The sequence below is a fragment of the Gilliamella sp. B2828 genome, assembly GCF_026537125.1.
Taxonomy (GTDB): Bacteria; Pseudomonadota; Gammaproteobacteria; order Enterobacterales; family Orbaceae; genus Gilliamella.
This window is the reverse complement of sequence record NZ_JAFNMU010000004.1, coordinates 102,606-217,948: the sequence shown is the minus strand read 5'-3', so window position 1 is coordinate 217,948 and position 115,343 is coordinate 102,606. Positions and strand designations below refer to the sequence as shown.

Here is a 115,343-nt window from a genome sequence, read left to right as displayed (position 1 = left end):
TTGAAAAAAGGATTATTAACCAAATCGTTTAAACAAGTTTTTGACGAATATAAAATTTGGCAAAATAAAAGACCGATGTATAGCGCTTATTTAAATCGTTTTGATATTAAAGATCTATTTAATACACTCAAGCAACTGACTGAAATTGAAATACGTTTTAAACATGATAATCAATTACAAATTTGGGATGCTTTATCTGCTCTAACACTTCAATTTATGGGATTGAATAAATGTTAACAGCTTTGTTAGGTGGTACATTTGATCCCGTGCATTATGGACATATACATCCCGCTATGGCTTTAGCCAAAGAAATTGGCTTAACCCAAATTAGCTTATTACCTAACCAAACTCCTCCACATAAACCACCGCCAGTAGCAACAACTGAGCAACGTCTGGCGATGCTAAATTTGGCGATAGAGGATGTTCCTTTATTTTCAATTGATACTCGGGAAATATCATCTGAAAAATTAAAGAGACCTTCCTATACAATTGAAACGTTAGAAAAATGGCGTCAGGAAAATAGTTATGAAAAAGGGTTAGCATTTATTATGGGTCAAGATTCATTGCTGAGCCTACCTACTTGGCATAAATGGCAAACACTGCTTGATTATTGCCATTTGCTCATTTGTCGTAGACCTGGCTATGCAGAAAAAACCAATAATATCGAGTTACAAAATTGGATAGCTGCACATCAGACAATGAATGTTAAAGATTTACATGATTCTCCTTATGGTTACATTTTTTTTGCTCATACACCACTTGAAAATATTTCAGCTACGGAAATCAGACAAAATATCAACACTAAACAAAACTATAAAAATTTGTTGCCAGCTAAAGTTTGGCATTATATTCATCAACATGCACTTTATAACACAAAGAAAAAGTAGAAAGGACTTTACATCTGACAGTTTTTTCGGCATTATTTTGCCGCTAAGTTTATATATTCTAAATTCAGTTTTTTTATGTTTATGCTGTAATTTGCGAAGTCCTATTTTAAACAATCAATATGGTAACGAAAAAGCTTATGGTTTTTTCACGCACATGTTAATCGTGTGAAATATGATTTGCAATTTAAGTATATTTAATTTGTATTTATTATTTAAGAGGCCCAAATGGCAAAAGAAGATAACATTGAAATGCAAGGTACAATACTTGATACACTCCCAAACACGATGTTCCGTGTTGAACTCGAAAATGGTCATGTTGTTACTGCACATATTTCTGGTAAGATGCGAAAAAATTACATTCGTATTTTAACTGGTGATAAAGTAACTGTTGAAATGACGCCTTACGATCTCTCTAAAGCACGTATCATATTCCGTAGTCGCTAATATCGTTATCAAAATAATCCACACAACCGATTATTTATCTCTTTCTTAATAAAAGGCCGTCGACAAACGTCGACGGAAAATTAGGAAGTTTTGGAAAATCTGGAGCATTAATCTGCTTTGGAAAAATCCATTTCATCGTATTTTACCCATTTGGTCTTTTTGACTATTTTGTAGGTAAAATAAATCGCAAAGAATAATGGTATACCAATGTAAGTGGCAATTACACCATTCCAATCTATAGTGTCTTGTAAAAACGCTTCATAATTTTGTCCTAAAGTAATAATTAAGCATAATACAAAGGCAAAAATAGGACCAAATGGAAAGCAACTTGAACGGTAAGGCAATTTATTGACATCATTACCTTGAATCAGGTAACCCTTTCTAAAACGATAATGGCTAATAGCAATGCCAAGCCAAGCAATAAATCCTGTCATACCCGACATATTAAGTAACCACAAATAAACGGCTTGATCTTTATACATTGAAGTTAAAAAACAGAGCATCGCAACAAATGTGGTTGCTAACAATGCTGCACGTGGTACACCTGATGATGATAAGTGACCAAATATTTTTGGTGCTTTTCCTTCTCGAGCTAGTGCGTAAAGCATACGTGTTGATGCATAAAGACCCGAGTTACCTGCAGATAAAACTGAAGTTAAAATAACGGCATTCATCAAAGCCGCAGCTGACAACAGTCCAGCATGTTGGAATACTAATGTAAATGGACTAACACTGATATCCGCTTCATCATTGCGTAGCAAATTAGGATCAGTATAAGGAATAATCAAACTGATAACTAAAATTGCAAAGATATAAAATAATAATATACGCCAAAATACTTGTCGCATAGCTCTTGGGATATTTTTTTCAGGATCCTTTGATTCACCCGCTGCAATACCAATTAATTCAGTACCTTGGAATGAAAATCCAACCACCATTGCGACACCAATCATTGATGAAAATCCACCGACAAAAGGCGCATCACCGACTTGCCAGTTTTGCCAACCTGCACTTTCTGCACCACGTAAAATGCCGATTATCATCAACAATCCAACAACGATAAATACAATAACTGTGACGACTTTAATTAAAGAAAACCAAAACTCAGCCTCACCAAATCCTTTGACGGAAATATAATTTAAACAAAATATAATGCTTAAAAAGAGTAGACTCCATAACCAACTGTAAGCCCCTGCATCAATCCAATACGAGATAACCAACTGAGCGGCAACTAAATCAACAGCAACAGTTATTGCCCAGTTATACCAGTAGTTCCAACCGATTGCAAAACCAAATGCTTCATCGACATAACGTGCACCATAAGTTGCGAATGTTCCTGAAACAGGTAAATAGGCGGCAAGTTCACCAAGACTGGTCATTAAAAAATACACCATCACGCCAATAATGGCGTATGAAAGTAGCGCACCACCTGGGCCTGCTTGAGCAACTGTTGCACCAGATGCTACAAATAGCCCCGTTCCGATTGAACCACCGATAGCAATCATCGTTAAATGACGAGCTTTTAAATCTCGTTTTAATTTATTTTTCATAACAATGTTCTTCTGTTTATTGATATTAAATTTCATAGAAAAAACAGCTATCAGTTAAGATATTTCCTAATCTGTATAGCAAAAATTAATTCTATAATTATTGATATTTATTACTAGATATTGAAGTGCGGTGAAGTTTATCAAAAAAACAACTTTTCGAGATAAATAATTCTAATAATCGATCTGGTTTGTTAAATTTAAGCAATACTTAATTGCTAGTCAACTGTTCTAATTGAGTTAAATAATGCATAGCGTGTTGTCGATTATTGCCACACATTTCAAAACAGGGTTTTAATCGACCACAAACTAACGGTCTTGATGGTTGCTTGAAAAGACCACATTGAAAATTATCATCTAAATGAATGCAAGCAATACCTGCAGGTTTGCCATTAGGCATACCAGGAATTGCGGATGAAATTGAGGGTGCAATACAGCAAGCCCCACATTTTTTTCGACATTCATATACATTAACCATACTATTTCCTTTATTTTAAGGTTTTTCGACAAATTTTGATGGTGACAATAGCAAGTTAGCGGTAAAATAGCGAGCTCATTTTTACCTTGTCTGATCCTTACTATCATAAATTGTGAAGAATAAATATTATGGCTAAAGCAAATGAAATAAAACGTGGCGATGCGGTCACATACAATGGAAAACTCCTTCTTGTTAAAGACATCGATGTTCAAAGTCCTAGTGCTCGCGGTGCCAGTACACTGTATAAAATGCGTTTTACCGATGTAAAAAACGGAGGTAAAGTAGAAGAACGTTTCAAAGGTGATGATATTATCGAAACCATTGAACTTTCTCGTCGTCCAGTCAGTTTTTCTTATATCGATGGCGATGAATATGTGTTTATGGACAATGAAGACTATACGCCATTTATCTTCAAAAAAGAACAAATTGAAGAAGAGTTACTGTTCATTCCAGAAGGTGGTATGAATGGCATTCAAGTGTTGATGGCGGATGGTGATGTGATTGCCTTAGAATTACCACAAACAGTAGATTTAGAAATTATTGAAACCTCACCAAGCATCAAAGGTGCTTCAGCAAGTGCTCGCACTAAACCAGCCACATTATCAACGGGTCTTGTTATACAAGTACCTGAATACATTGATAACCATGAAAAAATCAAAATTCATATTGCTGAACGTCGTTACATGAGCCGTGCTGAGTAATCTATAAAATTGTGATGAATACATATAATCAAAATAAATTACATAAACGATTGCGTCGCTTAACTGGCGAGGCAATCGCTGATTTTAATATGATCGAAGATGGCGATCGTATTATGGTATGTTTATCAGGTGGTAAAGATAGCTATACTCTACTTGATATCCTTATTAATTTGAAAATGAGCGCACCGATCAACTTTGAATTAATAGCGGTAAATTTAGATCAAAAGCAACCAGGATTTCCTGAACATATTCTACCTCAATATTTAGAATCATTAGGTATTGAGTATAAGATCGTACAGGAAAATACTTACGGTATTGTGAAAGAAAAGATCCCTGAAGGTAAAACTACCTGTTCGCTTTGCTCACGCTTACGACGGGGGATATTATACCGCACGGCAACCGAACTGGGCGCGACCAAAATAGCATTAGGGCATCATCGTGATGATATTTTAGAAACCCTGTTTTTAAATATGTTCTATGGTGGTAAGCTAAAAGCCATGCCTCCCAAACTGATGAATGATTCTGGTGAGCATATTATTATCCGTCCCCTTGCTTATTGCAAAGAGAAGGATATTGCCAAATATGCTGAAATTAAGCAGTTCCCAATTATTCCTTGTAATCTTTGTGGTTCACAACCAAATTTACAACGTCAAGTCATTAAAGAGATGCTAAATGAGTGGGATAAAAAATATCCAGGTCGTATTGAAACTATGTTCCGAGCTACCCAAAATATTACTCTGTCTCACTTATGTGACACTAACCTTTTTGATTTTAGAGGAATCAAAAAAGGGGATAATGCCGTGAATGGCGGCGATATTGCTTTTGACCGCGAAGAGATTGCTCCCACCAGGAGTTTTGATGCCTCAGAATTTGAAGAGCAAGATTTGATCCTATGGAAAGAAGCAAAATAACCCCTTTCAAATAGTGAATATCCATTATCGGCTAACTACCCTCTATTAACCGATAATGGATCACCTAAACTATTACGTTAACCACTTTTGCCAACTCTGATTGACAATCTGTTTTTCTTGATAAAATTGTAAATTATTGACTGTACTTGGTAATAATTGCAGCGCAAGCTGATGAATTTTATTACGCATGTTAATATAAGCGTGAGTTAATTGCTTAGCTTCATGACTGTCCATAATTTGATAATGAGTGGCTAACTCCAATATTCGAACATTGTCACTCCAAGCGGTCATTTTAGGATGTGTATTAGCATAATTGAGCACCAAATATTGTGATAAAAATTCAATGTCACCAATGCCACCTTCATCAATTTTGAGGTTAAACAGTTCAGTTTGGTGAGTTCCTAAATAATTTCGCATTTTTTCACGCATTTGCCTAACTTCAATTTTTAATTGGTTTTCATCACGTGGTTTGCAAAGCACGTCGTGACGAATTTGGTTGAAACGTTTTATTAGGGCACTTTCACCATAAACTGCACGAGCTCTTACTAAAGCTTGATGTTCCCATGTCCATGCTTCATTCATTTGATAATCAGCAAAGGAATCTAAACTGCATGCGAGTAAGCCAGCATCGCCTTGTGGGCGTAATCTGACATCCACTTCATAGAGGATACCAAAACTAGTACGCACATTGAATAAGTGAATAATACGTTGAACCAAGCGTAAATAAAATTGGCGACTATCAATCTGTTTCTCACCATTAGTGAGGCTATTTGCAGGACAATCATGCAGAAAAACCAAATCCAGATCAGAACCATATCCCAACTCCCAACCGCCTAATTTACCATAAGCAACCACAATTATTCCTTTATCATTATGGGCTAAATGGGCTGGTTTACCATAACGTTCAATCATCTGATTCCAAGCCATTTGTACAACAAAATCAAGTAATGCTTCCGCCACATAAGTCAGGTGATCACTGACTTTCATAGTGGATAATACATGTTCCACATCGGCTGCGGCAATGTGCAATAATTGCATCTGTTTAAATTGACGCAAGGCTTCTAATTGCTGTTCTTCATCGTCAATTTGAATGCGTAATAAGTATTGATAAAGTTGACTTTTATACTCATTAGGTGCAACCGTTTGATAAAGTGAATTAATATCAATTAATTCATCTAATAAAATTGGATAGTGAGCCAGTTGATCACTAATCATTGGGGATGCACTACATAAACGAATCAACTGCCTTAATGCACTTGGATATTCGAGCAATAGCTCTAAATAAGTCGTACGACTAACAATGTTTACCAATAAAGGGAAAATGCGCAAAAAAACCATGATTGCCTGAGGTTCATTACAAACAGCATCTAATATACGAGGCATTAATTGATCGAGTATTTCACGCCCACGTACACCTATTGTACGTTTACCAATATCATTACGAAATTGAATAAGCATTTGACAAAGTTGCTCTGCTTCGCTATCTGAATAGTTTGGCAATACAGCTTGTATATCACTTAATTGCAAATCAGGAACCCATAGATCATCAAACAGATCATTATATTGTTTTGTGCTCGGGATCGATTGTGAATCATCGTTACCAATAAGGGTATCAAATATCTGGCGATTTTGTTGCATACGAATAGCTAACTGTTGACTAAATTCTGACCAATTCGAAAATCCCATATTGGTAGCTAAACGAATTTGGTCAAGTTCTTCTTCTGGTAATGTCTGAGTTTGCTCATCATTAATCGCTTGCAGTAAATTTTCGCAGCGGCGTAAAAATAAGTAATTGTTCCGTAATTGAGCAACTTCATTAGTATCAAGCAGTGCTTCTTGTTCAATTACCTGTAACGCAGTAAGTAAGGAACGTGTTTGTAATCCTATGACACGGCCTCCTCGAATCAGTTGAAAAACCTGTACAATAAATTCGATTTCGCGAATGCCACCCGCGCCTAGTTTAATATTGTTTTTTAAACCACGACGACGCACTTCACGTTCAATCATACTTTTCATATTACGCAGTGATTGTAAAACACTAAAATCAATATAACGACGATAGACAAAAGGTTTAAGCATTTGGTAAAGTTCTTTGCTATAGGGATCTTGTTGATCTCCTAATACTTTTACCTTAACCATAGCATAACGTTCCCAATCTCGCCCTTGTTCTTGGTAATAATCTTCCATAGATGAAAAACTTAAAACTAAAGGTCCTCCCTCTCCAAGTGGGCGTAATCGCATATCCACACGGTATACAAATCCATCTTCGGTAAGATTATCGAGTACTTTTATTAAACGTTGTCCTAAGCGAGTAAAAAATACAGCATTATCCAGTTCTCGCCGACCACCTTGTGTTTGCCCATGTTCAGGATAAGTAAAAATTAAATCAATATCGGAGGAAAAATTCAGTTCTCCTCCTCCTAATTTTCCCATACCCAATACCAACAAAGGTTGACGTTTACCTTGATGACTATACGGTGTTCCCCACTCTTTACAACTTAATTCATATAACCAATCACGTGCCGTTACAATTATGACCTCAGCGAGTTCACTTAATTGAGTTAATATTTGTTCATCGCTACTGGTATGAATTAGTTGTGACCATTCAAGCCTTACTAACATATAACGTCTAAATAATCTTAATGCTTTCATCAATGCCATTTCATCTGAGACAGATGTTAATTGTTCATTAAGCCATTGTTGGTAATAAGACCTTTCGTCAGCTTGTGGTGGGTATTGAATAATATTTGCAAGCCACTTAGGATATCGATAGAAAGTATCGACCATAAAATCACTTTGCACCAAAATATTTAGATTATCCTGAACATAATCTGGATCACATTGTGATAATTGTGATGTTATTTTCTGCTTTTGTTGATTCAAAATTTCAGATTGTGACATATCCTTTTCTCGTATTAATGACGATATTCGCTTACCTTATCTACATCTAATATTACTCTTTATTTAACTGTGCAATTAACATTAGTTTCAAAACTGTATTTACTGGACTGTAAGCAAAATCAGAAACGGAATGAATACTCGTGATTGCTTGCTGCCACTGTTTAAATTCAGATTCATTTGCAATATCGTGATTAGCTAAAATTTCACTTATTTGAAGTAATAGTTGTTGATAAAACGCAAGATCAGTATTTTCGAGTGCATACTCTTCGTTTTTTTGCCAAAAATTTAATAGACTTGATAAATCATGTTGAATTTGCAAGCAAAAAGGTGTGCAATTAAGTGGTACGTTTTTCAATAATCGATAACCACGTGACGCCTTACTTTGTGAAAAAAGATGTAAATTAAATCTGCTCAACTCAATGGCAAAGTTGATTAAATCATCTTTATTTCCTTGTTTTATCTCTAATTCAACTTCTTGTATTAATTTTGATTTACCATCTGAGATGATTTCTCCTTGATCTAAGGCGACTTCAATTTCGCTATTAGCAAATGAAATTAACCATGTTTGCCGATCAAAATGTGTTGAAAATAAAGGGTGCAGCATTTTTTGTAAATTTGTGATATTACAATCTTTGGGAAAGGCACTGCTTGGAAGCAATGTTAAGTCGAGATGGTCATCTGGTAGATTAGCATTAAATTCAGAACGTTCATGTAGACCAGCAACAGCTTTGTTACCATGTTTTATGGTTATTTCAAATTGTTTACCGAACTTATTTTGTGTTCCCCTGATACGTAAACCATAGCCATTTGATCGTAAATAGTAATCTTGAGTATCATAATAAGTATTATAAAGCTTTAGTTCATTAATGTTGTTTTGAATTTTTGAAGCGGTTTCAAATTCAGCTTGATCACAACTTGTCCATTGATTTAAAAAAAGTTTCAAATCATGAATATTGTTAGTTGCAATTCCAAATTTTAATTCGATTTCTTTCATTATGTTCAGTTAAATCAGTTAATTTTTTATATCATATACTGATTTTCCCAATAAATACACTTAATCCATTGCTAACAAAAACGGTTATTTTTGCAGAGAACAAAGTCAGGCAAATAAACCATTATTATCCATTAATTATGGATAGTTACTTTGTTCAACAATACTTTCTTTCTCTCATAAACTTGTTATCGGTATTCCTTAAAGTGGGTAGGGGTGTGCAAACATAATGGCAATATTATTGTTTATTCATGCTTTCAATATTAATTTCCTCAAAACGATTACTTGAATTGTTCTCAGGGATATTCATACATGACATGAAGAAAATTTATTAATAATCATTATTATTGCTCAACAATACGTTTGATCGCTTCATCATATAAACGATAACTGATAGAATTTTCAATGGCAATACATGAATTATTTTACCTATTGCCCGTTAGTTAAGCGGGCATTGATAGGCATTAAAAATAAATTCTAACTATAATGCTATTATTGAAAAAATTATTTTACCACTCTAAATGGATTGGTCTTTTTCGCAGGAGGTGCTTTGGATTGATTATTTTGCTTGTCTTGTAACATTCGATATTGAGGTTCATCCTCAAATCCCATTCCTACTCCATTTTCACGAGCATAGATCGCTTCGATGGCAGACATAGGGACAACGATATGTTGTGGTACACCTGAAAAGCGAGCATTAAATTCAATTTGCTCATTATTCGATATGTATTGACCTACGGATTGTGGTGCAATGTTTAAAACAATCTGATTATTCTGTACAAACTCTTGTGGAACTAATACTCCATAAATAGAAGTATTCACCACAATATAGGGAGTTAAATCATTATCCAGAATCCAATCATAAAAAGCCCTAAATAAATAAGGGCGGCGAGGAGTCATTTGCTCAAGTTCCATAAAAAAATACCTTGTATAACAAATAGTGCTAGTTAGATAAAATTATTTATTATGCTCTCATCTTTCTTTCATCATCGGTAAGAGACTGAGTAAAAGCAGGACGTTCAAAAATCCGCGCCATATAATTTAAATAATTTTTTTCAGCGACTTTAGGTAAATCAATATCAAGCATTGGTAGGCGCCATAATAATGGAGCAAAATAACAATCACATAAAGTAAAATCATCACTCATAAAATAATCTTTTTCTTTAAAGATAACTGAAATCGAAACAAGATCATCCAATAAGTTTTTACGGGCGGTTTTAGCTGCATTGCTATTAGGATCGGCAATAATAGTTTCGTAAGCGCAATACCACTCTTTTTTGATACGATACATGGTTAAGCGAGCGTTTGCGCGGAGAATAGGATAAACCGGCATCAAAGGAGGATGTGGGAATCGTTCATCAAGATATTCTAATGCAATATGAGGTTCGTATAAAGTGAGATCGCGATCAATTAACGTTGGGATAGTTGCATATGGATTGAGATCCAATAATTCTTGAGGTAAATCATCTGCGGTTACAAATTCGATTTCAGCAGTCACACCTTTTTCTGCCAGTACAAAACGAATCTGATGGCCGTAAATATCTGTTGTATCACAAAATAATGTCATAACAGAACGTTTATTAACAGCAACAACCATGCTCACTCCCAATAACCAAAGTTAAAATAAGTTAGTTTAGTAACTATTCTAACAAATTGGATAACAAATTTGTTAAAAAATTGCATTTTATTGCTATCTTTCTTGTAAGGAATTATTTTCAGACAAGAAGTTTAAGGTTAACTATACGTTTGAGTAAAAAATGATCGTTCTATTGGTTGTAATCTTTAAATTTAAAAGATTAGGATTATAGCAAATAGACTATGTGGCATTTAATCACTCACTTCCATGGCTGTTGTAAATATGATAATAATTAGCCATAAAAAAACCCAGCTTTTGACTGGGTTTTGAAAACAACTTTGTAACGTATGCAATTAACGTTTGCTGAATTGTGGACGACGACGTGCTTTGCGCAGACCCACTTTTTTACGTTCAACTTGACGAGCATCACGAGTAACAAAACCTGCTTGACGTAATGCAGAACGTAATGTTTCGTCATATTCCATTAATGCACGAGTAATACCGTGGCGAATCGCACCAGCTTGACCCGAAATACCTCCACCTTTAACAGTGATGTATAGATCAAGTTTGTCAGTCATTTCAACTAACTCTAAAGGTTGCATAACAACCATACGAGCAGTATCACGACCAAAGTATTGTTCTAATGAACGTTTATTAATAACGATATTTCCACTACCTGGTTTAATGAACACGCGAGCAGCAGAACTTTTGCGGCGACCTGTACCGTAATATTGATTATCAGCCATCTTCTATCCCCTTAAATATCTAGTACTTGCGGTTGTTGTGCCGCATGATTGTGCTCACTACCAGCATAAACTTTTAGTTTACGGTACATTGCACGACCAAGAGGACCTTTCGGTAACATGCCTTTTACAGCAATTTCGATGACTTGTTCAGGATGACGTTCAATCATTTCTCTAAAAGTCGCTTCTTTAAGTCCACCGATGTAGCCAGTATGACGATAATAAATTTTATCAGTGCGTTTTTTGCCTGTTACAGCAACTTTTTCTGCATTGATAACAATGATATAGTCACCAGTATCAACATGTGGTGTGTATTCTGCTTTGTGTTTACCACGCAAACGGCTTGCGATTTCAGTAGCTAAACGACCTAACGTTTTACCTGCTGCATCAACAACATACCAGTCGCGTTTAACTGTTTCTGGTTTAGCTGAAAAAGTACTCATTCGTAATTATCCAATTTTTTAATTAATCTCACGTTAATAAATCACTTGATTTATTTACACTTTTTGATTGTTGCTATTAACTAACTAACCCCTTCGAGTTGTTACATTAACTTTGACAACCGAAAACAACGTTGGGAAAAACGTTGTTGTAACGTGGGTGCCAATATTATACAGAAATATTATAAAAGTGCTAGCGTAAAAATAAAAAATCATGGCGAGAATAAACGCTTGCTGTTAAACTTAAAATCATAGATAAATCATAGAGTATTGATACCATGAATACGACCATTACACTGTCTGAAAAAGATTATATAAGTCAAGGATTACACCGCAAATGTTATCATAATCCTAAAGATGTAAATCAATGCATTAAAGTTAATTATAATGAAGGAGCAGAAGAAGAAACCAACCGCGAAATTGCCTATTATAAACATCTTATTAAACGAAATATATCGTTTGATGCATTAGCTAAATATTATGGACCTGTTTCAACCAATTATGGTAAAGGTCATATCTTTGAGCTGGTTCGAGATTATAATGGCAAAACCGCAACGCCACTGGAACAATATCTTGCTGATAACTTGTTAACCGAAAAATATTTTGATTCCTTAGTCATGGGACTTAAAGAGTTAAAATCCGCATTATTGAAAGATCGTATTATTACCATGACCATCAAAAGTAAGAACATCTTATTTCAACATTTAAATGAAACAAATAGTCGTTTGATTATTATCGATAATATCGGCAATTCTACTTTTATTCCAATAGCAAATTACCTTCCTTATTTTGCTAAATCTAAAATTGAACGTACTTGGCAGCGCTTTTTAGTATCTATCGTTAAAGAAAATAGCAATAACCCTTTGATTACTCGTTTAATTGACGCGGTGAATCAGTAAGTTGTAATTGCGCAATCGCACCTTTCGTATTGTCAGATCGATTTTTTAATGTAAATAGACCATGGTGTAACTTAGCTATACGATTAACAATACTCAAACCAAGCCCAATACCGTTATGCTTACGATCCATACGGAAAAAGGCTTGAGTAAGTTTTTCACTTTTGGATTCGTCAATGCCTGCCCCCTCATCTTCCACACTTATAATGATATTTTTATTATCTTTATAGCAACTTACCACTATTTTGGTGTTTTTTGGGCTGTATCGATAACTGTTTTCAACTAAATTACGCAATAGTAACCTAATCAAAGTAACATCACCATTAAATAAAAGATTCGAGTCAGGTATATTCCATTCAATTGATTGAAATTTCTGTTTGGTTAATTCCGTTAATTCATCGGATAATGGGAACATAATATCATGATAAAAATTAATTTGTTGATATTGTCCAACGGTAAATTTTTGACTAGCACGCGCTGACATCAATAATTGCTCAACAGTATTGACCAAACGGTCAATTCTGTCGATTAATTCTGTACAATCAATCTTGTTTTTTGTTTCTAATAATTCTAAATGTAAACGAATGCCAGCAAGTGGCGTTCGCATTTCGTGCGCCACATCGGCAGTAAAAAGTCGTTCTTGTGCTAAAGTTGTATTAAGTCGAATAAACAGATTATTTAGTACTGAAGTGATGGACTTTATTTCACGCATGTTACTAATCGGCAAAATGGGTTTTAAATTTTCTTCAGTGCGCTGATTAAGATCTTTTTCCAAAATCTCTAACGGTTTGGTAATCCATTTAATCGCTTTATAGGCTAAAAATAATGTCACTAACATCATGGTAAAAGCAGAACAAAACAGAGCAAAAATGGCTTCAAGTTCTTCATGCTCAACCACTTCATCAATTTTATTTTGGCTCAGTGTTAAATTCACCAATACATCAATTTGTTCCTTACTTTCATGCCATAACCAAAAGACGGTGATAATTTGGCAAATGAGCATAATTGCGCCTAAAGTAAAAAAAAGATTCCAGCGAATACTGTGACGAATATTACTAACAGATTTTACGATCATAATAAGTTTATTTATTTAATAGGTAATTAAGAACCATCGCTAAGTTGATAGCCATAGCCACGAACAGTTCGAATAAAATTTTTCCCGAGTTTATTACGTAATCCATGAATATAAACTTCCAAGACGTTTGAGCTGGGATCGCTTTGCCAATCATAAAGATCATTTTGCAGTAAATCACGATGCACCTTTTCACCTGCTTTTAACATCAATCGAGACAAAACAATAAACTCTTTAGGTGTTAATATTATTTCTTCATTATTGAGAGTCACTTTTTGCTGTTTGATGTCAATAGTAATTGAACTATAACTAATTAAATTATCAGCGGTTCCTTGATTACGACGAATTAATGCCCGTACTCTAGCTAATAATTCCGTTAAAGCAAAAGGTTTGATTAAATAGTCATCAGCACCTAAATCTAAACCTTCGACTCTATCCTCAATTGTATCGCGAGCGGTAAGAATAAGGACGGGTGTATCAATTTGCTTTTTTCGCCATCGGGTAAGCAATTCTAAACCATCACAATCCGGTAAACCCAGATCTAAAATAATCAAACTAAATTGCCCAAATTGGATAAATTGTTCAGCCTGCTTACCTGTCGATGCTATCTCGCACACATAATTATTGGATGTAATACCATCATACAGACCTTTTTGTAACAAACTATCATCTTCAACAATAAGTATTTTCATTATCATTTACTCTAATCGGAATTTAGTGATCAAGTCGATAGTTGATGACTTATTATAAATTTAGCTTGGCATAATAAATCGGTTAATGACAATTTATCAGATAACTATCGATTAAATAATTTAGTTATATGTATCCAGCATTTTTTTATTATCAATGAAGATACAATGCTTACAATAAATCCAACAAAAATATCTAATGGCCAATGTACCCCTAGATAGATACGACTCCAACTGACCAACAATGCAACTAATGCCAATAAAGATAAAGTTGTTTTAGTTCGCTGCGTTTTATTAAAAAAAGCAGTAAAAAATAGAGTCCATACAAAGACCGCATGTTGGCTTGGTAGCGAGCTTGTTTTATCATGAAAAAGGTAATTCGTTCCGACATCTACTGCAAATGGTCGTGGAGAATAAAATAGATGACGAATAATAAAAGTAATCAATAATGCAATTGCTAAACCTATTACCATTTTAATGATAAGCTGCCGATAATTAGGATGAATAAACCAATCAATACTCATAATAATAATAGGGACATAGACTAAATATTTAGCACAAAAAATAGCAAAGTTAACAAATGATTTCGATGCTTGATCCGACGCATTGATTAATAGAAAAATTTGGGTATTAAAATCATGCCACATTGATCATTACCAGATTAATTACAGTTATTCATAATTTAATGCATAAATCTTAAAAGAACCTTAATAACAAAATACTCAATTAATCAATAAATTTTTATCAAACAAAATCGTTAAATGATTCATTATTTTGCATGAAACAAACGACTTTTTGTTAAAAACGATACAACAATATCTAGAAATAAACAAATGATAAAATAAACAATGATAACAAATGAAAATATTTCGGTCGGATACACCATACTGCGATTATTAATTTGTGTGGCAATAAAAGTAAATTCAGCAACACCAACGATATAAGCCAAGGAAGTATCTTTAATTAGCGACACCCATTGATTAACAAAAGATGGCATCATCATTTTAATAGCTTGAGGTAAAATAATATAGATAATAACTTGGGTTTTAGAGAATCCTAAGGAAAATGCAGCTTGCCACTGATCTTTCGCCACAGCAATCATACCGGCATTCACACAATGGCCAATGTAAGCAGCACCAATAACAGATAATGCAAAAACAACGGTTGTAATTGCCGGTACATTCACATTAAGTAATACAGGCAATAAAAAATAAGTCCAAAATATGAGCATAATCACTGGAATTGCTCTTAAAAAGCCTAGCACACTAATGAATAAAGAGCGAACAAGACCTTTAGTCACCGTTAATCCAACGCCAGCTAAAATCCCTATAAAAGTTGAAAACACAATCGCTGCTAAACTCATTAAGAGTGTTAAAAATATTCCGCCAGGAAAGTTACCCCACATCATATAACTTAAATTATGATAAATAACTTCTAAACCTTTAAGTTCCATAATAAGTCACTACACCTTATTTCTTATTTGGATGTGCTTAGCTTGATAAATATTGCCTAATGTGCCAATTATTACAATAGCCAAAATATATAAAAATGTTGCGATAGCAAAGTCTTGAAAAGTTTTTAATGATTCGGTTTCAACTTGCCTTGAAACATAAGATAGCTCTAATACTCCTATCGCCATTGTTAGTGATGAATTTTTGACAATATTCATATATTGACCAATTAGGGGAGGAAAGGCGATACCAAAACTTTGAGGTAAAATTATAAAACGCATACTTTCCCACCATGTTAATCCCAATGCTAAAGCTGCTTGTTGTTGCCCTACTCTCACGCCTGCCATACCTGCTCTAAATTCTTCTGCAATAAAAGCACTGGAATAACATGTCAATCCAATAAAACCAATAATAAATTCAAATGATGGCATTTTTAATGTAAAAAACCATAACTGAATCTGTGGTTCGTCAAACAACCATATTTTAAATTCGTTGGGCAGCAAGTTTCCAATACCAAAATACCAAAAGAACAGTTGAGGTAATAATGGAGAATAACGAAAAATTGCGTTATATCCTATTACAATACCTTTAACCAATTTAATTCGACTTTGCTGAGCAACAAACAGCAAAAAACCCAAAATGGTCGAAAAAACGATAGTAAGAAATGAGATGGCTAAGGTTACTAAAAAACCGTCCCATAACCACCATAAATAGCGAGATTCAATTAATTGATCTAACATGATTTATTCGCTTTGACCTATTTTAAATTCACCACGAGGCATTGCTGATTTAGTATTAGGACCAAACCAACGATTATAAATCGTTAATGCTTCGCCATCTGTTTCAAGATTTACTAATATTTGGTTTATCTTGTTTTTTAAACGCGTTTCTCCTTTTGCAATACCAACCGCTTGATATTCTTGCGTAAGACTAAATGGTGAAATTTCGAAAGCCTCACGCTGTGCTTCTGGTACATTGGCAAGTAAACCAATTAATTTAGCATCATCTTGAGTAATCGCTTGCACCACACCATTACGTAACGCAGCAAACGCAAAGGGTGTATCATCATAAGAAATCACTTTCGCTGTTGGATACTTTTCCCTAAGGGTAATCTCCATAACAGTACCTTTGTCAGCGCCAATTCGTAGACTTTTCAGATCGTCGGGTGTTTTAAGTATGCCCTTTTTAGCAATAAATTTTTGACCAGTAGCAAAATAGGGCAAACTAAAATCGACTGTTTTTGCTCTTTCATCCGTTACCGTAAAGTTTGCCACAATTAAATCTGCTTTTTGTGAAGTTAATAATGGAACCCGATTAGCAGGATTAGTGGGTACCAATTCAACTTTGACATTTAATGCTTTGGCAATAGCATTGGCATAATCCACATCAAGACCGGTAATTTTATTCGTTTTTTCATCAATAAAACCAAAAGGCGGATTACTATCAAATACGGCTATTTTAATAACACCTTGCTTTTCAATATTATCTAAGCGATCGGCAAAAGCAGAATTCGCACTTAATAATGCGCCGATAATAGCCATCATTATTAGCAGTTTAGTAAGAAATTTCATTTTATACCTCAATAAAAGTTATATTTGATATCTGAAAAGTCTATCAACAAAAAAATGATATGGATAAATAACAAATCATCACATAGTTATAACTAAAAGTTATATTAAGGTAATTAAATTTGCTAGTTAAAATCGCTAATAGATTGAAAATAAGCTATTTTTAACAAAAAGATGAAAATGATAATAATTAGATCTTATATTAAAGAGTAATAATTAAAAAAACACATCTACAAATTCATAGATGCATGGAAAATAATTACCTCTTGCATTAAGGTAAATATGTTGGAAAATAATTGGCTATTAAAATTGAGATTGGGAAGGATATTCAGATAAATAAAAAAATAGCATACTCGATAAAAAGAAATCCTTTTGAGAAGGACTCAAGTGTGTTATATCACTCTGAAAGGTATTAATAAATAGAGTGTAATATGTGGAAGGATGAAGTAGATTAGACTCAGTAAACACACATTAAACCAATACCACCTGAATGCTATTAATAAATAATGACATCGCATCTATCGTAATCAAACTAGTTAAATAATAGCAAATATGCATAAATAAAAGATAAACAGATGGTTATTCTGTTCTTGCTAAAATACCCATCAATAATTTGCCTGTTGATGGGTCAATCATGATTGTTGCACTGCACTTATTAATTATTTATTGTTAATTTTTCCTAAAATATCTAGCTAATTGTGAAATCACCATTACCTATCCAAATATTTCACTATCAACAAAAAAATAAGAAATTTCACGTTCTGCTGATGCAAAAGAATCGGACCCATGCACGGCATTTTCTCTCACATTGGTAGCAAAATCTGCTCTTAAAGTACCAGCAGTAGCTTTAGATAGATCAGCGGGTCCCATAAGTTGTCGGTAACGTTCAATGGCATTTTCACCTTGCAAAACTTGAACAACAATTGGACCAGACATCATAAATTTTATTAAATTAGCAAAAAAAGGGGTGTTTTGATGCTCAGCATAAAAACCTTCAGCTTGTTCTTGTGTTAATTTCACCATTTTTATTGCAATAATGTTAAGTTTAGCTTGGCAAATACGTGTTTGAATTTCACCAATAATCTGTTTTTTTACAGCATCAGGTTTAATAATACAGAGCGTTTTTTCTAGAGCCATGTTAATGTTCCTTTATTCATCTGAAATAAAATTAATTCGTACAATTTGTCCACTTTCGTCTAACACCAGTAAACGATGTTTCCCATTTTTGTTTACTGTTAAAGCAACTTTTTCATTATCCTTGGAGTTAGCGACTAAAACTCCATCTAGAAACCACCATTTTTCGCCAAATCCACCTTCAGGAATTAAATCAATTGTGACTTGTTTATTACCGGGTAACGCCCTAATCAATTGGTTATTCCGTAAACCAACGATATTAAGTGAGGCGAAGATATCTTTATTCATTACAGGACAATTTTTATCAATGGGAGGCAATAATGCTTGTCTTCGTTCTTTGGTTAACAACCAATTTTCTAATGAAACAGGCCACAAGGCTATTGTTTTTTTTTGTGCTCCTGTACAATCAGCGGCAACACGCTTACCTCGTTCATTTACCCAAATGTTTATCCAACTTGAATGGTAAATATTGTTTTTTAATTCACTCACGGTACTTAATGTTGGTGGTAACAGATTATTTAATACCCATGCTGTTTTTTGACGATGGCAATTAACATCTGAATCGGGAAGTGGCTGACCTGATGGCCAACAAATTTTCTCAATCGATACCGATTCAGGTTTCTCATAAGCAGGGAGAGGTTGATTTAAGCGCCTTTCTCTATTTAATAATATTGAATTAACTTGTTGCAAAATTGGCAATGCTGACATTGAACCATACTGCCCAACAACAGGAGTACCGTCAGGGCGCCCTACCCAAATACCAATTAAATATCGAGGATTTATACCAACAGCCCAAGCATCACGATAACCATAACTGGTTCCTGTTTTAAAAGCTAATAAATTGTTATTCATTAGCATTTGCCGAGTAATCCATGCACTACCATTAGAGATAAAGGGTTTATTAATCAAGGGATCGGATTGAGTAAATCGTAAGGGACTAACATTACCCTGCCTTGCAAATGCACTGTATGCACTAATAAGGTTATCCATCCTAAGCGAGGCTCCACCTAATATATAGGAAATATTTGGTTCATTGGCAATAGAAAATAAAGGTAAACCAATGCCAGCAAGTTTTCCTGCAAACTTTTTTGGGCCGTATAACTCAATCAATTGGACTGCTGGTAAATTTAATGATTGATTTAATGCATCAGAGACACTTACAGGTCCATGAAAACCTTCATCAAAATTAGTTGGTCGATAATCGGAGGTAATACGTGGAACATCTTGTAATAACGATTCAGAATGGACCATACCTTCATCGAGAGCAAATGCATAAATGAATGGCTTGAGTGTTGAACCAGGAGATCGTAACGCTCTAATCATATCAACTTGACCAAAACGCTCTTTATCATTAAAGTCAGCTGAACCTACATACCCTTTAACTGTCATATCTGCATGATCTACCACTAAAATTGCTAATGAAGTTTTAGGCGGTAATTGTTGTTTTCGATTAATAGCAAGATCTTCTAAAATATACTGAATAGAAACATCAATAGTGGAATGAATCGTATTATCATTAGGATATTGCTGTTTTAATCTATAAGCCAATAATGGGGCTAACTGTGGCGTTTTTCGTGGATAAACCCAAACTTCGTCTCGTCGAATTTGATCAATTAACTCTTTTGGCCAAACATCATACTGTGCAAGTCTATCTAATACTTTGTCACGAGCTAGCGTAGCTCTTCGAGGAAATCGATCTGGCCTTAATCGACTTGGAGCTTGAGGCAATACTGCCAATAATACTGCCTCACTTCGAGTTAAGGCTTTAGGTTGTTTACCAAAATAAGACCAGCTAGCGGCACCAATACCTTCTATGGTTCCCCCATAGGGAGCATGATTAATATATAAAGTTAAAATCTCTTGTTTAGTGTAATGGAGTTCAAGTTGCAAAGTCCGAAAAATTTGTTTTAATTTACCAATCAAAGTTCGATCATGAGGAGCGAGTAACCTAGCCACTTGCATTGAAATGGTACTACCACCCGAAATAATTTTATTACTCGATAAATTTTGCCAAGCAGCTCGAAATAACGATAATGGATTAATACCAATATGATGATAAAAATAACGATCCTCATAATGTAATAATACATCAAGATAATAATCAGGAACTTCATCAAGGCTTACCGAATAACGCCAAATACCTTTTTCATCAGCAAATCGCCATAAAGGAGTTTCATCTTGAGCAACAACGGTTTGTGTTGTTTTATTTTGCGAAATTGATAATGGAAAAAGAAAATCAGCAACAAAAAAGCCGCCGACTAACGATAACAATAAAAAGATAAATAATTTATTAAAAAACTTTTTCATTATTGGTATTCGTCTATCTAATACAATTAAAAAAGCAATTCCACCAATGCTATTGACGGAGTAATCAATGAAATTTATCTAAGTAAGGGTATTCAAATCCTTTACTATCACTTAATTAATTACTTTTTTTATTGGAACCGATATCGTCATTAAGCTCGGAGATTGCCCAATAGCAAATCGATCAGGACGGTACATTGATTCAACATAAGGATGAGGAATCATATAATTTCCTGTTGTTACTGCTCTCACTAAGTAAGCAACACGTTTATGATATTTTTTTTGTCCGATATCATTTTGGATATTCACAGCAGCCACATATCGATCATCTCTGAATTCCTGATATTTAAGTTGACTTACGTCATCATCTTTCAATAAAGATGCTATGCTAGGGATGGATGATAGATGCACGCTACTATTAGAAAGATTCTGATTTTCAAGTTCTAATCCAGCTGGTAAGTAATCAACAATCAATGCATCATGAACAGGTTCTTTGGATGTTACATCTAAAATCACTACCATTATTGTTCCTACTTCTAATTGCGATGGGTTAATCTTGTTACCCAGCAAATCGTAATAGGTTCGACTAATGTTAAAAAAGCCATCTTGTGATGTTGGTGCTGGAGCAGTTTGTCCATAACCAGAAAGAGAGAATTTAAGATAAAGAGGTTGATTATATTTTGAATTGTTAATAGATAACCCTTTCGTTAAGGCTTCATAATGATAGGAATTTGAGAAGATTGAATTTACCTTAGCAACGTTATCATTTATTGCCAGTTTAAATTTATTGTCCTTTTTATGTTGCTCTAATGACCAACCAGCAATAAACAATGCATTCAATTCCTGAGTTGAATAATAGCGTTGTTCATTTAATAATTCAGATAGAATAAATAGAAAACTGGCTTGATCTTTTTGAGCCATATCGTTTTCAATCAATAATGATAAAATTAATGCTTGATCACGAATTTTGCTACCATAATTACCTAGCCATTTACTATAGTTAAATGGAGTTGTGAAGATTAATGGTAATAATTTGTCATAAATAGATGTCATGCCATTTATCTTCGCACTTACTGCTAATTGTGCCAAAGGTAATGGGGAGTAAACAAACGATGTATCATTATTGATTTTATTAGATAAATAATTGATTTCATTTCGCATTGCTGAGGAAATCTTACTGTATTTGGATAAAATCATTAGCGCATAAGCTTTAATAGACAACTTTTCAAACTCAAGTTCTTTTTCATTCCCGTAATAATAAAGATGGTTAAATGAAGATGAATCATAAACATATTGACCAAGACGCATCATTGCGGCATCAAGTGCTTTATCATTTACCTGATAACCTCGTTCTTTAGCTTGCAATAAAAAGTCAGTGGCATAAACAGTAAGCCAATGTTCTTCTTCACTATGACTACTCCATAAACCAAAACTGCCATTACTCCGTTGCATTGATAAAATGCGTAAAATGCCTATATGAACCTTTTCACGGCGTTTGTCATCAGAATCGGTTTTAATACCTAACTGTGCAAGCTGTTCATTGTTCGCATATAAAGATGGGAATAATCCACTGATTGTCTGTTCTAAACAACCATAAGGATAAGCAAATAAACTTTTAATATATTGAGCAATGTTCAGTGGAGGTTGATTAGAGACGACCAATTGCCCTTCAACGGTATTTTTAATCAATTCAGTTAATGCTTGGTCAGGTAATTTCCAACTTTTATTTTCATCTAACACTGCCTGATAATATCTTAATGTTGGAGCGTAAGCTGGTCTTACACCTATATTCCAAGAACGACGAATGTTAAAATCTTTATTATCATCCATGACAATACCTTTCACATCAACAGTTATAGTACCTATACCATAACCAAAGTTTGCAGCAACAGGAATCTGAATAATATGTTTTTGTTTGCTATCAAGTTTGACAGAAATAGATTTGGCATCATTTTGATGAATCAAACCTGTGGTTGATATTTCAACTTGCATAGTTTGGATCGTATCAGTCAAATTATGAAGATCTAACGCTAATACAGCCTGATCTCCGCCGGATAAAAATCGCGGAGTGGATAATTCGGCAATCACAGGCGCTGCTACCTTTATCGTTTTTTCTGCTTTACCAAAACGATTGTCATCCCATGCTTGTGCCATTATGCGCAATTCACCATTGAAATTAGGTAATTGTAAATCAACAATACCTTCGCCCTGATCATTTAATTGAATAGTTTCTAATTGTTGAGCAACAATAAAAACATCATTAGACGTTTTTTTTCCACCAGTGCCCATTGCATCACCACCAAAGCTCATAGTAACATTACGCCCTGAAGCTTCAATTAAGCTACCATAAACATCAAAAATATCAACATCATAACGTTTACGTCCTAAAAAGCCAACGTAAGGATCTGGCGTAACATAATCAGTAATATTTAGTACACCCGAATCAACAGCAGAAACTAACACTATAACTTTTTTATCTTTTTGAATAAATTGCTTATCCATTTTGATTTTAATTGGCACAATACTTTCTGGATGCACTTGTTTTAGAGAATCGATTGAGATATTTAAATGACGCTTAGTTGTATCAGTAGGTAAATAAAGTAAACCCATTGCTCGTTTTACTGTTTGTATTGCTGCATCAGTCGATGGGCGTATTATCATGGCATTAATATAAATATCATGTCTTCCCCAATTTTCAATTGGTATATCGACATCCAAACCATTTTCGCCTACAGTAATTGCTTTTTTCCAAATGATACCATCATTTGTTTCAAGAGAGATGTAACCAGATCCTACAACTGGAGCTTGAACATTGACTTTAGCCACATCTCCGACATGATAAAAGGGTTTATCAATACTTAACTTGACTTGATCGGGGCGCACTGATTTCGTACCATGTGTATTATCCTCCCAATCGTAACCTGACCAGAAGCGAAAACTTGTCACTACTTTAGAGTCTGCATCAATAACTTCAATACGATAAGATCCATAATCACTGCTCAAATAGCTTATTTTAGTCGTACTCCCCACTTCAATGGATAATTGATCCTCAGAAATAACAATGTCACTGGAATTATAATTTACTTGCCAGCCATCTTCGTTTGACCAAGTCCAATAATATTGACGACGCTCATGAATCAGTCTTGTTTTTAAGGAATTTGTACCAAGTTTTTCACCCTCTAAATTGACATAAGCAATTTCAAATTCTGCATTAGTCCCGATATCAACGGTTGGACGCTCATAATAATTATCACTGTTCCAATCATAATATGGTGAATCCGCAAATAAAGCTCGAATTGCAGGTAATTTATTTGCAGGCCAAATGGTTTGAGTAGCATAACGCGTAATAGGTCTACCACCTGAATCCAGCAGACTCGCTTGTAGAACCACTTTGACTGGAGAACGTAAGTTTGACCAACTATTTTTCTTAATATGAAGCTGTTTTAAGCCATTGTTATCTAATTTCTCCTCAAACGAACCAAGTTCACTGTAGAGATTAGCGTCTGTTACTGAACCAATTTTAAAATCGGCTAATCCAGCAATAGAATCAACTTTCTTTAAATACACATTAGCATCTAGGCGATTATCTGATGCTGGTGCACCATACAAATACCAACCTTTGATATCAAAGTAAACGTCTTCATCGCTTAATATTGGACCGCTGGATGAACTGGTTATTTCCATCGCCATACGTTCTGGCAAAAATTCTTCCACTTTAAAATACCAATAACGATAAATGTCATCCCCTAGATTGAAACGAATTGACCATTTACCTGTTGCTGCATCAGATGGAATAACATAATTAGCCTGATATAAACCATTCGTATCAGCATTGCTTTTTAATTGAAAATTTTTAACTACTCGTCCATTAGCTGAAATCATATCTGCTATAATTGGTTGGTTAGGCAATGGTTGTCCATCGGCATTACGTAATAATGCATTAAAATAGACAGTTTCATCTGGACGATAAAGATCTCGGGGTCCAAAAACAAATAATTGCTTGTCATAATAAGGTGTGCCTGATAAATCGAATTCAGTCAGATTAAGGGCATTGCGATCAATATATATAAATGAAGTTTGTTTTCCATCGCTGGCTGTCAATACCCGATATTCATCATTGTTATCCATAGTGAATTCAGCATAACCATCTTGGTCTGTCTTTTCTAAAATATATTGACAATTGTTATCTACTTTTCCACGATTACGACAAGCTATTTCAACATTTGCAAGAGGCTTACCATCATCCAATCCATAAGCCATAACCGTAAATTTATGATTTTTATAGTTATGAACTGAAATTCCAATATTACTTATTGAAAATAGGGTTGCTGGATTTGATTCGTTGTAAGTCCCAGATTCATTCATCACGGCAACATAAACGCCTTCCTGATTAAGTTCATTAATTTTTGAAAGGTTGACTAGAACAGTTTCTTGAGCATTGGGTTTAGGATTAAGATCAAAACGTGACGAATATACTAAATCGGCATAGCCATTCATCTCTTCTGAACGCCAAACTGAAAGTTTATTAATAAAGCCAAATTTATGAATAAAATCACTTAATTTATCGGGCTTAATTTTAAAAAAGTTAATGTCGACCTTATTAACATTCAATGTGGTGACAGGTAATCCACTCATGGATTTACTCGGTAATAATAATCCAGTACTGGCAAAATTCACCATGGGATGACGATCTTGAGTCGTTAATTCTTTTTCATAAACTGATTGTAAACGACTGTTATTAATTGCCGTTAACATTTTATCGATCGTTAATGCTAATTTACGATTTGGTGCAAGATAACGATGTCGTAATTCCAAACCATTATCAGACAACTCCCAGACACCATCGACTACACCGGTTTCCTTATCGACTAATCTCAGTAAATTTGTAAAATTTAATTTGGGTAGAAGTGGAACAGAAAAAGTCACAACTAGAGTACTTGATCCATCAAGAATGATCTCTGAGCAATCAAGAATTTCTAGTTTTTTATCTTTATATTTTTCGATTAAATCAGGTGTTGGATTAAATACAATAGGTGATTGCAAATCAATATTCACATTTTGCGTCGAGCTATTTTTTTTGTTATCCATTATCTTTGTCATAAGCTCGTTATCATTGGCTTGAGCACATAGCGTTAAAAACAAACTTAATATCGCTAAGTGTTTAATCAATATCATGATTTCACCCATTTACCCTTTTATTTCACAAAATGATGTGATTATTTTTTATCAATATTATGCACTGTCAGTAAACGTTTAGCAAAAAATCTTTATAATAGGAATTGTTTATAAAATGATAAATCAAATTTTTAACAGAATTTTTCAGAAAAACTGATTTGAAGTGGTACTCTTGGCATTTAGAACTTACTGTACGATCAATAAGCTCCAAATGTTGGTAATTTATAAATAATTGGGTGATGACTGACTGGTTTATAGCGTTTTTGCAGTTAATTTTTTTAAAATAACATTCAAAATAATCCCATATAATGGTAAAAAGAACAAACCACAAATTAAAATTTTAAAACTGTAATCCATTAACGAAATTTCACCCCAATGATTGGCCATAAATTCATCACTGCTTTTGTAAAAAGCAATAGCAAAAAAGACGATAGTATCAATACCATTTCCAAAAATTGCAGAAGCGGAAGGTGCTACCCACCAAGAACGATTTTTTCTTAAATAGTTAAAAACAGTAATATCCATTAATTGTCCAATTAAATAAGCCGCAAAACTGGCTAAAGCAATTCGAAAAACAAAGCTATTAAAATGAATCAATGCTGACCAACCTACCCAATGGGTTTCGAAAAATAGAACCGAAATTAGGTACGAAAACAATAAAGCGGGAATCATAACCACAAAAATAATTTTTCTCGCCAAACTGGCACCAAAAATACGAATAGTTAAATCAGTGGTCAAAAAGATAAATGGAAAAGTGAACGCTCCCCAAGTAGTATGAAATCCAAAAATATCAAATGGAATTTGTACCAAATAGTTACTGGAAGCAATAACGATAATATGAAAAAAAGCCAACCAGCCGAGTGCTTTATGTTTTTGCTGTCGAGTAAATTGTTTTTCAATCAATTGTGAATGAACGTTTAAATACATATTTGTTTCCTTTTTTAATGGGGTGAGAGAACCCAGATAAATATTGGTTAAGTTTGGGCTAAATATTCTTGTAGACCTTTATCACGCAGCATACAACTAGGACATTTACCACATCCCCCTTCTACACCGTAATAACAAGTATGGGTATTTTGGCGAACATAATCAAGATAACCCAATTTATCAGCCATTTCCCATGTTTGAGCTTTAGTCAGGTACATCAAGGGTGTTTTAATATTAAATGCATAATCCATCGCTAAATTCATCGATACATTCATGGATTTAATAAAAATATCACGACAGTCAGGATAACCACTAAAATCCGTTTCACAAACGCCGATAATAATATCATTAATACCTTTCTGCTTGGCATAACAACCCGCTAACAGTAAAAACAACATATTACGTCCATCAACAAAAGTATTTGGGTAATCACCATCTTGTGCAGCTTTGATTTCTTGCGAATCATCAATCAAAGCATTATTGGTCATATGTTTGATCACTGATGTATCAATTACGGTTTGCTTGACACTTAAATCCTCGGCGATCCACTTAGCTTTATCCAATTCAATACTATGGCGTTGACCATATTGAAAGCTTATGGTTTCAACATTCTCACGACCATAATCGGCAATGGCTTGCAGCAGACAAGTCGTCGAATCTTGCCCTCCAGAAAATATCACTAGTGCTTTACGATTTTTCATTAAAAATTCCTGTCAGATTGATAATTAGCGATTATCGACTTTTTCGGGATAAAGATCATGATTAACTAAGCGATTGAGTGCAATTTGCTTCCACTGAGTATTGGATTTACCATAATTGGCATAAGGATCAATTGAAATACCACCACGTGGTGTAAATTTACCCCACACTTCAATGTATTTAGGATCCATTAACTTAATCAGATCTTTCATAATGATATTGATGCAATCTTCATGATAATCACCATGATTTCGAAAGCTGAATAGATACAGCTTAAGAGATTTACTCTCAACCATTTTGATATTAGGCACATAAGAAATATAAATTGTGGCGAAATCAGGCTGCCCTGTAATAGGACAAAGACTCGTAAATTCCGGACAATTAAATTTAACAAAATAATCATTACCGGGATGTTTGTTATCAAAAGTTTCCAGAATTTCCGGAGCATAGGTTGTTGGATAGCGAACAGACTGATCGCCTAATAATGTAACGTTACTCATAATTTTCCTTAGTTTTTTTGCGTGGGAGGTTCACGAACCACGAGACAAGCCGCACACCTTACCTTTTTTTACTAAAAAAGTCTAGAACATCATTTTAATCAAATTAATTAAGAGCTGATTTGGAAACAATGAAACGGTTAACTTTGAAAAATAGCAAATATTACTCTATAAAATTAGCTATCTAATAAAATTTTATAAAAAAGAGATCAGTTTATTTTCAGTAATTGTTATGTGTAACACTCATTCTGTTTTATCAAAAAGACAACATTCATTACCGATAAAAAAAACATCCTTGTAGAAGATTTTTAATCAATAGTCATAAATTTATGAATAGTAAAGGGATAATAAAGATCAATGTTATAATCTGTTTATTTATATCGTTGTAAGACTCATGTTGTTCTTTGGACTATTAATAGTCCTAATGCGATTATCTAATTATTTTTTAACAATTGGTAATAGAAACTTAAAATAATTTAATTGATTATATTTACATCGAATACATTTAGTCGATTTTCAGTATTCAAGTTTTAAAATTTTGTAATTAATAGCCGTAAATTATCTGTCATAATATTCATCCATTTCTAATGGTTTTATTTAATAATATTTAGATAAATGATCATATAAAACTTATCGTTTTTGGTAGCACTTTAGGTTAACAGCATTTTTACAGAAAATAGCTAAATAGAACTAAAGAAAATTAACATAATTTTAGCTAATATGAGATATTAAAGATGACCTCAAGAAGTAATATATCTCCTCAAAGTCAATATTAATTGCACAAATTTCAATATTATTTTATTGTTCGAATCTATTTTTTAATTTCAATAAAATTAAAAACTAAGATTACTTAGTATTAACTTTATCATAATAATCCGCTAATTTATTTTTTGCTTCAGTGAGTTCTTTTTCTGCATCGTGCAATTTAGATTTTAGAGCATCAATTTTGTCTTGATTTGCATTAATACCATCTTTTTCATACTCTTTGGTTTTTTCTGCTAATTTTTTGGTTTTGTCAGAGACATTTTTGCTTTTTTCTTCCACTAATCTTTTGTATTTTTGTTCCAATGTGTCATCCGAACAATTGGTATTAACTTGTTGAAGTGCTTTTTCAAGCCCTGTGATTTCAAAAGTATTATTGGCTTTTTTGGCTTGTTCTATTTTTGCTTCGATGGCCTGTTTTTTAGCATCGCAAGTCAATCCTTCATGTACATCATTACTTGATGCATAACTATTTACAGAAAACGCCATAACTAAAGTGATAATGCTTAATTTACTTAATAACCCTATTGCTGATTTCATATTGATCCTCCTAAGTTTATTTTCTTAATTGAACATAATCTACTTTGTGATCGTTACCTTTTGTCAAAATCAAACTGGCTCTTTCTCGAGTTGGTAAAATGTTTTCAACTAAATTTAATTCGTTTATCTCACTCCACAAGCGATTAGCGATGCTGATTGCCTCTTGTTCTGGTAATTGAGAATAGTGATTGAAGTATGAATTGGGATCACTGAAGGCCCCTGCTCTAAATTTTAAAAAGCGGTTCACATACCAATGATGTAATAAAGATAAATCGGCGTCAACATATATCGAAAAATCAACATAATCTGAAACAAATACTCGATTATGTGCTTGAGTATAATTGACCGCACCTTGTAATACATTTAAACCTTCCAAAATCAAAATATCTGGACTGTCGATCACGATCTCTTCATTTTCTACAATATCATAAACTAAATGTGAATAAACCGGTGCTTTAACTTCCGCTTGCCCTGATTTTATATCTGCAACAAAGTTAATTAGCTTTTTAAGGTTGTAGGATTGTGGAAAACCTTTTTTATTCATAATGCCGCGCTCTTCAAGGCATTTATTTGGATATAAAAAACCATCCGTAGTAACTAACGCTACTTTTCTATGTTCAGGCCAACGAGTTAGTAATGCCTGTAATACACGTGCCGTAGTACTTTTACCAACAGCAACACTGCCCGCGATACCAATTATGTAAGGGATTTTTTGGCTTTTACCTAAAAATTTAGATAATACCGCCTGCCGACTAAAACTATTACTAATATAAAAATTGAGTAATCTTGATAAAGGTAAGTAAATTTCACTTACTTCATCCATTGATAAATCTTCATTGATTCCCTGTAAAGAAATTAGTTCTCCAGATGTTAAGGTCATTGGTTCCGAATTACGCAAGCTTGCCCATTCTTTACGGCTAAACTGCATGTAAGGACTCAAATGATTATTCATGTTTATTTCTCTATAACGATTGATTCAAGAATATTCGGCTCAGATTATACATAAAACTGTAATTTTACAATCACTAATTCACAATGTGTCTTCCTCATAGCTATATTTTAGACTTACTGATAAAATATACTGAATAAATGATTAACCAAACTGTAAAACAGAGATAGTATGTTAAAAACTAAATCGAAACAAAAACTCAAAAAAAGCCGTCAGGAAATTAATGAAGAGTCTCGCGAACTCAAACGTAAACGCAAGCATAAAGGTTTGCCTAGTGGTTCACGCTTTAATAATACAGATAAAAACAAAAATAACAATACTCAAAAAGTAGCGAAAGATCCACGTATAGGCAGTAAAACGCCGATTGCTTTAGTTGTTGATACAAAGGTGAATCCCCTTAAGGCTGTTAAACAACCTAAAGTAGAGAAAACCGTTTTATCACCACAACAAGAATTAGAGCAACTTGAAAACGATCCTAAATTGGATATGTTGCTAGATTTGGTTGAAAAAAATGGCAAGTTGACTATAGAACAACAAACTTATTTGGATAGTAAATTGAATCGAATAGATGAACTGATGCAAGAATTAGGTTATATCGATGATGATTTTGAAGCTCTTGATGATGAGAAGGAAGATATCGTAAGTTTATTAAAACGTAATTAATAATGGGTAAGGGTCTTACTTCACCCAATACCATTCATTTTTGAAGTAAGGTCAGGGAAAGAGTTATAAAAAATATCCCTGACTGAATGCTATAATAACAGATGTCTTATTCGAACTGTAATTTATAACACATAGCGAGCAGATAATAATGCCATTATTGATAATGTTAAATTTATATTTTGGATTATTTATTTGCACATTATTGTATTTGCGTAAAACAAATCAGATCAAGCTGAAAACAAGAAACAGAGCAAAAAGTGTAACTAAGCAAAAACCAACTTTACTAAGTCATGGATATAATAATGCTAAACACAGACTTAAACGGAAACAGAAGTATGACTGAAAAACAATTATGGGATCAGGCTTTAATTAAAAAATATAACTATTCTGGTCCAAGATATACTTCATATCCTACTGCCCTTGAATTTAATGAAAATTATAATGAACAGGATTTTTTGAACGCGACGTCTCGTTACCCTACCCAACCTTTATCTTTATATGTACACATTCCGTTTTGTCATAAACTTTGCTATTTTTGTGGTTGTAATAAACTTATTACGCGTCAAACCCAGAAAGTCACCAAATACCTGGATATTTTAGAAATTGAAATAGCAAAACGAGCCAAACTTTTCCAAAACAGAATTGTTACACAAATGCATTGGGGAGGAGGAACACCTACCTTTTTAACAGATCAAGAAATTAGCCGATTAATCAGCTCGCTAAAATCCCATTTTCAATTTGCTGACAATGCTGAAATGTCAATTGAAATTGATCCTCGTGAAATTACGTCACAAACTATCGATCATTTAGCCCAAGTTGGCTTTAACCGCTTAAGTATGGGAATTCAGGATTTTAACCACGAGATCCAAAATCTGATTAATCGAGAACAAGACGAACATTTGATTCGTTCATTGATCGATCAAGCTCGAAAAAATCATTTCGACTCCATTAGTCTCGATTTAATTTATGGTTTACCTAAACAGACCGTTGCCAGTTTTACCGAAACCCTCAATAAAGTGATTGATATTTCTCCGGATCGTTTAAGTGTGTTCAATTATGCGCATTTACCGAGTCGCTTTGCAGCTCAGCGCAAAATCAAAGATAACGATTTACCCAGTGCTTCGGAAAAATTACTGATTTTACAAACCAGTATAGAAAAATTAACCCAATCAGGTTATCAATATATTGGCATGGACCACTTTGCTAAACCAACCGATGAACTCGCCCTTGCTCAACAGCACAATAAATTACATCGAAACTTTCAAGGTTATACAACGCAAGGGGATGCAGATTTGCTAGGGTTAGGCGTCTCTGCAATTAGCATGTTAGGTGATAGTTATGCGCAAAATCAAAAAGATCTTAAAATCTATCAGCAACAAGTCGAGAAAATCGGTAATGGTCTATGGAAAGGTTTTACGTTAGATCGTGATGACCTTATTCGTCGTGATGTAATAAAGCAACTGATTTGTCATTTTTATCTTGATAAGAAAGTGATTGAACAGCAATACGATATCGATTTTGATGACTATTTTGCCGAAGATTTGGCACTTTTACAACCATTACAGAAAGATGGACTGATCACCATACATAGCGATACAATTCAAGTCGCTCCAAAAGGTCATTTATTGATCCGCAATATCTGCATGTGTTTTGATATTTATATGCGTAAAATGGCAAGACAACAGCAGTTTTCACGAGTAATTTAATAAATTAAGAAAGTTACGGCTACCACCGTAACTTATTTAATCAATTTAATTAATGCGGTTAGATACTTAATGACTGGCTAAATAGACTTTGAATTTAGTGGTTTGTGCAATGACTTCCACATTTTTGAATGTTTCATCTAAAATCGATTGATAAGGCAAAAATGAATTGGCCACGATGCACAAAAAACCATTTAATTTTAAGTATTTTTTGGCTTCTTTAATTAATGCATTGACTGCTGTGTAACTTGTCTCTTTACCATCGTGAAAAGGAGGATTAGAAATAATAAGATGATATTTATCATTTAAATTGGAAAATACATCACTTGCAACAACAGTCCCTTTGACATTATTGCAATTTAGTGTGATTTTACTTGACTCCATTGCTGCGCTACTCACATCTGACAAAGTGAGCTCAATATCTGGGTATAGCTTACCTAATATCGTAGATAATATGCCCGAACCACACCCAACATCTAACACATTGCCTTTAATGATTTCAGCATGGTCAATGACTGCATTCAATAATAATTCGGAACCTGCATCTAACCCTTTTTGACTAAATACGCCTGGTAAACTTTTAATTTCAATATTTTGATTTTCAATAGTAATATGGTAGCTCAACCACCATTCATTGAGTTCAAATGCTAAGCGACTATCGGCTTGAAAATGATACAATCCACAACGTCTTGCACTATCCATTTTTTGGATGGAACCGAAATCTTGTAATAAAGCTTCAACACTTTTTACTCCTGTACGATTTTCGCCAACAATAAAGATATCGCTTCCTTTGGGCATATTATTAAGTAAATAAGAAAGCTGGAATTGTGCTTCACTTTTCGTTTTTGGCCAGTAATAAATTAGTGTATTCATTCCAACATAAAACTCCGTATCCGGCAGCAACGAAAAAATGGTTTGAGCACCACGCACACTATTTTTTAGACGTAAATAAGTATGAAATTGAGTGCAATGAATTTTAACTTGATTTGCGACCATTATTGCTGGATAACTATCTTGAATATCACCTGCAATAATCACATTTTTATCATGAAAAAATGTTTGATGACGTTCAATTACCTGACTTGCTGGAGTAAAAACGGATGTTGACATAGTACCTCGATGAAAAAACCTTTATAATTTTATCTGTTAATTATACAATTAACCCTTATTATTCTCTAATAAAAAAACAGTAATTCAATAATGACTGAACAAGATTCGTATTTGCAACAATGCAATATTACTCAATACATTTTGCGTAATTCAACAGTATTCAAAGGTGAAATGACAATCCATATTAGTGATGAGATTCGTTTGATTGTTGTTGCTGAACAAAAACCAACACAAAAAATATATACAGATATCCTTAATGCTATTCGACTTAAAGAAAATCAAGTCTTAATACTTACTCCATCACAATTCATTGTTCCAGCTAGCGATATAAAAACGGTTGTTTGGTTTATTGATATCATACCTGATGAAATGTGGCAAAATCAATTAACCATCCAAACTTCCAGTTTAGATGTTCTAGCTAATGCACCACAACAAAAGCGCCAACTTTGGCGACAATTATGCCAATATGAAAACTATTTCCACCCTCACTCACAATGATTTAACCGAGGCTTTTGCTCTAGAGCAGCTTTGTCATAGGATCCCTTGGTCTAAACCAACGTTCTTTTCCAATCAAGGTGAGCATTATTTAAATTTGAAATTAATCATAGATAATAAAATAATCGGATTTTGCATCTGCCAGCTGGTTGCCGATGAAGCTAATTTATTTAACATTGCCATTCACCCTCAATTTAGGCAACAAGGGCTAGCGAAAGAGCTTTTAAATCATTTGATTGAAAAATTAATGACGATCAATTTTGACAAACCTATTGCTTCCTTGTGGTTAGAAGTGAGAAAATCCAATGATGCAGCCATTCGCCTTTATCATTCACTAGGTTTTAACCAAATAACCATCAGAAAAAATTATTATCCAACTATTGATGGAAAACAGGAAGATGCCATTATAATGGCCTATACCTTAACTTTATAAAACTGTAAAGTATATGACAATGCAAAGCAATAGAGCCTTACTTTTTGTAAATGGTGAGCCGACTAAACATTATCCCAACAATTTAGAAAACTATGCTTTTATTGCCGCAACAGATGGGGCTTATCATAACTATCTTTGCAATTCACCAATAATTCCTAATTATATTATTGGTGATTTAGATAGTTTTGATCATAGCGGTACTCTACCAAGTGGAACTGAAATTATTCATACTCCCGATCAAAATAAAACGGATTTTGAAAAAGCCATCTTATTTTTAGCAAGTAAAGGTGTGAAAAAATTTGATATTTATGGCGCATCAGGTTATGCTAGTGATCATTTCTTAGGAAATTTATCGGTTGTTATACGTTACTATGATCGATTGAATTTTACGTTCTATGATAATTATTGCCAGTTCTTTTTTTCCAAAAAGCAGCAAACTCTTTGTAATATAAAAAATCATATCATTTCTTTTATTCCTTTGTCTAAAGTTACAAATGTCACCATTACAGGTGTTAAATATCCATTAAGTAATGCAACATTAACGTTAAGAGGATTAACAAGTTTAAGAAATAAAGTCATCACGGATTCAGTAAAAATATCCTTTAAAAACGGTGACTTGCTTGTTTTTATAGAAAATAAAGCTACACAAGATTGACAATAACATTTACATTACTTTACAATAATATACACAACTATACACACATTAGCAGAAGAATTATTTAAAAAGGGCCTACTTTATGTTCACAAAAAAACTATTTGTGCTTATTTGTGCTTCAATAATTTCTTTTATGGTTTATGCACAAAACCAAACTAATGTAAATGAAACAAGCAAAGTTATTGATTCTTTTTTTCAGTGTGATAATCAATTTTTTAAACAGTTAAAAACGAATAAAGATTCTTTCAGTCAGTACACAGATTTAGCCTTTGTTGATAATTTTGCTTATATTGTGTCCGATTCGATTGAACACGATAAAAAAAATAGAGTGGTATTTAAAAAGCCAATTGAATACAGAGGATTAAAAATTTTAGGTTATCAAAATATCTTTATTCCAACATCAGTATCTGGTCAATTTTATTATTGGGGGTTTATTTTTGATAATAAACCTCAATACGTTAAACAGGCACTTAATAATATTAACTGGTTAGATTTTAACGAAAAAATTCACTTTGCTAATCCTAAAATTTACGATAAAAAAAGTAAAAATAAAACTTGGCAAGACAATCCGTATTCAATTGACATGGTGATTCCAAGATCTGGCACTGTTGAAAAATCCTTATATTTAGAACCAATAGAAGATAATCAAAGCCGTGTGATTTGCTCAATACAAGGAGATATTGATAAAAAGATTCTCTATTCAGTACGCCCTGATATGAAACCTATCGATAAGGAATATGAAATAAAACGTAAAAAAAGAATTGAAGATAACAATCAAATAAAACAAAAAGAGAATCAAGAAAACCTGAAATCCCAACAAGAAAAAGATATTAATCAAAAATCAACTAAATATAATTCAAAAAATGGGGATAAAATCTAAATGAAAAAAATATACTTGTTATTTATTCTCTTTTCTTTTTCAGCTTTATGTAATGATTTTAATACTCCTGCAACAACCAGTAATAATGAAAGTGATACAAGTAGTTCCCATGAAACAAGTGAAAATTTAAAAGATTCGCGCATTGGTGAACAATTTATTCCAATGAGCAAATTTAATGAAGATAAATCAATAGGTTACTCATTTATTGATAGGAGTTCCATTGTTCTACACCCTTATAATAAAAAAATACGAGTATTTAATGAGGTTGTTAATTTTATACCCCCATTAGTACAAGAAAACAGTGAAGGTGAAAAAATAACTTACCGATCAATTGTGATTCAACATTTCGCTAACTGTGATAAAAAAGAAATCGCTAAAGGGAATATTCAGTTATTTGAAAATTATTTTGGCGATGGTCGTTTAGTGAGTACCAATGACACACCTAACCGATGGGCAAATGCAATTGATAATAATGAACAGCGTCGTTTGTTGATCGTTTCTTGTTCTTTATCTATTGCTCATTAAATATTACTGATTTTTTGTTGATATCTATCTGCCACTTCTAGTGGCAGATAGTTTTTGATTATGCTAATATCACTTAACTACCTCAATATTGATTAACTTTCTATGAACATCACTGAATTTCACACGATTACCGATCAACTGTTTAATAAGGTCGAATCATTTTTAGATCACTTTTCCGAAGAACAAGACATTGACATTGATTATGAAATTAATGGTAATGTCATTACTATCACATTTCCTAATTTCAGTAAAATTATTGTCAATACTCAAGAACCCCTATTTCAAGTTTGGCTAGCAACAGCAAAACAAGGCTATCACTTTGTTTATGTCGATAATGAATGGGTTTGTACTCGTACAAATCAGTCATTTAATAAAATATTCTCGCAATCTGTCACTGATCAAGCAACAATATAACGGTAGAGCTCTAAAAATCGGTTAGATAAGGCAAATTGAGTTTTGCCTTTACTATTTTTCAATTTATAAGTATTAAAGTAAGGTAAGATTGGCTAATTTAATTACCAGCCATTTAACTCCCTCGTCTACAAAGGCAATTTGAACTCGTTTATGATCTCCTTCGCCATCAAGATTGATAATAGTCCCTTCTCCAAAACGATGATGTTTAACTTTTCGACCTAAAACATAACCATCACTTTCACGTTGTTTTTCAAGATAGGATTTTTTACGATCGATAATAAATTGCTCATTTTTACTAAGATCTCTTTTAGTTAAATCATTTGATTTAAACTCAGATGAGGGGATAATACCTCGATAACTTACCTCGTTTAACCTTTCAACAGGTAATTCTGCTAAAAAACGAGAAGGTAAATTACGTTCATCCCGACCATAAAGTCGTCTTAATTCACATAAAGTTAATGTCAAATGTTTTCGAGCCCGAGTGATTCCAACATAGGCTAAACGTCGCTCTTCTTCCATACTATCATTATCTTTAACTGAACGTTGAGCAGGAAAGATACCCTCCTCTAATCCAACAATAAATACATTATCAAACTCTAATCCTTTAGCTGAATGCAGAGTCATTAATTGAATGGAATCTTGAGCTTTAACGACATCTCGACTTTCTAATGAGGTAAACGCTAAAAACGACTCAAGTACTGTCAGTGTTTTACCTGTGGTACTATCCTCAATGACTGTATTTTCATTGTTATGAAAAAATTGTTCGGCAGCCGAAACCAGTTCTTCAAGATTTTCTAATCGTGATTGCCCTTTAATTCCTGGTTCTTGCTCATACATTTGCTGAACACCAGATAATTTAATTATAACGTCAAGCTGTTGATAAAATGGCAACTGTCCTACTTCTTCATGAATTGAGTCCATCAATTGTAGAAAACGACTTAGTCCAGAGCGCTGTCTTTCAGTTAATGCATTTGTTTGAATTAATAATAAACACGCCTCCCATAATGAAAGATTATGTTGTTTAGCCGTAAGTCTGACTTTATCAAGAGTAACATTACCAATACCGCGAGTTGGAGTATTAACTGTCGCTTCAAAAGCCATATCATTGTTGTGATCGTGCAGTAAACGCAAATACGCCAGTGCTAATTTAACTTCTTGCCGCTCATAAAAGCGTATTGAACCATAAATTTGGTACGGCAATCCTGCTTGTAACAGGGTATCTTCAAAAATACGCGATTGAACATTATTACGATATAAAATGGCACAACTTGAAAATTTATCGCCTTCTTCATGACGCTTTTTTATTTGACCAATTACAAATCTTGCTTCATCAATATCATTAAAACCAACATAAAGTGAAATCTTTTCACCTTCACCACTATCTGTCCAAAGATTTTTCCCTAAGCGTTTTTGATTTTTGGCAATTAAAATGTTAGCCGCATCTAAAATATTACTGGTTGAACGATAATTTTGTTCAAGACGAATGATTTCAGTGTCCGGATAATCATTGATAAACAATTGTAGATTGTCGGCATTAGCACCACGCCAGCTGTAGATTGATTGGTCATCATCACCAACAATCATAACGTTAGCCGTATCACCTGCCAATTTTTTTACTAATCGATATTGAATTAAGTTCGTGTCTTGAAACTCATCAATTAAAATATTAGAAAAACGTTGATGGCAATAATTTAGTACATCATGATTTTGATTGAGAAGTTCATAAACTCTTAAAATTAATTCTGAAAAATCAACGTATCCAACTCTGTCGCAAATTGCTTGATAATCACGATAGATGGTTTGCCACATCGCTTGTTTAGGATCTTCTGGTGTGAAATCATGAGCTCGTAATCCCATCTCTTTTTGATTAGAAATAAAAGCTGCACATTCTTTTGCTGACCATTGTTTTTCATCTACTTTAAGTTCTCGAAAAATTCGCTTAATAAGACGAATCTGATCTTCCGAGTCAATAAGCTGAAAATTAGAAGGCAATTTGGCTTGCTGTGAAAACATCCGTAGTAAACGATGAGTTAATCCATGAAAGGTACCAATCCACATCCCACTAAAATAACCGTCACCAACTAATGCTTGGATACGCTCTTGCATTTCAACAGCAGCTTTATTTGTGAAAGTAACGGCAAAAATGGATTGGGAAGGGTAATGTTTTTCCATACAAAGCCATGCAATTCGGTGAACTAAAACACGCGTTTTACCACTTCCGGCGCCTGCAAGTACAACAGTGTATTGGTTATCGGTAGTCACAGCGTTTTGTTGTTCATTATTGAGGTCTTTTAATAATGATTTTTTAATATCCATTATATTTAAACCTATCTTGGTTAGAACAAATACAAATTGGTTTCAATTTCATAAGCATTACAAATATGTTCATTGTGTTTCTAAATATAGTTAATTGACTGTAAGCAAATAAGATAGGCTTTGAGTTAAATGTAAATCACTCTTAGCTTCACTGTCTATTTATACAGATATTTACAAAATTATAACAGATTCTCTAATTCAAGCAATTGACTAATCTCAATATGGGGTAAACATCGAGCATCAGCAAGATGAAAAATGTCCTGATTCATAATGTTTATCCAACACGCTAACAAACCATTATTAATCGCACCATTGACATCCGTTATCAAATTATCACCGACATGTAATATATTACCTGCCGGTACGGCTAATTTGTTAACTGCTAATTCAAAAATTTCTGGAAAAGGCTTTGAGCGCCCATCGGCTCCCCCACGTAATGAAAATTGAAAATAATCACTTAATCCAATTTTATCAATATCAACATTACCATTAGTAATCACCGCTAAAGGGACTATGGTTGCTAATTTCGTTAATAAGGTGTGAGTGGACGGTGAAACATGCATTTTATGACGCCAAAAATTAAACATATCCATTGTTTCGTTAATAATGTTTACCATATTTTCTGGAGAAATCTTTGCTTTATTTAACAATGATTTAATAGTTTCCATTCGCCAGGCCACAACATCGTGATAAATCTCTGGTTGCGCAGCCTGCACCGTTTTTTTTTCTAAATGCAGTTCGGATACAGTTAAATGATGTAACCCTTCATAACGCTGCAAATATTTAACAATTTCCTCTTCGGATTTTTCTACAATGTCACTGTTGTCGTACAACGTATCATCAAGATCGAAAGTGATTGCCTTAATTTTGTTTATTGAACGATAAATGTGCATTACTTGTTTCCTCTTCTCGCTCTTGGATGGGCTGAATCATAAACTTCAGACAGATGTGAAAAATCTAAATGAGTATAAACTTGAGTGGTTGATAAATCTGCATGACCTAACAACTCTTGTACGGCTCGCAAATCTCCACTTGATTCTAACATGTGTGTGGCAAACGAATGTCGTAATTTATGCGGATGGACATGAACAGACAATCCGCGTCTAACGCCCCACTGTGCAAATCTTTTTTCAACATTACGGGGTGAAATGCGTTTACCTAATTTGGAGATAAATAACGCATCATCCTGCGGCTCTAAAAAATCACGCAGTGATAACCAATGATTAATCCATTTAATAGACTCATAACCTAATGGCAATTTTCGCTCTTTATTTCCCTTCCCCATTACGCGAACTTCACCCTCATTCAAATTCAATTCACGGCAATTAAGATTGACTAATTCAGACAATCGTAAACCTGAACCATACATAAGTTCAAGCATAGCTCTGTCACGTACGGAAAGAGGATCATTATATTCAATATCGAGCAATTGATTAATTTCATCAATATCAATATTTTTAGGAAGATGATGCCCCAATTTAGGATTTAACACCCCACGGGCAGGATTGGCATTAATATCTTGATTTTTAATTAACCAATCACAAAAACTGCGCAATGCCGATAGCCTTAATGATAAACTTCTTGCCTGTAAACCCGTTCGTTTACTATGACTAATTAATAATCTAACTGCCGATGAGTCTACATCTTGCCATTGAGTAATTCCCACTTCTTCTGCGATGGCTATAAGCGCAAAAAGTTGACGTCGATAATTAACTTGAGTATTTAGGCTAAGCTGTTTTTCCGATTTTAAATAATTTAAAAAACGCTCAACCGGTTCAGTTAATAAACAACGATTATTTTGAGAGGATTGAACCATAACTTACCTTATTTTTTTCGCATAACCCATTTTCCAATTAATATAGGTAATAATTGACTCACTTTTTCTAATAATAAAGTACCTTGTCTTTCCTGATAATGATTCGGATTGGAGCTGGTAAACATTAAGATCCCCAAATCACCAAATTGTCCTAATAAGGATAACGCAACAGAACCAACATAATTATGTTGAGATAATAAAAAATCTAATTCGGTGGTATTTAAGATACCAAGATATTGATTACTGTATTGTAGATGTCTAACTCGAATAAAATCAAAACCTGAACTATTCAAAGCAAAATGTTGATATTTTGAAGGGGCATTGATTAACCATTTGTCATCAAAAAGGTATAAGTATGCACCATTAAGACCCAACGATTTTGCCCAATTTTTTAATATCTGTACCAGTTCATCAAGATCATTGGCTTTAATTATCTGACATTGTAGATCCATAAACTGATTAAAAAGTAATTCATTAGAACGCGCGTATTCCATTAATAAGGTTATTTCATCCTTAAGATGACTAATTTTATTACGCTGTCTTGCCATTTGCCATTCAGGTAGTGAAATTCCACCCCTGATTGGATGTGGAATACGCATATTTTCAATACGACTTGCGTTTCTGATAAAAAAATCTGGATTATCGAGCAAATATTGACTAACAATCTCATCATTCAATTTCATTTTACGAGTTGTTGGTTTTGTATTTTTTGCTTTATAAGATTGTGATGTTTTAGCAACCATTCTGAATCTCTGTTATAACCGATAAGACACACTAGGCTAAAAAATCAGTTAAAATTAATGGAGTTATATATTTTTAACTAATTTATTAACAAAGAATGAAATGTTATTTATCTACTTTATTGTCAAACAAAATTTACATCGCAATAAATCCATCATAAACATGCGTAGCAGGTCCTGTCATATAAAGAGGTTTATTTGTACCTTGCCATTCGATTAATAACTTACCACCAGGTAGGTTTACTTTGACTTTGCTGTTAAGTAATCCTTGATTAATACCAACAGCAACAGCGGCACATGCTCCAGTACCACAAGCTTGCGTTTCACCAACACCACGTTCAAATACACGTAAATTTATATTATTGCGATCGATAATATGCATAAAACCAATATTAGCTCGCTCCGGAAACCGTTCATGCTGTTCCAATAATGGACCTAATTGTTCCACTTCCGCGGTAAGAATATTATCTACTTGTAAAACACAATGTGGATTACCAATTGAAGCAACGCCACATAATATTGTGCGTTCTTGAGCACGAATGATGTAAGTTTTCTCTTCTTTAATTGCTTTAAAAGGTACTTTATTCGGCTCAAAAATAGGTTGTCCCATATTGACTCTTACCGTCTCATCGTCATTGACAGTCAATACAATATTCCCTTTCATCGTGCTAACTTTTAATGTGCGTTTTTTGGTCAAACCTTTCAAACGAACAAAACGTGCAAAGCAACGTGCTCCATTTCCACACTGCTGAACTTCACTACCATCAGCATTAAAAATTCGATAATGAAAATCGGTATCTGGAGCAAAAGGAGGCTCAACAATCAAAAGTTGATCAAAACCTACTCCAGTATATCTATTAGCAAGACGTTTGATCATTTCAGTCGAAAGATGAACATTTTGGGTTACCGCATCAATGACCATAAAATCATTTCCGAGTCCATGCATTTTTGAAAAGTTCATCTATTTCTACCTTCTATTGAAAAAAACATAATTGTCTATTGCGTTATATTATCTGATAAGCACATCACACTGTCTGATGTATGAAAACCCGCCTAAGTTCTCACATAATCAGCAATATTATTTATTATAGGAATTCACCTCGCCATAAATCATCAAACGACTCTCGCTGACGAATGAGTTTATGTTGCTGCTCGCCAATTAACATCACCTCTGCTGGTCTTGGGTGACTGTTATAGTTGGATGCCATACTAAATCCATAAGCGCCAGCACTACAAACCACTAATAAATCATCTTGTTGAACCGAAAGCTCACGTTGATATGCCAATACATCACTTGATTCACAAATTGGGCCAACAACATTATATATCAAGGTTTCATCTGTTAGTTTCGGTTCTTTTTCTGGTAAAACTCGCATCCAAGCTTGATATAGCGCTGGTCTAATTAAATCGTTCATACCTGCATCCACAATTGCAAAATGATTACCATCTTGATGTTTAGTATATTCAACTTTCGTGATTAATAGTCCTGCGTTAGCAACAATGCACCGACCGGGTTCAAATAGAAGCTCAACATTAACGTATTTTGCAAATTTCTTTTTCAACTCAGTAACAAGCAGTGAAGGTGATATAGGTTGTTCATCATTATAACAAACTCCCAAACCGCCTCCTAAATCAATATGATCAATACTGATGTCATTAGTTTTTAATTCATCGATTAGTGCCACAATACGATCGGCAGCATCAAGAAAAGGTGACAATTCCGTTAACTGAGAGCCGATATGACAGTCAATGCCTGCTATTTTGATATTTGCTAATGATTTGGCTTTACGATATACATCTAATGCTAATTGATAACTAATACCAAATTTATTTTCACGTAATCCTGTTGAAATGTAAGGATGAGTTTTTGCATTAACATCAGGATTAATTCTTAACGAAATTGTCGCAATTTTATTTAATCTTTTAGCAACATCATTAATTCGATAAAGCTCTGATTCTGACTCAACATTGAAACATTTGATACCAACTGTCAGTGCGCGCTCAATTTCTACAATGGATTTTGCTACACCAGAAAAGACAACTTTGCTCGCATCCGCTCCTGCCTTTAGCACTCGTTCCAATTCACCTTGAGACACAATATCAAACCCAGCTCCTAAATTTGCCAATTGATTTAATACTGATAAATTACTGTTAGCTTTAACTGCATAACAGATTAAATGGTTAGTATCCATTAGAGCTTGCTGATAAGCCAGAAACTGTTTAGTAATATAATTGGCTGAATAAACATAGAGTGGTGTACCGTACTGTTCAGCTAAATCAGATATTGCAATTTTATTAGCAAACAATTGACCTCTTTTATAATGTAGAAAATCCATAATCTATTCCGTTAAACTGTTTGGTTAAGTGAATACGAATCCATTGATATTGTTGACGTCTCAGCAGGAATATAAAGAGGTCCTTTCAGTCCACACCCCAATAATGTCAATGTAACTAAAAGTATAGAAAGTAGTTTTATTGATGATTTCATAGAACATTCACAATTATTTCATTTTTAGGATGCCGACTATATTACACGATAGCCATATCCGTGCAAAGCATAAATAATCAAATCGTTATATATAACTTTGATATTAATATTATTCATTTGTTTACTTTTATTGAGTTATCTTGCAATATTCAATTATTTCTATAAATTACATTTTATTCCTTAATGAACTAACTATCCTTTTACTGGTCAATTTTTACTGAAACGTAGGTATAATCTGAAACTTTTTTACAAAACAATTTTTATTTCTCAAGAAACGAGAGCGATTACTGTGTCTGATTTTTCTGATATATGTAGGCATTGAGTGTTAGATTATTATAACCTCATATTATTGTTCTGGTCGTGTTTACTGAAACGTAGGTGTAACCTGAAACTTTTTTACAAAGAAATCGATAAAAAATGGTTCATGGAAGAGACCAACCATACTAGAGTGATTTTTTAAATCAATTTATTCTGTTATAAAATAATCAATCGATTAGCTCTAAGCATTAATATATTTTTGACGGTCAGGAAGCCAACAAGCTATCAATTGCTGAGCAACTTGTGGATAGTTTTGTTGTAAAGAGTGAGATATTTTTTGTATTTCACTAATCAGATGTTGATCACGGATTAAATCAACAATTTTGAAGTTTGCCACACCCATTTGCCGAGTCCCCAAAATTTCACCACTGCCACGAATTTCGAGATCTTTTTGGGCAATTACAAATCCATCATTGCTTTCACGCATGACTTTCATTCTTGCTTGAGCCACTTTACTGAGCGGAGCTTGGTACATTAAAACACAATAAGAAACTGCACTACCTCGACCAACTCGTCCACGTAATTGGTGTAATTGAGCTAACCCGAGTCGTTCAGCATTTTCAATAATCATCAAACTCGCATTGGGTACATCAACACCAACTTCAATTACCGTCGTTGCAACTAGAAGTTGAATGTTACCTGCTTTAAAGTTTTGCATGACCAATTGTTTGTCATCTGATTTCATTTTGCCATGTATTAAGGCAATCGACAAGCTTGGTAATCGTTCACCCAATTCTTCAACTAACATTTCCGCAGCTTGAGCGTCTAGAATTTCTGACTCTTCAACTAACGTACAGACCCAATAGACTTGTCGAGCACTTAAACAAGCTTGATGCACTCTTTCGATAATCTCTTCTCGGCGAGAATTAGGAATAACAACTGTCGTAACAGGCGTACGCCCAGGCGGTAACTCATCAATCACCGAGACGTCTAAATCCGCATATACTGTCATTGCCAGTGTTCTAGGTATGGGTGTTGCGGTCATAATTAGTTGATGAGGATGCATACCTTCTTTTATTCCTTTTTCCCATAATGTTAATCGCTGATTAACACCAAATCGGTGCTGCTCATCTATAATCACCAAGCCTAGAGAGGCAAATTCCACCTTATCAACAAAAACAGCATGTGTACCGATTAACATAGTGATATCACCATTTTGTACACTTTCATAACGCTGCTTTTTATTTTTTGCAGTTAAGCGTCCAGATAGCCAATCCACTTTTATACCAAGTGGTTCAAACCATTGTTTGAAATTGTTATAGTGCTGCTCTGCTAATATTTCTGTCGGCGCCATTAAGACAACTTGTTGATGATTTTCTATAGCGTTCAATGCCGCCAATGCAGCAACTAAGGTCTTACCTGAACCCACATCCCCTTGAATTAAACGCATCATTGGAATAGGTTTAGCCATATCTGTATAAATATCTTTAACGACGCGTTGCTGGGCATTAGTTGGACTAAAAGGCAATGAAGCTAAAAAAGGTGTTATAAACTTTTGATTAATACGCATAGCATAGGCTTGATGCTTTTGATTATCGACTTTTAATAGCAACATGCTTAAGTGATAGGCGAGTAACTCTTCAATAATGAATCGTTTAATCGCGCGATGTTCGCCAGTACCCAATAGATTGATATCGGTATCAATTGGCGGATTATGAATGATTGTTAATGAATCTAACGCAGGCAAATAATGATTAGATAAATAATTAGGCAAAATTTCAATTGGAGGATTACGTTTTAACAGTAATAACGCTGATTGAATCAATTTACGAATCACATTTTGAGTCAAACCATATGTTGTAGAATATATAGGAGTATATCTTTCCTGACTCCCATCAGTTAAGGCTATATCCTCACGGTTAGCGTTAACTTTATATTGAGGATGAATAATCTCTGGATAATTTTTTCCGCTTTTTATTTCACCGTAGGCTCTTACCCATTGACCTTGTATCAAACTCGCTTTTATTCCAGCATTAAAATTCATAAATCTCAATATTGCTATTCCTGATTCATCCTGAATATGACAAACTAACATTTGTTTGCGTTTCAAGATCACTTCAGTTTTTATAATGCAACCTTCGATCGTAGTATGTTTACCAACAGTCACATCACCGATGGCACACGATGTAGTACGATCTTCATAACGCAAAGGGAAATGGAATAATAAATCTTGAATGGTATCAATTCCAAGTGCATGAAATTTTTTTTCTAAACTATCACCAACTCCACTTAATTTAATTAATGGAATATGATTAAAAAAACGATTTACCATGATAATTAATTGATGTTACGAATCACACTCACAACATCTTGTTGTAAAGACAATTTACGCATTAACTCATTGAGTTGTTGAGAATTTTTTACTTCAATTTGTAAGATGATAGTATAAATTTGTCGATCTTTTTCTTCCGTATTTAGCCACTGTAAATGCGCTTTTTCATCATTAATAATCGAAAGTATATGCCCTAATGAACCTTGATTATTTAGAATATCTACCCAGATTTCAGCAACAAAAAATTGATCGATATTAGTCGCCCATTTAAGAGGAATATACTTTTCAGGATTATTTTGATAACCGGTTATATTTCGACAATATTCATGATGTACGGTTAAACCTTTTTCTGGACTCACATGACCAATAATTGGATCATTAGGGATGGGATGACAACATTTTGAAAATGTTAGTAACACACCTTCACTTCCAGTTATTACTAATGTTTTATTCGAATCGAAATGATCTTGCAATAATTCATTATGCTTCAACCCGTTGGCGATAAAATGACTCATAATATTGCCTAAACCAATTTCAGCCAACACATCATCAAAAGATTGTAATTTGGTAATTTGCAAAATATTTTTAATCTGTTCATTAGAAAGATTTTCAATTCCACCTGTGTTAACTAGTGCTAAATTAAGTAATCGTCGTCCAAGCGCTATGGCATCTTCACGTTTTAACGATTTCAACGCTTGCCGAATACGCGATCTCGCTTTGGCACTCACCACAAAACTCAGCCAACGTGCATTAGGTCGAGCTTCTGGTGAAGTAATAATTTCAACTGTTTGTCCATTACTTAGAGGTTGGGATAGCGGATAAGGTTTGCGATCAACAAGTGCGCCAATACACTGATGACCTATATCAGAATGTACTGCATAAGCAAGATCAACGGCTGTTGCACCTTCAGGTAATTGAACAATACGACCTTTAGGTGTAAAAACATAGATCTCTTTAGGAAACAGATCCGATTTTACATTTTCAATAAATTCAAACGAGTTACCAACACTTTGTTGCAGTTCTAATAAACTCTGCATCCAGCGTTGAGCCTTAATTTGAGTGGTGGTATGCGTAATCTCATCATTTTCATTATATACCCAATGAGCAGCTACCCCCATTTCAGCCATTTGATCCATATCTTCAGTACGTATTTGCACTTCTACTGGCGTACCATATGGACCAATTAAGGATGAGTGTAACGATTGGTAACCATTGGCTTTAGGAATGGCTATATAATCTTTAAATCGATTAAGGCGTGGTTTATATAAATTATGTACTAAACCCAGAGCTCGGTAGCAGGCATCGACATCTTTAACAACGACTCGAAAAATATAAATATCCATAATTGAGTGAAAATGCTGTTCACGCATTTGCATTTTCTGATAAATTACATAAATATTTTTTTCTAATCCTTCCACTACTGCATCAATATGAGCATCGGCTAAACGCCCTCTAATTTCTGATAATATTTGCTCAATAAGTTCTTTTCTGGTACCGCGAGCAACATCAACGACTTTTTCTAGCACTTTAGCGCGATTAGGATGCATCGCCGTAAAGCCCAATATTTCGAGCTCAGTTTTAATATGATGAATACCCAAACGATGTGCTAAAGGAGCATAAATTTCTAGTGTCTCTTTTGCTATGCGACGACGTTTATCAGGTCTTAGTGATCCAAGAGTTCGCATATTATGCGTACGGTCAGCAAGTTTAATTAAAATAACGCGCACATCTTCGGTCATGGCGAGAACCATTTTACGAAAATTTTCAGCTTGTGCTTCTTGCCTATTGCGAAATTTTAATTTATCTAATTTAGAAACACCTTCAACCAAAATAGCAACGTGTTTGCCAAATTTTTCCGTAATATCTTGAAAGGTGACAGGAGTGTCTTCGATAGTATCATGTAAAAGTGCAGCGATAATTGTTTCATAATCCAGTCGCATATCGGCTAAAATTGTCGCAACCGCGACTGGATGGGTAATATAAGGTTCACCGCTACATCGGAATTGCCCATCATGCGCCTTTTGAGCAAAGAGATAAGCATCTTGAATAATATCAACTTGTTTAGCTGGAAGATAAGATGTGACAACCTCTTTTAAACCATCAAAATATTGCATAGGCAATTCTCAGCAGAATTTATTCGTACGAGGGAGTATTATCAAGAAGAATCGATTCATGAAGCGCAGAACGAACTTCTGCTTCTTCATCTTGACGAGCCTGAAAATCAGCAGTATCAAGAATTTGTTTGTTAACAAGACCATCTTCAATTTCACGTAACGCAATAACGGTCTCTTTGTCGTTTTCTTCTGGAATTAATGGCGATTTATTTTCAATTTGTAATTGACGAGCACGTCTTGCTGCAACTAAAACGAGATCAAAGCGATTACCAATTTTTTCTACTGCATCTTGAACAGTTACACGAGCCATTTTTACCTCTAATTTGTTTTACTAAATTGCTTTATTTGAAAGATCTATTATTGTACTTAATTTTGTAGCAAATTGTCCATATTAATATTATTTATAAACTCAAGCTAGCTGATTTTTTTACAAAAAACTATCAATAGTTATTCAATCAAATCTAACCAAACATTCTTTCCAAGAATTGGCATGTTTAGAAGATAACGGCGTAAAGCATCTAAAGCAATTGCACAAAGAATTTTTTGAGTGATTTCACGATTCTGTACTTGACCAGTATATTTCAAATTAAATTGGAAAAATTGTTGAGAAGTGGCTATTATCAATGTGAATTCCGTATTTTTTTCTCTAAAATTAACTAACCCTAGCACGATATCAGCTCTATTTCTGGTTAATACATGTAAACAATAGTCTTTAAAAGCCTCAGGAAACAATGGAACGATTTCCGACTTAACCAGTGGTGCTTCACACTCAAATAATTGGTGAGCGATGCGCCCTGCGGATTGATGTTCAATAACTGCAATTGTTTGCCCTTTTTCGATTAAAATTTTAGAAACAAACATCGCTAAGCCTAGATCTCCATGTTGTGTTAAGACCCCTTCATACAAAAAATTGTTAGCAACTATTGCTTTAATTTTCTGCCATAACGCATCCATCTTAGTTTTTTGCTCTTCTGAACCTGTTAATTTCAGTTCAACCATTGGCATTGTTGCTCGATATCCAATCACAATATCCGTTGGTAAATTGAGGTTATCATCAATTTGAGTTGCTAAATTACTTTCGGTTTGCCCCATTGTCATCAGTCGATAACACAATTTCTTTTCTAATGTTGGAAAGTTTAATTTAATTTCAGGCAAAATCCAGGTTTTAATCATTTCCTTGAATTCGCTAGGTACACCTGGAGTAAAATATAAAAGGCAGTGATTGATTTGTATTTTAAAGCCACATGCCGTTCCAATCGGATTATCAATTAAAGTAGCACTTTGTGGTAACATTGCTTGCTTTATATTACTTGGTGACATAGTTTTACCATGCCTTAAAAAAAATTGTTCAATTTTGCTCAGCCACTCTTGATGCAATATAAGGGGTTCATGATTGGCTAACGCTGCTGCTTGAGCGCTTAAATCATCACTTGTTGGTCCTAAGCCACCATTCACAATAATAATATCATTATCTAAACTATGTTGTTGAAGTGTGCTAATTAGCTGAGTCAAATCATCACCAACTGTATGTTTGGATGTTATTAAGATACCTTCTTGAAAAAGGAATTGAGACAACCACGCAGCGTTAGTATCAATTATTTGCCCATGTAACACCTCATCACCAGTACTGAGCATTTCGATGTTTATCTTTTTTTTAATCATAAATACCCCATAAACAAATAATGATTAAATAACAATATTTTTGCTATCCAAACCTTCTTCATCATTGTCCATATGTTCTTTACTTTGCACTGACTTTACTGAAAAATAGAGATCATAAGCAAATTCAATATACTCTTCATCAAGCTGTATATTCATCTGCTTAAACCAATTTTTGAGTGTTTTTCGTCTACCTGATAGGATTAATATAACATTTCGGACTTTTAAAGATTTAACTAATTCTTCAACACCTAATAACACGCTGACATCTTTATAAGTAAAACAAGGAATAGCATCAACGATAACGTAGTTTATTGGCTCTTCAGCTTCGTCAATATAACTTATAATTTTTCGCTTAAAATATGCGATGTTAAAATAAGTGAGCGGGGAGTTAAAACGATAAATAATTGTATTTTTTAATTTTTTAACCTCTTTACCTAAAGAGTGAATACGACCACTATCATCGATCCCCAATAGTTGATCTTTCGGTCTGAAAACACGGCGTAAAAATAGAAATAGCCCTAACAAAACAGCGAGCGCCATACCTGGGATAATACCTATCAATAATACCGAGATAAATGTGATTAAACTTAAATAAAATGCATCGCGATCAAATTTAAAAAAGCGAAATATAGTTTGAAAATTAATAAGAGAAAACGAAGAGTAAATTAAAATCACCCCTAATACACAAGTTGGAATGTATTGCAACGGCGCTAAAAAAAACAGAACTATAAAACCAATTAATATTGCTGCAATAATTGAAACCAACTGAGTTTTACCGCCATTGGCATCATTAACTGCAGTACGCGATGAAGTACCACTTACCACGAATCCTTGTGATAACCCGGCTACAATATTTGCCATACCCAAGGCTTTAAATTCAATATCTGCGTTTGTTTCATAATTATTTTTGGATGCAAAACTGCGTACCGTAATCATCATACTGACAAAACAGATAACCGCTATATTCAGTGATGGCACCACTAAATCTCTCATTTTTCCTTTATCAAAATCAATCCAGGATTCAGTAGGTATAAATTCGCCACTAACTTGGCCAATGATACGGATATCGTACGATTCAAAATTAAATAACCACGAAAAAAACGTCGTTATCATTACAGCTAAAAGCGGGGCTGGATATCGAGGTTTTGATCTTCTCAAAACAATCAATAAGAGTAAAGTAAAAAACGAGATCAATGCAGTTAAAATATGAATTTGTGATATTTTAAAAGGTAAATACACAACTCGTTCAATTAAGTATGAAAAGTCATAGGAAAATCCTAAAGTTTTAGCCAATTGATCAATGATAATTGTAATTGAAATTCCGTTGAGTAGACCAATTAAAATCGGTTGACTGAGTAAATCAGCCAGTGCTCCTAAATGCAACTTACCCGCAATGATACACCATATACCAATCATAATGGTTAATAAAACAACCAATTGCCAGCGTAAAATGGGATCATTTGCCGCCAAAGGAAAAACAACAGCCGCAACTACTGCACAAGTTGCGGTATCAGGACCAACAATAAGTTGTCGGGAAGAACCAAAAAGTGCATAAACAATAAGAGGTAAAATGGTTGAGTATAAGCCGGCTATTGCACCAACACCCGTTAATTCAGCGTAAGCAATTGATACAGGTAACGAAACAGCCGCTACGGATAAGCCTGCCTTTATATCAGAATTAAAATATTCACGTTTATAATGCAATAAACTGACTAATCCAGGCATCCATAATGCTATTTTTTGTAATACCCCTTTGTTTTCTACTTTTTGCATATTTTATTATCTTCCAGCTATGCTTATATTTTCAATTAAAATCGATCCACATTGAATGTTACTTCTTGTTTCAAGATCATTCCCTATCGCCACAATATTTTGATACATATCTTTAAGATTACCTGCAACGGTGAATTCATTGATTGGATACTGAATTTGACCATTTTCAACCCAGAATCCAGTTGCTCCTCGTGAATAATCCCCCGTAACATTATTAACACCATCTCCCATTAAAGAGGTCACCACAATACCCTTATCCAATTTTGCTAACATTCCATTAAAGTCTGCATCGGTTTGACTTGATGAGACTAACCAGTTATGTATACCACCCGCATGCCCTGTTGATTTTAGACCTAATTTTCTGGCTGAATAATTACTCAGCAAATACGTTTGCAAAACGCCATGCTCAATGATATTACGTTTAACAGTTCTTGTTCCTTCACTATCAAATGGTGAAGAACCAATGCCTTTTAATATAAAAGGATTTTCAAAAATAGTTAACCAAGATGGAAATATTATTTCGCCCACGCTATCTAATAAAAACGAAGATTTACGATAAATTGCTCCACCACTTATTGCACCCACCAAGTGTCTAATTAGTCCGACTGCAACCTCTGCACAAAACAGAACGGGTACTTGCATGGTTTCAATTTGTTTCGCCCCTAAATGAGCTATAGTTTTTTCAGCCGCTTGTTGACCAATCCATAATGGCGATTTTAAATCGTTAATGTCCCGTGAATAAGTAAAAGCATAATTGCGTTCCATTTGCTCATCTTGTTTGGCAATAACTGAACATGATAATGAATGAGAACTTTCGCAATAACCATTCAACATACCTAAACTATTGCCATACATATAAATGCCATAACGGCTACTAAAATAACCACCATCACTATTTAAAATCTTGGGGTAAGCTAACGCAGCTTCTTCTGTTTGTTTAGATTTTTCTATAGCTTCATCTACATTCAAATCACCAGGATAAAAGAGATCTAAATCAGGTGCATCGAATGCCATCAATTCCGCCTCACCTAAACCAGAATAAGGATCGGATGAAGTATATTGCATAATATTGATGGCCATATCAATGGTTTGGGCAATTGCTTGCGGAGATAAATCATTCGTCGAGGCACTACCCTTACGTTGGTTCTGATAAACCGTAATGCCTAACGCACCATCACTATTAAATTCTACGTTTTCAGTTTCACCCATACGAGTACTTATACTTATACCTGTAGATTGATTAATTGAAACTTCAACTGAATCAACTCTTGGTTTAGCTTGCTCAATAGCATGAGCCACAATAGCGGATAAATTCTCTTTTTGGACTAAAGCGTCTTTCTTGATTTGTTCTATACTCATTTCATTATTTTCTACAATTCTGCTAGTGATACGTTATAATAAGCTAGAATTGCATTTTAGTTAACAAAAGAAATCATATGAATCAAAATCAAGAGACAATCAAAGAGCCAAACTTAGCTGTCGAGGAGATCGAAGATGAGATCATTTACGTCAGTAAAAGTGAAATTAAAAGAGATGCTGAAGAGCTTAAAAAACTCGGTATTGAACTAGTTAATTTAAGTAAAAATGAAATTGTAAAAATTCCTCTTGATGAAGATTTACTTTACGCTATTGAATTAGCGCAAAAAATCAAAAAAGAAGGTTATAGAAGACAAATTCAATATATTGGTAAGCTGCTTCGCAGTCGAGATATTGAACCGATAACCCTTGCACTAAACAAACTTAAAAATCGCCATAACCAACAAATAGCGATATTTCATAAATTGGAAAAATTGCGCGATGATCTTATTGAAACAGGTGATGCTGAAACCATTATTAGTTTATTTCCAAATGCTGACAGGCAACAACTGCGTACTTTGGCTCGTTTAGCTAAAAAAGAGTTACAAACCAATAAACCACCAAAAACAGCAAGACAAATTTTTCAATATTTAAAAGAATTGAGCGATACAGAATAAGTTTTATAATGTACGCTCATTACTAATGAACTAAACTATTATTAACTAAGATAGAGGATACAAAAATGGGACTTTTGAATGTACCAGCAGGTAAAGAATTACCCGATGATATTTATGTTGTGATTGAAATTCCTGCCAATGCAGATCCAATCAAATATGAAGTAGATAAAGATACTGGCGCAGTATTTGTTGACCGTTTTATGGCAACAGCTATGTTTTACCCGTGTAACTATGGCTATATCAATAACACATTATCTCTTGATGGTGATCCTGTTGATGTATTAGTCCCGACACCATACCCATTACAACCAGGTTCAGTTATTCGCTGCCGTCCTGTTGGTGTATTAAAAATGACAGACGAAGCGGGTGAAGATGCTAAATTAGTCGCAGTACCACATACTAAACTTTCAAAAGAATATGACCATATTAAAGATGTTGAGGATTTACCAGAATTATTAAAATCTCAAATTAAACACTTCTTCGAACAATACAAAGCACTCGAAAAAGGGAAATGGGTTAAAGTAGAGGGATGGGAAAACGCAGAAGCAGCTCGTAAAGAAATTATCGAATCTTTCGAAAGAGCTAATAAAAAATAGGCTTAATCAAAAAAATTACAAAATTCGTATTAAGCAATCATTACAAAAAGTTATAAAAAGGAGTCACTAAAAAATCTTTAGTGACTCTTTTTTTATACTTAACTTTGACTTTCGAAATAAAATTAATTTTTTGTCATCTTTTAATTGTTTTATATCAAATTAAGTATATTTTAAACAGAAATATATATAAAACTGCATTATAAGATGAAAAAATTGTCATTAAGATCTTGCTTTCGAATATAATTTATGCGGTAATAGTAGCAGACTTATAACGCAGTATTTTATTATGAAAACGATTAACTTTTTTTATGTAACGTTAATCATATTTTTAGTTTTGAGTTGAAATAATAATACTAAGTGAAGGTCTATTCGTGCCTTAAAGGCAAATTATTAATTATTGTTAGGATGTCTAGTAAATGAATAAGAAAACTGGCCAAGTAAAATGGTTTAACGAGAGTAAAGGTTTCGGTTTTATAACCCCTACCGATGGAAGTAAGGACGTATTTGTTCACTTCTCAGCTATTTCCGGCGACGGATTTAAAACATTAGCTGAAGGTCAACAAGTCGAATTTGCTATCCAAGATAGCCCTCGTGGACCAGCAGCAGCTGAAGTTGTTGTTATTTAACTAACTAATTTCTTTATTAGTGTGAAATCAAAGCCCATTTTAAATAAATGGGCTTTTTATTGTTTTAACAACTTAATAACAATCATGTAATTAAAAAAGCGACCCGAAGGTCGCTTATTGAAATAAGTAAAATAAATTATTTTTTATTATTTAGAAACTACAGCGATTAAATCTAATACTTTGTTAGAATAACCCACTTCATTGTCATACCAAGAAACAAGTTTCACGAAAGTATCGCTGATTTGAATACCTGCTTTCGCATCAAATACAGAAGTACACACTTCACCTAAGAAGTCAGTTGAAACAACTGCATCTTCAGTATAACCAAGAACACCTTTCATTGAGCCTTCAGAAGCTTCTTTGATCACTTTACAGATCTCTTCGTATTTAGCTGGTTTAGCTAAACGCGCAGTTAAATCCACTACAGAAACGTCTGGAGTAGGGACACGGAAAGCCATACCAGTTAATTTACCGTTTAATTCAGGGATAACTTTACCTACAGCTTTAGCAGCACCAGTTGAAGATGGGATGATATTTTGAGCAGCACCACGACCACCACGCCAATCTTTGTGAGATGGACCATCAACAGTTTTTTGAGTAGCTGTTGTCGCGTGAACAGTAGTCATTAATCCTTCAACGATACCAAAATTATCATTAATCACTTTAGCTAAAGGCGCTAAACAGTTAGTAGTACATGAAGCATTAGAAACGATATCTTGACCAGCGTATTCTTTGTCATTAACGCCCATTACGAACATAGGAGTGTTATCTTTAGAAGGACCAGTTAAAACAACTTTCTTAGCACCCGCTTCGATGTGTTTACGAGCAGTTGCATCATCTAAGAAAAGACCAGTTGCTTCAGCAACAACATCAACACCTACTTCATTCCATTTTAAGTTTGCAGGATCTCTTTCAGCAGTAACGCGGATAGTTTTACCGTTAACGATTAATTTGCCGTCTTTAACTTCAACAGTGCCATCGAAACGACCGTGAGTTGAGTCATATTTAAGCATATAAGCCATATATTCAACATCTAATAAATCATTAATAGCAACGATTTCGATGTCTGAACGTTTTTGAGCAGCACGGAAAACAATACGACCAATACGGCCGAAACCATTAATACCTACTTTGATTGTCATAACAATTACCTTCTTTTTTGTGTTTTTAAATATAAAAAATCTTTGCTGTAAGCTATCAAATTTTAACGGTTTATTCAAGATCATTCGATCAATTTAGACACGAATTCATTAAATAGTTTTAACAGAAAATTATTGAAATAACACGATTAGCAATAAAATCATTTACTTACTCAAAACACCTCACCTGACAAAATAAATAAATAAAAAATAGTCCCTAAATTTCAAAAAATAGTGACTGCTAATTTAATCAAATTGCCATAACCCACTTTTATTGCACAATTTATACACTTCACTAATCTACATAATCATCATTGTTTAAAATTATGTCCAGCTACTCAGGTCAAATTGTAAAGATGAATTCGAAATAAATCGGTAAGATCATTTGTAGATATTTTCTAAACACTTTCATCTTGTTAAATTTCAATGCGAACGTTTATTGATGTTTATATAACATAACTATTTACATTGACGCCTAATTTTTTACATCAGTAAACAAACCATTATGTTTCATCGATTATGAAGATTGAAGGATTAAATGAAGATAACTTAGTGTATTTTTCGAGTACACAAATTGTAAATTGACTAAACAATTATTTAACAGCTAAAAATCACAACGATACGCTGACCATTGCCTAACAAGATCAAACCAAGAAAACATTGAATCATTACTGTCTCTACTTTTAATTTCATACAAACCCTTTAAATAATAGGTTATAATAAACGCATATTATCTATGATTTAATATGCATATAAATTATATAAAGTTTTATTGTTTAAATCTTAGTTTATATAACAATTTTAAACATTATTGCAGTTACCTACCATGAAATAGCAAAATCATGGATGTTGTAAAAATTAGATAGTGTAAGACAGTAATCTATTGAATTTTAAAAAAAGAAATACCACCATGAATAGTGAAGATAATTTTGATAACCACACACCAATGATGCGACAGTATCTTAAGTTAAAAGCTGAAAATCCCGACATTCTACTGTTTTATCGTATGGGCGATTTTTATGAGATGTTTTATGATGACGCTAAGCGTGGCTCGCAACTTTTAGATATTTCGTTAACTAAACGTGGTTCTTCTAATGGCGAGCCGATTCCGATGGCCGGCGTACCTTATCATGCTGTTGAAAGCTATTTGGCTAAATTAATTTCTCTTGGTGAATCGGTTGCGATTTGTGAGCAAATCGGGGATCCTGCGACAACTAAAGGTCCGGTGGAGCGAAAAATTGTTCGTATCGTAACACCTGGTACCGTGAGTGATGAATTATTATTAGAAGATCGTAAAGATAATTTATTAGCATCAATATGGCAATCAAAAAACCACTATGGTTATGCCACACTCGATATAAGTTCTGGACGATTTTTTATCTTTGAAACAGATAGTTACGAATCAATTCAAGCTGAATTGCAACGTACAAATCCAGTTGAACTGCTTTATCCTGAAGAGTTTCAATCAATGGCTTTGATCGAACATCGCAACGGTTTAAGACGTCGCCAAATTTGGGATTTTGACCTTGAAACCGCCAAACAACAGCTTAATTTACAATTTGGTACCAATGATTTAGTCGGATTTGGCGTGGAAGATTGCCTTTATGCACTCAGTGCAGCTGGCTGTTTACTGCAATATGTAAAAGATACGCAGCGCACCGCGCTACCTCATATTCGTTCAATCATCAAACAATCAGCTTTCGACTTTGTGGTACTCGACGCAGCAACGCGGCGAAACCTAGAAATCACTGAAAATTTATCGGGTGGCACACAAAATACAGTGGCTGAAATTTTAGATAAAACCCAAACTCCAATGGGTAGTCGCATGTTAAAACGCTGGTTACATGCCCCAATTCGTGACGTAAATTTATTACAACACCGTCAACAAGCAATCAGTGAATTACAAAATCATATTGATGATATTCAGCCATTATTAAAACTCATTGGCGACCTTGAGCGTATTTTAGCACGGCTTGCACTACGAACAGCTCGTCCACGTGATTTTGCCCGTTTGCGTGATGCTTATAACTTACTGCCTCAAATGCAACAGTTATTAAGCCAAATGAATACGCCAGCTTTAATTGCTTTGCGAGCTAAAATCAATCAATTTGATCATATTGCATCTATTTTAACGCGAGCAATTGTCCAGACACCACCTATCATTATTCGTGATGGAGGCGTCATTGCCAGTGGTTACAATGCCGAACTTGACGAGCTACGCAATCTTGCAGATGGTGCAACGAATTATCTGGAACAACTGGAAATTCGCGAACGTGAAACTTTAGGTATAGACACACTAAAAGTCGGATTTAATGCTGTACATGGCTACTATATTCAAATTAGTCGGGGACAAAGCCATTTAGCACCAATTCACTATACCCGACGCCAAACGCTCAAAAATGTTGAACGGTACATTATTCCAGAGCTTAAGGAGTATGAGGATAAAGTCCTCACCTCAAAAGGTCGTGCACTAGCACTTGAAAAACAGTTGTATGATCAATTATTTGATTTACTTATGCCACAGCTTGTCGATATGCTACTCAGTGCCGATGCTATCGCTGAACTTGATGTCTTAACGAATTTAGCTGAACGAGCTTTAACACTCAATTATCAATGCCCTACATTTTCTGAAAAAGCAGGTATTGAAATTATTAATGGTCGCCATATTGTTATTGAACAAGTTTTACAAACGCCATTTATTGCTAACTCATTACGGCTTTCACCTGATAAAAGATTGCTCATTATCACCGGTCCTAATATGGGTGGTAAAAGCACGTATATGCGCCAAGCTGCATTAATTGTTTTACTGAGCTACATAGGTAGTTTTGTGCCCGCATCAAAAACCATTATTGGACCGGTTGATCGCATCTTTACCCGAATTGGTGCCTCTGACGATTTAGCGTCGGGGCGTTCAACATTTATGGTCGAAATGACTGAAACCGCTAACATAATGCATAACGCCACTGAACAAAGCCTTGTGCTAATGGACGAGATTGGACGTGGTACATCGACTTATGACGGATTGTCCTTAGCTTGGGCATGTGCTGAAAACTTAGCAAACCAAATCAAGGCGATGACACTCTTTGCTACCCATTACTTTGAGTTAACGCAACTACCTGAACATATGCAAGGCGTTTATAATATTCATTTTGATGCCATTGAACATGACAATACAGTTGCCTTTATCCACGAAGTATCTGAAGGTGCTGCCAGTAAAAGTTTTGGTATTGCGGTAGCCGGATTAGCTGGCGTACCAAAACAAGTATTAAAACGCGCCAAACAAAAGCTAAAAGAGCTCGAAGTCATTTCGAAACAAGCGGCAAAGAGCCATGTTGACCAATCGCAGCTTAGCTTTGTGACGGAAAGTGAACCTTCTGAAATTGAACAAGCGCTTAAACAGATCGATCCTGATGCCTTAACACCAAAACAAGCATTAGAAATGTTGTATCAATTAAAGCAAATGCTGTGAAACCAATACCTCCTAAATTAAAAAGGGCTTTGTGCCCTTTTTTGTTTATCTATCTTTTTCAACTAACTTCCTTAATCATCACAGAATAATCAATAATTATCTTAATGATTAATCAAAATATTAATATTAGTGATCGGCTACACTGCTCGTTAAAACAACTAAAGTTGTTCTGTGAGCGTTAAATTATCTCCATCTAAGCTTCGCCAGCCTATTTCAACTAACAGTTTCCTAAATAAGATTATTTCCAATATTTTTTCTTAGAAGTTTTACCAATACCAGGATTTAGACTATTAGTCGGATCAAGTTCTTGATAGAATTTTTTCAAATCGGCATTAGCGTGATACAGATGCCCAACATTATGTTCTGCTGGGTATTGTGCCCCACGCTGATCAAGTAAAGCCAAAATTTGTTCCTTCACTTCATCACAATCTGTGCCTGTTTTAGCAATATAGTCTTGATGAAAGACATAACAGAAAAAATGCCCATAATACATTTTATAGATAAAGTTTTGATCAATGTCTTTTGGCAAGGTTTCAAACCAATCTGTATCATTACGACGTAGGGCAATATCTAATGCCACAATGTTTTCCACTGTTTTACTATGGATATTTCGATAAGATGTGGCAGCACCTGCTGCAGCAAAACGATGTAACATTGCCGCTTCGGCTTCTTTAGCATTACACAAAAAATAATTTCCGTTTTTATTTTGGAAATAATCTCTTAAAAATGCTTCAGCTTCGGCAATACCATCATCTGCCATTTTTAAAATTAAATGATGTTCATAACGATCACGGTAGTCACGGATGGTTTTCGGTAAGTGATTAGGTAAAAATTTAGAGACAAAAATAGAAAAATGATCAGAAAAGTTTTTTGGAAAAAATGGAATTTTACCTGTAACACGATCAACAAAGTTTTTAAAAGCGAAAAGGCGAGGTATGGTATCGGTTCCTAATTTTTGGATAGCCAAAAAAGTCGGTTTGCCATAAACCGCAGCAATATCAAATGCGACTCGATGCATATATTCGCCTGATACCGGTAATGTTTTAAACTGACTTAAAATATGACGGCGAATATCATTTAACTCGTTTATATCATTGGTACCAATATAAAATACCTCTGATTTTTTCTCTAATGGAAATGTATCAAGACGTACGGCAAAAACCATTAAGCGTCCGGCACTACCCGAAGCTTCATAATGGCGAGCTGGATCGGCATTAAAACGTGCAGGAGTATCGGCATCAACTTCACGAACATGATCACAATAATGATGATCGTGACCTAAACCCGCATCGCGATTAATGTCATTTTCAGTATAGGTATGATTTTCTAGATTCTGTAAAATGGTTTCTGGGTCATCACCCAGTTCAATGCCTAAGTGGTTAACAAGATGTAATTGACCTTGTGCATCTAATTGTGCAAAAACAGCCATTTGTGTATAGGCAGGACCACGTTGAATTAGGGACCCACCAGAATTATTGCATATACCGCCCATAACAGATGCACCGATACATGATGATCCAATAACTGAATGCGGTCCTCGATTATATTTTTTTAACTCTTTTTCCAAACGAAATAATGTACTACCTGGTAAACATACAACTTGCTCACCATTTTCAATAATTTGAATACCTTCTAAACGACGAGTACTCACGATTACAATGGGTCTATCATAATCATTACCATCTGGGGTCGAACCACCCGTTAAGCCAGTATTTGCTGATTGTGTAATAACAATAACATCAGCGGCAATACAAACTTTTAATATTTGCCATTGCTCTACTAATGTTCCAGGTAATACAACAGCTAATGCATCACCTTCACCAAAACGAATACCTTGACGATAAGGCAAAGTCCGATTAGGATTTGTTAAAGTGTATTTTTTTCCAACAATGGTTTGCAGTTGTTCAATTAATGCTGTTTTTTCATTTCCGTTCATTTTTATCTTACCTACTTATTTTTTATGTGAGTACCGATTATTTTATAATCGCTCAATCAGGTAGAAAAGATACATAATGTGCTATTCAATCAAATCCTTTAAAATAGTTTTATTTAATTGAATAAATGTTAAGATTATTTTTTATAGTTATTTCTTCTTATTAAGGATTAACGCAAACCATTTTATTTGCTGTAGAATCTGAATCGATATCACCGGCATCAGAACCAACAGCATATTGTGTATTGGCATCATCAGATAATGCCCAATAGTAGGATTGAGCTGAAGTATGCCAATCACTTGTTGGATAATAAAGTTTATAAGAAGATCCCCATTCATTAAAAATACCACCAATCCATTTACCACTTTCATCTTTATAGCTAATTTGTCGACGATAATTATTAATATTGTGTCCATTAATTCCGCCATGCCAACCTTTGCCATTAGCATTGGTCAAATCATTTACTTTAGGGAATCGATAACCATTACTCAGATTATCACAAAAGCGTTGTACATCACCCTTAGATGATGCATCATTTGAACTAGCGATATACCATCTATCAATATTAAAACTGTATAATAATTGTTGGTGTTCATTGTCTGCATAGATTTTAAATAGAACTGGGCTAAATGAAGTATCAGTGGAATTTTCATTAGGTCCATTTAAAACCACTTTTAATGCCAGCACCTTTGGTGAATTATCCCAACCTGGTGTTTGTTCGGATTTTAATGAAATGGTGACTTTATTCCCACCGTTAACAGGATAAACAATTTGACCATTTTGGGCATTAGCAGCTATGACTTGTTCAGGTGTAACCCCGCCTAACACCAAATAAAAATGAAGCCCATTTAAACCTGTCGTGGGAAAATTGCGATCAGGATTACTGGTATCTTGCACTTTAAATCCTCGGCTTCTGATCCAATCAGGACCATCTGAATCAGGATAATGGCGTCCATCATACCAAACATTTGGTTGAATGTAACATACATACGGAGTATCAATTTTACGATTAAGATAATACGTATGCTTAGCACCATTAAAATGCGTCACATTAGGTATACCATATTGAGTAGATAATTGACCACCATTAGAAGTAATCGTTAATTTATAAGGGGAATCGCATGCTGTTAACTGGGCATTAGGATTATTTTTTACTTGCGTAGTAATATCGTTATTATTTGCATCTAACCACTTAACCATCAAATTACCAGTTGCATTTGGTGAAACATCACCATCTTCATCTCCCCAATAATTATCAGAAGATGCAATAAGATTACTCAATGAAATACTTGGATAGCTACTATTATTGACTAACGGTACCAAGGTTTTAATGCTCAAAAAAGTATCATTATTACTCAACAAATCAATGGGTGATTCTTGGCTTGAATTATCTATGATAGCATGAGGATATAAATCACTTTGACTGCCAGAAGCAATAAAGCTTCGACCATCAGATAGCTGTAAACCCAGTAAACCTTCAACACTGACCGCTTTAGTTTTACCACCGTCAAAAGTTAAATAAGGTGCATGACCATAAATAATACTTTCAGTCGATGCGGATAGTGCATTGACTAGATTACTAAACAAAAATAAAAAATAAACAACAATTATTGAAAATAATTTGACAATAAAATGAGAACGACAGAATTGATTAATATGTATTAAAAAAAAAAGATTATATTTACAGAAGACTACTTCAGACATATTGTATCTCCTTTGAAACTGCTTAATTTATTCGTGATAATGACTATCTAAAAACTAAAACTCAATTTCGATACAAAATATAAAACTGAAATAAGTATAAATGACTTTTTATCAAAAAAAAATAGATTAAACAATAAACAAAATAGTTTAATAACAATATTAATTAACTGTATATAATTATTTACATAAAAATTACATGTTTCCGTATGACATTTTATTACATACTAGACTTATAAAAACATCTATTCATAAAAATATTATTACTATTCAAAATAATTTTGACTAAAACAAATGACATAATAAATTGATTTAAATAAATATTTTAAAAATAAGTGTCTAAGAAAATTTTTTGACAATATTTTGCCTTCTATCTCGATGGAAAAAACTCCATGCAATAAAACGACTCTTTTTTTGCCCTTGTGCCATTGAAATAATTTTCACCTCAGCAGGTTTAACTGTAATTAATTGCTTATTTAGTACCTTCAATGACTCTTTTTTAGAAACCAACGAAGTAAACCATAAGCATTGGTATTTGTATTGTGTACTTTCTTTGATCATATTAGTGATAAAAGCACTTTCACCACCTTTGCACCATAGTTCAGCCTGCTGACCACCAAAATTGAGAACAGGATTAGATTTTGAATATCGTAATTTACCTAAATTTTTGAGTTTAGTTTGATTACTAGCCTTTGCTGCTTGTGCCGAATCATGAAAAGGTGGATTGCACATAGTTAACATATAAAATTCTTTTGGCTTTATAATCTGTTTAAAAATTGCAGAGGTATTACTCTGTAATCGACAATCAATAAAACCATTTAATAATGGATTAGATTGAACAATAAGCTTTGCGACATTAATGGCCATTGGGTTGATATCACTACCCACAAATGACCAATCATATTCAGCTCGACCAATAATTGGATAAATTACATTTGCTCCTACACCGATATCAAGAACACGGATCTGTTTACCTAAAGGAATCTTATCTTCGTTATCATGAGCGAGTAAATCAGCTAGATAATGAAGATAATCTGCTCGCCCTGGAATTGGAGGGCAAAGATAATCATTGGGAATATCCCAGTTGCTGAGTTGATAATAATGTAATAAAAGTGCTTTATTTAACAATTTAACTGCCATTGGATCAGCAAAATCGATAGATAACTTATTGTATTTATTCGTTTTAACGTACGTTGTGAAATCAGGTAATGTCTGGCATAGAGTCAAAAAATCATATCCATGCCGATGTTTATTACGTTGATGTAAAGCAGTTTTATTAACTGAGTTTGACTGTTCTTGCATGTTTTATCCAACATTAAAAAGACCGCCTATTATAAAGGTTTTACATAGAATAAGGAAAAGTAAAAAACGCTTAACTTAACTTATTTTAAATAAGCTGTTTACACTTAAGTAGAAATTTCTACGGATAATGACATAAAATAATTCTTCCACTAAGATTTTGCTGATATCGATTAAAACGTTGATATTATTGTAATACTATTTCGCATGGGTAAAAATTAGTCCAAAATGGTTTAGTAGTATCGATACCATCGCCATTTTATCCACAGAATTTATTTTGTCATCCAATAAATTGGATTAAAATTCTTGATTGTAAAACTGGCTGGTTTGTACTCGTCACTAAATTCATTAGCCACATTTGTATTGATGTGTTTGGTTGCTTTTCCATCAGCGATAGGATCTAATATGACTCACTGTTTATTCACCGCTACGTCTATTTTAGCTATTTGAAGCGCATTATTTTTTACTGTTTTGCTGATACGGTGATTAATGCTTATTGTCCGTAGCTCGTGGAGAACTGAGTGTTAATACACATAAATTTAAAAGGGTAATTTCATTTAGTGTTGATTAAATCTAGTTGTTATGACATTAAACATGACTTTAATACATTCCATTAGAAAAAAAGTTCTTATTTGTTATAATTTCAAACTTTTAATTCAAACGGAAATGCCATGAGAATTCCATTAAAATTCTTTCCATCCTCATTTATCTTATTGTTATTTATCCCTTTTGATCTCTATGCTTCCGACTTTAACGGTGATCAGTTGAGCTTGGTTTGGGCTGTACCATTTATTGGAATTTTGCTATCAATTGCATTATGCCCACTATTTTTAGTACGATTGTGGCACTATCATTATGGTAAAATTATTATTTTTTGGACAACACTGTTTATGGTTTCTGCCATTTTTTCATTCGGCATGCAAACCACCATCAATCTAACTTCTCATGCAATATTAGAGGAGTATATCCCTTTTATCGTTTTACTACTTGCCCTGTTTACCGTATCTGGCGGGGTTTTGATTAAAAGTGATGTTATTAGTACCCCAAAATTAAATGTTATATTGTTAGCAATTGGCACTGCTTTAGCATCAATTATGGGTACAACAGGTGCGGCGATGTTAATGATTCGTCCTCTAATTAGGGCTAATCGTCACCGTAATCAATCTGTTCATATTATTATCTTTTTCATCTTTCTAGTTGCCAACATTGGGGGGGGATTAACTCCATTAGGTGATCCGCCATTATTCATTGGTTTTTTAAAAGGAGTTGATTTTTTTTGGACCGTTAAACATATGTTTTGTCCAGTGTTATTGACTACATTTTTATTATTGATAATTTTCTATGTTATCGATAATCATTACTTTCTTATACAATATGGTCAATCGTCAAAAATGAATACTACCAGTACTCAATCCTTCAAACTCTATGGTATAACAAACATTTTTTTATTGTTTGCTATTATTATATGTGTGTTGATATCTGGGATTTGGCAATCTTCAATCACATTCACCATTTTTACTACTTCGATCGCCCTATCCGATTTAGTGCGAGATCTTTTATTGTTAATTATCACTGTTACTTCTGTCCTGATTACACCAAAGCAAATTCGTGCTGATAATGAATTTAATTGGGATCCAATTATTGAAGTTGGAAAATTGTTTATTGGTGTTTTTATTACAATTGTACCGGTGTTAACAATTTTACGATCAGGCAGTAATGGGGCATTAGCGGCGATGGTAACACTCGTTAACAACGACCATCTTGAGCCAATCAATACTCTGTATTTTTGGTTTGCAGGATTGCTTTCAGGCTTTTTAGACAATGCTCCGACTTATCTGGTGTTTTTCAACCTAGCATCAGGAGATGCCATGACGTTAATGACCACAATGGCAAAAACACTATTGGCCATATCAATGGGTTCCGTGTTTATGGGGGCGCTTAGTTACATAGGAAATGCGCCTAACTTTATGGTTAAAAGTATAGCAATACAGCACCAAATTAAAATGCCAAGCTTTTTTGGTTATATGAAATGGTCAATTGCTATATTAATCCCAATTTTTGGGATAAACAATTTCATCTTTTTTGTATTGTTTTAGATAAAATGAATGATGGATAGAAAGTTAAAAATATGCGTTTAGACAATAAAGTATCTAATTCATTTAAACGTAAATAATCCGCTTTTCTATCCTTATTTTATATCCATGATAAGTGTTATCCCTAATAAACGCTGTTCCATTTTTTATAGAGTAATTTGAAAAGTCAGATTACCGATATTTTTGTCAACTCTAAAGTATCACCAATTCGCTTACGCTTTTTTTTATCATATAAATATAAACCAAAACTATAAGAGGATAAGTTGTTAGTGGGTTGATTTTAATATTAAATAAAGAGATCTTGCCTTAATGGAAACTTATTATAAGTTTCAAAGCTCCTTTATTGATTTGTCATCATCGAAATCCATTTCTTGCTAAGATTAATCTACAGTTGTACTGAGAAAATCCGTCTAATAGTGATCGTCTAATTCACACTTACCGTATAATACAATTATGATACGACCATTAACATATCATTTTTTACATCGATTTTTTTTTACTCACGTTTTAATAAATACCAATTGCTACTAGTGTTGGGACCAAATATCAATAACAAACTGCAACTATAATTTTAACTTCATAACCCTTTCTTTTATAAGGAAAGGCATACTCTGAACTACGGTTATTTATCTTTATTAGTATCTAAGCGTTTGGCATCAAGTTCTTTACAAATAAACTCATAAATGTCATCAAGTTTATAAAACTTACTGATCCAAAACATGGAAGCGATAATTAAAATACCTGGTAGATAAAGATAGCAAAGCTTGATGACAAAAAGTGCACTTGGTATTTGCACAGCATTAGCAATATAACCACCAGAAGTGAGCAAAACACCAGTAATTGCACCAGCACCCGCCATAGCCACCTTACCTAAAAAACCATTAATAGAGGTTAAGATACCTGCAGTATTAATACCTGTTTTCCAAACTCCATAATCAACGGGATCAGCTTGCATTGAAAAATAGATCGCTAAGCGTTGTCCGGCTCCAATTGATAAAATCACGGCACCTATAATCAAACCAAGATGATTAACACCAGATAGCATCATAATCCCCATTCCAATCAAATTGATAGTACTAGCAAATAAGTAAATATGGCGTTTTTTAAGACGATTGGCTAACAAAGGAACAGTCAGTGTTCCAAGTAATGGTACAAAGGTTGATATACCTGCAATAATTGCTGTTAATTCTGTGCTTTGTACATAATAATTAAAAAAATAGACCAATGCTCCTGTTTGTAAAAAGAACGCTCCCCACATTAGAAAAATATTGAAAGCAAAAACTTTCCAAGGTGTATTATCTTTTAGACCTAGCCATGCACGGGCAAGAGTCATTTTATCTTGAATTATAGTGATTTTTTCTTCAACATTTTTAAAGCTGACGATTAAAAAGAAGGTTGCAATGCATCCAAAAATAACTGCGGTATATAAAAAACCATGAATTTGATTGCCATTACCTAATGTTGCAACTAAAGGTAATGTTGCCACTGCAACAATGGTTGATCCTAATGATCCTAATAAAATTCGTACGGAGGATAATGTCGTACGTTCTAAAGAATCCGCAGTTAAAAACGGTAACATTGCACTAAAGGGAATATTAACAATGGTGTAGACAAATGACAGACACAAGTAGGTCACAAATGCATAGATAAGTTTACCTGTTGTACCAAAATCTGGCACATAAAATACCAATACACATAATATACCAAAAGGTATTGCACCAATTAATAACCATGGACGACACCGACCCCAACGAGTCGATGTATTATCAATGATAAGTCCCATTAATACGTCAGCAACACCATCAATTAATCGTGTAACTAAAAACATAATACCCACATAGTAAGCTGGTAGCTCCATTACATCAGTATAAAAATACATAAGATATAATGAAATTAACTGCCATACTAAGTTACAAGACAAATCAGCAATTCCATAACCAATTCGTTGTTGCCAAAGTTTAAATATTGAATGCATAATTTTAAATCCTTTAATTAAATTGATTAAAGAGAATATTGACGAATAAACCAAGCAGGCGTACAGCTCCATGCATGACAATAACTGTTAATGATTCTGCTTCCGTAAGGTGAATAGTTGGGATCGTTAGGATCAAACAGTTCCCAAAACGTATCAGCGCCATATGCAACCATTTTTCCCCAATAGGCTTTAATTTCGTCTATCGCCTCTTTGGTCATACCAACTTTTAATAAAGCTAAAATATAGTGGTGGCGTAAGTAAGGTGTATTCATACCGATATCAGGAGGGGTTAATTGCAAACTATTCATCAATTTTCGCTGATGTTTGAGATCCCCTACATCAGCAAGAATCATCCAAATTTGCGTTGCATAGCTGATTTGACGTTGTACACCACTTATGTAAAATCCGGATTTTTCATCCCATAATTTGTCAGCCGCGTGTTTTACAAAATCCAAATTTTGTTGTAAATTTGCGGATATCTCTGGTTGAAAGGTTTGAGAAAGCTGTATCGCTTTGTCTAAACAATAGATTAAAACACCTTGTGAAGCACCTTGTTTATTTAGTTTTTCATGCCAATCAATAAATGACCACCAGTCATCACTATCGACCACAAGTCCATATTGATCACAACGTTTAAGCGCGATATTAATCTGTTGTAAAGCTACTGGCCACAATTCTTTAACAGTGGTGTGATCTTGAGTTGCTATGAAATAGTCATATAAGACATCAATATAAAACAACGAATAATCAAATAAGAAAGTATCATCAGCAATAATTTGTGGTTTTACAAAAATATTAGCCGAAACCATACCATCCTCTCGTCTATGACTTGCAAACAGATATAAGCAACGGCGGACAAGTTCATGTTGTTTAAAAGTAACATTGTTGACTAAAGCTTGAAGTCGTAGATCTCCTAACCATAATCGTCGATCTCGTTTAGGTCCATCTTCAAACACCTCTTGCATACAGTTTCGCAGTGTATGGACGGACACTTGATCAATTTTAGCTAATTGAAGATCTTGTGTTTGGCACTCAATACAGTGCTCAGGCGCTGAACTTACTGTTTTAAACTCAATGTCTTTAAACGCTAAATTGTATTTAGGTGATAATGAAACAATATCAATTTTCAAATATCGAAAACAGTAACGTCTTCCTAAGGTTATTTGGGCTGGTAGTACATCAATGTACTCGTCATGTTCTTGTAACCAACTTTTACTCAACCATCCTTGATATTGACTGAATGGCTCGGCAAGCTCACATAAAGTTTCAGCAAACGAAAACTTGATATGTGCAGGTGCATCGGGAGGACTTCCTACCGCATCACACAAAAAAGATAAATACCCAACTCCATGTTGACCAAAATCAATAATAAAACTTTCACCAGTTTGAAAACTTTGATTGAAATAAATAGTGGCAGGACTAATTACCTTAGACGACCATCCATGAATTGCTTGTGAGTCATTAACTAATGTAATGATATTTTGCGCTTTAATAATTGTTTGATGGATTGTTGGTATTAAATTTTCGGCTTTAGCAATGAACTTTATGTCCCGAATCATAACAATATCATCATTTTTTTGTATCGCTTGTACCATAGTATTCTCCTTAAAAATCTCTATTTAGGAGTATAGCTATGAGTTACTTAAGACAGCTACTTTGATATTGCCACATTAGCGGTATAAATGGCATTAGTAAAAAGATCATTAAGAGTCAGTTCACATTTTTAGAATTATTACTTTTAAACAGAATGTTAATTACATTATTGTGTGAGGAGTGAAAGTGACGTAAACAATCATTGATGCTACACATTTTTTAATTCAGCATTTTCACTAACCATAATTAGAATTATTGAAAAGAAGTTAGGTAAGCATTATGAATCATTTAAAAATCATTACTTATTTTAATTCTGAATTAGATAAATTAGCGCTGTATAAAAGTGACCCAGAAGATAACAGTTATGAACATAACCATGAATTTGATGAGTTAGTCATTGTTGAACAAGGACATGGACTGCATATTATTAATGGTAAACCTTTATTTATACAACAAGGTGATGTGTTTTTAGTTCGTCACCATGATTATCATTTTTATGACGAACTGGGTACTTTAAAACTAACAAATATCTTGATCAATCCTCGTCGCAACTTTATGTATTTAAATAAGATAGAAATGTTATTGAATCGAATTTCCGTGAATGATTTAAGTTCGTCTATTTGGCTAACACCGAGCATACGGAAAGAGTGTAATACCGTTATTGATCAGATGTTTAATTTGCAAAATTCATTAGAGTATCGTGAATTTTTATTTTTTAAATTAATTACTATTATTGATCAATCACAACGGCAAACACAAAAAAACAATACACGTTATAAACTTCACTTATTGCTTAATCATTTACAAGATAACTGTTTTGATGAATATGATTGGCATAGTATTGCTCAACGTTTTCATTTAACTCTTAGAACAATGTTCAGGCATATTAAACAAGCCACAGGCCTAACACCAGAAAACTACATCAAACGATTGAGATTGTTATCAGCACGAGCAAAAATTCGTGAAAGTGATATGACAATTACTGAAATATCTTTACTTTGCGGTTTTATCAATAGTACTCATTTTACAACGTTATATAAAAAAACATTTGGTATAACGCCAAGTGAAGAAAGGAAAAACGATAAACAGAATTTAATAAATTAATCTTACAAAGAATCGTTCTGCTTTAAAATTGAACTGGTTGTCAAAAGTGTGAGTCTTCGCACAAATTTGATAAAAAGTCTAAAATTACTATAAATAACAGCCAAAAAAAGATTTTTCATGTCCATATATTAAAGGTCCGGTATGATTTTCCTTTTAAAATATGGGTATAACAATTAGTAAAGCTATGGGGACTATCCATGATTAAAAAACTGCTTGATAAAGATTTTTTTGTTTCAAGTGACCAAAACATTGCTCTTGAACCTCGGGCACCACAAACCGTATATCCTGAACATACTCATAATTTTAATGAAATTGTCATTGTCACAAAGGGATCAGGTAAGCATATTTTAAATGGTCAACTTTTTGACCTTTATCCAGGTATGATGTTTTATATTCATGCAAGTGATTGCCATTTATACGAAAATGTTAATAATTTACACTTAACAAATATCTTATTTAGAGATCAAGATAAATTCAATTTTATCAATGGTATTAACGAATTGATACCCAGACAAAAAACGAACCAATCGCACTATTTTGTGGATAAAAAATGTAACCAATATGTGCAAGCTATTTTAAATCAACTCAATCAAATGAATAAACAGCCAAATGCCTTTCAGGAAAGTCTTTTTTTACAATTACTTTTATTATTTAAACAAAATCATCATGTTAATCAAGGAGAAGGATCAACAGATTCTCGAGTTAAACAATTGTTGCACTGGTTACAAATTCATTTTAATGAATCAATTGATTGGGATATGATCACACAACAATTTTCACTGTCACTTCGCTCTTTTCATCGACACATAAAAAACCATTTAGGTATTACTCCCCAAAAATATTTAATAAAATTACGCTTAGCTGAGGCCTACACTCAATTAATATATACTAGAAAGACAATTACAGAAATTGCTCAAGAATGTGGATTTAATGATAGTGCCTACTTTTCAACCTGTTTTAAACAAGAGTTTAAAATTGGTCCACAAATATTACGTAATGATCCAGAAAGACGTTATCATTAATCGTGAAACAAAGTCGTCAAAAACAAGTTATGAATAAATATTTACGTTTATATAAACAGGACTATTTTATTTCAAAGATAAATACGGTTACTGTCGAAAAAAGAGAACATCAGCAATCCTTTCCTTTGCATAATCATGACTTCTATGAAATTGTTATTGTCTGTTCAGGAAATGGATTGCATCATTGGAATGATTATATTTATCCCATTACCAGTGGCGATATTTTATATATCAATCCAAAGGACATTCACGGTTATGAATCCGTAAATAATCTTAAACTGTTTAATGTATTATATTTGCGAGAAACGCTTTTTTTGTCAGCTATAATTGAAAAATATCTACCTCAACATAACGCTAAACACACAGAACGCGTTTGGCGAATTAATCCTTCATTTATTAAACAGTTATCATCATTGGTTGATCAGTTAACCATAGAATCAAAAAAAATAATTTACCCTCAGTGCATTTGTCTGAAACGTTGTTTTTACAGTTATTAATTTTATTAGATAGAATCAAGCAAGATCCTAATGAACAATCTACTACAGAGACTCATCAGTTAGATCTACTTTTTACAATGTTGCATAATAGTATTGGCAGTTCATTTAACTTGGAAATGTTTTGCAAACAAAATCATATTGCAGAACGTTCAATTAGCCGTCTATTTAAAAGCCAAACGGGCATGACCATTAATGAGTATTTGCAAAAGCGTCGTCTATGTAACGCTATGTCATTACTGCGCAATACGCAATACTCGATCAGTATGATTTCATCGGAATGTGGCTATGATGATAGTAACTATTTTTCTGTGGTTTTTAAAAAAGAGACTCAACAAACGCCATCCCAATATCGATCAAAATTTAAAAATAAACACAATAAAAAGTAACACTCCTTGAGTTAAATTAGATTGTTAAAGTTTACTCTCTTTTAAAACACCAAAAGAGAGCAACCATTTAATTAAGATAAAATACAGGCAATAACTCTTCACTGATTGGGCTATTATCAGTATTACTTGGCATAATATCACGCATAAATGTCCACCACTTTTGGCACGCAGTGGTACTACCAATAGCATCCCAACGTTCTTCTGATTCAATTTCAACGTAAGCAAATAATAGATTGCGCTTTGCATCGAGAAAAATCGAATAATTATGTGCACCATGTGCTTTTAATTCTTTCACTAATTCTGGAAAATTTCATCGTGCCGTCTTTTATATTCCGCATGTTTATCAGGATTAACCTGCATGATTGAAGCTTTTCTTAACATAACCATTCCTCTTTATTAATCATCAAATATGAAATAAGTCAATATGATATTTACTAACCTATTTCATAATTTTATATAAGCAACTTATCATTGATAAATAGTATGATAAAGTTGTTCAATTTCGTGAACATTTGTTTTACGTGGATTACCATCTGTGCAAACATCATTAAAAGCAGCCTTCGCAAGCAATGGAATATCTTCAATTTTTACACCAATGGCTTTCAAATTAGCTGGAATACCTACATCCTGATTAAGTTGTTTGACTGCATCAACAGCAGCTTGCCTGGCCTGTTCAATACTCATACTTTCAGTATTAACAATTCCCATTGCCTTAGCAATATCACGGAATTTATCAGCAGTAAAATCAGCATTGTAAGCCATGATATGGGGGAGCAAAACCGCGTTTGCCACACCATGCGGTGTATTATAAAATGCACCAAGCGGATGAGCCATACCATGCACAAGCCCTAAACCAACATTTGAAAAGCCCATTCCTGCAATATATTGCCCAAGTGCCATATCTTCACCACCTTTTTTATTACCCTTGACAAAATCGCGAAGTGAACGTGAAATAATTTCAATCGCTTTTAGATGGAACATATCAGAAAGTTCCCATGCACCTTTAGTAATATACCCTTCAATAGCATGAGTTAACGCATCAACACCTGTTGCAGCTTTTAAACTTGCAGGCATACTAGCCATCATTTCGGAATCAATAATAGCAACAATCGGAATATCATGCGGATCAACACAAACAAACTTGCGTTTTTTCTCTTCATCTGTGATAACGTAATTGATCGTTACTTCCGCAGCGGTACCTGCCGTTGTTGGAATGGCTATGGTAGGAACCGCAGGTTTTTTAGTTGGTGCAACGCCTTCTAAGCTTCGCACATCAGCAAATTCAGGATTATTAATAATGATACCAATGGCTTTGGCCGTATCTTGCGGAGATCCACCACCGATCGCTATTAAATAATCAGCACCTGACTGTTTAAAAATGTCTACCCCTTTTTTAACGATTCCAATTGTTGGGTTAGGCATAACTTGATCAAAGATTTGATAAGCAAAACCATTGTCATCTAATAATTTTGTTACTTTTGTTGCTACTTTGAATTTAATTAGATCTTTGTCAGTAACCACCAATGCTTTTTTAAAACCCCGTTTTTTAATCTCATCAACGATATGTTGGATTGAACCTGCACCAAAATAAGAGGTTTCATTTAAAATCATTCTATAAGCCATAATCTGTTTTCCTTTCAATTAATTTGCCATGCCTAAGCCAACGATATTGGCAGCAAAAATAATAACTAAGCAACCTATACATAATACTTTTACTGGTTTCTTTCCTGTGCCAAACCACTCTTTTAAAACTAAACCAACAATACCACCACAAAGCACATAAAAGCTCATATGTAACATCCAACTCATAAAGCCATATTCTGCTGGAATATTGGCATGGCCCCATGCATAAAAGAAGAATTGAAAATACCACATTGCACCGCCCAAAATGGCAAACAATGCATTGCTAATGAGTAACGATTTAGCAACCGAGAAATCTTGTTTGAATGACAACTCTTTTTTAAAACAGAGGCGGGAAATACAAAAACCGAGATTAACTATCGCGCCACCACCCATGATGACTACATAACTAGGTAACGCAACATACAGATGGGAAACACCTAATTGAGCGGCCTTAGTATGCATAGGTACCGCGGCGCTCATAGCAAAAGACATACCGGCAGAAAAAATCCCACACATTACCGCTAATAATAAGCCTTTGCGTAGATTAAAATCCGCTACCTGTACACCTAATGTTTTTTCTTTTAAAAGTCCCGCATAAGTAACAATGGCTACCCCAATAACAGCGACAACTACGCCTAGCAGTGTCATTTTGCCGCCGGTTGAAGCGATAAGTTCACCAAATTTACCTTGTAATATCGGCGTCATTAACGTACCAACAATTAAGGTAATGCCAATTGCAATACCTATCCCCATGGACATACCCAAATAGCGCATAGTCAGTCCATAGCCGACATTACCAATTCCCCACATTGCACCAAATAGAAAAACTGGAATTAATACATCTGAACTGAAACTACCGTAATATTCCCAAAAATCAGGCAATAAACAGTAACTTATAGACCAAGGTAAAATAATCCATGAAAAAATACCCGCGATTGACCACATTGTTTCCCATGACCAGTTTTTCACTTTTTTTAAAGGCGCATAAAAACTAGCGGCAGAAGCGGCACCAACAAAATGCCAAATAATGCCTAGAAAAATTGAACTACCCATATTTGTTTCCTTATAGCTAAACAATATTACTTAGTATATTTTTGCTAAGCTTATTTATTGTTTTAATGCGTCCTCTAAAGGAGTAACATCAAACCGTTGAGCAAGAAGCCTAAATTGCTCTAAAGTAATGGTTTGTCGTTTGCCTCCCATGAATAATACTTTTACTAATACTTCCGCGGATTTTTCAGCAGTATCAATTAATCCAAAAGCCTCATCCAAATTTGATCCTGTACCGAAAACACCATGAAACGCCCAAAGAACTAATGTGTGTTTTGCCATTTCTTTTGCCGTTGCATAACCAATTTCATCTTTACCTGGTACCATCCAAGGCACTACTCCAACACCATTTGGAAAAACAACCAGGCATTCGGTGCTCATTTCCCATAGTAAACGGGTAATAACTGCGGTATCGAGCTCTAAAACATAGGTTAATGCAATTAAATTGGTTGCATGACAATGCATGATCACGCGATCTTTACCTTGGCTTTTTTCCATGCGAACAATGTGAGACTGTAAGTGAGCAGCTAGCTCAGAAGTGGGTAAACCACCATTAATCAACCCCCACATAATATAGTAACCCTTGCCCTGTTCATCGATTTTGACAATAGCTAAGGTATCAGCGGGATCTAAAATGACATTTCGGAAAAATTTTCCAGAACCTGTCACAATAAAGTATTGATTGGCTAACTTAGCCACATCTTGTGTTAATGATACGTGCCTTGGATTAGCATAAAAGTCACCTTGAAATGAAACGATATCGGTGTCTAACAATCGTAAGCTTACGTTACCACCATTACGTTCATCCCAACCTTTTAACCACATGTCGTACGTTGCTTTGATCATGCCTTGCACAAACCAAGAAGATAGAATTTGTTGCATTGTTTTCACCTTTTTTATCGTTGGCTTAATACTTGTTGCTCATATTGACGAACTTCGTCTAACCATGCCTGGCCTACTGGGACATCATTAAGCTGACAATACCTGTCCCAAACTGCTTGCCAAGGCAGTGATTTTTGTTCTTCTAATAATGCTAATCGGGAGGTAAAATCTCGGTCATGTTCGTACTGTTTGAGTTTATCCGTTGGTTCTAATAGTGCTTTCATTAAGCATTTTTTCATATTACGAGTACCAATTACCCAAGCAGCAATACGGTTGATTGATGCATCAAAAAAGTCTAAACCGATATGTACACGATCGAATAATTTATTACGAATGACCTCACTGGCTATGTTTTGAGTTTCATCATCAAATAATACGACGTGATCGCTATCCCAACGTACTGGACGGCTTACGTGTAATAATAAGTGTTCAATAAATGGCATAACGGCAGAAATCTTATCTGAAATCACTTCTGTCGGATGGAAATGACCAGCATCTAAACATAATGCTGTTTTACGAGATGTGGCATAAGCCAAATAAAATTCGTTAGAGCCAGCAGTATAGGATTCTAAACCAATACCAAATAGCTTACTTTCAACGGCATCAATGTGATATTTGGAATCAATCTTTTCGCTGATCATTTCATCAATAGCTTCAACTAAACGCTGTCTTGGTCCAAATTTGTCAACCGTGATATCTTTCATGCCATCTGGTAACCAAATGTTCATAATTGACGGTGTACCTAACTCTTTACCGAAGTACTCAGATACTTTACGACATGCTTTGCCATGATCAATCCAGAATTGACGGATTTGATCGTTAGTGTGGGTTAAAGTCCCATCATTACTCAGTGGATGTGAAAAGTAAGTAGGATTGAAGTCTAAACCAATATGCTGTTTTTTTGCCCAACAAACCCAGTTAGCAAAATGTTCGGATTTAATTTCATTACGATCGACTTTGTGATCAACTTCAAGATAGCAAGCATGCAAGTTAAGGCGTTTTGGTCCAGGAATTAAACTGAAGGCTTTATCTAAATCTAAGCGCAGTTCGTCAGCGTTACGCGCTTTGCCAGGATAATTTCCTGTTGCTTGAATACCACCTGTTAACTCGCCTTCAAGTTTTTCAAAACCAACCACATCATCACCTTGCCAACAATGTACCGAAATTGGTAAGCGGGCCATAGTAGAAATTGCGGCATCAGTATCTACACCTATTTCTGCATATCTTGATTTGGCAATTTGGTATGCCTTTTCAACGACATTCATGGAAGACTCCTTTATGAAATATATAAATTTTTTAAATAATTATTGGTTGGAGAGTAATATTTGGTGTCAAAATTTTGTGCAATAATATGGCGCAAAGTATTGACATTTTTAATGTCACCTAACGCAATCAATTGATAACCCACATTCCCAAGTGATGAAGATTCAATGGGGCCAGCAGTAACATTGATTTGACAAACATCAGCACATAACTGATTTAAAAAAGCGTTTTGACAGCCACCACCAACAATATGTAGAGTTTCGATTTTTCTATTAGTGATCGTTACTAATTCTTTGATGATATCGCGATATAAATGAGCCAAACTGTCAAAAATACATCGCAACAGCTGCGATAGACGTTCAGGTGCATGACCGTGGTTTTCCAAACAAATTTGTTTTATGGTTTCTGTCATCGATTGAGGATTTAACAATCGACAATCATTTGGATTGATAAGATAGGTAAATGCGGATTCTTGTTCAGCTAATTGAATTAATGAGGTAATATCCTTAACTTCATGTTCAACGCAGACTCGTTGGAATAACCATAGTCCCATTATGTTTTTTAATACTCGAAAATGTCCATCAACGCCCCCTTCGTTAGTAATATTTGCGTTTAATGCCGGTTGTCCAGTAACAGGCTGTTTTGATTCAATCCCCATTAATGACCAAGTTCCAGAACATAAGTAAGCACTATGTTGATCATTGATTGGTGCAGCAATAACTGCACTAGCCGTATCATGGCTGGCAATAGCGATAACCGGAATTCGATCGCCTTCGGGTGTTTTCCACATTCCAACTTGATTACCTGGTTGAGAAATAGTACCAAACCATTTACGTGGTATACCTAAATAGTTAAGCAAGTCATCATCCCAGTTTTTCGTAACAACATTAACTAATTGAGTGGTCGTTGCGTTAGTGTATTCGCGATTAAGTTGTCCAGTGAGTCGATAGATAAAATAATCAGGGATCATTACTAAATCGGTTACTTGTGATAGCCAAGTAGGAGGATTGATCATCATTGCTTTGAGTTGGTAAAGGGTATTAAAAGTGAGAAATTGGATGCCCGTTTTTTGATAAATCCTTTCTGTGCTAAGTTCAGATTGCACCAGTGACATGACATTATCAGTACGATGATCACGATAAGAATAAGTGGATCCAACTACTTGTCCATTCTTATCAAGCAATACATAATCAACGCCCCAACTATCAATACCGATACTATCGATTTTGATATTTTGCTGAATAATTTTATTTAGTCCAATTAAGATCTGTTGTTCCAGATAAACTAAATCCCAACAATAATCATTATCTATTGCTTTGAATCCATTGTTAAACCGGTGAATTTCTTTAAGCGTTATTTTTTGAATTTGCTGTTGATAACATGACAGCATGACCCGACCACTCGATGCCCCTAAGTCAATTGCTACAATATATCTATCTTCCATTAACACTGCCCTTAATTTTATTAATGGTGATAGTTTATATAGCGTTAAATTCAAAGACTTTTAATCGATTGCCATTGTTTAATAAATGTTGGCAATATTTTCAAACTCAGTGTGATCTATCACACAAATTACCAAATTTATCGGTTTTATACATTCCCATAAATTATTGGTATAATAATTTTTTTTACAAAATTTGAGAGTAATCCATGGTAAATCAGTTAAAAGCCCTTATTCAGTATCTTCTTCCTAAACAGTTATTAACTTCGTTATTTGGTTGGCTTGCTAAAAAGCAGCTAGGTAACATTACTACTTGGATAATTCAGGGCTTTATCAAATTGTATAAAATAGACTTAAGTGAAGCTAAATTGGTAAATGTTCGAGACTATAAAACCTTTAATGATTTTTTTGCACGTAAACTGAAAGAAGATGCTCGCCCAATTGATACCGCGATTAATTCTATTATTATGCCCGCTGATGGAGTTATAAGCCAATTTGGAACGATTCAAGATAACTTCTTACTACAAGCAAAAGGGCATTATTATTCCTTAGAAGCACTAGTTGCTTGTCATTCTGATATGATTAAATTTTTTAAACATGGTTCTTATGCAACCACGTACCTCTCCCCAAAAAATTATCATCGCTTTCATATGCCTTGTGATGGCGTTTTACGTGAAATGATTTATGTACCCGGTTCGCTTTATTCTGTGAGTAAAGCAACCACTGAATGTATACCAAATATTTTTGCTCGGAATGAACGCGTAATTTGTTTATTTGAAACTGAGTTTGGTCCAATGGCACAAATACTAGTCGGGGCAACTATCGTTGGTAGTATTGAAGTAGAGTGGGAAGGTTGTATTACTCCGCCACGCGAAGGCATAATGAAACGTTGGATCTATTCAGGCGAAGTAAAATTAATTAAAGGACAAGATATGGGATGTTTTAAACTTGGTTCAACCGTTATCACCTTGTTTGCATCCAATACAATTGAATTTGATAGCCACTTGAAAGTTGGCGATACAACACGTGTTGGTCAAAAATTAGCTGAAAGGATATAGCTTTATGTGGATACGTAGTATTTTATGTTGTGCTTTATTGCTGTTTTCATCAATAACATTGGCTGAACAAACAGTCATTACCATTAATAATGAAGAAGAACTGTTACAAACACTCAATCAATTAGGTGATAAAAATGAGGAACTCCGTCAAAATTTAGAGCTTCAAAAAACACATTTAACCAGCATTATTAATGAACAAAATAATATTACTACGCAAATTTCACATGTTCAAAATACATTATCAACTCTTGCCGAACAAGGGGAATGGTTAAGTTTTTCAACTGCGCTTGGCGAAACACTTCGCCAACAATTGTTAAATCTACCAGAAAAACCAAAATCTCAACCACTTGATGCAGAAATAGCGGAAGCAAAAGTTCAGCAGTTAAATTACAGCAATAATTTAAAGGCATTAGGCAGCTATCCGACATTAACTAACCCAGTTAATAGCTCAAAACTTGCTAGCCAATATCGACGTTCAATTCGTGAACAGATTGAATTACTTAAAACGTTAATCTCAGGCACAGACACCACTATTTTGGAGTTAACAAAATTAAAAATATCAAATAAGCAATTAACTAATGCTATAGATGAAGTTAATGATGCTGCACATCGTTATTTTTTTTGGGTTGCCGATGTAAATCCAATTTCATTGGAGTATCCAGTAAATTTAGCTAAAGATGTGGCTTATGTAATATTTTCTATCGACACATTATCTCAGTTATATCATGCGAGTTGTGAAATATTATCATCACCTAAATTACTATTTTTATTAATAATATCCATAATATTTGTTTTTGCACATTTCAAAATGCGAAATAAATATTATGCTTTTTTAAATAAATCAGCTACGCGTGTAGGTAAAGTAACGCAAGACAATTATTCATTAACGTTAAAAGTAATAGTTTATTCGTTAATTATGGCGTTGCCTATACCTATTTTATGGGCTGTTTTTGGTTATGCACTACAACAAATCAATTGGGATTATCCGGTGGCTATTGCGCTGGGCTATGGAGTTAATGCTGCTGCACCAATTTTATGGGTTTTTATAATCACAGCTCATTTTGCGGAAAAATCAGGACTCTTTATTACCCATTTTGGCTGGTCAAAAGCTAATGTTCATGAAGCAATGAAATATTATAAACTTTCAGTGTGGGTGGTGATTCCTCTTGTAATGATTGTAATGAGTTTTGATCAGTTTAACAATCGCCAATTTGCTGCTACTATTGGTCGTTGTGCCTTTATTATTTTATGTTTTGCATTAGTATTCATGAGCAACTCAATTCACCGCGCTGGTGTTCCATTATATATAGATAAAAAAGGCTCAGGCGATAATCTCTTGAGTCATATTTTATGGCTCATTTTATTGAGTGCACCGTGGTTAGCAATAATAGCCGCCTGTTTAGGATATTTATCTACTGCGCAAGTTTTATTAGGGCGCCTTGAAGCTTCAGTCATTATTTGGTTAGGTTTATTAGTTATTTATTTTATGATTCGTCGTTGGATGTGGATCCAAAAACGTCGCATCAAATTTGAACGAGCAAAACAGCGCCGATTAGAACGTATGCAACGCGCTAGAGGTCACGAGGAAGATTTAACATCAATTAATGATGGTATGGATGAACCTGCGATTGACTTAGATGCAATTAGTGCTCAATCATTACTATTGGTTAGATCAATTATTATGCTTATAGCATCAATCAGTATGATTTTACTCTGGTCAGAATTGCATTCAGCTTTTGCCTTTATGAATAACATTAAACTTTGGGGTACAAGCGTAATAGTAAATGGAACCGAAGTAGAACAATACATTACGTTAGGTGCTGTTTGTATTGCCATTTTAGTTATGACTATTACCATTCAATTAGTCAAAAATCTGCCTGCACTACTTGAATTAGGTTTACTTCAACATTTAGATCTAGCCCCAGGAACGGGTTATGCCATCTCAACCGTTTCAAAATATATTGTATTGATGATAGGCAGTATGATTGCATTTTCATTTATCGGCATTGATTGGGCAAAAATTCAGTGGCTTATTGCAGCATTAGGTGTCGGTTTAGGATTTGGTTTACAAGAAATTTTTGCAAATTTTATTTCTGGTTTAATTATTCTTTTTGAAAAACCGGTACGCATTGGTGATACAGTTACCATCAGGGATTTAACGGGTAATATTACAAAAATCAATACGCGTGCTATTACCATTGTCGATTGGGATCGCAAAGAAATAGTTATGCCCAATAAGGCATTTATTACCGAACAACTCGTCAATTGGTCATTATCTGATTCAATAACCCGAATTGTATTAACCATTCCAGCAACCATCGATGCAAATAGCGATCTTGTGATCAAACTATTAGAGAAAGCATGTGAAAAATGTGAATATGTACTTAAAGATCCAGAACCACAAGTATATCTAGTTGATATTCAAGAAGGTATTCAGTTATTTGAAATACGCGTATTTGCGGCTGAAATGGGACACCGTATGCGACTACGCAGTGCTATTCATAAATTAATATTGGAAGCTTACCGTGAACACAATTTACAATTACCATTTCCACCTCTACAAACCAATTTAGAAGCACTTGGTCGTAAAAGTGGGCGTCGTAGTTACCATGTTGGCACTATTTAACCAAATAGGGTTTCTAACCAAGGCACACCAAATGCTCCTGGAGCCAAAAGTACAAATGCCCAAATTGGCGCGGAAGCGATATTCGCTAAATTAAATTTGCTTGCTGGCATATGCATAGTGCCAGCAATGAGTGGTACAAATGCTCGTAATGGGCCAAAAAAACGACCAATAAAAACCCCAAAAGTACCATAACGTTGAAAGAATTGTTCAGCACGAAAAATAAGTTTTGGATGTTTGTTTAACGGCCATGAAGCAATCACTTGTTGATGATAATACTTACCTAACCAATAAGATACCCAATCACCTAAAATTGCCCCTAGTGAGGCGGCAATCAACACAGGGAAAAAAGATATCGCTCCACCACCAATCAAGGCGCCTGCACCCAATAATATGGCTGTAGCTGGCACAAGTAATGAAATAATAGCCAGTGACTCTCCAAAAGCCAGTATAAATATAATTGGCAAAGCCCATATTTGCTGAGTTTGAATAAACTGCATTATTATTTGTGTGATTTCGTGTAATGACATAGTTTAAATTAATAAATTAGCAATTGATTATAGTTTCTTATTTTACCATAATATTAACAGTATAGGATTTGAACTCATTAATTATTAGCTACTTTTATAATAATAAGTAAATTGATTTACTCATTGTTAACATTAATAAGCTGATCATAATCAAACCTAGTTGTAAACATTTATATTAGTCAGAGATCAATTATGACGAACGGAACAACTTCATTAAAAGTGAACAAATTCAATAACAGCACTTTACAAAACCCACAAACGGATAAAATAGCCATCGAAAAACCGGTTGCATTGATTTATAACGGAATTTCACATGTTGTTATGATGGCAACACCTAAAGATCTTGACTATTTTGCTATTGGTTTTTCATTAACAGAAAACATAATTCAGTCAGTTAATGATATTTATGGTATTGATATTATTGAACGATCAAAAGGAATCGAAGTTAATATTGAATTATCATCAAGACGTTTCGCTCAATTAAAAGAAAAACGCCGTAATCTAACGGGTAGAACAGGATGTGGAATTTGTGGTACCGAGCAAATTGAACAAGTCTGTCAAAGAATTTCTCCCCTTCAAATAAAAGATAAAATTGTATTATCTAATTTTAGTGAATCGCTTTCATACTTAACCCAAGTTCAGTCGGTTGGTAAACAAACTGGGTGTACACATGCTGCTGTCTGGCTTGATTTAAATGGGCAACTCCTAGCTGGTTTTGAAGATATCGGAAGGCATGTTGCATTAGATAAGTTACTTGGTTATCGAGCTAAACAACAACAATTGAATGATCAAGTTCAGAAAGGAGTTATTCTGGTTTCTAGCCGTGCTAGCTACGAAATGGTTCAAAAAACAGCCATATGTGGAATCGAAATTCTTTTGGCAGTTTCAGCTGCAACTTCAATGGCTATTGAAAATGCCAAACAAAATAACATAACGTTGATTGGATTCTTTCGAGGTGATAAAGGAGTTATTTATTCAGATTTCGGACGTATTCTTGAATGAGATTAAATTTAATCTGAGCTAAAAGCTTTTAAATAACTGAATCATACAAAAAAATGCTATTTTATTGTATGATTGCCACTAATCAATTTGCAAATAATAAATTGAATAATAATAATAAATTTTTTATACCACAATTAAATTAAAGATAAATTAATAAGCATCTTTCTTTATTTCATGAAGATCAGCATAATATACAACTACGGATTACAAATACATTGTTTTTCTTGTAGATTTTTAGATGATCTTTTTCTGAAAATGAATAAAAGGATTATATATATTAGCTATGATCTTTATTGAAAGCATAATGATATATAACCTTATTACTCAATAACTGACAATGATTGTTGGCAAAATGACATCTAATTTTTTGTGATTATCGTTAATCACCCATTTTTCCGTTTTTTGTTAATTTGAAAGGGTAAAGTCATGCATCAAACATCTGATATACATCAAGCAGTTAATTTTATTAAACAATATACCAATAAAAAACCAACGATTGGGATTATTCTTGGTTCAGGTTTAGGTCCTTTTGCCGATACTCTTGAAGATGCAGTTCGTATTGCTTATGATACGATTCCTCATTTTGCTAAATCTGCCGCTGTTGGTCACGCTAACGAGTTGGTCATTGGTCAAAGCGGAGATAAAACCGTCATCGCAATGAAAGGTCGTTTTCATTATTATGAAGGTTTTTCATTAGATCAGGTAACTTTTCCAGTTCGTGTAATGAAAATGCTCGGCGTTGAAAAACTGATTATTACTAATGCTTGTGGTGCTGTAAATACGACTTTTAAGCCCGGTGATTTAATGCTGATCACTGACCACATTAATCTAACAGCCAATAATCCATTGATAGGACCGAATAATCCAGAACTTGGCGTTCGATTTTTAGATGTAAGTGAAGTTTACAATAAGCAATTACGTTCGATTGTGTGTGATGCAGCAAACGAACTTAATATTACATTACAACAAGGTGTTTATGCATGGTGGACAGGGCCAACTTATGAAACACCAGCTGAAGTTAGAATGATTCGTGTTTTAGGGGCGGATGCAGTGGGAATGTCAACAGTACCAGAAGCAATTATTGCTCATCATTCGGGTATTAAAACTATTGGTATATCTTGTTTAACTAATATGGCATGCGGCATATTAGATCAACCTTTAGGTCATGAAGAAGTGATTGAAACAGCAGAGCGTGTTAAATCAACATTTTTACAGCTAATCACTAAGACTATAGCGCGTTTTTAATCAATACTTTTTATTATTTAATATGTTAAATAAAAAGTTCGCATTATTTTAGGAATAAATAATGAACATCAAAGATAGATTAAAAATAATGATGTTTTTCCAATATTTTATTTGGGGAAGCTGGTTAGTGACTTTCGGTGGTTATCTGTTCAATACATTGCATTTTTCAGGCGCCGAAGTAGGAATGATTTTTAGTACAAAAGGTTTAGCCGCATTAATAATGCCATGTATTATTGGCATTATTGCTGACAAATTTTTGCAACCCAAATATTTGTATATGCTTTGCCATTGCATTTGTGCTTTTGCGCTATTTTATGCAGCATCAGTCAATAATTCGACAATGCTATTTTGGGTGATGTTATGCAATGCATTGGCTTTTATGCCAACTATTGCATTATCAAATTCAATCAGTTACCACTGTCTGGATAAGGAAAATTTTGATACAATATCTGTTTTTCCAAAAATTAGAGTATTTGGTACTATTGGTTTTATTGTCGCAATGTGGATGATTAGCCTGCTGAAATTTGAATTAAGCAATGCTCAGCTTTATATTGCCAGTGCAGCATCAGTATTGCTTGTAATGTATAGTGCGACGTTACCCAATATTATCATAAATAAAATCCATCAACAGTCTTGGAGTTCACGCTTAGGCTTAGATGCATTTGTACTATTCAAAAATCCCACCCTAGCCGTATTTTTTCTATTTTCGATGTTACTTGGTGCAATATTACAAATCACCAATACATTTGGAGGTGCATTTTTACATGATTTTGGTAAAATTTCAGAGTTTAAAGATAGTTTAATTGTAAAGTATCCAGCTATTTTATTATCCTTTTCACAAATGGCAGAAGTAGCATTTATTTTGACTATTCCTTTCTTTCTCAAGAAATTTGGCATAAAAAAAGTCATAATGATCAGCCTGGTTGCTTGGATTCTTCGATTTGGTCTGTTTGCTTTTGGTGATCCAACACCATTTGGTTTTGTATTATTAATGTTATCAATGATTGTGTATGGCTGTGCGTTTGACTTTTTCAATATCTCGGGTTCAATTTTTATTGAAAAAGAAGTGAATCCGAATATACGATCGAGTGCGCAAGGTTTATACATGACTATGGTCAATGGCATTGGTGCTTATTTAGGATCAATAATAAGTGGTTTTGTCGTTGATATGTGTACACATAAAGGTGTTAAAGATTGGCAAATGATTTGGATCATTTTTGCATCTTATGCGCTTATATTAGGAATAGTTTTTTATTTTACATTTAATGAGCGCACAGCAAATTAGAGCCTATTGTGTATTAATTTGCTGGTCAAGCTAATGAGCTAAACATTATAGCGTACATTCTGTTCTGATTCGTTTAGTATCCTTTATACTAATTATTGAATAATTTATGAGGTGCAGGGGAATTTCCCTTGTGGACTCTAATTGTGTTTGTTGAATAAATATTTTGTTAGAGTAATGAGATTTAAAATATGAAAGAGAAATTTTTGGGTGGTTTGTTGGTTTTTTTTGGAGCCTGTAGCTTTGGAGTGCTCTCTTCTATCGTCAAAACCGCTTATAAAGATGGCTATACATTAGGTGAAGTGACTGGTGTCCAATGTTTTTTAGGTATGTTAATGTTGTGGTTGATTCATTTTCTGGTTAAAACAATAAATAAATCTAAAATTGATTTAACTCCAAAACGTCCTTTAACGAAAAAATGGAAAGTCTGCGCTGTTGGTATTTTTCCAGGGTTAGTAGGAATTTGTTATTATCAATGTGTACAATTAGTTCCTGCTTCAATTGCTATAATATTATTGATGCAATATCTATGGATCAGTATCATCATTGATTTTGTTATCTTTAAAAATAAACCGACTAATCTTCAAATTTTAACCGTAATAGCAATTATTTTCGGTAGCTGTTTAGCTGCTGGTATTTTTAATGAAGACATAAAATTGAATTTAACTGGCTGTCTATTTGGATTTTTAGCTGCATTAATGTACTCATTATTCATCACAACCAGCAGTAATATTGGTAATGATTTACCAACATTAGAAAAAAGTGCATTAATGATAACCGGTGCTTGCATTGTGACATTTTTAATTTTTCCACCTACGTTTTTCTTTAAACTAGATATGAGTGATAAACTTTATCAGTTAGGTTTTTTATTATCTTTATTTGGGACAGTTTTACCACCATTTTTATTTTCTCTAGGTATGCCTAAAATAGGGATTTCATTAAGTGCAATATTATCAGCAGCAGAGTTACCCGTAGCAGTTACCTGTTCTTATTTTTATTTAAAGGAATTCGTGTATTTCAACCAATGGACAGGAGTGATAATTATCTTATTGGCGATTGCTATATCCAATTTAAAACATATAAAAAAATAATAAGTTATTTTTTGTGAGTGCGGTTCACTACCGCACTTCAGCAAATGAGAGTTTGATAATATCAATTAACATAATATCTTGAAAAAATTTTATACATAACTTTTTAACCATTTAACAAATAAATCAGCTTTAGGATTATATCTTTCTTTTGGGGTACATATATAATAATGCTGAGAACACATCACTTCCATCCCCTCAAATGGGGTAATTAATAAGCCCGATTCGAGATAATTTTTTATGACTTGCTTCCTTCCCATCGCTATACCTGCATGATTTATTGCAGCAGTTGCCGCCAAGTCTGAACGATCAAAACATATGTTTTGCATTTCGTTAAAATCATAAGATAATGAAAAATGTTTGGCCCAACTTTCCCATTCATCAAAGTTCGAGTCATATCCCCATGCTTGGGTGTCATGCAATATAAAGCATTTCGATAAATTTTCAATTTTATTATATAAATCATTTTGTTGTGCATAATATGGGCTACACACAGGAACCATCGTTTCATTTAATAAATGTTCACTATTTAAATCATCATAAATCAGATCATCAAAATAAATAGCTAAATCAATCCGGTGACGACTAAAATTAATAATTTCATTACCCGATACAATGTTCAATGATATATAAGGGTAATGTCGAGCAAATAGTGATAATTTTGGGATTAGCCAATTTTGAGCAAATGAGGGTCTTGAATAGATAGTTAGAGTACCAAAAACTTCTTGATTTTTAATCTCCAGTATTTCTTGATTTAAAATATTTAAAGATTTTTTGACCACTTTAAATAGGTTCATACCTTCATGAGTCAGAGTTATTCGTCGATGATATCGTTGAAATAATTTAAATGAAAGTTCATCTTCTAGTTTATTGATTTGATGACTGACCGCACTTGGACTGATACAAAGTTCTTCAGCAGCCAATGCAAATGATAAATGACGCGCAACAGACTCAAAAGTATGCAGTTTAGATAACTGATAACGATTAACAACATGATTTTTAACTAAAAACCTATTTTCATCATACATAATAATTCTCCTTTACTAATCCATTAGTATATTAATTCATGTATTTGCGTTCCAAGATTTACACTTCTAAATAATTATTTACACGAAATTTATTGAAATATTAGCTTTTTTTGATTTTAATCACATTTATAGATGAATTTAATTCAAGTTAAACCCATAATTGATCATTTGTCAAATTATCGCCAAAAACTTTTAATAAAGCTAGCAATTAATAATAAAAGAAAGGAGGTAATATGGATTCGCAGTTGTGGATTATAGGTGTTTTAATCACCAGCATTTTCCTTATAGTAATCTCGATTATAAAATTTAGACTTCATCCTTTTTTAGCGTTATTACTTGCTAGCTTTTATGTAGGTGCATTGATGAAAATGCCTCCACAAAAAATGATTGCAGCAATCGAAGACGGTATAGGTAGTACATTAGGTTTTCTAGCTACGGTAATAGGTTTGGGAACCATTCTTGGTAAAATGATGGAAATTTCAGGCGCTGCCGAGCGCATAGGGTTGTCATTACAAAAATGTCGCTGGTTATCTCCACAAGTTACTATGGTGCTAGTTGGGCTGATTTGTGGTATTACCCTGTTTGTAGAAGTAGGTGTAGTTTTATTAATTCCATTAGCTTTTTCAATTGCTAAAAAAACTAAAACGTCCCTTTTGACGCTAGCTATTCCACTTTGTACTGCTTTAATGGCAGTTCATTGTATCGTTCCACCTCATCCTGCTGCACTATTTGTAACAAATGCATTAGGTGCGGATATTGGAACAGTAATTGTTTATGGGTTAGGTATTGGATTATTAGCATCACTAATTGGCGGACCAATCTTTCTAAATTGCATAAAAAATAAAATTCCTTTTAAAACTGTGCCTGAAGAGTTTTCAGATATGAAAGTGAGAACAGAAGAAGAACTTCCTTCTTTAGGCACAACATTATTTACCGTATTACTACCGATTGTTTTAATGCTAATAAAAACAGCTGCAGACTTTATTGTCGATAAAAATTCTTTTAATTACTTAATATTAGAATTTCTTGGTAATCCTATTACAGCAATGTTTATTGGGGCCTTTGTAGCTTACTATATGTTGGGTATTCGGCGCAATATGACTATGTCCGTGTTGTTATTTAAGACAGAAAGTTGCTTTTCATCCATTGCCAATATTTTATTAATAATTGGTGCAGGTGGTGCATTTAATGGCATTCTAAAAAACAGTGGATTAAGTGATGGTTTAACCGGTATTTTGTCTCATTTTGATATGCACCCAATTTTATTGGCATGGTCTGTATCGATAATTTTACATGCCGCTGTGGGGTCCGCCACTGTTGCTATGATGGGCGCAACCGCCATCGTTTCACCAATGTTATCTCACTATCCTAACTTGAGTCCAGAAGTCATCACATTAGCAATCGGTTCAGGAGCTATTGGGTGCACAATTGTTACAGATTCTTTATTTTGGTTAGTTAAGCAATATTGCGGTGCAACAATAAATGAAATATTTAAATACTACACATCAGCCACATTTATTGCTTCATTAGTCGCATTAGCAAGTACTTTTTTACTATCTTATATTATATAAAATAAATTACAGGAATAAATTATGATCCCTAAAGATGTTGAAAAGTTGATACAAAAATATCCTTTAATTGCTAATTTAATACAACTAAAAGAGACTGCTTGGTTTAATCCTAATATAACGAGCTTGACAAATGGATTATCATATGTAAAATTGAATGAGCAGGATGTTAAAGATGCAAGTGATCGATTAGCGAGATTTGCTCCTTACTTATGCAAAGCATTTCCAGAAACAGCAGTAACAAAAGGAATAATTGAGTCCGAAGTTGTTCCGATTCCCAATATGAAAGCGGCCCTTGAAAGCCGTTATCAACGCAAGATCACAGGAAGTCTGTTCCTCAAGAAAGATAGCCATTTACCAATTTCCGGTTCCATAAAAGCTCGTGGCGGTGTATATGAAGTACTGACACACGCAGAAAAGCTTGCTATTGAAAATGGCTTATTAACCGAAAAGGATGACTACACCAAATTATTTTCTGACAGATTCAATCAATTTTTTAGTCGATACAGTATTGCAGTAGGTTCAACAGGTAACTTAGGTCTATCTATTGGTATTATGAGTGCTAAATTAGGTTTTAAAGTTAATGTTCATATGTCTAGCGATGCTCGCGAGTGGAAAAAACAGAAATTACGTTCAAACGGTGTAAATGTTATCGAATACCAACAAGACTATAGTGTTGCAGTTGAAAAAGGCCGTAAAGCTGCAGAATCTGATCCTAATTGTTTTTTTATCGATGATGAAAACTCAAAGACCTTATTTTTAGGGTATGCAGTAGCTGGTGAACGCCTTAAAAAACAATTTACTGAGATGAACATAAAGGTGGATAAACAACATCCATTATTTGTTTACCTTCCTTGCGGAGTGGGTGGTGGACCTGGAGGAGTTGCATTTGGATTAAAACTGACGTTTGGTGATGATGTACATTGCATTTTTGCTGAACCAACCCATTCACCTTGTATGTTTTTAGGTGTTTATACTGGATTACATGACCATATCTCTGTTCAAGATATTGGTATTGATAATGTCACCGCTGCTGACGGTTTGGCCGTAGGCAGACCTTCGGGATTTGTAGGTCGTGCAATGGAAAGATTAATTGATGGTTATTACACCATTAATGATCAAGAGATGTATGATTTACTCGGTTTATTAAATAAACAACAACAAATTCAATTAGAACCCTCAGCTTTAGCTGGAATGCTTGGTTCATTACATGTTGAAAACAATTCAATATATTTAGAAAGAATTAATGTTTCATCAGAAATTTTAACAAATGCGACTCACTTAGTTTGGGCAACTGGTGGTGGCATGGTTCCAAAGGAGGAAATGGGAAAATATCTTAGCCTTGCAAAAATATAAAAAAATGAATATTGATCTTATAAGCAATCAATTCCATGGTGATTTATTTTATTAAAATAATAACACCATGAAAGTTAATAATAAAGTGAAAGTAAAAATTAGCAGTTTTAGTTGATCATTTTGTTGACTTAAAACATCTTTACAACATAGTAACAATCGTTTTTTTAATTGTCCTACATATTGTCATATTATTGTCCTGAATAAAAAGGAAGTTATAGAATGAAGACACATAAAAAACCATTATTTACCTTAGTACAGAGCAGTGAATCAATACCGGAAACAAATACGTTAAGTTTTTTAGACTCTAAATTAAATTATCCTGATAGTATTAATGAAATTATTGCGTTGCGCATCAAAGAGCATAAATTACATCACGGTGAATACAAAGATAAGGAATTTAATTGTAAACACCTTAATGATAGCAATAAAGAATTTCGTTTTATATTTGGTGAAAACTTTGAGTCAGAGCACCATAAAAAACAAATTGGTATCTTAAAAGATGAATTAGCTTTAGCTAAAGAATCAAATAAAGTTAAACAATTACTTGGTAGCCGTTTAAAACAAATGGCAAAAATTTACCCTTGCGTTGAAATTGATCTAAATAATATCAATGTGATACCAACAAAAATTAAAGAACATCTTTTTGCCCCACCATTAATATTAACGGATGATAATGCCATTATGCTTTGGGATGATTAATCAGTTAATATTAATTTTTACGAAAAAATCTACAGCAGTTATGCTGTAGATTTTACTGATAACACTTTAGTAATCCAATTAATAAGTTTATACGTTCAACTTTTCTTTTTCATGTTTATTTTAAAATAAGCTGATAATTGTTTTAATAAAGGGATTCTATTTCAGTTAACGATTAAACGAATTTAACTCAACTGTTGAAAGCACTTTCACCATGACTGTTAATATCAAGACCTTCACGTTCATGTTCTTCGCTGACGCGTAAACCAACGCAAATATCCGCAATTTTATAAGCCATAAAAGCAACAACAGCAGTCCAAATGACACAGGTAATCACACTCATGAGTTGAATTCCAACTTGAGTAGTCATACCTATCCCATCGGCATAACCTACCCCACCTAATGATTTTGAAGCAAAAATACCCGTCAATAAGCAACCAACGATACCACACACACCATGCACACCAAATACATCACAAGTATCATCGATCTTTAAAATTCGTTTTAGTGATGAGACACCCCAAACACCAGCAAAACCACAGATAAAACCTATTAACATAGCACCAGCCACACCAACCAATCCGGCTGCCGGTGTGATTCCCACCAATCCAGCTACCACACCTGATGCTGCACCTAAACATGACGGTTTTCCTCGTAAAATCCATTCAGCAAACGACCAAGATAAAACTGCTGCGGCTGTTGCAGTGACAGTATTGATAAACGCTAATGCCGCAACTTCATCAGCATGAGTTGAAGATCCTGCATTAAAGCCAAACCAACCAATGTAAAGAATTGCAGCACCAAGATAAACATAAGGAAGATTAAATGGTTTTAATGGCTCACGATTAAAACCGATTCGATTCTTTAGTAGATAAGCACCCATTAAACCAGCCACTGCAGCATTAATATGAACAACTGTGCCACCGGCAAAATCTAATGCACCTTCTTCTCCTAAAATACCGTCTCCCCATACCATATGTGCCATTGGTATGTATGCAAATGTAAACCATAACACCATAAAGATTAATACAGCAGAAAAACGTATTCTTTCTGCGAAAGCACCAAGTATTAAGCAGCATGTAATACAAGCAAAAGATCCCTGAAATGCAACCCAAATTAATTCATAAATTGAACCAGAAACATCTTTTATATCAATGCCTGCTAACATCAAGTGTTCAAAATTACCAAAAAACCAGTTCCCCTCACCAAAAGTAAGCGTGTAGCCATAAAAAATCCATAAAACAGAAATAAGTGAAAAAGTAACTAAAACTTGTGAAAGCATCGATAACACGTTTTTTGAACGTAGTAAACCTCCATAAAATAATGCAATCCCAGGAATAGACATAAAAAATACTAATGTGGTACAAATCATCATAAAACCATTATCTGCGTTGTCCACATGTTCCATAACATTATCTGCGAAAGCGCACGTTGGGAAGATAAAACATAATGGTAAAATACATTTCTTCAACATAATATTATCCTTAATTATGATTACAAAGCTGATTCATCCGTTTCACCGGTACGAATACGAACTACATGCTCAAGTGAAGTTACAAAAATTTTACCGTCACCAATTTTGCCAGTATAAGCAGCTTTAGAAATAGTACTAATAACTTCATCAAGTTCTTCATCATTGATGGCTAAATCTATTTTCACTTTAGGTAAAAAATTAACGTTGTATTCCGCTCCGCGATAGAGTTCTGCATGTCCTTTTTGTCGACCGAAACCTTTAACTTCAGTAACGGTCAATCCGGTAATCCCGATATTTGATAATGATTCTCTGACTTCTTCTAACTTGAAAGGTTTAATAATTACTGTGACTAATTTCATCAATTACTCCCCACGAATATGGTATATGCATGAAATCATGCAAAGTCCGTGCCATAAAACCAACTTTAAGCTTTTACTTTACCTATCTAATAAAATTAATAAATAAATTACTTGGAATGGCCAATCTGATTTGTTTTCACCGTCATTATTTCGACTTACAACAAATTGTAAATTTTCTTTTATTCAAAACTCCATGCATAAAAATACTATTTAATTAATATGCTATTAAATTGAAATATTGTGCTATTTTTGGATGATGCAGTAAAAATGCTTATTAATTAACCGGAAATGCTGATCTGAACGTTATCAAAATTGCTGTAAACTGAGATGAGATTATCAGTCATACAATAAGCTTGTTGTGTGAATTGACTCACTTTAAAATTTTTATTAATGACAATAATAGAGATAATTTTTATTACGCACAAAAATAGTGCTTATGCTTCTATTTGGTGCTAATCCCGATAAAAGGATAGTAGGATTAAAAAGTTACCATTAATTTACGATATTCATCATAAGCAAAATGATCGGTCATACCGCTAATATAATCTTGTAATAATCGACAGCGATAATAAAATTCCCAATAGGCAAATTTAGGATCATTTTTCTCAATTGAATTTGTTGCCTGTAAATAAGCATCACAATGTTTAGCAGAGAGTTTATGATAAAGTCTAGTTTCGATAGGGTATTGCTGATGGTTGTTTTCCTTGACAAGTTTGAAAAATTCAAAAGTTGGCATATTTAACAACGGGCTGTAAATATCCAATAATCCACTAATGATGCGATAACCTTGTAATTCTATATTTTCTACTGATTCATGATTAAAAACATGTTCAACCCCCACACTTTTAAATATTTTTAATAATTGATATTCTGCCCCGTGATCTTCTAATAATGCATAATTAAACGAACCATGATAAATATCTTCAATATTTTCAACAAAACGTTCAGCAGCATGAGAAACAAGTTTGCCAATGGTATTTACACGTAAATACATAAAAAATTGCCCAACAGCGATTGAGTTAAATTTCTTTTGCATAAGATTTGCGTATGGACGTTTTACTACTTTATCAAATAAATCACCATTTTTAACACTTCCCCAAGCTTTTTCTAAACAATGATAAAGTTGTTGAACCGTAAAGAGTTTTTTTTCAACTGCATCTTCAAGATCCGCAATACAGTAGGAGATATCATCGGCAGCTTCCATAATATAAGTCAGTGGATAACGATGAAAAGATTTAATTTCCAATTGTTTGGATAATTTTTTTATAAATGGCTCTTCAGATAAATAATAACCAGGTTTTTTCATTAAATAAGAAAACTCAGTTGGTATATCTTCTTTAGGCCAATAAGCGGGTTTGGTGTATTTTAAGATTGAGGCAACTTGTGAATAAGTAAGATTTAATTTTTGGATACTATGGACTAATCTTATGGCTTGAGCGTTACCTTCAAAGTTTGATAAGTCACGACGGATTTTGATTTTTAATTCTTTAATCGTGTCATCATCCAACTCTTGTGGTTGAAGTACGGAATATTTTGGTAGACAATCCATTCCTAACTGTTTAACAAACCAGTGATTTATTGCTTTTTCACCGAAATGTCCAAATGGAGGATTACCAATATCATGCATTAAGCAAGCCATTTCAACTAAACTTTCTATCGACGTAACAGCATTATCTAATCCAAAGGTTTTGAGTTTTTTTGATTCGCTTAGTCGTTGGATGATTTCTTTCACAATATATCGACCGACTTGTTGAACTTCCATTGAGTGAGTGAGACGAGTTCTGACTACTGAATTCCTTTCTAATGGAAATACTTGTGTTTTTTGTTGTAAACGTCTAATCGCAGCAGAATTGATTATCCGTCCACGATCACTTTCAAACTGGCGAACAATTGAATAGGGATCAGTTAAAATCTCGTTTGTTCTACGAGCATCACGCTGATAATTGATTTTTCTGGAAAAGTCTATCATATTCAATCCTTTGTTTTTAAGCTGCTACAACTGTTGTTTCGCCCATTCAATCGATGATTGATACTCTTGAGGTAAAAGCGTTCTTAAAAGCGATAAAGAATGTTTCAATTTATCTGATTGATTGTGAGTCAAATTTAGATGTCCAACTTTACGACCTTCTCTAACTTCTTTTTCATACCAATGTAAATGAACTAAATCAATAGACAACCAATTTAGGTTCAATTCTGTACCAACTAAATTGATCATAACCGAAGGTGCAAATACATTAGGTTGTGGAAGTGGTAATGCTAATATCGATCGCAAATGTAATTCAAATTGACTAATAGATGCACCATTTTGTGTCCAATGCCCACTATTATGTACCCTTGGTGCTAATTCATTGATAAATAAGTTATCACCAATGACAAAGCATTCCATTGCCAATACACCAATATAATTAAGTTTATTCATAATGACTGTTAGCATTTTTTCTGCTTTAGCTTGTAATACTGGATATTGATTAGGGATTGCGACACTCACTTTTAAAATACCGTTTTGATGCAAATTGTTGGTCAGTGGATAAAAAGCGGTTTCACCATTTTTGTTACGCGCACCGACTAAAGAGATCTCTTTTTCAAACTTGATAGTCTGTTCTACAATCGCGTTGTGGTATATATCATTAGGTATTGTTATATTGTGATCATTAGTGATACGCCACTGCCCTCGACCGTCGTATCCTCCGGTTCGACGTTTGACAATTAATGATTTACCTAGCTCTGCAAATAACTTTTTCCAATTTTGAGGATCATCCAATAAAGACCATTTCGCCGTAGGCAAAGCTAGTTCATCAAATAGCTGTTTTTGAGTTAGACGGTCAGCAATAATCGGGAAAACATCTCGATTAATGAAATGAGAATGATTGGCCAGAATTTGAGTAAAAGGCGTGTCCGGCCAACGTTCAATTTCGGCAGTAATGATCGAATGCTGGTATGGGATAGTTGTTGGATCAACATCTGAACCAACAGGAAACACATGAACACCTAACGGTTCACCAGCTTGTTTTAACATTCGACCTAATTGTCCATTTCCTAAGACACAAACGGATTTAATCATCATTTTAAGCATCTACTCTTGGATCAGGATTATTTAATACTTCATCTGTTTGGGTTAATCGCCAAGTAGTTAAACGCTGATGAAGCTCTTGATCGTGCAAAGCAAGAATTTGTGCTGCTAATAGCGCAGCATTGGCTGCTCCTGCTTTACCAATAGCTAGTGTTCCAACGGGTATACCTTTTGGCATCTGTACAATAGAATACAGGCTATCAATACCATTTAATGCGGCGCTTTGAACAGGAACGCCTAATATTGGTACTAAGGTTTTGGCCGCTAACATACCTGGCAAATGCGCCGCACCACCCGCTCCTGCAATAATGATATCAAAACCACGTTGTTTGGCTTCTTGGGCAAATTGAAATAATTTATCAGGTGTTCGATGAGCTGAAACGATTTCAACATGATAAGTGAGAGTTAAAGCATCAAGGATTTCAGCAGCATATCGCATGGTTGCCCAATCACTTTTAGAGCCCATTACAATGGCAATTTTAGGTTGAATATGCATATAAAATTATATGTGTATATAAAATATTATGTTGTAGGAGTATACACCAAATTTTAACATATGGGGATAAGAATAAACAGGATTTGAAATATCTATATTAAAAAATTCAATCAGTTCACCTAAGAAAACATTTTTAGTTCCTAAGATTTAAGTATGTAAACGAAATATTTAAAATGGATCCGCCATCTATGATGGCGGAATGACAATAATTTATTGCTTTATCGCAGCAATGATTTTTATTTCAACTAAGTAATCAGGATTCATTAAACCTGCCTGTACAGTACAACGTACCGGCGCAAATCCTTTAACAACCCACTCATCCCAAGCTTTATTCATCGCTTCAAAATCGCTTTTATTTTCTAAAAATATCGTCACATCTAAAATATGATTTTTATCACTGTTTATACTCGCTAAAATTTTATCGATTTCTTCAAGAGCACTCTTAGTCTGATGGTAAGCATCATTGATTAAATTATTTGGCACACTAGTGTAATAAATAACATTATTATGGATCACTGCTTCGGACCAACGATCTTGTGGATCAATTCGAATAATTGTCATCATAATTTCCTTGTTCAATGGATGGTTAGGATACTTTAATAAAATCCGCACGCAGTTTTTTAATCTCGTCACGTAATACGCCAGCTTTTTCAAACTCGAGATTTTGTGCTGCTTCGTACATCATTGCTTCGAGTTCTTTAACTCTTGCTTGTACTTCTTTGACAGACACATAATTATATGGTTTACTTGGCTCAAAAGCCTGTATTTTAGCTGTCGCTTTTTTAGTGCTCAATCCTGCATCCAATATATCTTTAATTTCTTTACGTACTGATTTTGGTGTTATACCATGATTTATATTAAAATTCTGCTGCTTTTTACGTCGACGAGCGGTTTCGTCAATCGTTTTCTGCATTGCTGGTGTAATTTTATCCGCATATAAAATCGCTTTACCATTCACATTACGTGCCGCACGGCCAACGGTTTGAATTAATGAACTTTCCGAGCGCAAAAAGCCTTCACGATCGGCATCTAAAATAGCCACAAGCGAAACCTCGGGTATATCTAGTCCTTCACGCAATAAATTAATGCCAACTAAAACATCTACTTTACCTAGCCTTAAGTCTCGAATTATTTCCATTCGTTCAACGGTATTAATGTCTGAGTGTAAATATTTAACATTCACATTATGTTCGGACAAATAATCCGTTAAGTTTTCTGACATTCGTTTAGTTAATGTCGTAACCAACACTCTCTCATCATTATTAATACGGAGTTTAATTTCCGACAAGAGATCGTCCACTTGTGTTGCAACTGGTCTAACTTCAATAATGGGATCCAATAAACCTGTTGGTCTAACTACTTGCTCAATGATTTCTCCCCCCGATTTTTCAATTTCATATTTTGCAGGTGTAGCCGATACGTATATCGTTTGTGGCATAATATTTTCAAATTCTGAAAACTTCAAAGGTCTATTGTCTAACGCAGATGGCAAACGAAATCCATATTCAACCAGATTCAGTTTACGTGATCGATCACCATTGTACATGGCACCTAGCTGTGGAATTGCTACATGCGATTCATCAATAAACAGTAGCCCATCTGCTGGTAAATAATCAAATAATGTTGCAGGTGGATCACCTGGATTACGCTGTGATAGAAAACGCGAATAATTTTCGATCCCCGAGCAATATCCCAGTTCTGTCATCATTTCAATATCAAAGAGTGTACGTTGCGTTAAACGTTGCTCTTCTAAAAGGCGTTTGTTATCGAGAAGTACATTTTGACGCTCTTTTAGCTCCTGCTTAATTTGTGCTATCGCATTATCCATAATATTTCTTGGTGTAACATAGTGAGTTTTTGGATAAATGGTGATACGTGATACTTCACTCACTGCACTACCAGTTAGAGGATCGAACATCACAATACGATCAACTTCATCATCAAATAACTCAACGCGCACAGCAAGTTCATCAGAGTCTGCAGGGAAAATATCGATAACATCACCACGAACCCGGAACGTACCTCTACTAAACCCAATTTCATTGCGAGTATATTGCAGTTCTGCAAGGCGGGTTAGAATTGCTCGTTGATCGGTTATTGTACCTTTAGTTAAATGCAATATCATGGACATATAGGTCTCAGGTGCACCTAATCCATAAATAGCAGACACTGAGGCAACAATCACAACATCACGACGCTCAAGCAATGATTTGGTTGCTGATAAACGCATTTGCTCAATATGTTCATTTATCGATGCATCTTTTTCGATAAATGTATCGGTTGTTGGTACATATGATTCAGGCTGATAATAGTCATAATAAGAAACAAAATATTCAACAGCGTTTTCAGGAAAAAAAGCCTTCATTTCACCGTATAATTGAGCTGCCAATGTTTTATTCGGCGCAAGAATAATTGTAGGACGATTGTGATGGGCAATAACGTTTGCCATAGTGAACGTTTTACCCGATCCAGTTACACCCAATAATGTTTGATGTGCAATTCCATCATCAAGGTTTTGATTAATCCTTTTTATTGCTTCTGGTTGATCACCAGCTGGTTTAAATTCGGAACACAATTTGAATTTTTTCATTACATCGTAACCTAATATTTTACCTATTAATAAAAATTATCCCCAAAAAGGCTTGACCTTTTAAAATCTTATATTTTTTGTTCAGTTAACCAAAACGCTTATCAGATTCGTTTAAAAATAACAGCTTGATTTAAGTTAACTTATTGATAAATAAAAAAAACATGAATCATGACTAACATGTAACCAAATCAACTTAAAACCTGATAGCTATTGGGTTCTGAGCTTTTTTCAATAAACTACTCACAGAGTTATCCACAGGCAAAGGGGATAACTCTCTAAGTGTAATAGCTATAAACTTTTTTCTGATATTACGCAAAAAATCCATAATGAAAACACTTTTTTTTTTAAGTTTTTTTCTATTTTTAAATCTATTTTAATAGTTAAAAACTAATAACTAATTCAGTGTTTCAAATTTATATTGATAGCTATGATCAAAATTAGGCACAAATGTTAATCGATGAGTGATGCATTTTGGAGCATCTTCCACATGATGGGAAACAAATAACAGCTGTGTGTGCCCTTCTTTTATTAAGCGATCTACCCAACATTTTACTAATTCTCGATTAAGGTGATCTAATCCTTGTAAAGGTTCATCTAAAATAAGTAATGTTGGATGTTTAACTAATGCTCTAGCTATTAATATTAATCTTTGTTGTCCCCATGATAATGATTGAAAAGGCTTATCAGCATAATCATTAAGTTGAAGTAAATTAAGCCATTCATCAGCTAATTTCGACTGCTTGTCAGTAGCAACCTGATACATCCCAATTGAATCAAAATATCCAGAAATTAACACGGCTTTAACATTTGTACTTACACGATAATCAAGATGCAAACTGCCGCTTACATAACCAATATGTCGTTTAATATCCCAAATGGTTTCGCCTGAACCACGTTTGCAACCAAATAAGGTGAGATCATTACAATAACCTTGTGGATGATCACCTGTTATTAAGCTCAAAATTGTCGATTTACCTGCACCATTCGGACCGATAATTTGCCAATTCTCATTAGCTTTTACCTGCCAAGTTAATCCATTAATGATAACTTTTTCATCGTATTGAACATAAACATTATTAAAGTTTACTCGCTCTAATTGATCGGCTAACTGAATTGGTGGCTCGTCTGCTTCAGGTAACGGTAGATTGGGCAGGTTTTCTAAATCTGCTAGCTGCTTAACGATTTCATCATCTAATATGGATGCTTTAGGACCAAATTTCAATAGTTGACAATCAACAAGAAGCCCTATATTTTCAACAAAAGAAGGAATTTCATTAAATCTATTTAATACCAATACCATTGAAATGCCTTGTTTGGCTAATTCACTAAGTTTTTCTGCTAAATTTTCCCGCGATAAGGTATCTAATCCATCAAAGGGTTCATCCAAAATTATTAATTGAGGGTTTGACATTAACATTCGACAAATTAGTGTTTTACGTGCTTCACCTGTTGAAAGATATTTAAATCGCCGTGGTAGCAGATGGCTTATTCCGAACTGTTGTGCAAGCTGTTGACAGAGTTTTTCATCTTTTCTATTCTCTTGAATAATTTGTTGAGTGGTTAATCCAGTATCATTTTCACCTTCACTAAGCATATCAGTGTTATTACGCTGCCATTCCTCCTCAATTAACTTTTGTAACTTTTCAAACGAAATATAGGACACTGACTCAAATTGATTAATTACCGAACCTGATAATACTTTTTGCTCACCGGCAAGTGCTTTAGCCAATACAGACTTTCCACTACCATTACGACCAACAAAAGCAATGCTTTGACCTGGACTGATAGTAAGCAATTCAATAGTAAAAACTTTGTAATCATTAATTTTATAATGAACATTTTCAATGGTTAACATAATGACCTCGATTTACTAAACTAATGTGGCAACAATAATATGTTGAGGTTGAATTGATATTGTTAGCCGTTTCCCTTTATATAAAGCATACTGCTTAACTTCATGGGTTACTTTGCTTGCATAAAGTTGTATACCTGATGGTAACAAGAATTTAATTTCAGTCCACTCACCGTCAGTTTTGATTGTTTCGACTTCAACTGATAAACAATTTTCATTAGCATCATTTAACTCAATTAAAGGGGCCTTGATTAACAAAAGTACTGTTTTATTCATACTTAACTTTAATCTTTCAATACTTTGTTGAGTGATATAACCTTTTAATTCTGTTTGGTTATCGCTTAATTTAACATCAACATACCCAGCAATATGGTTCGCTTCAATATGTTTAACATAACCATATAATTGATTTCGAGCACTGGTTTGTAATGATAATTTTGCAGTGGCCTTTAAAATATCATCTAGAGGTACATTATCATCATTTAATATGTTAAAGGCATTATGCTGTAATTGGGTTAAAAGATCGTAAAGCTGAATAAATCTCACTGCATAAGCACTTAATTTAGTACCACCACCATTTTTTCCTCCAGTTGCTGTTATTAAGAAAGGTTTGGCTGTTAGTTTATTAATTTCACTAATTGCATCCCAAGCCGTTTTATAACTCAGCCCAATTTGTTTGGCCGCTTGGCTTAATGAACCGGTTTGATCAATTGCTTTAAGTAAAGCAATGCGCCTTGGATCAATAAAAAGCTGTTGGTTCAAATTTAGTGTTAACAATATGTCAGGCGATAAGTTCATTTATATACCTTGATAAACTTTAAAAATAGCTTTATAAAAAAACAATTTAGGTATTGTAGACCCTTTTATCGCTTCCTACAAAATTTGCGAGAAACAATTCTTTTTTAATAAAGGAAATCAATAAATCAATTTGCTGATTTACAATTTTTTCTTTTTAATACATTAGTGATACAAAATCAGGTCTTTTCTAATTCATTTGTTGATTATCACTACGATCAATTACATCGATATGTTTTATTTTATATAACGAAATGTTACTATATTTTTTATTGTTATTTATAAAAAGAGTTTTATTAAATAATAAAAATAACAGGCATTTGCATCATAACCATGACGTACATTTTTAACCAAATAGGATAAATTCTTTTTAGGAATGAGGAATAGAATGAAAAAGCGCACTATATTTATGTTTGCCATAACGGCTTTGATACCAACTTTTACTACACAGGCTATTGAAAAAGTAACGGTATTTGCGGCATCTTCATTAACGAATGCGATGCTCGATATTGCTTCAGAATATAAAATCAGTCATAAAAATGTGGATGTTGTTTTTTCGTTTGCCTCATCTTCGGTTTTGGCAAAACAAATTCAACAAGGTGCCCCTGCTGATATCTTTATGTCAGCTGATCAAAAATGGATGAGCTATCTTATTGAAAAAAAACTAGTCAAAGATAAAGAGGATTTAATAAAAAATAAGTTAGTTTTAATTGCACCTGCGCAATCAAAATTAAAGAAAGTTGAAATTGATATGCGTACCAATTGGAATGAGATTCTTCCTAAAGGAGAAAGGTTATCAATAGGTGATCCCGATCATGTACCAGTAGGGCTTTATGCTAAAGAATCACTAATTCATTTAGGCGTATTTGATAAACTCACACCACAATTTGTCCCTGCGAGTAATGTGCGCGATGCATTAATGCTAGTTGAACGTAATGAAGCCGCATTAGGTATTGTTTACGCTACTGATGCAAAAGTAAGCAATAAAGTAAAAATTGTAGGAGTCTTTCCTGCCGAAACATTTGCATCTATTGAGTATCCCATTACTTTATTAAAACCTGAAGCAAACGATTTTTATCAATATTTAAAATCTCCATATGCTAAAATGATTTACGAAAAATATGGATTTGTAACAAAATAGTAACGAATTAATATGATATTGACCTTATATGAATGGCAAACATTGCTACTTAGTCTAAAAATAGCTGGAGCAGCAATTTTGTTTAGTTTGCCCATTGGTATTTTGACCGCTTGGATCCTAGCGAGATGTCAATTTTATGGCAAATCCTTACTCGATAGCATTGTACATCTACCTTTAGTGCTACCACCAGTAGTACTTGGTTATTTATTGTTATTGACGATGGGACGCAACGGTGTAATCGGTGGCTGGTTAATTCATTATTTGGGTATTAGCTTTAGTTTTAACTGGCAAGGTGCAGCATTAGCTTCTGCTACGGTGGCCTTTCCACTACTGGTTCGCTCAATTCGTTTAGCGATAGAATCGATTGATATACGTTTGGAAAATGTAGCACGAACATTAGGTGCAAATCGTTTAAGAGTATTTATGACAATCACACTACCTTTGGCATTTCCTGGTATTTTAATGGGCACTGTGCTCGGTTTTGCGCGTTGTCTTGGCGAATTTGGCGCTACTATTACCTTTGTCTCGAATATTCAAGGTGAAACAAGAACCCTACCCCTTGCGATGTATACATTATTACAAATGCCTAATGGAGAAAATGCCACTTTAAGGCTATGCATCATTTCAATTACACTATCATTGGTTGCTCTATTTTTATCAGAAGTTTTAAACCGCTGGCATAAACGGAAATTATTAGGCAATTAATGATGATTAAAATAGATGTTGTTAAACAATTGCCTACTTTTTCCTTTGAATTTGAGCAATCAATTCCTTGTCAAGGTGTTACAGCCATTTTAGGTGTTTCTGGTGCAGGAAAATCAACGCTGATTAACTTAATAAATGGTTTGATTAAACCAGATAAAGGTAAAATTTCACTTAATGATGTAAAATTAGTTGATACCAATCAAAATATTTTTATTCCCCCAGAACAAAGGAATATTGGTACCGTTTTTCAAGATGCTTTACTTTTTCCTCACTTAAGAGTGATAAAGAATCTAACTTACGGTACAAAGAATATTGATCGAGAGAGATTTAACGGAATCATTGATGTGCTTAACATTCACCACTTATTAAAACGTTACCCTGCAATGTTATCTGGTGGTGAAAAACAGCGCGTGTCAATTGGTCGAGCATTATTAACCAATCCTGAATTATTATTAATGGATGAGCCACTATCAGCATTAGATATGCCACGAAAAAAAGAGCTATTAATTTATATTGATACATTAGTTAGCGAGTTAAAAGTGCCTATTATTTATGTCACTCATAACATTAATGAAGTTAAGCGTATAGCAAACAATGTGGTTATTTTAGAACAAGGAAAGTTACTGAGTTATGGAGACACTAACAATATATTACAGTGTGATTATTTAAAAGAATGGTTATAAAGTTGTAATGCATCACAATTACTATCTTGTTTAATATAAGACACACCATCATGCCAAGCACCTAAAACTAATCTGCTAACGGGCTGACCATTAACTAAAAATTGATGTATTGCTGGCTTATGTGTATGACCATGTACCATAGTACTGACATTATATTTGATCATCATCTTTTCAACAGTTTGTTGATTAACATCCATAATACTTTCTGACTTAATTCTATTATGTAAACAACTCTTTTGTCGCAATTTGCTAGCAATCTTTAAACGAATAAATAGAGGAAGCATCAAAAAAACTTTTTGTAACCACTTCTTATGCATGATGTTACGAAATTTTTGGTACTGAGGATCATCCGTGCATAGCAAATCACCATGTAAAAAGAGGATTTTACTCTCTCCAGTAGGTAAACAGTTAATATCCGGTAGAATTGTCATATTACATAACTTTGCATATTTTTTACCTAATAAGAAATCACGGTTACCATGAACAAAATAGATTCTTATTTGCCGTTCCGTGAGTGATCGCAACGCAAGGGCAATTTTTTGATGTAATTTTGAATTAACATCATCACCTATCCAGTAATCAAATAAATCACCCAAAATATAGAGTTCACAGCAATCAGGTAAGCTCTCTAAGAAAGATAAAAAGCCTGCGGTTATATCAAAATAACCCTGAACAGGCTCATTATCAGTTAGATGAATATCTGCAATAAAATAACGATTTGGATTATTCAACCGTTACACTCATAATGATTACATCTTCAACAGGCACATCTGAATGCATACCACTACGTCCTGTTTTTACTCCTTTAATTTTATCAACTACGTCCATACCATCAACGACTTGAGCAAAAACACAATAACCATATCCATTAATGTCAGATGAACGATAATTCAAATAATCATTATCAACAACATTAATAAAAAATTGTGCAGTAGCGGAATGAGGATCGGATGTACGAGCCATGGCCAATGTTCCACGATTATTTTTTAAATTATTATCCGCTTCATTTTTGATCGGTGTTTTGGTTTTTTTCTGCTTCATACCAGGCTCAAAACCACCGCCTTGAATCATAAAATTATTAATAACACGATGGAAGATTGTATTGTTGTAGAAACCTTCTTGGCAATATTCAACAAAATTTTTAACTGTTTGTGGCGCTTTTTCTTCAAAAGTCTCAATTTTTATATCACCTAAAGTAGTGTGAAATATAATCATAAACGGTTCCTTATTATTTTCATTTTTTAATTTAAATTTACATATCCAAAATTAAGAGAATGTTTCTCTATTTACTTGCCAAATTTTTCACATGCTTCTAGCGTATTACTCATTAGCATTGCTACAGTCATGGGACCAACGCCACCAGGAACTGGACTTATCCAACCGGCGCGCTCAACTGCGGTTTCAAATTCAACATCCCCTACTAGTTTACCATCAGGTAATCGATTAATACCAACATCAATCACAATTGCACCTGGTTTAATCCATTCACCTTTAACATAATTAGCAATACCAACTCCGGCAACAACAATATCAGCATTACTAATATGTTTAGCTAAATCTACGGTACGACTATGAGTTATAGTTGTAGTGCAGCCTAATAATAGAAGCTCTAGGGCCATAGGGCGACCAACAATACTTGAAGCTCCCACAACGGTGGCATTTAATCCAGATAAATTAATGCCTGTTGACTCTAACATTTTAATCACTCCATAAGGAGTACATGGACGTAACAGCGGATCTCGTTGTAATAAATGACCAATATTGTATGGATGAAAACCATCAACATCTTTACTAGGATGTATACGCTCAAGGACTTTAGTTTTATCAATATTATCCGGTAAAGGGAGCTGGACTAAAATACCATGTACATCGGCACGTTGATTAAGTTCATCGATAAGAGTTAATAACTCTTCTGTTGATGAAGTGGGAAAATCATAAGAAAAAGAAGCAAATCCTACATCATCACAGGCTTTTTGCTTATTTCTAACATAAATTTTTGAAGCTGGGTCTGAGCCTACCTGCACGACAGCAAGTCCTGGAACAGATAAACCATTTTCAATTCGTTGTTTTACCTTACTAGCAATATCATCTCTGATTTGCTTGGCTAATAATTTTCCATCAATAATATTGGCTGTCATAAACTTCTGCATCTTCAACTGGGTTGATAATAGAAAAGTATTTTCGCAAAAGTTTTTATTAATGTCTATTCACTTATAGGTTGATTGATTAAGTTGAGTTAATATTAGCTGATATTGGTCATCAATATCAGTGATAACGGAACAAATATGAGCATCGAAAGCTTTTAGTTTAGGTTTCTGATCTTTCCATTCATTTTTCGAGATTTGTTTTATTGCGCCATAATTTTTGAAAAAATCAAAGTTGATGATGCTACCCCCTACTACGTTATAAAAAATACGCTTACCGATCGCTTCACCATCTTTTTTTAAATTATTAAAATCTTGGTAATAAAATTGAGTATTGCCACTTTCAGTCATTATAGATTTGTGAAGTAATTTAACTAATCTCTTATATAATTTACTTAATTCATCATGCAATTCATTATCATTGCCTAATTTATTTTTTATGGCTTTTTCAAATGTTATTTTAACTTCGGTTAAAATACTCAAAGCTTCCTGTTCCAATTTTGGTAATTGCTGTCGTAAATTTGCCTGGAATTTTTGTGTTTGTTTTTCTAATGATGGTTGGAGTATAAGATTTTTTTCATTAAATATAACTTCACCGTTAGGTTTAATCATTAAATCATTTTTTTTATCGAAAATATGCACATTTTCTCTAGTTACTATGATGTTATAACTTGGCTTGACCGGACACTCTTTTTGGGCAGCAAACAATGTAGTGGGAAAAATGATGACCATCAATAATAATTTCTTTAACATATCTATATCCAGCTTTTTTCATTAGAGTAAATTATAACGATTAAATTTTAATTAATATAATAAAAATATCTTTGTGATGTCATTTAACTTTATCTCAAAGTTATTGGAGAGGTTTTTAAACATAAATGGCAATAAAATAGCTAATGAAAAATACAGTTCATTTTCAAAATGGTTCAAATGATTTCTTTAAGGTCTTTTTATCTTTCTTCATTTATAAAGTTGTTTTTTCACTCTATGCTTAGATAGCATTGCAATGTATCTTGCCAAAACTCTATGACAGTGTTAATGAATAAAGTTCCAAACAAATATCTTATATATATTGAAACGTATAGTTAACCTGAAACTTTTTTACAACAATTAAAAAATTTATTTTAGTTTTCTTTCTTTTCCTCTCATTTCATTAATTTTATTTTAACTATTCCAGTTTACAATTGTCTTTCACTTTTATGACTGTATCATTATGGTTTATATGAAAAATCAAGAAAAAGATGTAAAAAACTTTAGGTTTTCTGAATATTAGAATAAATTAACTCAATACTTACTAAGAGAAAATAGATAAATACATTAAAATTATTTTATTTCACAATGATCTTGATGGTTAATTGATAGCATCAATAGATATAATTTATTAAAGAAACTACGTATATTTGCTTTTCTTCTTAAAAAGTAATGTATAGTATATACATTCATAAAATAATTTATCAGAGGTGAAAAATGTATACTGTAATTTTTGGTCGCGAAGGTTGTCCATATTGTGTACGAGCTAAAGAATTAGCCGAAAAACTGTCTAAAGAGCGTGATGACTTTTCTTACCGTTATGTAGATATTAATGTTGAAGGCATTACGAAAGAAGATCTATCTAGAAGTGTTGGCAAACCAGTAGAAACCGTTCCACAAATCTTTATCGATGAAAAGCCGATTGGTGGTTGTACAGATTTTGAAGCTTATGCTAAAGAGCATTTAGGACTTTTCAGAGAATAATCGAAACTCGATTTTCGAGAATAATTTAGCCACCATTAGGTGGCTTTTTCTTTTTAACGACCTGGCAGTTTTTGCCATGTCACTTCATTACGTAAATAAGTTGGATCAGCATTTTCAACACTAACCCACTCATTTTGCTGCCACTTCTTTTCGGCTATGACTATCAAATCCTGAGCATGTGGTAACACAATATCGCTTGAGTGAATATTTTCTAGCATATTTGGATAAGTTTGCCATCCAGTACCAGCACTATAACAATTATTACAAAAATCTTTAACTTTCTCTATAACATGTTCTGGAGTAATGACACACTCAGGAATAGTTGCTTGCCAATGATCATTATCGTATTGATATTGACCTAAATAGACTTCATTCATTCTGGCATCTATCGCAGCAATAACATTCGTTACCTGCTTAGTACGATATACCCCCTGAGCTAAAGTCATCAAAGTTGAAACCCCTATCATAGGTTTATCAATACCAAGTGCTAATCCCTGTGCTATTCCTATACCTATTCTAACCCCAGTAAAACTACCAGGACCAGCACCAAAGGCTACCGCATCTACCTGAGAAAGTGAACAATCTGATTGTTTTAAAAGGTTATCAATCATAGGTAAAATCTGCTTAGTATGATCTCGAGCAGATATTTTAAAATCGTATGTGATTTCATTACAATAGAGTAATGCAACAGAGCAAGCCTCTGTTGTAGTATCAATGGCTAAAATAGTACTCATTTTTTTCCCAAAATAATTTATTTTTGTAATTCACTTTTAGCTAATAAAAAATTTATTACCTTATTTACATCGCGTGTTCTTGGCGAAGGAGGCAAACTATTAATAAATGTTGCACCATAAGATCGCATCACTAATCGATTATCGCAAATTATAATTGCACCTCTGTCGTTATGATGACGTATCAAACGTCCGACACCTTGTTTTAGGGTAATAACGGCTTCAGGTAGTTGTACGTCATTAAATGCATCACCACCTTGCATTTGACAATCTTCCATACGGGCTTTCATTAGAGGATCATCCGGTGACGTAAAAGGTAACTTATCTATGATAACACAAGATAAGGTATCTCCCCTAACATCAATCCCTTCCCAAAAGCTACTGGTTGCAATCAGTAATGCATTGCCTTTTAGGATAAATTGATCCAACAATTTAACTTTACTGGTTTCGCCTTGAACCAACACCGGCAAAGAAGTTAATTCTCGAAATTGTTTGGCTAATGCGTTCATCATTGCATAAGAAGTGCATAAAAAGAAGCAACGTCCTTTATTCGCTTCTATAACTGGTAATAAAATATCGATTAATGTCTTTGCATTACCTTGTTCATTGGGTGAGGGAATATAACGTGGTACACACATAATAGTTTGATTTACATAATCAAATGGGCTTTCAAGTATTAATGATTCTACGTTATCTAAACCTAGACGTTTAGTAAAATAGTCTAATCGATTATCAACAGATAACGTTGCAGAAGTAAATATCCAACTTCCATTACGTTCAGTAATTAATTGAGTAAACTTATCTGCCACCGATAAAGGAGTTAAAGCAAAAATAAAATAGTGATTAGTACTTTCATACCAATAACTAAAACCCGTTACATTTGTCTTTTGTAATCGATTTAAAAGAGTAATATATTGATTTATTCTTTCAAAACAGTTATCCAACGTTGACGATCGCCCAACGGCTAATAACACAACTTCACGACAAAAAGTTAAAGCATCAACCAGATAAGATAACTCATTTTTAACTGTTTCTTGATTGAATAAAAAACGTAAGTTGCCTTTAGGTGATTGTTGGCTAATTAATAGTCGTAAATCTTGCGTACATTTTTGAAGTTTATCAGCGCATTGCTGTAATTGCACCATATCTTTTACTTCTGTGCGATAAGTTAGATTTATTTCATTAGCCAGTTCGAACAGTTGACGGCTAGTTAACTGTTGACCAAAGTACTGACAAGCTAGATCGGGTAGTTGATGCGCTTCATCAAAAATCATAACATCTGCTTTAGGGATAAGCTCCCCAAAACCAGTATCTTTTACCACTACATCAGCCAAAAATAGATGATGATTTACCACCACTACATCCGCATTTAAGGCACGTTTACGAGCTTTGACAACATAACAATCATTGTAATGTTCGCAATCACTGCCTAAACAATTGTCGTTGGTACTGGTTAACATTGACCAAATCGGGTTTTCTTCGGTAACAGTAGTACATTTACTTATATCACCATCTTCAGTCTTTATTGACCAATTTTTAACTCGAACAAGATCGACGCGTAAGTCTTTATCAAGATCGCCTGCACCTGCATATTGATGATACAACCGTTCTAGACAAAGGTAATTTGCTCGCCCCTTAAGAAGTGATATTTTACCTGTGTAATTAAGTGCTTTTTTTATAATGGGTAGATCTTTACTGAAAAGTTGTTCTTGTAAATTTTTTGATCCTGTTGAAAGAATTGTTTTTTTCTCACTACGCAAAGCGGGTACTAAATAAGCAAATGTTTTGCCTGTTCCAGTTCCAGCTTCAACAACAAGCGAATGGTTATTTTTTATCGATTCAGAAACTTTGATTGCCATATTGCGCTGAGGCTCTCGTGCTACAAATCCATCAATAGCTTTAGCCAGCAAACCGCTTTCTGAAAAATCATCAATCACTTAAAATACACCTAATATAAAGATAAGTTCAATACACAAAAAAATAGATTAAAGGAATAATACAATGTTATGAAAATATCATGATTTCATATCAAAAGGGATGAGTTTATTGTAATGGAATTGAACGATTAAAAACTTAATTTACGAATATACTATAACAGTAATCAAGTAAAAAAGATATACGCGATTATTTACAAATACCAAATATGACATTTATGATATAAGTTATATCATAATATCATCAAGTTAATCAACAAACGATCATTAAATAGCTAAATTCACTCTTCTGACTTTAAATACGATTCTTTAAACTCAATAAGTTTAACGGTAAAGCAAAAAACTTTTTTAAGCAATTATTAAATGAATTTGGTTTTTAAATAAATACAATAATGCTTTATTCCTAACAAATAGTTTTTTTGTTTAAACATCAATCGAGAATAAGCGCGTATTGACGAAGTTTTTTTTCGGTTATACAAAGGCAATGGAGATTGCCTCCAAGGAGATCTATCCAAATAAAAATCAAATAATTTCGAACGGTAAGGCTGATGCCAAGGTTTATTTTTGGTAATATAATGAATTAAAATGGTATTTTCTGAAACATTGGAGTCCTCATTACCATTTATCGAGAGGGCTAAAAGAGTATTATATTGTTTTTCTAAGATGATTCTTTTTCGACCAATAACAATATTTAATACATCCTGATCAGGATATTGATATGTCTCACCATTATTCAATAAGGTTAATGTTTTGGTTGTGATATTTTCCTGACACCATTGCGGTATATTTATCAACATCACTCCAGAATTAAAATATGTTCCCTTAACGATATCATATTTGCTACATTGAGATTCTTGCATGTATTTTACATCGGCCACAGCGGCAACAATTGCATCATCTAAATCGATTTCATTTATAAAATTAAGACTGTTAATACATAAGGTATCACTATCAATATAAAGTAGTTTTTCTGTAATATCTTTTAAGATCTCTGGCGCAATTAATCGCATGCAAGCCGCAATAGGAAACTGTTTAGTATTTTTTTGATCAACATTAAACTGATCATTAATGATATATTCAGTTATTGAACTATTATCAGATTTGATTTTAGCGATATTTTCCCTATTAATTTTTGATAAGTTATGGGTAAACAGATGAAAATGAAGCTGATGTTTTTTATTATTTTCAATTACAGAAATTATATCCACACCAGCCGACAAAGCATAATTATCATCAAAACATAATAGAATATGCAATACATTTTGTTTACATGCAAAACTACATGATAATAATTCGTTTTTTTTAGTAATAAAGTTATCAACTTCAATCACAAAGTTCTTCCTTAACGTTTTTTAGTGGTTTTATGTTTTAAGTAAAGCAAATAATATTTAACCGCGGCTAAATACTTATGTTGACTAGCAAGTAATTTTGCATATCTTCTTGTTGTTGATGGGGCATTTTCATTGGCGAGTAACAATTTATCGTTCGCCCAAGGTGATGAAGCTATATAGGATTGATAAAGTGATGTAATGTAGAGTTGATACCAAGGTTTATTACCTGTTACATAATGAATAATAACCGTATTGGCTTCAATCAGATTATCTTCGTTACCTCCAACAGTAAGTGAGGTAATATTGTTAAAATGTTTGGGTAAAAATACTGTTTTACCTTGCATTAAGATGTTGAGAACATCTTGATCAGCAAATTTATAAACTTTACCACTATTTATCATGTCAAAAGCTTTTTTGGTTAGGTTATTTTCAACCCACATATCCGTATTAATATACATCATACCTGCATTAAAATAATCTCCATAAGGAATATCGCAAGCTGT

101 protein-coding genes, 2 pseudogenes and 1 riboswitch (2 of these 104 cut by a window edge) are annotated in these 115,343 nt (G+C 33.8%); of the genes and pseudogenes, 36 read left to right on the top strand and 67 right to left on the bottom strand.

Going from position 1 to position 115,343, the window contains the following annotated elements; all coding sequences use genetic code 11:
* From holA to infA, 3 genes are all read left to right on the top strand, one after another.
* On the top strand, window positions 1-237 hold the end of the coding sequence (gene holA / locus J3U19_RS05570; RefSeq protein WP_267345662.1) for a DNA polymerase III subunit delta. Its footprint begins 768 nt before the window's first position; only the last 237 of its 1,005 coding nucleotides appear in the window; its start codon lies off the left edge, out of view; it ends in the stop codon at window positions 235-237.
* Complete coding sequence (gene nadD / locus J3U19_RS05565; RefSeq protein ID WP_267345660.1) at window positions 231-887, top strand: nicotinate-nucleotide adenylyltransferase; 657 nt, start codon at window positions 231-233, stop codon at window positions 885-887. The genes holA and nadD overlap by 7 nt, the downstream gene beginning before the upstream one ends.
* 225 nt (window positions 888-1,112) lie before the next feature.
* Window positions 1,113-1,331, top strand: a complete 219-nt coding sequence (infA, locus tag J3U19_RS05560) for a translation initiation factor IF-1 (RefSeq protein ID WP_025315083.1) — start codon at window positions 1,113-1,115, stop codon at window positions 1,329-1,331.
* A gap of 107 nt (window positions 1,332-1,438) precedes the next feature.
* Here infA and J3U19_RS05555 read toward each other — a convergent pair whose 3' ends face one another.
* Both J3U19_RS05555 and J3U19_RS05550 read right to left on the bottom strand, forming a co-directional pair.
* Window positions 1,439-2,917 (bottom strand): amino acid permease, encoded by a 1,479-nt coding sequence (locus J3U19_RS05555; protein WP_267340439.1) that lies wholly within the window; start codon window positions 2,915-2,917, stop codon window positions 1,439-1,441.
* Window positions 2,918-3,089: 172 nt separating this feature from the next.
* Window positions 3,090-3,356, bottom strand: coding sequence for a YkgJ family cysteine cluster protein (locus J3U19_RS05550; protein WP_267345659.1), 267 nt, complete (start codon window positions 3,354-3,356; stop codon window positions 3,090-3,092).
* Between the two features lie 128 nt (window positions 3,357-3,484).
* Here J3U19_RS05550 and yeiP point away from each other — a divergent pair, with 128 nt between their 5' ends.
* Both yeiP and ttcA read left to right on the top strand, forming a co-directional pair.
* Entirely contained in the window at window positions 3,485-4,057 is a 573-nt protein-coding gene (gene yeiP, locus J3U19_RS05545) for an elongation factor P-like protein YeiP (RefSeq protein WP_267340441.1), read from the top strand.
* A 14-nt stretch (window positions 4,058-4,071) separates the two neighbouring features.
* Complete coding sequence (gene ttcA / locus J3U19_RS05540; protein WP_267345658.1) at window positions 4,072-4,968, top strand: tRNA 2-thiocytidine(32) synthetase TtcA; 897 nt, start codon at window positions 4,072-4,074, stop codon at window positions 4,966-4,968.
* A gap of 72 nt (window positions 4,969-5,040) precedes the next feature.
* Here the strand turns inward: ttcA and glnE are convergent, their stop codons facing one another.
* The 6 genes from glnE to rplM form a co-directional block, all read right to left on the bottom strand.
* Window positions 5,041-7,869 (bottom strand): bifunctional [glutamate--ammonia ligase]-adenylyl-L-tyrosine phosphorylase/[glutamate--ammonia-ligase] adenylyltransferase, encoded by a 2,829-nt coding sequence (gene glnE / locus J3U19_RS05535; protein ID WP_267345657.1) that lies wholly within the window; start codon window positions 7,867-7,869, stop codon window positions 5,041-5,043.
* A gap of 52 nt (window positions 7,870-7,921) precedes the next feature.
* A complete protein-coding gene (locus tag J3U19_RS05530) occupies window positions 7,922-8,863 on the bottom strand; it encodes an inorganic triphosphatase (RefSeq protein WP_267345656.1) in 942 nt (313 codons plus the stop codon).
* A gap of 501 nt (window positions 8,864-9,364) precedes the next feature.
* Window positions 9,365-9,775: a ClpXP protease specificity-enhancing factor gene (locus tag J3U19_RS05525; protein WP_267340446.1), complete on the bottom strand. Its 411-nt coding sequence runs from the start codon at window positions 9,773-9,775 to the stop codon at window positions 9,365-9,367.
* Between the two features lie 49 nt (window positions 9,776-9,824).
* Window positions 9,825-10,457, bottom strand: coding sequence for a glutathione S-transferase N-terminal domain-containing protein (locus J3U19_RS05520; protein ID WP_267340447.1), 633 nt, complete (start codon window positions 10,455-10,457; stop codon window positions 9,825-9,827).
* 332 nt (window positions 10,458-10,789) lie between these two features.
* Complete coding sequence (rpsI, locus tag J3U19_RS05515; RefSeq protein ID WP_034915459.1) at window positions 10,790-11,182, bottom strand: 30S ribosomal protein S9; 393 nt, start codon at window positions 11,180-11,182, stop codon at window positions 10,790-10,792.
* Window positions 11,183-11,193: 11 nt separating this feature from the next.
* Entirely contained in the window at window positions 11,194-11,622 is a 429-nt protein-coding gene (gene rplM / locus J3U19_RS05510; protein ID WP_267340451.1) for a 50S ribosomal protein L13, read from the bottom strand.
* A 275-nt stretch (window positions 11,623-11,897) separates the two neighbouring features.
* Here rplM and J3U19_RS05505 point away from each other — a divergent pair, with 275 nt between their 5' ends.
* Window positions 11,898-12,518: a YrbL family protein gene (locus tag J3U19_RS05505; RefSeq protein ID WP_267345654.1), complete on the top strand. Its 621-nt coding sequence runs from the start codon at window positions 11,898-11,900 to the stop codon at window positions 12,516-12,518.
* Here J3U19_RS05505 and pmrB read toward each other — a convergent pair.
* The 14 genes from pmrB to coaA all read right to left on the bottom strand — a co-directional run bounded on the left by pmrB (window position 12,487) and on the right by coaA (window position 30,285).
* Window positions 12,487-13,590 (bottom strand): two-component system sensor histidine kinase PmrB, encoded by a 1,104-nt coding sequence (gene pmrB, locus J3U19_RS05500; RefSeq protein ID WP_267345652.1) that lies wholly within the window; start codon window positions 13,588-13,590, stop codon window positions 12,487-12,489. The two genes, J3U19_RS05505 and pmrB, sit on opposite strands and share 32 nt — an antisense overlap.
* Before the next feature lie 26 nt (window positions 13,591-13,616).
* A complete protein-coding gene (gene pmrA, locus J3U19_RS05495) occupies window positions 13,617-14,279 on the bottom strand; it encodes a two-component system response regulator PmrA (protein ID WP_267345651.1) in 663 nt (220 codons plus the stop codon).
* A 104-nt stretch (window positions 14,280-14,383) separates the two neighbouring features.
* The gene (locus J3U19_RS05490; protein ID WP_267345650.1) at window positions 14,384-14,923 is read right to left on the bottom strand and encodes a phosphatase PAP2 family protein; all 540 of its coding nucleotides are present in this window, start codon (window positions 14,921-14,923) and stop codon (window positions 14,384-14,386) included.
* Between the two features lie 122 nt (window positions 14,924-15,045).
* A complete protein-coding gene (locus tag J3U19_RS05485) occupies window positions 15,046-15,729 on the bottom strand; it encodes an amino acid ABC transporter permease (RefSeq protein ID WP_267340458.1) in 684 nt (227 codons plus the stop codon).
* A 9-nt stretch (window positions 15,730-15,738) separates the two neighbouring features.
* A complete protein-coding gene (locus tag J3U19_RS05480) occupies window positions 15,739-16,467 on the bottom strand; it encodes an amino acid ABC transporter permease (protein ID WP_267345649.1) in 729 nt (242 codons plus the stop codon).
* 3 nt (window positions 16,468-16,470) lie between these two features.
* Window positions 16,471-17,271 (bottom strand): ABC transporter substrate-binding protein, encoded by an 801-nt coding sequence (locus J3U19_RS05475; protein ID WP_416380312.1) that lies wholly within the window; start codon window positions 17,269-17,271, stop codon window positions 16,471-16,473.
* Between the two features lie 738 nt (window positions 17,272-18,009).
* Entirely contained in the window at window positions 18,010-18,432 is a 423-nt protein-coding gene (gene ndk / locus J3U19_RS05470) for a nucleoside-diphosphate kinase (protein ID WP_267340462.1), read from the bottom strand.
* 12 nt (window positions 18,433-18,444) lie between these two features.
* A complete protein-coding gene (pbpC, locus tag J3U19_RS05465) occupies window positions 18,445-20,736 on the bottom strand; it encodes a penicillin-binding protein 1C (protein WP_267345648.1) in 2,292 nt (763 codons plus the stop codon).
* 111 nt (window positions 20,737-20,847) lie between these two features.
* Window positions 20,848-25,908, bottom strand: coding sequence for an alpha-2-macroglobulin family protein (locus J3U19_RS05460; RefSeq protein WP_267345647.1), 5,061 nt, complete (start codon window positions 25,906-25,908; stop codon window positions 20,848-20,850).
* Window positions 25,909-26,160: 252 nt separating this feature from the next.
* A complete protein-coding gene (locus J3U19_RS05455; protein WP_267340465.1) occupies window positions 26,161-26,835 on the bottom strand; it encodes a 7-cyano-7-deazaguanine/7-aminomethyl-7-deazaguanine transporter in 675 nt (224 codons plus the stop codon).
* Window positions 26,836-26,882: 47 nt separating this feature from the next.
* The gene (queC, locus tag J3U19_RS05450; protein ID WP_267340466.1) at window positions 26,883-27,536 is read right to left on the bottom strand and encodes a 7-cyano-7-deazaguanine synthase QueC; all 654 of its coding nucleotides are present in this window, start codon (window positions 27,534-27,536) and stop codon (window positions 26,883-26,885) included.
* A 24-nt stretch (window positions 27,537-27,560) separates the two neighbouring features.
* Complete coding sequence (gene queF, locus J3U19_RS05445) at window positions 27,561-28,034, bottom strand: preQ(1) synthase (protein WP_267340467.1); 474 nt, start codon at window positions 28,032-28,034, stop codon at window positions 27,561-27,563.
* A gap of 2 nt (window positions 28,035-28,036) precedes the next feature.
* Window positions 28,037-28,081, bottom strand: a riboswitch (PreQ1 riboswitch).
* Window positions 28,082-28,877: 796 nt separating this feature from the next.
* Window positions 28,878-29,333 (bottom strand): DUF1090 domain-containing protein, encoded by a 456-nt coding sequence (locus J3U19_RS05440; RefSeq protein WP_267340468.1) that lies wholly within the window; start codon window positions 29,331-29,333, stop codon window positions 28,878-28,880.
* A gap of 16 nt (window positions 29,334-29,349) precedes the next feature.
* On the bottom strand, window positions 29,350-30,285 hold the full coding sequence (gene coaA, locus J3U19_RS05435) for a type I pantothenate kinase (RefSeq protein ID WP_267340469.1): 936 nt from the start codon (window positions 30,283-30,285) through the stop codon (window positions 29,350-29,352).
* A gap of 168 nt (window positions 30,286-30,453) precedes the next feature.
* On the opposite strand from coaA, the gene yihI reads away from it, so the two are divergent.
* The gene (yihI, locus tag J3U19_RS05430) at window positions 30,454-30,945 is read left to right on the top strand and encodes a Der GTPase-activating protein YihI (RefSeq protein WP_267345645.1); all 492 of its coding nucleotides are present in this window, start codon (window positions 30,454-30,456) and stop codon (window positions 30,943-30,945) included.
* 335 nt (window positions 30,946-31,280) lie between these two features.
* Complete coding sequence (gene hemN, locus J3U19_RS05425; protein ID WP_267345644.1) at window positions 31,281-32,651, top strand: oxygen-independent coproporphyrinogen III oxidase; 1,371 nt, start codon at window positions 31,281-31,283, stop codon at window positions 32,649-32,651.
* A gap of 66 nt (window positions 32,652-32,717) precedes the next feature.
* Here the strand turns inward: hemN and rsmC are convergent, their stop codons facing one another.
* Window positions 32,718-33,758 carry a 16S rRNA (guanine(1207)-N(2))-methyltransferase RsmC gene (gene rsmC / locus J3U19_RS05420; RefSeq protein ID WP_267345642.1) on the bottom strand — a complete coding sequence of 347 codons (1,041 nt, stop codon included), beginning with the start codon at window positions 33,756-33,758 and terminating at the stop codon, window positions 32,718-32,720.
* Between the two features lie 90 nt (window positions 33,759-33,848).
* Here rsmC and J3U19_RS05415 point away from each other — a divergent pair, with 90 nt between their 5' ends.
* From J3U19_RS05415 to cyaY, 6 genes are all read left to right on the top strand, one after another.
* On the top strand, window positions 33,849-34,256 hold the full coding sequence (locus tag J3U19_RS05415; RefSeq protein ID WP_267345640.1) for a DNA polymerase III subunit psi: 408 nt from the start codon (window positions 33,849-33,851) through the stop codon (window positions 34,254-34,256).
* Complete coding sequence (rimI, locus tag J3U19_RS05410) at window positions 34,225-34,686, top strand: ribosomal protein S18-alanine N-acetyltransferase (RefSeq protein ID WP_267345638.1); 462 nt, start codon at window positions 34,225-34,227, stop codon at window positions 34,684-34,686. The genes J3U19_RS05415 and rimI overlap by 32 nt, the downstream gene beginning before the upstream one ends.
* A gap of 19 nt (window positions 34,687-34,705) precedes the next feature.
* A complete protein-coding gene (locus J3U19_RS05405) occupies window positions 34,706-35,341 on the top strand; it encodes a thiamine diphosphokinase (RefSeq protein WP_267340475.1) in 636 nt (211 codons plus the stop codon).
* A gap of 82 nt (window positions 35,342-35,423) precedes the next feature.
* A complete protein-coding gene (locus J3U19_RS05400; protein ID WP_267340476.1) occupies window positions 35,424-36,221 on the top strand; it encodes a hypothetical protein in 798 nt (265 codons plus the stop codon).
* The gene (locus tag J3U19_RS05395) at window positions 36,222-36,746 is read left to right on the top strand and encodes a surface-adhesin E family protein (protein ID WP_267340477.1); all 525 of its coding nucleotides are present in this window, start codon (window positions 36,222-36,224) and stop codon (window positions 36,744-36,746) included.
* Window positions 36,747-36,848: 102 nt separating this feature from the next.
* Window positions 36,849-37,160 (top strand): iron donor protein CyaY, encoded by a 312-nt coding sequence (gene cyaY / locus J3U19_RS05390; protein ID WP_267340479.1) that lies wholly within the window; start codon window positions 36,849-36,851, stop codon window positions 37,158-37,160.
* A 72-nt stretch (window positions 37,161-37,232) separates the two neighbouring features.
* On the opposite strand, the gene uvrD is transcribed toward cyaY, so the two are convergent.
* The 13 genes from uvrD to pmbA all read right to left on the bottom strand — a co-directional run bounded on the left by uvrD (window position 37,233) and on the right by pmbA (window position 54,018).
* Window positions 37,233-39,476, bottom strand: a complete 2,244-nt coding sequence (gene uvrD / locus J3U19_RS05385; RefSeq protein WP_267345636.1) for a DNA helicase II — start codon at window positions 39,474-39,476, stop codon at window positions 37,233-37,235.
* A gap of 179 nt (window positions 39,477-39,655) precedes the next feature.
* Entirely contained in the window at window positions 39,656-40,369 is a 714-nt protein-coding gene (yigB, locus tag J3U19_RS05380) for a 5-amino-6-(5-phospho-D-ribitylamino)uracil phosphatase YigB (protein WP_267345635.1), read from the bottom strand.
* Window positions 40,369-41,292: a tyrosine recombinase XerC gene (gene xerC, locus J3U19_RS05375; protein ID WP_267340483.1), complete on the bottom strand. Its 924-nt coding sequence runs from the start codon at window positions 41,290-41,292 to the stop codon at window positions 40,369-40,371. The genes yigB and xerC overlap by 1 nt, the downstream gene beginning before the upstream one ends.
* A gap of 8 nt (window positions 41,293-41,300) precedes the next feature.
* Complete coding sequence (locus tag J3U19_RS05370; protein ID WP_267345634.1) at window positions 41,301-42,035, bottom strand: DUF484 family protein; 735 nt, start codon at window positions 42,033-42,035, stop codon at window positions 41,301-41,303.
* A 133-nt stretch (window positions 42,036-42,168) separates the two neighbouring features.
* A complete protein-coding gene (dapF, locus tag J3U19_RS05365; protein WP_267345633.1) occupies window positions 42,169-42,993 on the bottom strand; it encodes a diaminopimelate epimerase in 825 nt (274 codons plus the stop codon).
* Window positions 42,994-43,117: 124 nt separating this feature from the next.
* Window positions 43,118-44,368, bottom strand: a complete 1,251-nt coding sequence (lysA, locus tag J3U19_RS05360; protein WP_267345631.1) for a diaminopimelate decarboxylase — start codon at window positions 44,366-44,368, stop codon at window positions 43,118-43,120.
* Window positions 44,369-44,379: 11 nt separating this feature from the next.
* Window positions 44,380-44,520, bottom strand: coding sequence for an LPS translocon maturation chaperone LptM (gene lptM, locus J3U19_RS11545; protein ID WP_416380307.1), 141 nt, complete (start codon window positions 44,518-44,520; stop codon window positions 44,380-44,382).
* A 499-nt stretch (window positions 44,521-45,019) separates the two neighbouring features.
* A complete protein-coding gene (gene recG, locus J3U19_RS05355) occupies window positions 45,020-47,110 on the bottom strand; it encodes an ATP-dependent DNA helicase RecG (protein ID WP_267345629.1) in 2,091 nt (696 codons plus the stop codon).
* A gap of 5 nt (window positions 47,111-47,115) precedes the next feature.
* Entirely contained in the window at window positions 47,116-49,224 is a 2,109-nt protein-coding gene (gene spoT, locus J3U19_RS05350) for a bifunctional GTP diphosphokinase/guanosine-3',5'-bis pyrophosphate 3'-pyrophosphohydrolase (protein WP_267340490.1), read from the bottom strand.
* A 19-nt stretch (window positions 49,225-49,243) separates the two neighbouring features.
* A complete protein-coding gene (rpoZ, locus tag J3U19_RS05345) occupies window positions 49,244-49,534 on the bottom strand; it encodes a DNA-directed RNA polymerase subunit omega (RefSeq protein WP_267340491.1) in 291 nt (96 codons plus the stop codon).
* Between the two features lie 137 nt (window positions 49,535-49,671).
* Window positions 49,672-50,886 (bottom strand): CinA family nicotinamide mononucleotide deamidase-related protein, encoded by a 1,215-nt coding sequence (locus tag J3U19_RS05340; protein ID WP_267345628.1) that lies wholly within the window; start codon window positions 50,884-50,886, stop codon window positions 49,672-49,674.
* A 24-nt stretch (window positions 50,887-50,910) separates the two neighbouring features.
* Window positions 50,911-52,659, bottom strand: a complete 1,749-nt coding sequence (locus J3U19_RS05335; protein ID WP_267345627.1) for a SulP family inorganic anion transporter — start codon at window positions 52,657-52,659, stop codon at window positions 50,911-50,913.
* 6 nt (window positions 52,660-52,665) lie between these two features.
* On the bottom strand, window positions 52,666-54,018 hold the full coding sequence (pmbA, locus tag J3U19_RS05330) for a metalloprotease PmbA (protein ID WP_267345625.1): 1,353 nt from the start codon (window positions 54,016-54,018) through the stop codon (window positions 52,666-52,668).
* 77 nt (window positions 54,019-54,095) lie between these two features.
* On the opposite strand from pmbA, the gene yjgA reads away from it, so the two are divergent.
* From yjgA to J3U19_RS05315, 3 genes are all read left to right on the top strand, one after another.
* Window positions 54,096-54,632 carry a ribosome biogenesis factor YjgA gene (gene yjgA, locus J3U19_RS05325; RefSeq protein ID WP_267340495.1) on the top strand — a complete coding sequence of 179 codons (537 nt, stop codon included), beginning with the start codon at window positions 54,096-54,098 and terminating at the stop codon, window positions 54,630-54,632.
* A gap of 65 nt (window positions 54,633-54,697) precedes the next feature.
* Window positions 54,698-55,228, top strand: coding sequence for an inorganic diphosphatase (gene ppa / locus J3U19_RS05320; RefSeq protein ID WP_267340497.1), 531 nt, complete (start codon window positions 54,698-54,700; stop codon window positions 55,226-55,228).
* Window positions 55,229-55,644: 416 nt separating this feature from the next.
* Window positions 55,645-55,854, top strand: coding sequence for a cold shock domain-containing protein (locus tag J3U19_RS05315; RefSeq protein WP_065619463.1), 210 nt, complete (start codon window positions 55,645-55,647; stop codon window positions 55,852-55,854).
* Window positions 55,855-56,000: 146 nt separating this feature from the next.
* On the opposite strand, the gene gapA is transcribed toward J3U19_RS05315, so the two are convergent.
* A complete protein-coding gene (gene gapA, locus J3U19_RS05310; RefSeq protein WP_267345624.1) occupies window positions 56,001-56,996 on the bottom strand; it encodes a glyceraldehyde-3-phosphate dehydrogenase in 996 nt (331 codons plus the stop codon).
* Between the two features lie 907 nt (window positions 56,997-57,903).
* Between gapA and mutS the strand changes: the two genes are divergently transcribed.
* Window positions 57,904-60,462: a DNA mismatch repair protein MutS gene (gene mutS, locus J3U19_RS05305; protein ID WP_267340499.1), complete on the top strand. Its 2,559-nt coding sequence runs from the start codon at window positions 57,904-57,906 to the stop codon at window positions 60,460-60,462.
* A 238-nt stretch (window positions 60,463-60,700) separates the two neighbouring features.
* Here mutS and dld read toward each other — a convergent pair whose 3' ends face one another.
* The 3 genes from dld to rlmF form a co-directional block, all read right to left on the bottom strand.
* Window positions 60,701-62,398, bottom strand: a complete 1,698-nt coding sequence (gene dld / locus J3U19_RS05300) for a D-lactate dehydrogenase (RefSeq protein WP_267340501.1) — start codon at window positions 62,396-62,398, stop codon at window positions 60,701-60,703.
* 160 nt (window positions 62,399-62,558) lie between these two features.
* Window positions 62,559-64,100, bottom strand: coding sequence for a hypothetical protein (locus J3U19_RS05295; RefSeq protein ID WP_267345623.1), 1,542 nt, complete (start codon window positions 64,098-64,100; stop codon window positions 62,559-62,561).
* 336 nt (window positions 64,101-64,436) lie between these two features.
* Window positions 64,437-65,399 carry a 23S rRNA (adenine(1618)-N(6))-methyltransferase RlmF gene (gene rlmF, locus J3U19_RS05290; RefSeq protein ID WP_267345622.1) on the bottom strand — a complete coding sequence of 321 codons (963 nt, stop codon included), beginning with the start codon at window positions 65,397-65,399 and terminating at the stop codon, window positions 64,437-64,439.
* A gap of 668 nt (window positions 65,400-66,067) precedes the next feature.
* Here rlmF and J3U19_RS05285 point away from each other — a divergent pair.
* Window positions 66,068-67,492: a sodium:proton antiporter gene (locus J3U19_RS05285; protein ID WP_267340504.1), complete on the top strand. Its 1,425-nt coding sequence runs from the start codon at window positions 66,068-66,070 to the stop codon at window positions 67,490-67,492.
* Window positions 67,493-68,111: 619 nt separating this feature from the next.
* Here J3U19_RS05285 and J3U19_RS05280 read toward each other — a convergent pair.
* Together J3U19_RS05280 and J3U19_RS05275 are read right to left on the bottom strand one after the other, a co-directional pair.
* Window positions 68,112-69,464 carry an MFS transporter gene (locus tag J3U19_RS05280; protein ID WP_267340506.1) on the bottom strand — a complete coding sequence of 451 codons (1,353 nt, stop codon included), beginning with the start codon at window positions 69,462-69,464 and terminating at the stop codon, window positions 68,112-68,114.
* A gap of 26 nt (window positions 69,465-69,490) precedes the next feature.
* Complete coding sequence (locus tag J3U19_RS05275) at window positions 69,491-71,059, bottom strand: hypothetical protein (RefSeq protein ID WP_267345621.1); 1,569 nt, start codon at window positions 71,057-71,059, stop codon at window positions 69,491-69,493.
* A gap of 277 nt (window positions 71,060-71,336) precedes the next feature.
* Between J3U19_RS05275 and J3U19_RS05270 the strand changes: the two genes are divergently transcribed.
* From J3U19_RS05270 to J3U19_RS05255, 4 genes are all read left to right on the top strand, one after another.
* A complete protein-coding gene (locus tag J3U19_RS05270; RefSeq protein WP_267345619.1) occupies window positions 71,337-72,161 on the top strand; it encodes a helix-turn-helix domain-containing protein in 825 nt (274 codons plus the stop codon).
* Between the two features lie 197 nt (window positions 72,162-72,358).
* The gene (rhaS, locus tag J3U19_RS05265) at window positions 72,359-73,183 is read left to right on the top strand and encodes an HTH-type transcriptional activator RhaS (RefSeq protein WP_267345618.1); all 825 of its coding nucleotides are present in this window, start codon (window positions 72,359-72,361) and stop codon (window positions 73,181-73,183) included.
* Between the two features lie 2 nt (window positions 73,184-73,185).
* A complete protein-coding gene (locus J3U19_RS05260) occupies window positions 73,186-73,680 on the top strand; it encodes an AraC family ligand binding domain-containing protein (protein WP_267345617.1) in 495 nt (164 codons plus the stop codon).
* The gene (locus J3U19_RS05255) at window positions 73,650-74,066 is read left to right on the top strand and encodes a helix-turn-helix domain-containing protein (RefSeq protein ID WP_267345616.1); all 417 of its coding nucleotides are present in this window, start codon (window positions 73,650-73,652) and stop codon (window positions 74,064-74,066) included. The genes J3U19_RS05260 and J3U19_RS05255 overlap by 31 nt, the downstream gene beginning before the upstream one ends.
* 67 nt (window positions 74,067-74,133) lie before the next feature.
* On the opposite strand, the pseudogene rhaM reads toward J3U19_RS05255, so the two are convergent.
* The 6 genes and pseudogenes from rhaM to rhaB all read right to left on the bottom strand — a co-directional run bounded on the left by rhaM (window position 74,134) and on the right by rhaB (window position 80,328).
* Window positions 74,134-74,447, bottom strand: a pseudogene (gene rhaM, locus J3U19_RS05250) (L-rhamnose mutarotase).
* 87 nt (window positions 74,448-74,534) lie between these two features.
* Complete coding sequence (fucO, locus tag J3U19_RS05245; RefSeq protein WP_267345613.1) at window positions 74,535-75,689, bottom strand: lactaldehyde reductase; 1,155 nt, start codon at window positions 75,687-75,689, stop codon at window positions 74,535-74,537.
* Between the two features lie 18 nt (window positions 75,690-75,707).
* Window positions 75,708-76,742: an L-rhamnose/proton symporter RhaT gene (rhaT, locus tag J3U19_RS05240; protein WP_267345612.1), complete on the bottom strand. Its 1,035-nt coding sequence runs from the start codon at window positions 76,740-76,742 to the stop codon at window positions 75,708-75,710.
* Window positions 76,743-76,796: 54 nt separating this feature from the next.
* Entirely contained in the window at window positions 76,797-77,621 is an 825-nt protein-coding gene (gene rhaD / locus J3U19_RS05235) for a rhamnulose-1-phosphate aldolase (protein WP_267345611.1), read from the bottom strand.
* A 14-nt stretch (window positions 77,622-77,635) separates the two neighbouring features.
* On the bottom strand, window positions 77,636-78,886 hold the full coding sequence (locus J3U19_RS05230) for an L-rhamnose isomerase (protein ID WP_267340515.1): 1,251 nt from the start codon (window positions 78,884-78,886) through the stop codon (window positions 77,636-77,638).
* An 11-nt stretch (window positions 78,887-78,897) separates the two neighbouring features.
* Window positions 78,898-80,328 (bottom strand): rhamnulokinase, encoded by a 1,431-nt coding sequence (gene rhaB, locus J3U19_RS05225; RefSeq protein WP_267340516.1) that lies wholly within the window; start codon window positions 80,326-80,328, stop codon window positions 78,898-78,900.
* A 206-nt stretch (window positions 80,329-80,534) separates the two neighbouring features.
* Here rhaB and asd point away from each other — a divergent pair, with 206 nt between their 5' ends.
* Together asd and mscM are read left to right on the top strand one after the other, a co-directional pair.
* Window positions 80,535-81,383 (top strand): archaetidylserine decarboxylase, encoded by an 849-nt coding sequence (gene asd, locus J3U19_RS05220; RefSeq protein WP_267340517.1) that lies wholly within the window; start codon window positions 80,535-80,537, stop codon window positions 81,381-81,383.
* A gap of 79 nt (window positions 81,384-81,462) precedes the next feature.
* Window positions 81,463-84,009: pseudogene (gene mscM / locus J3U19_RS05215) on the top strand (miniconductance mechanosensitive channel MscM); the annotation flags it as partial.
* On the opposite strand, the gene J3U19_RS05210 reads toward mscM, so the two are convergent.
* The gene (locus J3U19_RS05210; RefSeq protein WP_267340519.1) at window positions 84,006-84,536 is read right to left on the bottom strand and encodes a DedA family protein; all 531 of its coding nucleotides are present in this window, start codon (window positions 84,534-84,536) and stop codon (window positions 84,006-84,008) included. The pseudogene mscM and the gene J3U19_RS05210 overlap by 4 nt on opposite strands.
* Before the next feature lie 192 nt (window positions 84,537-84,728).
* On the opposite strand from J3U19_RS05210, the gene fdhD reads away from it, so the two are divergent.
* From fdhD to J3U19_RS05190, 4 genes are all read left to right on the top strand, one after another.
* Entirely contained in the window at window positions 84,729-85,538 is an 810-nt protein-coding gene (fdhD, locus tag J3U19_RS05205) for a formate dehydrogenase accessory sulfurtransferase FdhD (RefSeq protein WP_267345610.1), read from the top strand.
* A 426-nt stretch (window positions 85,539-85,964) separates the two neighbouring features.
* Entirely contained in the window at window positions 85,965-86,783 is an 819-nt protein-coding gene (locus J3U19_RS05200; protein WP_267345609.1) for a purine-nucleoside phosphorylase, read from the top strand.
* Between the two features lie 61 nt (window positions 86,784-86,844).
* Window positions 86,845-88,068: a nucleoside permease gene (locus J3U19_RS05195; RefSeq protein ID WP_267345607.1), complete on the top strand. Its 1,224-nt coding sequence runs from the start codon at window positions 86,845-86,847 to the stop codon at window positions 88,066-88,068.
* A gap of 188 nt (window positions 88,069-88,256) precedes the next feature.
* Window positions 88,257-89,156, top strand: a complete 900-nt coding sequence (locus J3U19_RS05190; protein WP_267345606.1) for an EamA family transporter — start codon at window positions 88,257-88,259, stop codon at window positions 89,154-89,156.
* A gap of 89 nt (window positions 89,157-89,245) precedes the next feature.
* On the opposite strand, the gene dsdC is transcribed toward J3U19_RS05190, so the two are convergent.
* Window positions 89,246-90,181: a DNA-binding transcriptional regulator DsdC gene (dsdC, locus tag J3U19_RS05185; protein WP_267340524.1), complete on the bottom strand. Its 936-nt coding sequence runs from the start codon at window positions 90,179-90,181 to the stop codon at window positions 89,246-89,248.
* Between the two features lie 233 nt (window positions 90,182-90,414).
* Here dsdC and dsdX point away from each other — a divergent pair, with 233 nt between their 5' ends.
* From dsdX to J3U19_RS05170, 3 genes are all read left to right on the top strand, one after another.
* Complete coding sequence (gene dsdX / locus J3U19_RS05180) at window positions 90,415-91,752, top strand: D-serine transporter DsdX (protein WP_267345605.1); 1,338 nt, start codon at window positions 90,415-90,417, stop codon at window positions 91,750-91,752.
* Between the two features lie 21 nt (window positions 91,753-91,773).
* Window positions 91,774-93,105, top strand: coding sequence for a D-serine ammonia-lyase (locus J3U19_RS05175; RefSeq protein WP_267345604.1), 1,332 nt, complete (start codon window positions 91,774-91,776; stop codon window positions 93,103-93,105).
* A 219-nt stretch (window positions 93,106-93,324) separates the two neighbouring features.
* The gene (locus tag J3U19_RS05170) at window positions 93,325-93,804 is read left to right on the top strand and encodes a hypothetical protein (RefSeq protein ID WP_267340527.1); all 480 of its coding nucleotides are present in this window, start codon (window positions 93,325-93,327) and stop codon (window positions 93,802-93,804) included.
* Window positions 93,805-93,991: 187 nt separating this feature from the next.
* On the opposite strand, the gene amtB is transcribed toward J3U19_RS05170, so the two are convergent.
* The 9 genes from amtB to J3U19_RS05125 all read right to left on the bottom strand — a co-directional run bounded on the left by amtB (window position 93,992) and on the right by J3U19_RS05125 (window position 104,440).
* Complete coding sequence (gene amtB, locus J3U19_RS05165; RefSeq protein ID WP_267345602.1) at window positions 93,992-95,275, bottom strand: ammonium transporter AmtB; 1,284 nt, start codon at window positions 95,273-95,275, stop codon at window positions 93,992-93,994.
* 20 nt (window positions 95,276-95,295) lie between these two features.
* On the bottom strand, window positions 95,296-95,634 hold the full coding sequence (gene glnK / locus J3U19_RS05160) for a P-II family nitrogen regulator (protein WP_267340529.1): 339 nt from the start codon (window positions 95,632-95,634) through the stop codon (window positions 95,296-95,298).
* A gap of 478 nt (window positions 95,635-96,112) precedes the next feature.
* The gene (gene dgt / locus J3U19_RS05155; protein ID WP_416380306.1) at window positions 96,113-97,609 is read right to left on the bottom strand and encodes a dGTPase; all 1,497 of its coding nucleotides are present in this window, start codon (window positions 97,607-97,609) and stop codon (window positions 96,113-96,115) included.
* Between the two features lie 18 nt (window positions 97,610-97,627).
* Window positions 97,628-98,692: a 5-(carboxyamino)imidazole ribonucleotide synthase gene (gene purK, locus J3U19_RS05150; RefSeq protein ID WP_416380311.1), complete on the bottom strand. Its 1,065-nt coding sequence runs from the start codon at window positions 98,690-98,692 to the stop codon at window positions 97,628-97,630.
* A 7-nt stretch (window positions 98,693-98,699) separates the two neighbouring features.
* Window positions 98,700-99,200 (bottom strand): 5-(carboxyamino)imidazole ribonucleotide mutase, encoded by a 501-nt coding sequence (gene purE / locus J3U19_RS05145; RefSeq protein ID WP_267345599.1) that lies wholly within the window; start codon window positions 99,198-99,200, stop codon window positions 98,700-98,702.
* A gap of 210 nt (window positions 99,201-99,410) precedes the next feature.
* Complete coding sequence (locus J3U19_RS05140; RefSeq protein WP_267345597.1) at window positions 99,411-99,761, bottom strand: RidA family protein; 351 nt, start codon at window positions 99,759-99,761, stop codon at window positions 99,411-99,413.
* Between the two features lie 25 nt (window positions 99,762-99,786).
* Window positions 99,787-101,790 carry an excinuclease ABC subunit UvrB gene (uvrB, locus tag J3U19_RS05135; RefSeq protein ID WP_267345595.1) on the bottom strand — a complete coding sequence of 668 codons (2,004 nt, stop codon included), beginning with the start codon at window positions 101,788-101,790 and terminating at the stop codon, window positions 99,787-99,789.
* Between the two features lie 394 nt (window positions 101,791-102,184).
* Window positions 102,185-103,645, bottom strand: coding sequence for a molybdate ABC transporter ATP-binding protein ModF (gene modF, locus J3U19_RS05130; protein WP_267345594.1), 1,461 nt, complete (start codon window positions 103,643-103,645; stop codon window positions 102,185-102,187).
* A gap of 15 nt (window positions 103,646-103,660) precedes the next feature.
* The gene (locus J3U19_RS05125) at window positions 103,661-104,440 is read right to left on the bottom strand and encodes a TOBE domain-containing protein (protein WP_267345592.1); all 780 of its coding nucleotides are present in this window, start codon (window positions 104,438-104,440) and stop codon (window positions 103,661-103,663) included.
* Window positions 104,441-104,813: 373 nt separating this feature from the next.
* On the opposite strand from J3U19_RS05125, the gene modA reads away from it, so the two are divergent.
* From modA to modC, 3 genes are read left to right on the top strand one after another with little or no spacing between them, the layout of a single operon-like run.
* Window positions 104,814-105,578, top strand: a complete 765-nt coding sequence (gene modA, locus J3U19_RS05120; protein WP_416380305.1) for a molybdate ABC transporter substrate-binding protein — start codon at window positions 104,814-104,816, stop codon at window positions 105,576-105,578.
* A gap of 12 nt (window positions 105,579-105,590) precedes the next feature.
* Window positions 105,591-106,283, top strand: a complete 693-nt coding sequence (modB, locus tag J3U19_RS05115) for a molybdate ABC transporter permease subunit (RefSeq protein WP_267345591.1) — start codon at window positions 105,591-105,593, stop codon at window positions 106,281-106,283.
* The gene (modC, locus tag J3U19_RS05110; protein WP_267345589.1) at window positions 106,283-106,966 is read left to right on the top strand and encodes a molybdenum ABC transporter ATP-binding protein; all 684 of its coding nucleotides are present in this window, start codon (window positions 106,283-106,285) and stop codon (window positions 106,964-106,966) included. The genes modB and modC overlap by 1 nt, the downstream gene beginning before the upstream one ends.
* On the opposite strand, the gene J3U19_RS05105 is transcribed toward modC, so the two are convergent.
* From J3U19_RS05105 to J3U19_RS05090, 4 genes are all read right to left on the bottom strand, one after another.
* Entirely contained in the window at window positions 106,945-107,697 is a 753-nt protein-coding gene (locus J3U19_RS05105; protein WP_267345588.1) for a UDP-2,3-diacylglucosamine diphosphatase, read from the bottom strand. The genes modC and J3U19_RS05105 overlap by 22 nt on opposite strands.
* Window positions 107,690-108,181, bottom strand: coding sequence for a peptidylprolyl isomerase B (gene ppiB, locus J3U19_RS05100; RefSeq protein WP_267340546.1), 492 nt, complete (start codon window positions 108,179-108,181; stop codon window positions 107,690-107,692). The genes J3U19_RS05105 and ppiB overlap by 8 nt, the downstream gene beginning before the upstream one ends.
* Before the next feature lie 71 nt (window positions 108,182-108,252).
* On the bottom strand, window positions 108,253-109,104 hold the full coding sequence (gene folD, locus J3U19_RS05095) for a bifunctional methylenetetrahydrofolate dehydrogenase/methenyltetrahydrofolate cyclohydrolase FolD (RefSeq protein ID WP_267345587.1): 852 nt from the start codon (window positions 109,102-109,104) through the stop codon (window positions 108,253-108,255).
* A 69-nt stretch (window positions 109,105-109,173) separates the two neighbouring features.
* On the bottom strand, window positions 109,174-109,863 hold the full coding sequence (locus tag J3U19_RS05090) for a DUF2884 family protein (protein ID WP_267340550.1): 690 nt from the start codon (window positions 109,861-109,863) through the stop codon (window positions 109,174-109,176).
* 714 nt (window positions 109,864-110,577) lie between these two features.
* Between J3U19_RS05090 and J3U19_RS05085 the strand changes: the two genes are divergently transcribed.
* Window positions 110,578-110,844 carry a GrxA family glutaredoxin gene (locus J3U19_RS05085; RefSeq protein ID WP_267340551.1) on the top strand — a complete coding sequence of 89 codons (267 nt, stop codon included), beginning with the start codon at window positions 110,578-110,580 and terminating at the stop codon, window positions 110,842-110,844.
* Window positions 110,845-110,897: 53 nt separating this feature from the next.
* On the opposite strand, the gene tsaB is transcribed toward J3U19_RS05085, so the two are convergent.
* From tsaB to J3U19_RS05065, 4 genes are all read right to left on the bottom strand, one after another.
* On the bottom strand, window positions 110,898-111,578 hold the full coding sequence (gene tsaB / locus J3U19_RS05080; RefSeq protein WP_267345586.1) for a tRNA (adenosine(37)-N6)-threonylcarbamoyltransferase complex dimerization subunit type 1 TsaB: 681 nt from the start codon (window positions 111,576-111,578) through the stop codon (window positions 110,898-110,900).
* A gap of 17 nt (window positions 111,579-111,595) precedes the next feature.
* Window positions 111,596-113,512, bottom strand: coding sequence for an ATP-dependent DNA helicase (locus J3U19_RS05075; protein ID WP_267340554.1), 1,917 nt, complete (start codon window positions 113,510-113,512; stop codon window positions 111,596-111,598).
* Between the two features lie 356 nt (window positions 113,513-113,868).
* Window positions 113,869-114,840 carry a glycosyltransferase family 8 protein gene (locus J3U19_RS05070; protein WP_267345585.1) on the bottom strand — a complete coding sequence of 324 codons (972 nt, stop codon included), beginning with the start codon at window positions 114,838-114,840 and terminating at the stop codon, window positions 113,869-113,871.
* 11 nt (window positions 114,841-114,851) lie between these two features.
* Window positions 114,852-115,343: the 3' portion of a glycosyltransferase family 8 protein gene (locus J3U19_RS05065; RefSeq protein WP_267345584.1), read on the bottom strand. It continues 489 nt past the right edge of the window; only the last 492 of its 981 coding nucleotides appear in the window; its start codon lies off the right edge, out of view — the gene reads right to left on this strand; its stop codon occupies window positions 114,852-114,854.

Coding starts and splice junctions, on each gene's coding strand:
- nadD (WP_267345660.1), top strand. CDS start 231: ATGTTAACAGCTTTGTTAGGTGGTACATTTGATCCCGTGCATTATGGA.
- infA (WP_025315083.1), top strand. CDS start 1,113: ATGGCAAAAGAAGATAACATTGAAATGCAAGGTACAATACTTGATACA.
- J3U19_RS05555 (WP_267340439.1), bottom strand. CDS start 2,917: ATGAAATTTAATATCAATAAACAGAAGAACATTGTTATGAAAAATAAA.
- J3U19_RS05550 (WP_267345659.1), bottom strand. CDS start 3,356: ATGGTTAATGTATATGAATGTCGAAAAAAATGTGGGGCTTGCTGTATT.
- yeiP (WP_267340441.1), top strand. CDS start 3,485: ATGGCTAAAGCAAATGAAATAAAACGTGGCGATGCGGTCACATACAAT.
- ttcA (WP_267345658.1), top strand. CDS start 4,072: ATGAATACATATAATCAAAATAAATTACATAAACGATTGCGTCGCTTA.
- glnE (WP_267345657.1), bottom strand. CDS start 7,869: ATGTCACAATCTGAAATTTTGAATCAACAAAAGCAGAAAATAACATCA.
- J3U19_RS05530 (WP_267345656.1), bottom strand. CDS start 8,863: ATGAAAGAAATCGAATTAAAATTTGGAATTGCAACTAACAATATTCAT.
- J3U19_RS05525 (WP_267340446.1), bottom strand. CDS start 9,775: ATGGAACTTGAGCAAATGACTCCTCGCCGCCCTTATTTATTTAGGGCT.
- J3U19_RS05520 (WP_267340447.1), bottom strand. CDS start 10,457: ATGGTTGTTGCTGTTAATAAACGTTCTGTTATGACATTATTTTGTGAT.
- rpsI (WP_034915459.1), bottom strand. CDS start 11,182: ATGGCTGATAATCAATATTACGGTACAGGTCGCCGCAAAAGTTCTGCT.
- rplM (WP_267340451.1), bottom strand. CDS start 11,622: ATGAGTACTTTTTCAGCTAAACCAGAAACAGTTAAACGCGACTGGTAT.
- J3U19_RS05505 (WP_267345654.1), top strand. CDS start 11,898: ATGAATACGACCATTACACTGTCTGAAAAAGATTATATAAGTCAAGGA.
- pmrB (WP_267345652.1), bottom strand. CDS start 13,590: ATGATCGTAAAATCTGTTAGTAATATTCGTCACAGTATTCGCTGGAAT.
- pmrA (WP_267345651.1), bottom strand. CDS start 14,279: ATGAAAATACTTATTGTTGAAGATGATAGTTTGTTACAAAAAGGTCTG.
- J3U19_RS05490 (WP_267345650.1), bottom strand. CDS start 14,923: ATGTGGCATGATTTTAATACCCAAATTTTTCTATTAATCAATGCGTCG.
- J3U19_RS05485 (WP_267340458.1), bottom strand. CDS start 15,729: ATGGAACTTAAAGGTTTAGAAGTTATTTATCATAATTTAAGTTATATG.
- J3U19_RS05480 (WP_267345649.1), bottom strand. CDS start 16,467: ATGTTAGATCAATTAATTGAATCTCGCTATTTATGGTGGTTATGGGAC.
- J3U19_RS05475 (WP_416380312.1), bottom strand. CDS start 17,271: ATGATGGCTATTATCGGCGCATTATTAAGTGCGAATTCTGCTTTTGCC.
- ndk (WP_267340462.1), bottom strand. CDS start 18,432: ATGGCTCTAGAAAAAACGCTCTGTATTATTAAACCTGATGCTGTAAAA.
- pbpC (WP_267345648.1), bottom strand. CDS start 20,736: ATGAAAAAGTTTTTTAATAAATTATTTATCTTTTTATTGTTATCGTTA.
- J3U19_RS05460 (WP_267345647.1), bottom strand. CDS start 25,908: ATGATATTGATTAAACACTTAGCGATATTAAGTTTGTTTTTAACGCTA.
- J3U19_RS05455 (WP_267340465.1), bottom strand. CDS start 26,835: ATGTATTTAAACGTTCATTCACAATTGATTGAAAAACAATTTACTCGA.
- queC (WP_267340466.1), bottom strand. CDS start 27,536: ATGAAAAATCGTAAAGCACTAGTGATATTTTCTGGAGGGCAAGATTCG.
- queF (WP_267340467.1), bottom strand. CDS start 28,034: ATGAGTAACGTTACATTATTAGGCGATCAGTCTGTTCGCTATCCAACA.
- J3U19_RS05440 (WP_267340468.1), bottom strand. CDS start 29,333: ATGAAATCAGCAATAGGGTTATTAAGTAAATTAAGCATTATCACTTTA.
- coaA (WP_267340469.1), bottom strand. CDS start 30,285: ATGAATAATCATTTGAGTCCTTACATGCAGTTTAGCCGTAAAGAATGG.
- yihI (WP_267345645.1), top strand. CDS start 30,454: ATGTTAAAAACTAAATCGAAACAAAAACTCAAAAAAAGCCGTCAGGAA.
- hemN (WP_267345644.1), top strand. CDS start 31,281: ATGACTGAAAAACAATTATGGGATCAGGCTTTAATTAAAAAATATAAC.
- rsmC (WP_267345642.1), bottom strand. CDS start 33,758: ATGTCAACATCCGTTTTTACTCCAGCAAGTCAGGTAATTGAACGTCAT.
- J3U19_RS05415 (WP_267345640.1), top strand. CDS start 33,849: ATGACTGAACAAGATTCGTATTTGCAACAATGCAATATTACTCAATAC.
- rimI (WP_267345638.1), top strand. CDS start 34,225: ATGAAAACTATTTCCACCCTCACTCACAATGATTTAACCGAGGCTTTT.
- J3U19_RS05405 (WP_267340475.1), top strand. CDS start 34,706: ATGCAAAGCAATAGAGCCTTACTTTTTGTAAATGGTGAGCCGACTAAA.
- J3U19_RS05400 (WP_267340476.1), top strand. CDS start 35,424: ATGTTCACAAAAAAACTATTTGTGCTTATTTGTGCTTCAATAATTTCT.
- J3U19_RS05395 (WP_267340477.1), top strand. CDS start 36,222: ATGAAAAAAATATACTTGTTATTTATTCTCTTTTCTTTTTCAGCTTTA.
- cyaY (WP_267340479.1), top strand. CDS start 36,849: ATGAACATCACTGAATTTCACACGATTACCGATCAACTGTTTAATAAG.
- uvrD (WP_267345636.1), bottom strand. CDS start 39,476: ATGGATATTAAAAAATCATTATTAAAAGACCTCAATAATGAACAACAA.
- yigB (WP_267345635.1), bottom strand. CDS start 40,369: ATGCACATTTATCGTTCAATAAACAAAATTAAGGCAATCACTTTCGAT.
- xerC (WP_267340483.1), bottom strand. CDS start 41,292: ATGGTTCAATCCTCTCAAAATAATCGTTGTTTATTAACTGAACCGGTT.
- J3U19_RS05370 (WP_267345634.1), bottom strand. CDS start 42,035: ATGGTTGCTAAAACATCACAATCTTATAAAGCAAAAAATACAAAACCA.
- dapF (WP_267345633.1), bottom strand. CDS start 42,993: ATGAACTTTTCAAAAATGCATGGACTCGGAAATGATTTTATGGTCATT.
- lysA (WP_267345631.1), bottom strand. CDS start 44,368: ATGGATTTTCTACATTATAAAAGAGGTCAATTGTTTGCTAATAAAATT.
- lptM (WP_416380307.1), bottom strand. CDS start 44,520: ATGAAATCATCAATAAAACTACTTTCTATACTTTTAGTTACATTGACA.
- recG (WP_267345629.1), bottom strand. CDS start 47,110: ATGGTAAATCGTTTTTTTAATCATATTCCATTAATTAAATTAAGTGGA.
- spoT (WP_267340490.1), bottom strand. CDS start 49,224: ATGCAATATTTTGATGGTTTAAAAGAGGTTGTCACATCTTATCTTCCA.
- rpoZ (WP_267340491.1), bottom strand. CDS start 49,534: ATGGCTCGTGTAACTGTTCAAGATGCAGTAGAAAAAATTGGTAATCGC.
- J3U19_RS05340 (WP_267345628.1), bottom strand. CDS start 50,886: ATGATTAAAAAAAAGATAAACATCGAAATGCTCAGTACTGGTGATGAG.
- J3U19_RS05335 (WP_267345627.1), bottom strand. CDS start 52,659: ATGCAAAAAGTAGAAAACAAAGGGGTATTACAAAAAATAGCATTATGG.
- pmbA (WP_267345625.1), bottom strand. CDS start 54,018: ATGAGTATAGAACAAATCAAGAAAGACGCTTTAGTCCAAAAAGAGAAT.
- yjgA (WP_267340495.1), top strand. CDS start 54,096: ATGAATCAAAATCAAGAGACAATCAAAGAGCCAAACTTAGCTGTCGAG.
- ppa (WP_267340497.1), top strand. CDS start 54,698: ATGGGACTTTTGAATGTACCAGCAGGTAAAGAATTACCCGATGATATT.
- J3U19_RS05315 (WP_065619463.1), top strand. CDS start 55,645: ATGAATAAGAAAACTGGCCAAGTAAAATGGTTTAACGAGAGTAAAGGT.
- gapA (WP_267345624.1), bottom strand. CDS start 56,996: ATGACAATCAAAGTAGGTATTAATGGTTTCGGCCGTATTGGTCGTATT.
- mutS (WP_267340499.1), top strand. CDS start 57,904: ATGAATAGTGAAGATAATTTTGATAACCACACACCAATGATGCGACAG.
- dld (WP_267340501.1), bottom strand. CDS start 62,398: ATGAACGGAAATGAAAAAACAGCATTAATTGAACAACTGCAAACCATT.
- J3U19_RS05295 (WP_267345623.1), bottom strand. CDS start 64,100: ATGTCTGAAGTAGTCTTCTGTAAATATAATCTTTTTTTTTTAATACAT.
- rlmF (WP_267345622.1), bottom strand. CDS start 65,399: ATGCAAGAACAGTCAAACTCAGTTAATAAAACTGCTTTACATCAACGT.
- J3U19_RS05285 (WP_267340504.1), top strand. CDS start 66,068: ATGAGAATTCCATTAAAATTCTTTCCATCCTCATTTATCTTATTGTTA.
- J3U19_RS05280 (WP_267340506.1), bottom strand. CDS start 69,464: ATGCATTCAATATTTAAACTTTGGCAACAACGAATTGGTTATGGAATT.
- J3U19_RS05275 (WP_267345621.1), bottom strand. CDS start 71,059: ATGGTACAAGCGATACAAAAAAATGATGATATTGTTATGATTCGGGAC.
- J3U19_RS05270 (WP_267345619.1), top strand. CDS start 71,337: ATGAATCATTTAAAAATCATTACTTATTTTAATTCTGAATTAGATAAA.
- rhaS (WP_267345618.1), top strand. CDS start 72,359: ATGATTAAAAAACTGCTTGATAAAGATTTTTTTGTTTCAAGTGACCAA.
- fucO (WP_267345613.1), bottom strand. CDS start 75,689: ATGGCTTATAGAATGATTTTAAATGAAACCTCTTATTTTGGTGCAGGT.
- rhaT (WP_267345612.1), bottom strand. CDS start 76,742: ATGGGTAGTTCAATTTTTCTAGGCATTATTTGGCATTTTGTTGGTGCC.
- rhaD (WP_267345611.1), bottom strand. CDS start 77,621: ATGCAACAAATTCTATCTTCTTGGTTTGTGCAAGGCATGATCAAAGCA.
- J3U19_RS05230 (WP_267340515.1), bottom strand. CDS start 78,886: ATGAATGTCGTTGAAAAGGCATACCAAATTGCCAAATCAAGATATGCA.
- rhaB (WP_267340516.1), bottom strand. CDS start 80,328: ATGGAAGATAGATATATTGTAGCAATTGACTTAGGGGCATCGAGTGGT.
- asd (WP_267340517.1), top strand. CDS start 80,535: ATGGTAAATCAGTTAAAAGCCCTTATTCAGTATCTTCTTCCTAAACAG.
- J3U19_RS05210 (WP_267340519.1), bottom strand. CDS start 84,536: ATGTCATTACACGAAATCACACAAATAATAATGCAGTTTATTCAAACT.
- fdhD (WP_267345610.1), top strand. CDS start 84,729: ATGACGAACGGAACAACTTCATTAAAAGTGAACAAATTCAATAACAGC.
- J3U19_RS05200 (WP_267345609.1), top strand. CDS start 85,965: ATGCATCAAACATCTGATATACATCAAGCAGTTAATTTTATTAAACAA.
- J3U19_RS05195 (WP_267345607.1), top strand. CDS start 86,845: ATGAACATCAAAGATAGATTAAAAATAATGATGTTTTTCCAATATTTT.
- J3U19_RS05190 (WP_267345606.1), top strand. CDS start 88,257: ATGAAAGAGAAATTTTTGGGTGGTTTGTTGGTTTTTTTTGGAGCCTGT.
- dsdC (WP_267340524.1), bottom strand. CDS start 90,181: ATGTATGATGAAAATAGGTTTTTAGTTAAAAATCATGTTGTTAATCGT.
- dsdX (WP_267345605.1), top strand. CDS start 90,415: ATGGATTCGCAGTTGTGGATTATAGGTGTTTTAATCACCAGCATTTTC.
- J3U19_RS05175 (WP_267345604.1), top strand. CDS start 91,774: ATGATCCCTAAAGATGTTGAAAAGTTGATACAAAAATATCCTTTAATT.
- J3U19_RS05170 (WP_267340527.1), top strand. CDS start 93,325: ATGAAGACACATAAAAAACCATTATTTACCTTAGTACAGAGCAGTGAA.
- amtB (WP_267345602.1), bottom strand. CDS start 95,275: ATGTTGAAGAAATGTATTTTACCATTATGTTTTATCTTCCCAACGTGC.
- glnK (WP_267340529.1), bottom strand. CDS start 95,634: ATGAAATTAGTCACAGTAATTATTAAACCTTTCAAGTTAGAAGAAGTC.
- purE (WP_267345599.1), bottom strand. CDS start 99,200: ATGCATATTCAACCTAAAATTGCCATTGTAATGGGCTCTAAAAGTGAT.
- J3U19_RS05140 (WP_267345597.1), bottom strand. CDS start 99,761: ATGACAATTATTCGAATTGATCCACAAGATCGTTGGTCCGAAGCAGTG.
- uvrB (WP_267345595.1), bottom strand. CDS start 101,790: ATGAAAAAATTCAAATTGTGTTCCGAATTTAAACCAGCTGGTGATCAA.
- modF (WP_267345594.1), bottom strand. CDS start 103,645: ATGTTAACCATTGAAAATGTTCATTATAAAATTAATGATTACAAAGTT.
- J3U19_RS05125 (WP_267345592.1), bottom strand. CDS start 104,440: ATGAACTTATCGCCTGACATATTGTTAACACTAAATTTGAACCAACAG.
- modA (WP_416380305.1), top strand. CDS start 104,814: ATGAGGAATAGAATGAAAAAGCGCACTATATTTATGTTTGCCATAACG.
- modB (WP_267345591.1), top strand. CDS start 105,591: ATGATATTGACCTTATATGAATGGCAAACATTGCTACTTAGTCTAAAA.
- modC (WP_267345589.1), top strand. CDS start 106,283: ATGATGATTAAAATAGATGTTGTTAAACAATTGCCTACTTTTTCCTTT.
- ppiB (WP_267340546.1), bottom strand. CDS start 108,181: ATGATTATATTTCACACTACTTTAGGTGATATAAAAATTGAGACTTTT.
- folD (WP_267345587.1), bottom strand. CDS start 109,104: ATGACAGCCAATATTATTGATGGAAAATTATTAGCCAAGCAAATCAGA.
- J3U19_RS05090 (WP_267340550.1), bottom strand. CDS start 109,863: ATGTTAAAGAAATTATTATTGATGGTCATCATTTTTCCCACTACATTG.
- J3U19_RS05085 (WP_267340551.1), top strand. CDS start 110,578: ATGTATACTGTAATTTTTGGTCGCGAAGGTTGTCCATATTGTGTACGA.
- tsaB (WP_267345586.1), bottom strand. CDS start 111,578: ATGAGTACTATTTTAGCCATTGATACTACAACAGAGGCTTGCTCTGTT.